Raw genomic sequence first — 115343 nt, 5'->3', positions numbered from 1 at the left:
GACTTATTGATTACCAACGGATTTCCACGTGATATTACCGATCTTGACTTTGGGGAATTCGAATTCAATGTGCGACGTTACCTAAAACCCATGCAAATCCTGGATTCTATCCCTAAAGTGAAAATACCCAACTACGCCTATAAAAACAATCGAAACGGACTGTTTGCCGATGTAGGAAAAGAATGGGGCTTGAACATTCCCTCTTTTTCCAATGGAGCGGTATTCGCTGATTTGGATGATGATGGGGATATGGATTATGTAGTGAATAACATAAACGACGAAGCCTTCCTTTTTGAAAACACCCTGGACAAAAATCCTGATACTACCCACAACTATTTAAAAGTGGATGTACAAGGTCCTAATAACAATACATCAGGTATCGGGGCGAAAATTGCCATTCGGTTCCAAGACAGTACCCTTCAATATTACGAGCACCATTTAAACAGGGGCTACATGTCCTCGGTACAGGATATTGCACACTATGGTCTGGGATCCGCCGATAGTGTAAAATCCCTTGAAATCATTTGGCCCGATGGTAAATTTCAAAAATTAACCGATGTTCAAGGCAATCAAACCATTACCCTGGACCATAAGAACGCAACGCTGGTAAACCCCAATGAAATTGCATTCCCTTTTGTTCCCAAAAAAATAAAACCCATCTATAATGACATTACCGATAGCATCGGAATTGATTATGTACATGAAGAAAAGGATATGGTCGATTACAATGTACAACGGATCCTACCGCATAAATTGACCCAAAACGGACCTTGCTTGGTGGCCGGTGATTTAAATGGGGATGGCACAGAGGATTTCATTGTGGGAAGCGCCTCAGGATACTCCCCGGAAATCTTTTTACAGCAAAAAAACGGTTCCTTTACAAAAACCCCACTTTTTACCGAAGTAAGGGATAAAAAATATGAGGAAGAAGGGATGGCCCTTTTCGACCTAGATAATGATGGTGACTTAGACCTTTATCTGGTTTCAGGAAGCAACGAATTTAAAAAAGGAAGTTACTTTTATAACGATCGATTAATGGTTAACGATGGAAAGGGAAACTTTTCATTGGCCATGGATAAAATGCCCGAAATCAAGGCTAGTGGCTCCGTGGTAAAAGCCCATGATTATGACAGTGATGGTTACGTGGACCTTTTTGTAGGTGGTAGAACGCCATTTGCCGAGTTTCCAACCGCAGAAAGGAGCTTTATTCTAAAGAATGTCAATGGCACGCTCAAGGATGTTACCGAGACCTTCTGCCCTACCTTAAGCCATTTGGGCATGATCACCGATGCGACCTGGGCCGATATGGATCAAGACGGACTTAGTGACTTGATCTTGACCGGTGAATTTATGCCCATCACTATTTTAAAAAATGAACGATCTTCCTTTCGCCAATTAAAAGAAACAGGTCTAGACAGCCTAAATGGTTGGTGGGAAAGTCTCTTACCCCACGATTTTGATGGGGATGGAGACCTTGATCTTGTCGTAGGCAATCTTGGCGCCAACAATTTCTATCATCCCTCCAAAGAAAGGCCCGTTACATTGCTCGCTAAGGATTTTGACAATAATGGCACTGTAGACCCCGTAATGTTCGCCTATTTCAAGAACAACTTCGAAGACGAAACCTACAAGTCGTTTCCAATCAATTTTTGGGGTGACTTATATGGCCAAAGTCCATTATTCAGGGCAAAATTCAATTCATACAAGGAATATGCCAGAACAACACAGGAAGAATTATTAACCCCGGAAGAGTTGAACGAGGCTATGAAGTTGACGGTCAACTATGACAAAAGCAGTTATTTCGAAAATATGGGTGATGGCACATTTAAATGCCATCCATTACCCTTGGAAGCTCAAATTGCCCCCATCAACCGTATGGTGGTCACAGATTACAATAACGATGACAAAAGCGACCTTTTACTTATCGGTAATAATTTCGGGAATGAGGTTTTTGTCGGCCGACTCGATGCCTTCAATGGAGGATTACTTAAAGGGGATGGAAAAGGTGGTTTTGAAATGATCAAAACCCAAGAATCCGGTTTTCTGGTTCCTGGAGATGCCAAGGATATGATTACAATACAACCTGCCAATGGAACGGATCCCTATATCATTGCTACCCAAAATCGGGGTAAGTTAAAAGTTTTTCAGAAAAATTGATCCTTTACAGGAATACCAAAAGAATCATCCATCGAGTTGTCATTAACTCTTGGATGATTCTTTGTTTTACAATGGCATCACTTATCAATGGGTTGGACACAAGCACCAAGGTCTTCCCTACACGTGCCATATCGCTATGCTAACATCAATATTCATTCATATGCTTATAATCCCCAAAACGATATTTAATCGTGCGTTTAAGGGGTATATGCATCCCATTGGTCCTTTCCAACCAATCATAAATTGCCGTTGACATTTCCTTGGCTATTTCTTGTTTGTCCGGGTCCGCTATTAAATTGTACATCTCATCGGGATCATTTTGTAAGTCATACAACTCATTACGATCCCAAATACCTTGGTACTTAATATACTTGTATCGATCTGTGCGCATACCAAAAACGGTAGGGGTCATCGGAAAATCATATTCCCAGTAATACTCATAAAACACTTCCTTTCGGGAAGGAGTACTTGAATCCCCTGTCAGGATAGGTATGAAGGAGACCCCTGGCATGTTATCGGGTTTATTTATTCCCGCTTCAGCTAAAACCGTAGGTCCTATGTCGATGTTCTGTACCATTTGTTTGGGCGTTTTCCCACCTTCAAAAAGTTCAGGACACCGAACCAATAAAGGTACTTTTACCGATTCCTCATAAAAATGCCTTTTGTCGATTAGGCCGTGTTCTCCCCAACTAAATCCATTATCCCCCATATAAATTACTAGGGTAGACTCATCCAAACCTTCTTTTTTCAAATAATCCATAATCGTTCCAATACTCTCATCAACCCCAAGCAAGGTTTCACAATAATCGACGACCATATCATAGATACCATCGTTTTCATGATACATATAATCGACCCCGTGCCAACTCACACGTTGGTTTGCGACCCATTGGGGCCATTTTAAATCACGGTATTTTCCGGTTTTGGTTTGATCATAGGTTGAAGGCAGTTCTATTCTTTTTCCCTTATATCTTCCCTTATGTCTTTTTGCGGGTTTAAAGGCTGCATGTACGGCTTTATGTGACAAATACATAAAGAATGGTTTCTTTTTATCGCGTTTATCCAACCAATCCACAGCATGTTCGGTTAGTAAGTCAGTGATATAGGTAGAGTCTTTGTACGAAACCCGGGTACCATTGATATTCAAGGTAGGATTGTAATACACCCCTTGCCCCCGAAAACTCTCCCAATGGGTAAAGCCCGGTTGCGGTTCATCACCATGGTCTCCCATATGCCATTTTCCAAAAAAGGAGGTCTGGTAACCTGCCTTTTCCAGATATTGTGGAAAATAGGTAAGATTGCCCGGATCGGGTGCCTGATTGTCCACAATGGTGTGGGAATGCGAAAATTGTCCGGTCAAAATGGAAGCCCTACTTGGGGAACATAATGAAGTAGTAACAAAGGTGTTGGGCAAGTAAGCCCCTTCGGAGGCCAATTTATCCATATTTGGGGTTTCCAACCATGGTACTTTACCCGTAAAGCCCATATAGTCGTACCGATGATCATCGGTTAGGATGAATATGACATTCCTGGGCTTCTTTTTTACCTTTTTTATCGGGGAAATTATAGTATCAGAATCATAATTGGCATAGGCTCTATTCCCAAATAAAACCAAACAGCTCAAAGTAAATACTAAAGTTCTAATTGTTTTCATATATCGATTATTTTGATTCCTGTTCCAAGAAGCCAAGGATGTAGGTTAAGGGAGCATTCCAATTTAAACAAATCTCATTGCTTGCATAACTAGGTTCTTGATCGGCCCAACTTTTCATTGGGGCGGCGTTCTCGGGATAAACAACACCATTAATTACATCTTGCTTTCCGAAATTAGGTCCTCCCGATAGTAACCCTGGCACCGGTTCTTCCACTCCATCGGCCGCACTTTGGCGATGATGTATATGCATTGGGTACTTATCCCCGAATCCAGTAACGAAACTATATCCTGTAGCGTTATTTCCGAAAATATAATCAACACATTGTTGTACCCCACTGAGATATTCCGATTTTGGATTTAAACGATAGGCCTGGGCCATAATTATGGCCACATTCAAAACATCGCTATTAGAACCCCATTGAAAATCATCGATGGGCTGAAAATAATCCAATTCCCCTGCCTTAGCGGTTAATTCATCTGCACTAGCGATAATACCATTTTTAAGGGTCTCAAATAAGGCTTCAGGAATCACATCCTTATTTTTCAACAAACTGAACATTCCTGTGAATCTCATGAACTTTCTCCAATTATCCCCTTTTGCAAACTTAAAATCCAAAGAACCTTCATTTAATGTATCCAAATATAGAGGCTCATTAGTCGATATATATAGTTCCGCATTGGCCCAAAACCATTCATCCTCAAAATCCTTGTCCCCATACTGTCCTGTAGATATATCCTCGGGGTTTAAAAATTCTATTTCTGGATTTTCAACAGCCCAACTATACGCCTTTTTTGCCGCAACCAGACATTGGTCCGCATAACTTGGGTCAACCTCTTTGAATATCCTATACGCTTGTGCCGCGCAGGCTGCAAAGTCCAACGTAGCAGCAGTGCCTTTCCCTACAATATATCGTTGGCTTGTGGCCTTATTGGGCATTACCATCCCTTCAAAACTCTTAGTGGTTAATTTATGAAACAATCCACCGTCATCATCCTGCATGGTCAAAAGCCAATCCATTTCGTATTTCAATTCATCCAATAAATCACTTTTTCCATTACCACTTTCGGGGATGTTCAAGGCTTTATCGGCAATAATCCCTGGGTATTGCTCTTGAAGCATATAAAATTGACCTAGAGGAAAACTTCCGTTGACTACATATTTATTATAATCCCCTGCATCGTACCAGCCTTTGGTGGAAGAAATATACCCCTTACTTTTACCGCTGGAAGGGTGATAAGGAACACTATCATCAGGATGGGCCATGGGTCTATGCCATTTTCCCGCATACTTTTTCTCCAAAGGCATACCGACCCTTTGATAATACATCCCTTTTATCGACCCAAGAAAAACATCCTGAAGCACATTTTCCTTAATTTTGAAAGGATAGGAATACCCTAGGTCTTCAACATACAAAACGTATTCGCCTTCAGCGGTAACATCACTGAATTCCGCAATTTGGACTTTCTCGCCAGCTAATTCCCAATTTTGGGTGTCCGTAAGATTTCCTGAATAAACAACTTTATCGGCCTTTGTATCTACCAAACTGAATTTGTCCAGATTACCCGCATCGACAATTACAGCCCTTTTTATGGCCTTTGGATAATACCCTATCTGGTTTAAACGAATTTGATCTGTATAATTCCCTGTATTGTTGGGCAATTTTTCTTTACAACCTAATAATGTAACTATTAGAAGTAATGGCATCCATACAAATCGATAATTATAATATCTCATTTCAAAACTATTTTAATATAGCCATGAAGTTACCACAAAACCTACAGATTGTTTTCCAAAATATTATCACTTTAATACTAAAAATTACACATTTTCCAAAATGGACCATATAACCATTTTATCATGGATTGTTTTTAAAATAAAATCTTCTTGCAATACATATGTTCCTACTGGAATCCAACCGGATATTGCCATAAGTCCTTTAACCCAGTTCTCAATACAAAACAAAAATGCCGATTAAAAAAATCGGCATTTTCAATTCAATAGTATGTTATTTGATTTTAACGGTATAGCGTAAAGTGACCAACATAACGAATCTTGCTCTTATCATTGGCGTTGACCACATACCAATAATCTCCGGTTGGCACAGGTTTACCGTCGTAATTACCATCCCAATTACTTACAGCATCGAGTTCGGCCACTACCCTACCATAACGGTCATAGATCTTAACCTCGATATTCGGGAAGAACTCGCGGTTCTTGGGTGCCCAAACGTCGTTTTTATTATCTCCATCCGGTGTAAAGAAATTAGGGATCTCCAACATACCGGTAAATTCAAATGGGACCGTTACCTCAGCAACACAACCATTTTGATCTACCACCCTGACCGTTACCGTCATACTCTCATTGGTTGTAAAGATATTATCGCTACCATAGGATTGCCCTTGGAAGAAATACTCATACCCTCCAAAGCCTCCCGTGGCCGTTGCCACCAACTCATTCGGACCTGTTTTTATGGCACTTAAGGTTAATGGTTCATAATTTTCAATGGTAAACTCCTCAAAACTGGTACAACCATTTTCATGATAGATATATACCGTATGGTCACCAGCAGGCAGGTCGCCCCAAGTGGTCTGGGTATCGGCCAAGTTTATGTCATCGACATCCAATGAGAACAATAGATTAGGCAACAGATTTCTTTCTTGCATTTCAACAGATACCGTACTATTTGGGAATATGCCTTCACAACCATATTGCACAATAGCTTCAGCGGTTAAATCAACCCCGATTTCTATTGGGATCAGTGCATCGGTACCACACATGTGTGCATCCTGGACAAATACGATGTATGTTTCGCCTCCTTCGAGACCATTGAAAGTTAAATCATCGTTGCGAACGAAGACTTCACTGCCATCCGAATCAGGACCTACCAACATGGTCTCATAATAGGACACCATGGTTATGGGGTCTACAAAAGGCGTACCTCCAGACACGGTTAGCTGTGCAGTACCATCAGCAAAACCGATACATGTTTCAGGGGTCGTAGCAACATCATCAATACTGACCACTGCAGGTTCTATTACGGTAAGGGTCTGCTTTTCGAAGCATCCATTTTCATCCTGAATCAAGATTTCATAATCCCCTGCAGCCAATTCATCAAACGTATAACTTCCTGGATTTGACGGGTCACTAAAGAATTCATTGAAATTAGGTTCTATGGCAAACTGTATAAGGCCAACACCCCCACTAGTAACCTCAATCGTTACGCCTCCATCCTCTTCTCCAAAACAACTAACCGGAATCGGGGTCGCATTGAACAATATGGGCTGTGGTCGTACAATTTCAAAAGGCCCTGCAATATCACTACATGTGGCCCCACTCGTAACGGTTATATAATAATCGGTTCCAGCATCCAAACCTTCGAAAGTCCCATGGTCTTGTGGACCTCTAACAAGGGTTGCGGTCGCTGACGGACTAAAGGCGTCAACTGGGTCCCCTGCGTATAGATAGAATTGGTTATCCCCCACACCACCGTTAATAAACGATTCTATCCTACCATCGAGTTCAGAAGCACATGAAATGTCATCCGGCAGGTTAGGTAATAAGGTTATTCCTGTTGCATCGGTCATGGTGATACCATTCGAGGTAACAGCCGGACACACATTCAACGCATTTTTCTTTCTTACATCAAATTGATACGTAATCCCGGCAACACCAGGGAACAATTCCGAAGTCCCCGTCATATCGACAAACGTGCCAATAGCGACGCCATTTTCAATGGCCATGTACTCATATGTAAATAATGGGTCGGGATTCTCGATGGTCAACCGTATTTCACCCATACCTCCACATCCTGGTACCCTGGTTTGAACCAATCTCGGTTGCACTGCTGGAGGTGGATCCACGTAATAAGGATCAGTGACGAACAAACAATCGAAACTTGAGGACACCTCTATCGCATACCATCCCTCACTGATAAAACCACCTGTGGCACCAATAAAGGTAGGGGTATTCTGCAACCCACTGGTCGCAGCGATATCGGTATTATCGTTACTGTTCAAATACAATAATCGATAGTTGTACCCCGCGCCTGGATATCCTCCTGTTGCCCCGGCAACTGCTGTTGTAGCATCTCCTGAGGTAGGATCATAAGCTTCCAAAACAGCATTATTACCACCGGGACATTGTAAAGAAAGGGGTTCCCGAATACCGGCATCAATCTGCGGTACGGGGGCCAAATTCAATTCGAAAGTATCCGTACAACCTTCTACATCCCTGATTTCTACTTGGTAATCACCATTTGGTAAGTTTTCAAATGTAGCGGTTGTTGAGAAAGGTACAACTTCCGTGGCATAGGTTGCCCCTCCATCTGAACTGACCAATAGTCGATATTCATAGGCAGAACCATCCCATCCTCCTTGACCATTCGCCTCAATCTTTCCTGTATTATCATTACATCCGGTATTCCCTACTTCAATGGCATTGACCTGTAATTCCCCATTTGGTGTTCTGATCGTGGCTGAATTACTATCGCTCGAACAGAACGGAATTCCATCCGAGATGACCTCCACAAAGAAATTACCCCCTGTTAAACCGGTTATGGTTTCAGGATTATTGGCCGTGTCAAAACTACCCGTAGCCAAAACAGTGGTTTTTCCAGGATCATTATTACTATAAACATTGTACGTATAGGCTCCGACATAATCGGTAACCGTTATAGATAATTCTCCATCATTTCCAGGATTAAAACAAGTTACCGCTTTAGCTTCACTGATTACGACTGTTGGACTAATAGGTTCAACAACCGTATGTACAGGCATGGGGTAGGTACATCCTCCAATATTGTCAGTGACTTCGAAAATATAGTCCCCAGCAGCAGGCAAGTACATATCCACATAATCATTACCGGATATATTTGTCTGTGGTGTTACTGGTGCTACTGATACGGCAGAAACCGTGAAATCAGTGGTACCCGATACTTGGATACGCACCCGCTCATCATCCTTACAGTTTAAGGCATCCACTTCGATAATGGTTGAAGTGATATCATCAGGTGTATCCAATTGGGGTAAGTCGAAATAAGTTTGACAACCATTACCATCGATAGCATAAACCGTGATACTTTGAGGTGAACCATTATCAACGATTTCAAAGGTATTTGATGATTGGTAATCCGAATAACCTGTAATACTAAATTGATATCCACTCCCTACCGTTCCCGGGTTAGAGGGATCTACGGTTACTGTAATCGTTGTTGAACTATATCGGTTGGCTCCATTTTCACAAGCGAAGGGTGGTGCACTTGCCGTAATGGCAAAATCATCTGGTTCATCAATTATCAATTCCCCTGAATAAGCAACACAATTTCTTGCGGAAGTTACCTCAACCTCATAATTACCTGGCCCTAAATTCGTAAAAGACCCAGAATTATTGTTGGGTGCTACTGGAACCCTAGTGGCAAAGTCTACCAACTGATAAGTTATAGGTCCATCGACGTCAGTTCCAGCTTGTAAAACAATATCGATACTACCGTCATTATCCCCATAACAAGTAACATCATGTGGTGTAGTAGGTAATATCACAGGAGTAACAGCTGCATCTAAATGAATATTGGATATGGTGAAATCACAGAATTTTGTACCATCGTACATAATGTTATCCACTACATGAACAGAATAATCCCCTGGGTACAATCCCGTAAACACATTAGAAGTTTGTGTTGTTGTAACTGCATTGGAGTTATAGTCGGTACCGGTAAGCTCAAAGGTAAAATCACCACTACCACCCGTGGTTTGTATGGTTATCTGCCCATCGGCATCGTTACAGGTAGTTGCGGTCGTAAAACTTCCTGAAGCCGACAAAAATTCGTAGACATGGGCCGTAGCAGTTCCAATACATCCATTGGCATCGACAACCTCTATTGCATAATCTCCAGGTGTAGAAACCACATAAGTATATTCGTATAAAGTCCCTGCACCGTTCAGAACCCCATATTGTTCGTCCCCTCCTAAGGTAAATAGAGGTGTATCTACCGTAAATGGGACACTTACTGTTATATCGAAAGCTGTGGATGTATAATCACATTGGTTTATTACCGTTGTACTAATAACAGGAGCATCATCAATAGGTATAATACTGGCAATCGCAAAAGAGCTACAGCCACTATCATCCAAGACATAAACATCATAGTCCCCATCTGGTCCAAAGAAAGTCGTTTCGGAGACATAATCCCCAGCACTTGGCGGATTTCCCTGTGGCATATATGCAAAAGTATACGGACCTCCATCACCTCCCCTACCTTGTACGGTAATCGACCCATCGGCATTACAATTCGCAGGGGTCGTATTTAGTATATCTATAGCGGGTAGGTTTTGCTCAATTGTTGCTACTGCTGCATCGGTACATTGATCTGTTAAGTTCGTAACTATAATCTGATAGTCACCTTCAGGGGCGTAAACATTTCCTGTATGTGGAATTGCAGTAGTCGTAGCAGTCTCCAATGGCGTTAGCGAACCATCCTGGTCGTTTAACAAATCAATTTGTAATACATCACCAATGGTAAATCCAGTAATAGAATATATAATTTCCCCATCTGTACTGGGATAACACCCCGCTGGAATAGAGCTAGTGCTGACATCCAAAGGAGAAGGCCCCTCGACCGGTGGTATTTCTTCAAAATAAACACACCAGTTTGCAGGATCCGGATCCCCTTGCGTATCGGTCACCTCAACGGTATAGGTCACACCATATTGTAACCCCGAAAATGTATGTCTTCTCGGCCCAGGGTTTGGAGAAACAGGAGGATTTGGATCATCAACCAATCGGATTAAGAAAGGACCTGTACCTCCAAAAATTTCAACAGTATTACTAAAACCAGTTATTGAACATACTGGTAGCGGAACAGGATCAGGAACAACAGTTATATTTGGCTGCGTAATAGTTATTTGATCCTCATCCATACAACCATTGGCATCCAAGGTAATTACCCTGTATTCCCCTGGCACTAAACCTGAATCGGTTATCGAGTAAGGTAAGGAAGATCGAGCTACATCATCCTTTCTTGTGATAAAATTACCAAAGCTATCCTCAATGATAAAACTGAAATTCTCTGTACCGTCAGTAACACTGTTTATGAGAATACCGCCACTGACCGCACTTAGCGAGCAGGTAGCGGGTATTTCAGAAATATTGGCATCCGGTGTTGGCGTAATACTGGTATTAATTGTAAAGGGTCCGGTATACAAACAACCTCTGTCATCCTCTATTTCAACGGTATATATACCTGCAGAAAGATTGGAAAACGAAGTTTGATAACCATAATCCGTTCCATTTATTCTAATTTTATAAGGTGGGACCCCACTGGTCGCATCCGGGGTAATGATCACCCTACCATTGTCGGTAGCACCACAACTTACATCAAAAACTTCAATTGTTGGTGGATCCAAAGAGGCCGGTGGCGCCAAATAAATTGCTGCGGACTCCGCAGAGCAAGCACTATTGGTCATGTTTTCATCAAAAATGCGGAAAATATAATTGCCGTCAACCGTCGTATCATATAAAAAATTATTCGATGTAAAGGTGGTCAACCCACTCCAAGTAGCCCCATTGTCAGAACTTACTTGATATTGTTTGGTTCCCGGTCCCGAGAAATAACCTCCATTTACACGCACACGAATTTGTCCTGGAGTTCCCCCACATGGAATTTCAGTTTCAATACTTGTAGAAACACGTAACTGTGGCTCAATGGTAATGGATAAATCATCACTACAATTATTACCGTCAACAACCTCAATTATATAATTTCCAGGGGTTAGATCCGTGAATGTCGGACTTGCCTGGAGTGTTCCATTATTGATACGATATTGATGACTCCCCAATGGTGCCGTACCGGCCGTGGATGTTACGGTTGCGGTTGCCCCCACCCCAGGCACATAACAAAAATCGGATGCAGCTGCATCTAGATTTATTGTTGGAGCATCCAAAGGTTCAAGATCAAAATAAAAGGTGTCTGTACAACCTTCGGAATCTTCCACGGTTAAGGTATATACATCTGAAGGATCCAATGGATCAGTTCCTTGACTGAGATTACTAAATGTTCTACCTGACTTAGGACCTACGGTAGTACTTCCATCAGGATAAAGCAAGGTATACCTATAGGTTCCCCAGCCCCCTGTAGCGTTGGCAACAACCCGACCTAAATTACCATTGGCACAGGTCATAGGGGTTACCACACTGGTACTTAAATCAATCGGTGTGGCTTCCTGTATATCGAATGAGTTTGTATCTGTACATCCCGTATCGGCATCCGTTACCGTAATTGTATAGGTGCCAGCACCAGAAGGAGGTAAAACTACTTCCAAATCGCTCTGTGGGCCACCGGAGTATAAACCACCATTGATTTCCCACGTATAGTTATTCGCAAAACCATCGATTAAAAAAGTTCCTGTACCATCTGTGGCTCCATTACAAACATTCAAATCCCCCCCAGATTTAACCCTTGCCCGTATAGAACTGATTTGGGCTGGCGTAAAGCCTTCTGTATAGGTACAACCATTAACATCGGTTATCTGAAATATATAGGAAGTATTGGTACTTAATCCTGTAATCACATCATTGGTGGCATCCCCATCAGTATCGAAACCAGGGGTAGGACTAAGAACAACATATTGAGCAATTGCAGCATTCGCAGTTGCTGTCAATGTTACATCAGAAGTTCCTGCAGTACAATTGATATTACTTTGTACAAAAACGAGATCGGAAGGAGGATCAACATCTAAAATAGTGATAGGGGTCAGCTCCAATCGACATCCGCCACCGTCCTTAATAATTGGCGTGTACGTTCCTGGTGCGAGATTCGTATATGAGGTGGTTCCTGTAAAATTCAATCCGTCGATACTAAAGACATATCCACTTCCAGAGCCTCCGGTGAAAGGTCCCACAAAGTCGATCTGACCTCCATTGGTTCCCCCGCTACCATCACAAGTACGGTCTGTTATCTTGGTCGCTGAACCTGAAATAACACCAACACTTGATACCGTAACATCGGCCAAAGGCAAGGTACATTCGAATCCACCTTGTTGATAACGCACTTCTATTTGGTCATATAAGGTGCCTGATGTTGTCGCAGGGACTGAAATCTCAGGGGTTGTCTCCCATGGATCTCCACTATTGACCCTATAACTAAGGTTATATCCACGTGCATCGGTAACATTAAAGATTATTTTTGCTCCTCCATTGGAGCATGTTCCATCTAGTCCCGTTGCCGTAACTACCGGTGGTAAAAGGTTTTCAACATTCGCCGAGGCGGAAATGGTACAACCATTACTATCCGTAATCAAGAAATCATAAGAACCTGGACTAGTAGCCGTATACGTTGTAGTAGCTGTATAAGAAGGTTGTGATGAACCCCCATTGACCGTAAAAGTATAAGGGGCAGAACCACCTGAAGTATTCACTGTAATATCTACATCGGTAATTGTTGAGCATCCAAAACTACTGTGTACCTCTGTTGAGGCATCTAATGGTGATAATCCGTTACCTATTACTATAGGGTTTCCACTAGTATCAAAACTTTCCCTTGGCGGATCAATACCATTCAATGGGTCTCCTGTACATTGTTGTGTTTCGACCTGTACGGTATACGTGCCAAATCCCACAGCTGAAAAAGTATAGGGGTTATCGGATATAAATGCCGTAAATTCCTGTGCAACACCACTGCTATCCAACAAAGTATATTTGTATGGACCGGGAACATTGTTCGCCGTTACTGTAATTGTACCTGTATCCCCACTACAAAGGGCATCGGTAAAAGTAACGTCTATGGCAATATCCAACTGCTCTATGGTTATGGGTTCATAAGGGTACTCACAGGTATTGGGTGTGTTCTGTAATCTTGCCTTTACAATATAAGTTCCTGGCGCCAAATCATTGAAAATCGGACCTTGCCATGGGCCAAAACCACTACCGTTATCGATACTGAACTCATAAGCACTTGAAAGATTCGTAATTTGGATTCTTCCAGGCACCCCACAGATATTATCTTGTTTTACATAGGTCTGCGTAATCGTACTTTTCTTTACCTTGAAATAATAGTATGGACCTGAACCATTGACCCGCACCCTAAACTCTCCTCCAGTTGTAGAGGAAATGGTACTTGCGTCAATAGTGAAATTCTGTGCGATACCGACTTGGGTATAACACGAATTACTCGTTTCCGGACAATTTTCATTGATATCCGCGCTACACGCGCCCCCCAACTTTTCCCAAGAAACTGAACTATAAGGGCCGCCGGACAAGGAAACTACCCTATCATCGGAATCCCCACAAAGATTGAATCGTGCAATGGTACTACCGTCATTCGTACAGTTCACCTCTAGATCGGCGCCTTGAATGATAGTCATGAACATAGGCAAGGGTGCCGAGGTACTTGCCTTATTTTGATGTTCCAATGGAGCTGGAGCATTATAATTTTCCGCGATTCTGGTCTTGGAACTGGAATCTTCAATAGAGACAGCTTCTTCAAAGGCTTCAGAAATCCCGGCCAACACCTTGTGGTCATAATTGGCGATAGCCGATGTACAAACTGCAGAAAACAGCAACAACAATAGCGCATATAAAATATGCCGTGGGCTTTTTGGGAACATAGGTTAAGTCAGTTTTGGCAAGAATATCCTTGAATTGGGGATTAAAGTATATTCTTTAGCGTATTTATTTAAACTTATATATTTCTATTTATCTTTAGGCCAAAGGTGGCTTTCATATAATATTTAATTTTAACGTCAAATTATGAAATATAGTATAGTATATCTCTATTTATTCGTTGTAACGCTAAATTACTCATGCGCCCAGGATGCTGAAAATAAAGCAAATACACCCAGCGATATTCCTTTTTCCGAAGAACTGCTGGTAGACGGACTACAAATTCCATGGGCAATGGCGTTTCTTCCTGATGGGAGTATGTTGATTACCGAAAAATCAGGAAGCCTAATCCATTTTAAAGATGGAAAAAAAGCAACTATAGCCAATACACCCAAAGTGTATGCAAGAGGCCAAGGAGGATTAATGGACGTTTTCTTACATCCGAACTATCAGGACAACGGTTGGATATATATCACCTATGCCTCTGAAGAAGGAAATGAAAAAGGAGGACATACTGCCTTGATGCGTGCCAGATTAAAAGACAACTCATTGTATGACAACGAATTACTATACAAAGCCAGTCCAAACACTACAAAAGGGCAACATTTTGGTTCCCGTATTGCATTTGATAATGATGGATACCTATATTTCTCCATTGGGGAACGTGGTGCCCGGGATGAAAATCCGCAGGACATCACCCGGGACGGAGGGAAAATCTACAGACTGAATGATGATGGCAGTATTCCTGAAGACAACCCATTCATGGGTGAGGAAAATGCAAAAACAGCAATTTATAGTTACGGACATCGAAACCCCCAAGGATTGGTAAAAAACCCGGAAACAGGAGCTATATGGGATCACGAACATGGCCCTCGCGGTGGTGATGAAATCAATATTATCAAGAAAGGCGCGAATTATGGTTGGCCTATTATAACCTATGGTATCAATTATAGTGGAACTCCCATTACCGACAAAACCGAAATGGAAGGCATGGAACAGCCCATTCACTATTGGGTTCCATCAATAGCACCAAGTGGAATGGCCTTTGTGACCTCCGACAAATACAAGGGCTGGAAAGGTAGTTTATTGGTAGGTTCGTTATCTTTTCAATATTTGGAACGCTTGACCTTGGACGGAACAAAAGTCACGAATCGCGAAAAGTTACTGGAAAACATGGGGAGGGTCCGTGATGTGCGTCAAGGACCGGATGGCTTGATATATGTCGCCATTGAGGGAAAAGGCATTTATAGGCTAATTCCTAAATCGTAACTGCAAAATGAAGAAAACAATCCTATTATTCTTGCCCCTGCTTTTGGGTGCAGCCAATGCAATGGGGCAGAATCCCGAATTACTATCCAGCATTCAAAGGGGAAGTGCCATATACGATGATTTCTGTATCACCTGTCATTTGCCTAGTGGTGAAGGGGTTCCCTTTGCTTTCCCCCCATTGGCTAAATCCGACTATTTAATAAAAAATAGAACAGCAAGTATCAAAGGGGTAAAATACGGTAATGAAGGCGAAATGATCGTAAACGGTATTACTTATAGCAGTGCAATGGCCCCAATGGGATTGGACGATGGGGAAATCGCCGATGTCATGAATTATATTTTGAATTCATGGGGCAATTCCTCGAACGATCCCGTAACCGTTGAAGAGGTAGCTGCTATTTCCGAATAATCCCGTTATGATCTTTCGGCATCAAGGGCCTTTTTGACAGAACCATGTTTTTTAAGTAACATTTCCGCTGCATCATAATCGATGCCCAGATCTTCTACCAAATATCTTGTACCCCGGTCTACCAGTTTGGTATTGGTCAATTGCATATTCACCATTTTATTACCCTTTACACGACCTATCTTAATCATAAGGGCGGTGGTTATCATATTCAAAACCAGTTTCTGGGAAGTACCACTTTTCATACGTGTACTACCGGTTACAAATTCAGCCCCTACATTAACCTCGATGGGAATATCCGCAACAACAGCCAATGGGGATCCCGGATTATTCGTAATCCCTGCGGTAAGCAAGCCATTCTTTTTAGCTGCGTTTAAACCACCGATGACATAAGGTGTGGTACCTGATGCGGCAATACCAACAATCACATCGTGCTCATTAACACCATATTTTTGTAAATCCAACCACGCTTGATCTATATCATCCTCCGCATTTTCAACGGCCTTTCTTATGGCTATATCCCCACCAGCAATCAATCCAATTACCCGTTCATGCGGCATACCAAAAGTTGGGGGTATTTCGGAGGCATCCAAGATTCCCAGTCTTCCACTGGTCCCAGCCCCTATGTAAAACAAGCGCCCCCCTTTATCAAATCGTTCCGCCAATGCGTCGACCAGTTTTGTGACCTGCGGAATAACAGCTTCCACTGCGTAGGCCACTTTTTTGTCCTCGTTATTGATCTTCTCAAGTATCGAGGAAGTGCTCATCTCCTCTAAACGATCATAATTAGAAGGTGTTTCGGTAATTTTCTTATATTCCATAAGTATCAAATAAGGTGTACTTGGTTATTTCTAAAAAGTTTTAATTTGTCATCATCCGGTGATAACTCAGTAATCATTGTATCGATTGCATTCATATCACAAGTTTTATAACGATGTCTCGAATTCAACTTTTGGGATATGCTCAAAAGTATCGTTTTTTTGGAGGCCTTTATCACAGCCTTTTTCAATTGTACCACATCCCAATCAAAATCGGTTAAACCCTCAATGGCATCAACATAACCCGTTCCTATAAAACCGTAATCAACCCTGATTTCCGATAAAGCATGGGTAGCGTTCGCCCCTATAGCAATCTGCGCATCCTTAGAAATCTTCCCCCCAATGAAAATAACATCCACATTGGGTTTGGTATTCAATTCCATGGCCACAGGTAAACTCAAGGTAAAACAGGTCAATTTCAATTCTGGCGGAATTATACGGGCCAATTCCATACAAGTGGTACCACCATCGATGAAGATAACCCCTTCATTCTTAATCAAGGAAGCTGCCTTTTCCGCTATGGTTATTTTTTGGGGAAGCGCGTAGATGTTATTGTTCCTGGTACTATTGGTTGTGAATCCAAGGGAAATGGCCCCGCCATGGACTTTCCGCAATTTATTCACTTGATCCAATTCTTTAACATCCCTTCGTGCCGTATCTATAGAAACATCCAACTTTTCAGCTATATCGGTAAGTAAGACCCGATTATGCAATTCAACTTGGGACAATATTGCCTGATGACGTTCTTCTTTCAACATATTTTTGTACTTAATTCCGCAAAGATAAGAAAACTATTCATTGCCGTTTTATACCGTTTTCACAAAGACTAATTCAATATGTAAAATTTTGCAGCACAAAGTCGCAAAAAAAACGGCAAAAAACGGCAATATAATAAACAGATCACCTATCTTTGCCCTACAATCAATTTAAGAACAGCCCATGAGCACACTAATTGCAAAAATGACAAAAGACATCAGTCACAAACCTGTAGGTCAATTTGAAGAAACCCGTTTTGAGAAAATACACAATGTAATTTTCGAGGATTCAAATGTGGCTTCCGTACAAGTAGCACAGGAAATAGCGGATTTGATTCGAAAAAAACAAGCTTTGGGGCAAAATTGTGTCCTAGGTCTTGCAACAGGGTCCTCCCCGATTAAGGTTTACGAAGAACTTGTTCGTATGCACAAGGAAGAAGGGTTGAGCTTCTCCAATGTCATCACCTTTAACCTTGATGAATATCTGCCAATGGACAAGGGCAATATGCAGAGTTATTATTACTTTATGCATGAGCATTTGTTCAATCATGTCGATATTCCCGAAGAAAACATTAACATCCCTGATGGTAGTATTCCCCAAGAAGATGTAGTGGAATACTGTTTATCATATGAAAAAAAGATAAAGGATCATGGCGGAATCGATTTCCAATTACTGGGAATAGGCCGAACCGGACATATCGGATTCAATGAGCCGGGATCCCATTATAATTCAGGAACCCGCATCATTACATTGGACCATATAACCAGGGTTGATGCCGCACCGTCCTTTTTGGGCATCGATAATGTTCCTCGAAAGGCGATAACAATGGGTATAGCCACTGTCAGGAGTGCAAAAAGAATCGTACTACTCGGATGGGGTAACAACAAGGCCAAAATCATTAAAAAAACTATTGAAGGTGAAATTTCATCGCATGTACCAGCGACCTATCTTCAAGAGCACAACAATGCAACCTTTGTCCTTGATAAAGGTGCCGGTAGCGAACTAACAAGAAACAAAACACCATGGCTTGTTGGGTCATGCGAGTGGACCGAAGAACTTACCTCCAAGGCCATCGTATGGTTATGCGCTAAAACTGGTAAATCCATTTTAAGCTTAACCGATAAGGATTATAATGACAATGGAATGTCAGATCTTTTGTCCTTGGAAGACTCCTATGACCTGAACATTAAAATGTTCAACAAGCTACAACATACCATTACGGGTTGGCCAGGCGGAAAACCCCATGCTGATGACTCAAGTAGGCCAGAAAGGGCCGAACCTGCGAAAAAGCGCGTTATTATATTCAGTCCGCACCCCGATGATGATGTTATTTCGATGGGCGGAACTTTCGATCGTTTGGTAGAACAGGGGCACGATGTACACGTTGCCTATCAAACCTCTGGTAATATCGCCGTTTCTGACAAGGAAGCATTGAAATTTGCGGAAATAGCAAATACAATAACCCCTTCCAAAGAATCAGAAAATATTATTGAAGCCATCTTAAACAAGGATGAAAATACTTTTGATGCCTTAGAGGTCCGAACCTTGAAAGGAGCGATAAGACGATCTGAATCCTATGGCGCCACGCGTTATTTAGGTCTTGATGATTCACATGTGCATTTCTTGAATTTGCCATTTTACGAAACAGGAACCATCAAGAAAAACAACCTGTCCAATGCGGATATTGATATTGTAGTGGACCTGATCAATGAGATTAAGCCCCATCAAATCTTTGCAGCAGGTGACTTGGCAGATCCCCATGGCACACACAAAGTTTGTTTGGATGCGATTTTCGAAGCCTTGAAAAGACTTAAAGAGGAATCTTTTATGAAAGATTGCTGGATGTGGTTATACCGGGGAGCTTGGCATGAGTGGGACATCAATGAAATTGAAATGGCAGTACCGATGAGTCCAGATCAGGTATTGAAAAAACGATATGCTATTTTCTGCCACCAATCCCAAAAGGATGGGGTTATGTTCCAAGGCGACGACTCTAGGGAGTTCTGGATGCGGGCAGAAGAAAGAAATAAGCACACAGCTGCCAAATACAAAGCCCTTGGTTTAGCCGATTATGCAGCCATTGAAGCTTTTGTTCGATATAAAATGGATTAAAATTATGTAAGTAATAGCTCATAAAGGCCTATTTTAGTATAAATAGGCCTTTTTTTTACCCAAATGACCAAAAAAATAAGCTTTCTCCTTGTCGTCTTACTTACTACTTCCTGTAGTATACTACAACCCATACCCCAACCAAAAACGGAATTCAGGGGTGCATGGGTAGCAACGGTGGTTAATATCGACTGGCCAAAAAATGGTGCGGATTCCATCGAAAAAAAGAAAAAAGACTTTCTGAAAATACTCGAATTCTATGATGCCTTGAATTTCAATGCCATTATTGTTCAAGTGCGTGCCGCCGGAGATGCATTTTACGCTTCCGAATATGCTCCATGGTCACGGTTTTTAACCGCTAAGGAAGGCATGCCACCTGCGAATGATTTCGATTATTTGGAATGGATGATCAATGAATCGCACAATAGGGGAATCGAATTCCATGCCTGGTTGAATCCCTATAGGGCCACTTTTGATTTGAAGACTGAAATCCTGAGTCCCACCCATGATTTTAACCTGCATCCTGAATGGATGGTCAAATACGGCAAAAAATACTATTACAACCCAGGGCTTCCTGAGGTTCAAAAGAGAATGGTGGAAGTTATGACCGAATTGGTTTCCAATTATGATATCGATGCCGTTCATTTTGATGATTATTTCTATCCCTACAAAATCAAGGGAGAAACATTGAAAGATTCAACCATCTATTCCGCATATGCACTACCCCATCAATCCTTGGACGATTGGCGTCGTAGCAATATCGATTCGCTGGTCATGAAAGTACATAAATCCATTAAACAGGTTAAACCTTGGGTGCAATTCGGTATTAGTCCGTTTGGGGTATGGAAAAATAATTCCACGGACCCACGTGGATCTGACACCAGGGCAGGACAAACGACTTATGAGGACCTTTATGCCGACCCACTTACCTGGATGGAACAAGGTTGGATCGATTATTTAGTTCCCCAAGTATATTGGAGTATGGACCTCCCTGTAGCGTCACACACCAAAATTGTCGATTGGTGGTCGAAAAATTCCAAAAACACCAATCTATATATTGGTAATGGGGCTTACAAAGTGCGAAACAATAGCGATAAGGCATGGGATAACATTAAAGAACTCCCTAACCAATTGAAACTGGCGCGAAAAAACCCCAAGGTTCAAGGCAATGTTTTCTTTAGTGCCAAAAGCCTAATGAACGATAATCATGATGTCGTAGACCTCCTCAAGAAAAAATTCTATCCCAGCCCGGCCCTATCCCCTATTTCGCCTTTGGCCCCAAAAATGGAGGATAACCCTATTCAATTCAAATCCATGGAGATTAATAATGAAAGTTATGAACTGAATTTTTTGAATTCAGAGGATTATCGATATGCTATCGTATACCGCACAGGAAAAAAGAAAAAGGACTTCTATCCCATAAAAAAATTACTGATGAAAACCACCATTGAACGCGGGGAAAGTGTCATCATTCCTAAAGAGGACCTCAAGGGCAAGAAAAGAATAGCTGTCACATTTATAGACAAATACGGACATGAAAGCATCCCTATGCTACTACGTTTAAATTAAATACAATATAGATGATACAAAAAGACAAGTGGGCATGGGCATGGGTACCCATTCTCTATTTTACCCAAGGACTCCCCTATGTACTGGTCGTAACAGTATCAGTAATCATGTACAAAAAATTAGGGGTCAGTAATGAGGATATCGGACTCTACACCAGTTTACTATATTTGCCATGGGTGCTAAAACCCCTATGGAGCCCATTTGTTGACTTAAAAAGCACCAAGCGAAAATGGTTTTTGGCAATGCAATTATTGATTTCCATAGCACTATTGGGAGTGGGATTAAGCTTACCTACCCAAATGTTCTTTATGACCACCCTGGCCTGTTTCTGGATGGCCGCCTTTGCCTCGGCCACCAATGATATTGCCTCCGATGGGTATTATATGATCGGGTTGACCGAAAAGAAACAATCATTCTTTGTAGGCATACGGAGTACCTTTTACCGTTTGGCGATGGTCACTGGGGAGGGACTCATTGTTATCTTGGCGGGCTTTTTAGAACAAAAGTATGGGGACAATACCAAAGCTTGGAGCATGACCATGATCGCCACGGCCTTTTTGATGTTGGCGTTGACCCTATCCAACTTTTTCGTGACACCAAAATTTGAATCCTCCTTGGCCTTTGCCAAGGACAAGCCCAAGGGTTTCTTGGAAGTATTCTCTTCTTTCTTCAACAAACCAAACATTGGTATTGCCCTGACGTTTATCTTAACATACCGACTAGGCGAATCACAACTGGTAAAAATGGTTGCCCCATTTTTATTGGATTCCCAAGATAAAGGAGGTTTAGGCTACTCGACAGAACAACTGGGAACCATTTTTGGAACCGTTGGGGTGATTTTTTTATCATTAGGTGGTATTTTGGGTGGAGTTTTGATATCCCGTGACGGATTAAAAAAATGGATGTTGCCCATGGTTCTCTCCCTCAATATCCCGAATATACTCTATGCCCTACTCGCATTTACAAAAACTACGAATGTCGTGGCAGTAACAACAACCGTAGTCTTTGAGAAATTTGGATATGGTTTTGGATTTGCAGCCTTTTTAATGTATTTGATCTATATCGCCGAAGGAAAATCAAAAACATCGCATTACGCCATTGCCACAGGGTTTATGGCGCTGGGAATGATGTTGCCCGGCATGATCAGTGGCTATATCCAACAATGGTTGGGATATGGCGGCTTTTTCATTTGGGTGGTCCTAGCCTCACTCCCTGCCCTATTTTTACTGAAATTCATTACCTATCCTGCCGATTTTGGCAAAAAAACAAAAGATACCGATGCCTAAAATACTGTCATACCAACAAGCATCCCATCAGTTGAGCCTTATTGAAAAAATAGGTCAATTATTTATGCCTGCCGCATTTATCAATGATTCGGAAGAAGAAATCCAAGCCTTGGAACAACTCATCTGTGAAAATCATGTAGGTGGACTTTGTTTTTTTCATAGTAGGTCGAGTGCAGCGACGAATTTTGAAGGCAAAAAAAAGGTCCTCTATAATAAGGAAAGTTTTAGGACGCTCCAAAATTTGGTTGAACGCTATCAAAAAAAGGCAAAACATAGGCTCCTTATTGCCATTGATGCCGAATGGGGACTTGCCATGCGTATCGAGAATACACCACAATACCCATACGCAGTAACAATGGGTGCCATTCAGGACAATACCGATTTGGTGTTCCAAGTAGGGAAAAACATAGCACACGATTGCAAACAAGCCGGTATCCACTATAATCTGGCCCCGGTTGTTGACATCAACAACAACCCCAAAAACCCTGTTATCGGTTATCGTTCCTTTGGTGAGGACAAGATTAATGTCACCAAGAATTCGTTGGCCTATCTTAAAGGAATACAAAGTGAAGGTGTCATTGGGAGCATCAAACATTTTCCGGGTCATGGGGATACGGCCATTGATTCACATTTAGGGTTACCCATCATTGAAAAATCCAAAGAAGAATTATTGAACAATGAACTTTACCCCTTTCGAAAACTCATAGAAGAAGGCGTTGATTCGGTAATGGTCGGACATCTTTGTGTCCCTGCCTTATCCCAGGGAAAACAGATACCTTCAAGTATTTCCAAAGACATGATCAAAGGCGTTTTAAGGCATGAACTTGGTTTTAAGGGCGTCGTTATTTCCGATGCACTGAATATGCATGCCGTATCCAAAAACCACCCTGTAAAAGGGGAATTGGAATGGCTGGCCTTTGATGCTGGAAACGACATCCTCTGCTTTGCCGAACATATTGCTGCCGGAATAAGAACGATTTCGGAAAAGACCACCCAAACGCAAATCGAGGAAGCATTTAAACGGGTATGGTCATTAAAGGAAAAAGCAATACGGGCCGAAGTTGGTTCCCGTTCTGAGCTCAGCGACCCTGATTACCTGAATACCGAAATAGCCAAAGCAAGCATCACCATGGTCCAAGGGAATAAGGATGACATTGCCAATTTTAGGAAGGACGGCTTTATAGGTATCACCAATAGTACAGAAGTGGATAAATCCTTTTTGGGAATGTTAAACGGACCTCATGATTTTCGTACGTATTCATTAAAGGTCACCATGGATTCTTCCCTTGAGGGTATCGAAAAGGAAGGAAACATTCTGCTATCGCTTGAACCTCCCCAAGTGAAACCCACCCATAATTTTGGATTTACAGACGATGAAATCAATAAGATCAATGAATTACTAAACACAGGGAATGTTGTATTGTACCTTTTTGGGAATCCCTATGCACTGCAACTTTTTGACTATCACAAAGCACATTCAACCGTTGTGGCCTATCAAAACTTCAAGGTATTCCAAGAAGTGGCAGCGTCCCATTTTAAGGGTAGTATCACCGCTAAAGGCAAACTACCAGTGGAATTACAATAATACTTTTTATGCCATTCTCGGCATATCACCAAATAAAAACCCCACACTATCCATTGAATAATGTGGGGCTTATTATTGTAATACGTCTTACTACAATTCCTTAATCTTGATATTTCGGAACCAAACATCATCACCGTGATCTTGCAATCCGATATAACCCTTGGCAGGAACTTCTGCCCAATCAGGATTTAGACCTGGGAATTTACTACCAGCGACCAATTCCTTCCATTCTGGGGTCCATAAATGATACTCAACTACATTTTCACCATTTTGGTTATGGATAACAGTACCTTTAAAGACTGTAAGCTCTATTTTGTTCCATTCACCGGCAGGTTTTGCATTCTGTGGTTTAGCTGGAATCAGATCATATAAAGATCCAGCCATACGATTGCCATCCTTGCCCAATTTGGCATCAGGGTGTCTCTCGTTGTCCAATACCTGCATTTCAGGAGCGGTTTTCCAGATATAATCCAATTTTTCCTCTCCTAGGTAAAAGATACCAGAGTTACCTCCTTCAGAAATTTTCCATTCCATACTAAGCGTGAAATTTTGGAATTTCTTATCAAAGATAATATCACCACCGTCTTTTGACCCAGCCTCACCCCTTCCGGAGCCGACCATATGTATGGTACCATCGATAATTTCCCAACCTTCAGGAAAATGGTCTTTTTTATATCCTCTCCAACCTTCAGATGTTTTTCCGTCGAAAAGCATAACCCATCCATCGGCTTTTTCAGCTTCGGAAAGTCCGTTCATAGGGGCTTCTTCCTTGGTTTCCTTTACTACTTCAGCTTCTGTAGCTGATTCTTCTTTTTGTTCTGATTTTTTTTCCTTACAACTATTAAGTACAGGAAGCATAATCAATCCGAAAATAAAAACTAAACTTATTTTTCTCATTGGTAACTATTTATTGGTTTTTAAAACAGAACCAGCCCCTTTGGGGGATGGTTCTGCTTATTTGATTACTGTTAATTATTATTCAACTCTTAAGCTGGCATATCTGGCAATGACCAACCTTCCCTATAGGTGTGTTTCACCAACTCTTCAGCATAAGCTACGGCATTCATTGGTTCGGTCCAATCCTTATTAAAGGTTGGGTGACCATCGTGAATCTTAAATCCATCCCTAATAACAGTTTTGATTTCCTCATTAGGGCCTATATTGGTGAATTTCATATTCTCACCGTCCCATTTAAGTGTTTTGTTCAATGCCTGTAAGCGAACTGCCAATACACCCATTACGACCATTTCATTGAAAGGACCAGCCTCCGCAAAATCAGAAGTACAAGGTTTTCTGTTATCAGCACTTTCCTTACATGCACGTACCCAATCCATTTCGTGGGCTCCCTTATTCCATGAAAGACCAATTTCGTCCTCAACCCTACGTTCAGTTTTTGCTGCCGTAATCTTCTTACCGGACAACAATTCTGGCTCCACACCATAACAACCTACGTGTAGGATATCTTTTGTTCCATAAAAGAAGGTTCCTCCACCACTTTTGTTAGGATTTTTACCTGAAGGCCAATTGTCTGGCAACATAGGCTTGATACCACCGTCATACCAACTTACATCGACTTCTCCCAATTTCATCTTTCCTTGCCTACCACCTCTAGATGGGAAGGTAAGTTTCACTGCTTGGGATACCGGGGCTGAATCATTCAATAATAATGAAGAGCTCGCCTGAACTTTGGAAGGATAACCTAATTTCAATCCTTCAAACACAGGATGAAGTATATGGCAAGCCATGTCACCTAAGGCACCTGTACCATAATCCCACCATCCTCTCCAGTTCCATGGATGGTAAACCTCATTGAACGGACGCATTTTCGCTGGGCCAGTAAACAAGTCCCAATTCAAAGTGTCGGGTACCCAATCCCCTTTTTCGGGAGTATTCAATCCTTGTGGCCAAATAGGTCTGTCTGTAAATGATTCAACCTTGGTCACATCACCTATGGCTCCACTCCATAGAATTTCACAAGTTTCCGCAACACCGGCGCCAGAGGCACCTTGGTTCCCCATTTGGGTCGCAACATTATATTTATCGGCTAATTTGGTCAATAACCTGGACTCATAAACAGAATGTGTCAATGGCTTTTGAAGGTACACATGTTTACCCATGGTAATTGCATTGGCTGCAATAACGGCATGTGCATGATCCGCAGTAGCGATAACCACACCATCAATCTCATCACCCATTTCATCGAACATCTTACGCCAATCCCAATACTTTTTGGCATTTGGATATCTGTCGAATGCCCCTTTGGCATACTTCCAATCCACATCACAAAGTCCAACAATATTCTGACTCTCCAAATTCTTTAAATTAGCCAGTCCCATACCACCAACACCTATGCCGGCAATGTTTAATTTATCACTTGGGGCCACATGGCCAAGCCCACTTACGGCATACGACGGTACAATCGTAAAAGCAGCGGAGGCAGCCAAGGTTTTGCCAACGAAATCACGGCGTGTTAAAGTGTTCTCTTTCTTAATCTTACTCATATTGCATAACTTTAAAATTGGTTAAAAAAATAGTGAATCGGTTATAATCATGGTTATTCCATACATCATAGAATCATAAAACCCTTTAAGAATCCGGATACTTCGATTTTCTGGAATAAACACGAATAGCCTTTGGAAACTAATTAATCCTAAAATTAATCATTTTTGTCAAAATTTAATAGCAAAAAATGCTAGAATATTCAAATAAACACCAACAAATTCCCTATCTCACAGAAACAGCGGAATCTATGATTAAAAAAATCCAGGTTTAATTCCTTTTAAATCTGAAACTGACTATCTTTCAATTCTCTTTTTTGAGCATAAAACAACGGAAAACAATGAAAACATTTAAAGTCATCGGACTCATGTCTGGCACCTCTTTGGATGGTTTAGACCTCACCTATTGCCATTTTACAAGAACTTTGGATCGCTGGGCATATCGAATTACAAAAACCCAAAGCATATCCTATTCAAAAAGCATGAAGGATAAATTGAAGAATTCAATATACCTTTCCGCCGATGAGCTTTTAACGTTCAACAACACCTACGGCCAATGGCTCGGTGAACAGGTAAAGTCGTTCATTAAAACCAATGCCTTAGAAGTGGATTTTATAGCAAGTCATGGACACACAACACACCACCAACCAGAAAATGGCCTCACCTACCAAATTGGATCAGGACAACATTTGGCCAATGCCTGTAAGCATAAGGTTGTTTGTGATTTCCGCACCAATGATGTTGCCTTGGGCGGTCAGGGGGCCCCTCTCGTTCCCATCGGGGATCGTTTGTTGTTCGGGGAATATGATTTTTGTTTGAATCTAGGGGGCATAAGTAATATCTCCTTCGAAAAAGACGGCCAACGTATAGCTTACGATATTGGATTGGCAAACATGATCTTGAATTATATTACCCAAAAAATCGATTTGAATTACGACAAAGGAGGTCAATTGGCCGAAAGCGGATCGGTTAATCAAAAAATGCTCGACGCTTTAAATGCCTTGGATTATTACAAATTACCTTTCCCAAAGTCAACAGGCTTTGAATGGTTTGAGGACAAGGTTGTACCCATAGTCGATGCCACCGATGAAAGCATTGAAAATCTTTTGCACACCTCGATCCACCACCTATGCGAACAAATTGCCCTTCAGGTAAAAAGTAATACCACAAAACAAAAATCGAATTTATTGGTTACCGGGGGTGGCGCCTTGAATGATTTTCTCATCGCTACGCTCAAAACCAAATTAGGGGAAGCTGTTGATGTTATCGTACCCTCCCAAGAATTGATTGAAAACAAGGAAGCCCTGGTTTTTGCCCTCATGGGTGTTTTGAGAATTGAAAGGGAAATCAATGTCCTATGTTCGGTGACCGGAGCCAAAAGGGATTCTTCAAGTGGTGTGGTTTATCTACCCAATTGACGCCGTATTGATTACCATAACCCCCTACGGTCCGAATTAAAAAGAAGATCACCCAAATTCGGTTTCCTTTTTTTTGATAGGTGGGAAACAACCTTTAAGAAAATCAAGGCTGTTATCAAGGCATCTCCTGAGGCCGTATGCCTGTCATGTTTCTTCAAGTTGAAAACCGCGCATAAACGGTCCAAGGAATAATGGTCTTGTTTCTTTTCACAGAGCGATGTTTTCTTAAAAAGAACACCGGTGTCCAACACCTTGTTTTTAAGTTTGGGCAACCCCATTCGGGCCAATCCCGCATTGACCATCGCAATATCAAAAGCGGCATGATGGGCAACCAAAACCGCATTTTCCACATAACCCAAAAAACCCTTTATGGCCGCTGCCTCAGACAATTTATGAATATTCCCCTCTTTTAGGATGCCGTGGATACCTACGGTCCCAACATTGAAAACATCTTGTTTAACATACGTTTCCAGGGAATCGCCAACGTCTATCCTTAAATCTACAATCGATATGGCCCCGATGGATAATATGCGATCCTCCACAATATCCAAACCTGTTGTCTCGGTATCGAATACGACAAAACGGACAGCATTCAGTTCCTGTGGCTGTTTATTTTTGAAATGACCCGTATAATCCTTCCAAAATTCCGGTTTATGCCGTTTAAAAATCTCCTTGAACATTTACATTATTTGGGCTAGTTTAAAACGCACTTTAATCAATTCCTGAATATCCTTTATAGCACCAAAACAACCTTTCAATTTTAAACGGTTAGCCTTGCTGAGTGACTTTAGGTCGAAAAACCTACCCGAATCGTTGTGTTTTAGTCCCTCCACCGTTCTAAAGCGCAGTAGGACCTTAAAGGCATCTATGCAAGCATTGTACAAATCCTTGTTCTGAGGTTCTAACCCTGCAAGCACCTCGAACCTTTTAATGGTATTGTTATGCTCCTTGATACTATTTGAAAGTACCAAGAGTCTAGCAGCATCCACCAAGGGCATCATGGCTCTGGACTTAATATCGAAAAGATCCTTATGCTCTCCACTCGATTCCACCAGGAACTGTCTGAAAAAACTTAGTGGTGGTGGGTTTTTTATCGCATTCAAAGCTAGGAAGTTCAAGAAAATCCCGTAATTATCAATAGATTGGAATATACTATCGGACATCCGATCAACCAAATTGGCATCGCCATACACCCTATCGTAGTCAAAGAAAATGGTTGAGAGCATTATCTTGTCCTCATCGGGTTTGGTAATCCAATCATTGAACTGGTTTTTCCACTCGGTCAGTGACAAACACCATTTGGAATTGCTTGCCATCATTTCGGCCGGACAGAATTCAAATCCCACCACATTCAATTTTTCCGTTACCAACTGCGCGAATGCGAGAAAGTATGTCTTTGTTTTTTCTTGATGTTCAGGAGGTACATCCCCAAAAACCAGTGCATTATCCTGATCGGTCAATAACAGTTGCTCACCCCTACCCTGGCTACCCAAAGAAAGCCATGAAAAAGCAGTGGGGGGCCGTTGGCCCATTTCATCAATACTCAATTCGATTACCTTTTGGCAAATAGCCTCATTAATGGCCGAAATGATCTTCGAAACCAAACTAACAGGAATATGTTGATCCAGGTAACGCTGCATCAATCCTTGGGATTTTTGACGAACCTCATGCAGTTTAATGGCGGTTTCCGCTCTTTTAACCTCCTTGATCAAGTATGAGGGATTATTGCTTTGTGCAACAACAATATCATGTTCGGAAAGGACTCCGACCAAGACAGAATCGTTTGTACCGTCCTTGGTTACGCAAAGGTGGGTGATTTTATTTCGAAGCATGGTAATTTGTGCCTCGGCGATCGAAATATTTTCAGGTACGGTAATAACAGGCGAACTCATGATCTGCGTGACCGAATTGGATATACTGTATTTTCCCGTTGCTATTTTTGTCCGTAAATCCTTGTCGGTGATTATCCCCCTAGGTTTGTCATTGTTCGTGATGATGATCGATCCGACTTTTTTTTCGGTCATTGTGATTGCCGCGGTCATTATATTGGTGTCCTCGGAACAGGTAACCGGATTTTTTTTAACCCCTACATTCTGTAAGTAGGCCAAGTGCCCTGTTTGCTGATTGAATTCACCTTCCAAGGAATATGGCCGTCCTATGTCCCTATCCAAGTAAGGGTTCAGGGTATTCGATGCAAAACTGGCCATTATGAATTTATTAGCATCAATATTACTCGTTATATAGGCTTCCAACAAATCCGAGGATATCGCATATACGATACTTTCCTCAATAGCCTTGGCACTTAATAGGTAAGCACTTTGTCGTATAAGTGCCCGAAGACCAAAAATATCCCCCTCATCACATTCATCAACAAGAACATCGCCTTCCCTAAAAATACCGACAGCACCATCTTTTACTACATAAAAAACATCGTGTAAATCATCTTCTTTCTGAAAAACATAGTCCCCCACGTCGTAATAACCAATTTTGACCTGTTCACAAATGGTCATTAATTGTCCTTCATCCAACGCATTGAAAGGCGGAAAATCCTTTAGGAAATCATAAATACGTTCTGCTATCGTATTTTTCATAAGTTAAAGATAATCAATGAAATCGACTCGTAACCCAAGACCTAAAATACAGGAAGGAACTTAGGAACAAACAATGATGTTCAGCTATAAAACAACCCATATATCATTCAATATTACATGAAATTATCAAACCATTTGGACCCATAATCCTTATTTATTGCTAATTTGATATATTTATGCTAATTTTATATATATGAAAATTGATTGCTGCCCGAACTGTGGATCCGAACAATTCGTCAAGAGTGGAATCATCAACCAAAGACAACGTTACAAGTGCAAATCGTGCAACTATTTCTTCTCGGTCAACAAGATAGGTAAGAGTATTGACCAATACTACGTGAATAAAGCGTTGCAATTATATCTAGAGGGATTGTCTTATCGTGAAATTGAACGCATCCTTGGCATTTCACATGTAAGTATCATGAACTGGGTAAAAAAATACAACATCAAAAGACCGTACAATCCCAACTACCATCCCACCTATAAAATCCTCAATGCAGGCGAATTGTCCAACTATTTCCAAAATACCGACAACCTATCGGGCGCAGGAGTGGTGGTTACCGAACTAGGGGATAAGTTCATGCTTATTAAATGGGAACGATTCCGTGATTAACTATACATAATTACCATTTATATATATCATTTTTTTATCGTGACTTTCTTTTAAGGAGTTTAGCAAAGCACACAAAACCAATTTGTTACTAACTAAACCCTAAAAATCATGAAGAAAATTGCTTTACTTCTGTTAGGTTTATTTGGTTCCTTTCAGATGTTGCATTCGCAAGGGTCACCTGATTATAATGGCGGCCTTAAAGTAAAATTTGATGAAGAAGGCAATAAATACCTTCGTATTATTTCCTGGGCCCAAGTCCAAGGAACGTACAACAGTGATGTACCCGACAACACCAGTAGCACGAGTTTCAACTTAAGAAGAGCCCGTGTTTTGATGTTTGCCCAAATCAACAAAAAGTTCTTGATCCTTACCCATTTCGGACTGAATAGTCTCAATAGTGGAACACTATCCCCCACAGGAAAGGGAGATGGGTCCCAATTGTTCTTTCATGACGTATGGGCACAATACAATGTGGGTGAGGACCATGTTGTTGGTGGTGGCCTACACTACTTTAACGGCATCTCAAGACTGAACAATCAAAGTACCCTTAATTTCATGACACTGGACAACAATCGGCAGTCATGGTCTACTTTAGGACTAACCGACCAATTTGCGAGGCACATAGGTATATTTGCCAAAGGTAAGTTCGGTAAGTTGCAATACAGGGTTGCCATCAATGACGCAATCACCAATGGCTTGGATACACGTACACCCGAACCCAATGGTGCAGCGGTATACGCAGGCAAACGACTACTTGGCTCCAAAGATTCCGGTAAAGCCTATGCAGGTTATTTCGATTTTAATTTCTTGGATCAGGAGTCTAATTTCCTACCTTTTAAAGTAGGTTCTTATCTGGGAACCAAGAAGGTATTCAATATTGGTGCAGGGTTCTTTTTACATCCTGGGGGATCGGTAATCGCTGATGCCACTGGAAATCTGGAGAAAGAAAATGTAAGTATCTTCGGTATTGACGCTTTTTATGACACCCCTTTAGGTGATGATGGAAGTGCCCTAACCGCATATGCCACGTATCAAAGCAACGATTACGGTACCGATTACCTGTATAGTGCCTATGGTACGGGAAGTATGATCTACTCCCATTTGGGCTATGTTTTTGCGGGAGACAAAACAAAGACAAGGTTTCAACCCTATGTTTCCTTTGCTTCCAACAGTTATGATGTAGTCGATGACAATAGGAATATCTTCGGTTTAGGCATAAATGCCTATCTCAACGGACATAACTCCAAATTAACAATGGAATACAAAAACCAAAAATTCGGGGATTCCGATTTGGGAACAGTAACCCTACAAGCAATGATTTATTTATAAAAACCAAACAATTATGAGTGAAAAACAAAAAAAGGCCACCGCGTATTGGAGGGAAAATCTAAAGTACCTGATTATTCTTCTATCTATTTGGTTTCTGGTATCGTATGGTGCAGGAATACTATTCAGGGAAACTTTAAATGAGTTTCGGTTAGGAGGATTCAAACTAGGTTTTTGGTTTGCCCAACAAGGTTCTATTTATGTATTCGTGATCTTGATCTTCGTTTATGTACGATTAATGAACAAACTAGATAAAAAATACGGTTACGACGAGTAATCTAATAACTAACCAAAAAAATTAAAAATTATGAGTGTTCAATTATGGACTTGGATTTTAGTTGGGATTACGTTCTCCATTTATTTTGGAATTGCCATCTGGGCAAGGGCTGGTTCCACTAAGGAATTTTATGTAGCCGGTGGCGGAGTTTCCCCATTGGCCAACGGTATGGCAACAGCCGCCGATTGGATGAGCGCCGCATCATTCATCTCTATGGCCGGAATCATTTCTTTTGCAGGCTACGATGGCTCTGTCTATCTCATGGGCTGGACCGGTGGGTATGTGCTTCTTGCACTACTGCTGGCCCCTTATCTTCGAAAATTCGGGAAATTTACAGTACCAGACTTTATCGGGGATAGGTATTACTCCAACACGGCGAGGACAGTTGCCGTTATATGTGCCTTGATCGTTTCTTTTACCTATGTGGCGGGACAAATGAGGGGGGTTGGAATCGTATTTTCACAATTCTTACAGGTCGATATCAATTTAGGTGTCATCATCGGAATGGCGGTTGTTCTTGTATTTGCCTTTTTAGGCGGAATGAAAGGGATTACCTATACCCAGGTGGCCCAATATTGTGTATTGATTTTTGCCTTTATGGTCCCCGCATTTTTTATCTCCATGCAAATGACCGGAAACCCTATCCCACAAATGGGAATGGGTGGAAAAGTTGAAGGTGGGACATTTCTTTTGGATAAATTGGATGCATTGCATACCCAACTAGGTTTCAATGAATATACCAGCGGAACAAAATCAACTTGGGACGTTTTTGCAATTACACTTGCCTTAATGGCGGGAACTGCAGGATTGCCGCATGTAATTGTCAGATTCTTTACCGTACCTAAAGTGAAGGATGCCCGTAAATCGGCAGGACTCGCCTTACTGTTCATTGCCATTTTATACACCACGGCACCCGCTATCGCCGTTTTTGCGCGGACAAACCTCATCGAGACGGTCGACAACAAGTCGTATACCGAAATACCACAATGGTTCAAGAACTGGGAAGACACTGGTTTAATTGCTTGGGCAGATAAGAATAATGATGGAAAAATCCAATATGTCGCCGGTAACGCCTTAGAAGGAAAAAAACCGCTATTCACCGATGCTCGTGGTGCCAATGGGGAACGATTGATCTCCAATGCAAATACATCGTCCAATGAACTTTATGTCGATAGGGACATCATGGTATTGGCCAACCCTGAAATCGCTAATTTACCAAACTGGGTAATCGCATTGGTTGCAGCGGGTGGACTGGCTGCAGCTTTATCAACGGCAGCAGGATTATTATTGGTGATTTCCACATCGATCTCCCATGACTTGATCAAAAAGCAAATCAAACCCGATATTTCGGAAAAGGGAGAGTTAATGGCGGCACGAATCGCTATTTTGGTTGCGATCATTATCGCCGGTGTTTTTGGAATATATCCGCCAGGCTTTGTGGCCGCGGTTGTCGCATTGGCCTTCGGTCTTGCTGCCGCATCATTCTTCCCTGCCATTATCTTAGGTATTTTTGATAAAAGAATGAATAGTAAGGGGGCCATTGCCGGTATGATCGTGGGTATCACCTTAATGCTATTCTATATGATTCGGTATAAAACAGGACTTGTCGGTGTCATGGATGCCCGACCCGCCAGTGAATGGTGGTTCGGTACGTCACCTGAAGGTTTCGGTACGGTTGCTATGATCGTTAATGTCATCGTATCGGTAGTGGTTTCAAGAATGACCGCCCCTCCACCAGAAAATGTACAGGAAATGGTTGAAAGCATTAGAATACCAAGCAATGCAGGAGAAGCCAGTTCCCATTAAGATAGTTAGTTGATTGTTGAAAAAAGCAGTGCTCCCTCTTGGAGTACTGCTTTTTTCATATATTTATAATTATAGCCCAAAACCATGAAAAAACGGCACGAACAGAAATTGATAATCCTATCGATAGGCATGCTACTGCTCTTCAATATTCCTCTTTTATGGGTTTTTAATATTGATGGTGCCCTATTCGGCATCCCCTATTTTTATTTCTACATATTTTCCGTCTGGCTCGTATCCATAGTAATTTCATATATCATACTTAATAGGTTCTATGAGTAATTATTTATTGGTCATAATCATTTTCTGTTATTTGGCAGTGCTTTTTTACATTGCGTTCATCGCCGAAAAGAACGCCAAGAGCAAATGGGTAAACAACCCCTATATCTACACCTTATCCTTGGCCGTATATTGCTCCGCCTGGACGTATTATGGCAGTATTGGTACGGCTGCCAATTCCGGGGTGGAATTCCTTCCCATTTACCTTGGTCCGGCCATAGCCGTTCCAATATGGATCATTCTGCTACGTAAGATCATACGGATATCAAAACAACATAAGATATCGTCGATTGCTGATTTCATTTCGCTTCGATATGGTAACAATCGTTTTTTAGGGGCCTTGATCACGGTTTTGTGCATTACGGCCACCGTACCCTATATTTCATTACAACTTAAAGCAGTTGCCGACACCTTTTCCATAATGACGAATGAACCCCATCCCATAGGTTTGGGTATGTTTGACGATTCTACCTTTTACATCGCACTGATTTTGGCTATTTTCGCGACATTCTTTGGCACCCAGGCTACCGATGCCTCTGAAAAACACAAGGGCATTGTTACCACGGTAGCTTTTGAATCCCTATTGAAATTGACTTTCTTTTTGATCATTGGTATTTATGTGACCTACTACCTCTTTGACGGCACGGAGGATATTTATAATAAAATATCATCAGAGCCCAACTTCGATTCCTTGATTAAATTACCCACCCTGGAAAGTGGGTTCAATTGGTTCTTTATGTTAATGCTCTCGTTCACTGCTATTTTTCTATTGCCCAGACAGTTCCAAATTTCAGTTCTGGAAAATAGCAGGGAAAAACATCTTAAGAAAGCCATCTGGATGTTCCCCCTTTACCTATTGCTTTTTAACGTCTTCGTTATATTCATTGCTTGGGCCGGCAAATTGACATTTGGGGAAAACGCTAATGCGGAATACTATACCCTATTACTCCCATTGAACAGTGGTCATACCTTTTTAGCCCTTTTGGTCTTCCTTGGAGGGTTTTCGGCTGTAATATCAATGGTAGTCGTTTCTACATTGGCCCTGTCGAAAATGATCAGTAACAATTTGATCATTCCATATGGTTTCCTAGACAAGTTCATAAAAGCGAAACCCGAGGAGAATGCCCTTTATATCAAGAATATTCGACGCATATCGATATTTACCATCATTATTCTCGCTTATTTCTTTTACACTAATTTCTCCATAGAACTCTCCCTGTATTCCATTGGGTTGATTTCCTTTGTGATCGTCGCCCAATTGGCCCCATCATTCTTTATTGGTCTTTATTGGAACCGTGGTTCCTCCTTAGGCTCCATCCTAGGTATTTTATTGGGGTTTGCGATTTCAACCTACACCTTGATCCTCCCGTTTACCATAGAGGCATTTACCGGGGGCAGTGAATTTACCGACTTAGGGCTTTTCGGGATTGCAGCGTTAAAGCCCTATGCGTTATTTGGTATTGACTTTCTAAGTCCACCCGCCCATGCATTTTTTTGGAGTTTATCTGCCAACATAGTATGTTATTTGACCATCTCCGTAGCTTTTAAGGGGCACTATAGGGAGCGGAATTATGCCGAGATGTTCGTCGACAGCAAAAACTATTCCTCGCTACAGGATAACGCCCTCGTATGGAAAGGGGAAGCTTATGTCGCGGATATCAAAAATGTCCTGACCAAATTTTTAGGGGAAGCAAGGACTCAGCGTGCACTGCAACTTTTCTTCAAAAAATACCACATACCAAGTGACACCCAAATGGCAGATGCCCGATTGATCAATTTTTCAGAAAAACTGCTGACAGGAAGTATCGGCGGTGCCTCGGCGAAGATCCTAATTGCAGGCGTTGTCAAGGAACAAGAGATCAGCTTGACCGAAGTATTGAAGATTTTGGAAGAATCAAAGGAAACCATAAGCAGTAACAAGGCATTACAGGAAAAATCGATCGAACTCACCGATTTAACGGGTAAACTAAAAGAGGCCAATGAGGAATTGATCGTAAAGGATAAACAAAAGGATGAATTCCTGGATACCGTCGCCCATGAATTAAAAACACCCATTACGGGTATCCGGGCCGCCTCCGAACTTTTGATGGATGAAAACGACGACATGCCCCCGGAAATTCGACAGACCTTCCTTAAGAATATCGTCAGTGATTCTGACCGCCTATCGCGACTGATCAACAATATCCTTGATTTTGAAAAGCTTTCTACCGGCAGACAACAGTTGAACTTAAAAAAACACAATATCCAAAAGACCTTAAAGAAAGCCATTGGTAACATTCAACATATCGCTGCCAAAAAAGAAATCAAAATAGTGAACCTCAATAGCTTTAATTTTGAATTACCCTATGATGAGGACAGGATACTCCAGGTATTGACGAACTTACTTTCAAATTCCCTAAAATTCTGTGAGTCCGAAAAGGGTGTTATAACCCTGGATTATAAATTAGGGAACAATTGTATCGAGGTTTACGTGAAGGATAACGGAAAAGGCATTCCCGATGAGGATATTAATTATATTTTTGATAAATTCTACCAATCAAAAAACCAAAATACGATTAAGCCCCAAGGCAGTGGACTAGGGCTGGCGATAAGCAAACAAATAATCGAAAAACACAACGGTAGGATTTGGTTGGAAAAAGGTGTCAAAGTTGGCTCAACGTTTGGATTTAAGCTGCCTTTTAATTAAATTGTACACGCTATTGAAAACGAAAAAAATATTAATCGTCGATGACGAGCCAAATATTGTAATGACATTGGAATACGCTTTCAAGAAAAAAGACTTTGAAGTGTATATAGCCAGGGATGGTGGTGAGGCCATGCATATTCTGGAAACAAGCATTCCCGATGTGGTTCTGTTGGACATAATGATGCCGAACGTGGATGGTTACCAAACGTTGGAGCATATCAAGAAAAACGAGGCCCTCAAGAACACCAAAGTGGTGTTCCTGACAGCAAAAAATAAAATTTCAGATATTGAAAAAGGACTAAAACTTGGAGCTGATAAATATTTAACCAAGCCGTTTTCAATTAAAAAAATAGTTTCAGAGATACTTGGACTACTTAATTAACCATTGGTTTTGTGTGCAAACAACACCTATGTCTAATTAATGTAAGTTAATATGAAATTACGTCTCAACCCTTTGGCATCGGATATCTTTATCTGTGTATATGCCATCGTATCCCTTTACCTGCGTTTTAAATATGAAAGTGAAACAACAATCAGTCCAATGAACTCCATTGTCATGGGCATTTGTTTTGTGGTAATACTGTGGGTGTTGATCAAATTAAAGGTACTTAACCCGAATTGGTTTGGACTGTTCAACCCCAAAAAAAACAAGTCATGAATTACCAGGAATTCTACAAACAGAGCATTGGGAATCCAGAAGGATTTTGGAAAGAACAAGCTGAGAACCTTCACTGGCATCAGGCTCCCGAACACATACTTTCAAAAGATGACGATGGGTATCCGCAATGGTTCGCCGATGGTAGGTTGAATTTGAGTTATCTCTGCATAGACAAACATATCGAAGATGGATTTGGACGTCAGAATGCCCTAATATATGATTCACCGGTCACAAATACCAAAGAGATAATTACCTATAATCGTCTTCACAAAGAAGTTTCAAGACTCGCTGGGGCCTTAAAGGATTTAGGACTCGAAAAGGGTGATACGGCCATCATCTATATGCCCATGATACCCCAAGCCCTCTATTCCATGTTGGCTTGCGCAAGAATCGGTGTTATACATTCCGTTGTATTTGGCGGATTTGCCCCCCATGAATTGGCCATTAGAATAGATGATTGCACACCAAAGGTCATCATTACCGCCTCCAGTGGTATAGAAATCGACCGGATCATACCCTACAAACCTTATGTTGACAAAGCCATTGAAATGGCCGCGCACAAACCTAATAAGGTCATTCTTTTCCAAAGACATTTAGGGGCCGACACCCCTGGGAAACCCTATGATATCGACTATCTGGAAGCTGTCAAGAATGCCTCACCAGCAGAACCCTTGGCGGTTGAAGCCACCCATCCCTCATATATCCTATATACCTCGGGTACCACGGGTAAACCCAAAGGAATCATTAGGGACACTGGAGGGTATGCGACTGCACTCAAATTCTCAATGAAATACGTGTATGGGGTAGAGCCCGGGGATGTGTTTTGGGCGGCCAGTGACGTAGGCTGGGTTGTAGGACATAGTTATATCGTTTATGGACCATTGATCAATAGGAACACCACCATTCTTTTTGAAGGCAAACCCATCAGGACTCCCGATGCCTCGACATTTTGGAGGGTTATCAGTGAACATAGGGTAAAAGTAATGTTTACGGCACCCACGGCAATCAGGGCCATCAAGAAGGAAGATCCCAATGGGGAAATGATGAAAGGCTATGACCTTTCAAGCCTTAAGTTCCAATTTTTAGCTGGGGAACGCTGTGATGCATCCACCTTAAAATGGACCGAGGAAAAATTAAAGGTACCCGTCATTGACCATTGGTGGCAAACAGAATCCGGATGGCCGATGTTGGCCAATATGGCCGGAGTGGAATTGGCCAAGGTAAAACCAGGCTCTGCCACCTTTCCTGTCTGTGGGTATAATATTCAAATACTGGGTAATGACGGTGAAATATTAGGGGCGGGCTCAGAAGGCTTTGTAACCGTAAAATTACCTTTACCTCCAGGGAACCTGAAGAATATTTGGAAAAATCCGGAAAGATTCAAAGCAGGTTATTTAGCACGTTTTCCCGGTTATTATTTTTCAGGTGATGGCGGTTATAGGGATTCGGATGGTTATGTCTATATCACCGGAAGGGTGGATGATGTCATCAATGTGGCAGGACATCGGTTATCCACCGCTGAAATGGAAGAAATCGTCGCTTCCCATCCGGCTGTGGCCGAATGTGCCGTAATCGGGATCAATGATGACCTTAAGGGCCAGATCCCCTTAGCCTTGGCCGTGACCAAATCCGGAAATGAAATCGCGGAATCGGTCATCCAAAGTGAGGTCATCAAGGAAGTTAGAAATCAAATTGGACCGGTTGCCTCATTAAAACAAGTGATTTTGGTAGATCGATTGCCCAAAACACGTTCTGGAAAAATTCTACGTAAATTGTTACGCAGTATAGCGGATAATGACGACTATAAAATACCATCAACAATTGATGACCCAAAAATAATCGATGAAATAGAGAACGTTTACAAAACGCATAAAATAGGATCAAACTAAAAACAAAGACCAATGAGTAATTATCACATTAAACACCTAGAGGAATATTATCAAGTTTATAGAAAATCCGTTCGTAACCCCGAGAGTTTTTGGGAAGAAATCGCAGAGGAACATTTCATCTGGCGAAAGAAATGGGACACCGTATTGGAATGGGATTTTTCCAAACCGGAGGTCAAATGGTTTCAGGGTGCCCAATTGAACATTACCGATAACTGTATCGACAGGCATTTGGCTACCCGCAGGAACAAAACCGCCATCCTTTTTGAACCCAATGACCCTGAGGAAGAGGCACAGCATATCACCTACGGACAGTTACATGAAAGGGTTTGCAAATTGGCCAATGTACTTAAAGACAATGGTATAAAAAAAGGCGATCGTGTTTGTATTTACTTGCCCATGATCCCTGAACTCACCTATGCCCTTCTTGCCTGTGCGCGTATTGGGGCAATCCATTCCGTTGTCTTTGCAGGTTTCTCCTCAAATGCAATTGCTTCCAGGATCAATGATTCCGATTGTAAAATGGTGATAACATCAGACGGTTCTTATCGTGGAAACAAATCAATCGATCTTAAGGGAATCGTGGATAAAGCCTTGGAAGAATGCCCTGGTGTACAATCCGTATTAGTGGCCAAAAGGATCCAAAGTGACATTGAGATGGTTGAAGGTAGGGATAAATGGCTGGCCCCTTTGATGGATGACGCCGATAGCGTTTGCGAGGCAGAGACCATGAATGCCGAGGATCCGTTGTTCATTCTTTATACTTCAGGATCCACAGGAAAACCAAAGGGAATGGTTCATACCTGTGGGGGTTATATGGTTTATACCGCCTACACGTTTAAAAATATATTTCAATATCGCGAAGAAGATGTTTTCTGGTGTACGGCCGATATTGGTTGGATTACGGGACACTCTTATATCGTATACGGACCCTTGGCCAATGGCGCTACATCGATAATGTTCGAAGGCGTTCCCTCCTACCCTGATTTTAGTCGTTTTTGGGAAGTGATCGAAAAACACAAGGTGAATCAGTTTTATACGGCACCTACCGCTATCCGGGCTTTGGCAAAGGAAAATTTGGATTATCTAGAAAAACATGACCTATCATCCTTAAAAGTCCTCGGTTCAGTGGGTGAACCCATTAATGAGGAAGCTTGGCACTGGTATAACAATAATGTAGGTAAGAAAAAGAGTCCGATTGTTGATACTTGGTGGCAAACTGAGACGGGAGGTATCATGATTTCCCCTATCCCCTATGTTACGCCAACCACACCAACTTTTGCCACCTTACCCTTTATAGGCGTACAACCAGCATTAATGGATGAGGAAGGCAAAGAAATCAAAGGCAACCAGGTAGAGGGACGACTGTGTATTAAATTCCCATGGCCATCGATTGCGAGGACCATATGGGGCAATCATGAGCGTTATCGGGACACCTACTTTTCGGCATACAAAAACATGTACTTTACAGGTGATGGTGCCAATAGGGATGCCGTAGGGTATTATAGGATTACAGGCCGCGTCGATGATGTGATTATCGTATCTGGACATAACTTGGGAACTGCCCCTATTGAAGATGCCATTAACGAACACCAGGCTGTGGCAGAATCCGCAATCGTAGGATTCCCACATGACGTTAAAGGAAATGCCCTATATGGCTATGTTATCCTGAAGGAAACCGGTGAAAGTCGTGATAGGGATAACGTTCGTAAGGAAATCAATCAACAGATTACCGAACTTATTGGCCCTATAGCCAAATTGGATAAAATTCAATTTGTGTCCGGACTACCAAAAACACGAAGCGGTAAGATTATGAGAAGGATTTTGCGTAAAATCGCCAGTAATGACACTTCCAACCTGGGAGATACCAGTACCTTATTGAATCCTGAAGTCGTTAAGGAAATTATGGATAACGTTCTATAGTACCCTTAACCGAAGATCGTAAAAACATGAAACCGTTCTTAAGGCATTCCTTAGGAACGGTTTCTTTTATGTAAGCCAACGCTAAACCAAAAGTTTCGCGCGCTTGGAGATTTTTCTTCGCATTAGCAGAAAAATAACGAGGGATACCAATCCGCAAATAGCCAATCCCACAAACATAGGCAATACGCTTTTCTGTATAAAACTACCTACATAGGCCGCAATTGGAATCGAAAACAATGTGGAAACAAAACCAGTGATGGCTGCCCCGATGCCAGCAATATGCCCTATGGGTTCCATGGCAATGGATCTAAAATTACCCCACATAAAGCCTAAGCAAAAAAACTGGGCAGAAAGAAAGCTGACCAGTACGACTATATCCGGATTGTCCGCATTCCAAAACAATAGTACGTACAATAGTGCAATACTACTGAAGATCGAAAGGGCAGTCAATGATAATTTTCGCATACCGAATTTCAACACCAAAGTACCATTCAAAAAGGTAGACAACCCTATGGAGACTGACAAACCTGCAAAAATAAAGGGAAAAGTATCCTTAAGTCCATAAATATCCTCGAATATATGTTGAGAGGCACTGAGATAAACCAGGAAAGAGCCCGTAATCAATCCAGAAATCATAGTGAATGCCATGGTCTCCTTATACTTGAGCAATTCCTTTAGGCCATCAACAAAAATATGGCTCGAAAATGGAATTTTATATTCAGGATGAAGGGTTTCCGGTTGTCGTTTCCAAAACCATATACATACAACCAAAGCGAGGACCAATTGTAAATAGAAAATGGCTTTCCATCCAAAAGCAATCATTACACCTTTTCCGATAGCAGGTGCCACAACAGGCACCATTATAAAAAAGGCTGTGACAAATGACATTACCTTTGCCATATAATCCCCCTTATAGGTATCCCTGATAATCGCTACACATATGGTTCTTGCCGCCGATAATCCTATGCCCTGGAATATCCTTCCCACAATCATCCATTCCAAGGAAGGGGCAAATAGGCATACAACACTGGCCAAGGCGAAGACCGTAAATCCGGAATAGACCATTGGCTTTCTTCCAAACGTATCCGATAAAGGTCCAAAAAACAATTGACCAATTCCCAACCCCAAAAAAATCATGGTGATCAATAGTTGATGATCGGTAGCATCAAAACTATTTATAGACACACCAATCTCGGAAAGTGCAGGCAACAAAGCATCAATGGCCAATGCCGCAATGGACATCAATGCTGCCATAAGGGCTACAAATTCAAAATTGGGTTTTACTTTCTCATTTTGCATCTGGCAAAGGTAGCCATATCCCCTTTAATTAATTATTAATAAAAAATCAAATTCGTAAACGAAAAAAAACCTCGATGGGGATATGAACCCGCATTGCATATGGCCAAACCGATTACAAAGGTATGTTGCCGTGTTTTCTATCGGGGCGGATTACCTCTTTACCCTCTAACATACTATAGGTTTTGATCAATTTTCGCCTCGTATTTTCAGGTCGTATCACCTCATCGATAAAACCCCTTCTTGCCGCCCTGTAGGGGTGGGCAAACTTCTCGGCATATTCCGCTTCTTTTTCCGCCAACTTGGCCGTAGGGTCTTCCGCTTCCGAAATTTCCCTTTTAAAAATTATCTCACTAGCCCCTTTGGCCCCCATCACCGCGATTTCCGCCGTAGGCCATGCATAGTTGAAATCAGCGCCAATATGTTTTGAATTCATTACGTCATAGGCCCCACCATAGGCTTTCCTGGTAATGACCGTAACCCTGGGTACGGTGGCTTCACTAAGGGCATATAATAATTTGGCCCCATGTACGATGATCCCGTTCCATTCCTGATCGGTTCCCGGCAAGAACCCAGGCACATCGACCAAAACCAAAAGCGGAATATTGAAAGCATCACAAAAGCGAGTGAAACGGGCCGCCTTAATGGAACTTTTCACCCCTAAAACCCCTGCGAGAAACATGGGTTGATTGGCAATTATTCCAATACTCCTACCCCCTAACCTGGCAAAGCCCACAATCATGTTCTCTGCAAAATCCTTATGGATCTCAAAGAAGGAAGCCTCATCTATAATCCCCTTAATAACTTCATGCATGTCATAAGGTTTATTGGGATTTTCCGGAATAATATCCTTTAGGACATCCCGCACCTCGTCCTTAAACTCAAAGGGCAATTTCAGGGTGGTTTCCTTATTGTTCTGGGGAAGATAGCCCAACAATTTCTTAAGGTCCTCCATACATTCAATATCGTTGGCCGAAGTACAATGGGCCACACCTGATTTTGACGCATGGGTATTGGCACCACCCAGTTCTTCCGATGTCACCTCTTCATTGGTCACCGTTTTTACCACATTGGGTCCTGTTACGAACATATAACTTGTTTCTTCGACCATGAGGGTGAAATCGGTCATCGCAGGTGAATAAACCGCTCCACCGGCACATGGCCCCATGATTGCGGATAATTGCGGAATTACCCCAGATGCCTGCACATTCCTGAAAAATATATCGGCGTAGCCCCCCAGAGAGCGAACCCCTTCTTGAATACGCGCGCCACCGGAATCGTTCAAACCGATAATGGGCGCCCCAACTTTCATGGCCAAATCCATTACTTTGCATATTTTCTCCGCATGGGTCTCTGACAAGGCTCCACCAAAAATCGTGAAATCCTGGGCATACACATAAACCAATCGTCCATTGATGGTACCATACCCCGTGACAACCCCATCTCCAAAATACATTTTATTTTCCATATCGAAATCGGTGGAACGGTGCGTGACCAAAACCCCCATTTCTTCAAACGAACCTTCATCCAATAGATAATCGATTCGCTCCCTTGCTGTCAATTTCTTTTTGGCATGCTGTTTATCGATACGTCTTTTACCTCCGCCCTTATGGGCCAGAGCCACCCTTTCTTCTAATTTCTTCAATCTTGGATCCATAATTTATTGTCTTGGGGTTCTTAGGATTTTTTGGTCTTCCCTGTATTTTTTCAAAGCGATGATCGCTGCTATTTTTGCCTCCTCATGGGTTTTTGCCTTGAGTACTTCAGGAGAATAATGGTCTTTTACAAAATGTGTGTCAAATTTTCCTGAACGGAAAGCTTCGTGTTCAAAAACGAATTTTCCAAAAGGCAAGGTCGTCTGTACTCCCCTAATGACATAATCACTAATGGCTTTCAACATGATTTGAATCGCTTCATCCCGAGTTTCCCCATAGGTTACCAACTTTGAGAGCATGGGGTCGTAATAGATGGGCACATCCATCCCCTGCTCAAAACCATTATCAACACGAACCCCTTTACCTGTTGGCAGCTGATAGGTTTCCAATGTGCCGATACTCGGTAAGAAATCATTCAATGGGTCTTCGGCATATACTCGAAGTTCCAAGGCGTGTCCGTTTATTTTCAGTTCTTCCTGTTTCATTGCCAAGGCCTCTCCACGGGCAACCCGTATCTGTAATTCTACCAAATCAACTCCCGCAATAAGCTCACTTACCGGGTGCTCTACCTGTAATCGAGTGTTCATTTCCAAGAAATAGTAATTCAGGTCTGCATCCATCAGGAATTCAACGGTACCCGCTCCCAAATAATCACAAGCCTTGGCCACCTTGGTTGCCGCAATGCCCATTTCTGCGCGAAGTTCAGGGGTTAAAATCGTTGAGGGAGCTTCCTCGATTACCTTTTGGTGTCTTCGTTGTACGCTGCATTCGCGTTCAAAAAAGTGGAGTATATTACCGTGACTGTCGGCCATTACCTGTATCTCGATATGCCTTGGGGAGGTCACATATTTTTCAATAAAAACAGAACCATCACCAAATGCGGAAGTGGCCTCACTGATTGCCCGTTTCATTTGTGCCTCCAGGTCTTTTTCCTTTTCCACCACCCGCATGCCCTTACCTCCACCACCCGCAGAGGCCTTTATCAGTACAGGGAATCCGATTTCCTTAGCGATCTCCTTGGCTTTCTTAATATCGGTTATGGCTTCATCAACACCGGGAACCATCGGAATATCATACTTTTTAACAGCGTCTTTCGCTGCCAATTTGCTTCCCATGATTCGGATAGCATGGGTTTTAGGGCCAATGAATATCATTTTGTTCTTCTCGACTTCCTCTGCGAATTCAGCATTTTCACTCAAAAAACCGTAACCGGGATGTATGGCATCTACATGCAGCTTCTTAGCCACTTCGATGATCTTTGAAATTACAAGATAGGATTGGTTGGAAGGTGCTTCCCCGATACATGCCGCCTCATCGGCAAACTTTACATGGGGTGCGTTTCTATCCACCTCTGAATAAACCGCGACGGTCTTAATGCCCATTCGCTGGGCGGTTTTCATTACCCGTATGGCAATTTCCCCCCTATTGGCTATTAATATTTTTTTCATCTGTTCCTTTTTCTATTTATTACCAGAAATAATTTGCCATAGTACTTAATGACAAAATTGTAGCATCATTGTACAACCTGTTTATTCGAACTCTATCAATAATTGTTTTTTAACAACGGCTTCCCCCTTATTTACCGAGATCGACTTTATGGTTCCCGTCCTAGGGGATGCGATAACATTTTCCATCTTCATGGCTTCCAATATCAATAAAGGGTCTTCCTCCTTCACCGTTTGCCCGATGGATACATTAATCTCAAGAATAAGTCCGGGCATAGGGGCGTATATTACGTCTATGTTCTTTGTAGACCCTAGGGAAAATCCCATTTCCTTGATCAAAAGATCCAAGTCGTCGGAAATGACAGTCTCATACGTACTGGTATTGACCTTTACGGTATATTTCTTTTTGTTAAAATCAGAAGCAAGTATCTCTGCCAAAAACGGTTTGTTTTCCTGTAAGATATGATAGGCTGTTTTTGAGGTTGGCAATGCATCCAAACCTGCAATATCCTGATCGGTAATATTGAAGGACAGGTCATGGTTAACATTTACCTTGAATTTTTTGTTCATGTATGGCATTATTTAGAATTATCAGTATTGTTTTATCACTAAAGCTATCGATCCTAAAAACGTAATCGAGGGTTTCCGCTACCTATCCATATAGACTGTATTCCTTTTCTGTTACTTATCATTTACCCTAGGATTGAACAAATCTATTTGGACTTCCAATAATCATACATATTCCACAATAACGAACCTAACAAGTATAAATATAAAAAAAGAAACAAAATATAAATTCTATCATTTTTTGATACTTTATACCTATAATTTTTTACAAAATATCAAAATGATCCATGATTTTCTGAATTATCAAAAATACAACACCATGGAAACTTATAAACATGAATCATAATTATGGTGCTTTTGGCTTTATGACTACCTTTGCCCTTTCGATTTCACTAAGTTAAATCCTGTTAAAAAATCCATCTTTTTTTCATTAAAAAGAGAGGATTATTTATTTAAAATAAGTAGCTAATTTGATTTTATTCCGCACTCCATGACAAACTACAAACCAAAGGGAAGATTAACGGCAAAAGCATATATTGATGGTATCTTAAAAGGGGACAGGGTTATTTTGTCCCGGGGAATTACCATCGTGGAAAGCAATCTTGAAAGTGATAAAATATTAGCCAAAGAGATCATCCAAGGCATTTTACCCCACTCGGGGAATTCGATTCGAATCGGCATAACCGGTGTTCCCGGCGTAGGCAAAAGTACATTTATAGAGGCTTTTGGAATGTATCTAGTCAGTAAAGGCCATAGAGTAGGGATTTTATCCATCGACCCCAGTAGCCAACGTTCAAAAGGCAGTATTTTGGGTGACAAAACCCGGATGGAGGAATTGGCGAATATGGAAGAGGCTTTCATACGCCCCTCCGCAACAGGGGATACCCTAGGGGGAGTAGCCAATAAAACAGGAGAATCCATGTTGCTCTGTGAGGCCGCCGGATACGATGTGATCTTAATTGAAACCGTAGGGGTCGGACAATCTGAGACTGCCGTGCATGGCATGACCGATTTCTTTTTGCTACTAATGTTGTCCGGGGCAGGTGATGAACTTCAAGGCATTAAAAAAGGGATTATGGAAATGGCCGATATGGTCGTGATCAATAAAGCCGACGGTGACAACATCAAAAAAAGTGAAATTGCGAAGCGACAATACCAAAATGCCTTACATATATTCCCTATGGCGGATTCAGGTTGGAGTCCAGTCGTATCCACAGCATCTGCCGTAAAACATATTGGTATTGATAACGTATGGGAAGAAATAACCAAGTTCAAAAAACTGATCGATGAAAATGGTTATTTCATTAAAAACCGGAACCACCAGCAAATTAAATGGATGTACAACAATATCAATGAGGAATTAAAACAATTATTCTATGGATCCAAAAATATAGCGGATCATTTATCGATTTTGGAAAAGGACATCATTGCTGCAAAAATATCACCGGTAAAGGCTGCACAAAGCATTATTGAAGAGTTCAAAAAATCGATATAATTACATTTCCAGGCTCTTGGGCATTTGGAATTAAATAGTTTTACTTTGAAGAAATCACTTCTTTTCCTTTTTTTAATCGTGGGTATACACATTCAATCCTATGGGCAGTACACCCCAAAAGACAAAGCGAAGGAATTAATCCATTATCTAGACCATTGGTACAATGAGGATACCGGGCAATGGGAAACCACCTCATGGTGGAACGCTGCCAATATCCTAACCGCCCAAATAAACAATGCCAGACTAACCCAGAACCCCGATTTTAAAAATAATATCGCGGATATTTTTGACAAGACCAAAGAATTCGAAGTTCCCGCCACGGAGAAACAACCAGCCTGGATCTGTAAGAACTACATCAATGATTACTATGACGATGAGGGCTGGTGGGCCCTTGCATGGTTGGATGCTTGGGAATATACGGGGGAGCAAAGGTATTTGGACATGGCCAATATCATTTTCGAAGACATAACAACCGGATGGAATGAAGACGGTGGTCTCTACTGGAAAAAAGGATTGGAGTTTAAAGGCGCTATTAGTAATGGACTTGCGATGACACTGGCCACACGCTTGCATTTGGCCGGCACTAAAACCGTTAATGGAAAGTCCGCCCTGCTTTGGGCCACATCCATCTGGGAATGGATGATGGATTCGCAATTGTTGGATTCCAATGGGAACATACAGGATGGCATACGTTTTAAGGACGGTAAGGAATCCATAACAAGCAATGTATGGACCTATAATCAGGGCGTGGTTTTGACAGGGCTGGTCAATCTACATAAGATAACCGGGGAAGACCATTATTTAAAAAGCGCCCATGATCTTGTAAAGGCGACCTTGAAGCACATGACAAATCCTGATGGGATCTTGGTTGAAAAAAGATGTGAACCCGATTCTTGTAGGCCGGATGCCAAACAATTCAAAGGTATTTTCATGCGCCACCTCATGTACCTAAACGAATACAGTCCAAAAAAATCCTATAAAAAATTCATAGCAAAGAACACCTCGGCAATCTGGAAAAAAGGTATGATCGGGGGTGCCAAGGCACCTGGTGTGGTATGGGACCAACCATCCGAAGCGAATGCCGCAACGGTTTCCTCTGCCCTTGATGCATTTAACGCCAGCCTATCACTAAAACAGTTGCCATAAAAGGGGCCAACAGGGCACTGGGCCACCCATATAAGGCCCTAATGAAATTTTTAAATCGTTGTACTGATTTCGTTTCGCAAGAAAAATAACAAATATCAGTTATGACAACTTATTAATAATATACTTTTGTCACTTATTTTGAAATAATTCTCCATGTATTTTTTAGACACTACCTACCTCGTATTATTTTTAATCATTTGTATTGGATTTATTATTGGCAACATCAAGATAAAGGGAATCTCCCTTGATATTTCCGCTATTATTTTTGTTGCCCTGCTTTTTGGCCATCTTGGGGTCTCCCTACCCAATATCCTACAGAAAATAGGATTGATCCTTTTTATTTACACCATAGGATTACAGGCGGGTCCAGGATTTTTCGATTCCTTTAGGAAAGATGGTAAAAACCTAATGATCATGGCCACAATCGTAATCATAACAGCTGCCTTATTGGCGCTACTTGCCATTATGTTTTTGGACATTGACAAATCAATTGCGATTGGTTTAATGGCCGGGGCCTTGACAAGTACACCAGGTTTGGCAACGGTCATCGATATTACACATTCGCCACTGGCATCAATAGGCTATGGTATTGCATATCCATTTGGGGTCATCGGGGTTATTCTATTCGTGAAATTATTCCCTAAAATTTTGAGAATCAACCTTTCTAAGGAAGAAAAGGACTATGAAGCCAAAGCCCTAAGCCATTACGAACCCATTACAAGAGCCAACTTTTTGGTAGAGCACGACGGGGCCATAAACAAGACCATTGGTGAACTCAGGGTCCGTTCAATGACCAAGGGTGTCATCTCAAGGGTTATGCACAAAGGAAAGGCTTTTACCCCTAAGAAAGACACCGTATTACACAAAGGTGATTATGTACGGGTTGTGGGTACTGAAGAATCGTTAAGGCGCGTTGAATTACTGATAGGCCCTAAATCCGATGTTGAAATCGCTTTTGGGGAACAATATGTGTCCCAATCGTATTTGATGACCCGTACTGAATTGGTCAATAAATCATTGGGTGAATTAAACCTAAGGGAAAATTTCAACGCGACCATAACTCGAATTCGTAGGAGTGGCATAGACTTATCCCCAAATTCCACCCTAAAACTCCAGATTGGGGACAAATTGGTAATCTCCAGCGAAAAGGACAATGTTTCCCAAATATCAAGGTTGATCGGCAATAACAAAAGTGAACTTTCCGACACCAACTTTTTCCCTTTGGCATTGGGTATTGTTATCGGAATTTTGGTCGGAGGCGTATCCATCAATTTTGGTGACACCTTCAGTTTTAATCTGGGTCTTACCGGAGGGGTCTTGATCGTTGCCATGGTTTTGGGCCGTATTGGTAAAACCGGTAACATATTATGGATGATGAGTGGAAATGCCAATCAGCTTTTAAGGCAATTCGGTTTAATGCTTTTCTTGGCCGTGGTAGGTACGGATGCGGGTGCCACCTTGGTGGAAACCTATTCCCAGTATGGAATAAAACTATTCTTGGTTGGTGGGGTTATGACTTTTCTTCCCATGTTGATCGCTGCGATCGTTGCTCGGATATTTTTTAAAATCAATGCCTTGACCTTATTGGGAACCATAACGGGATCAATGACCAGTACCCCAGGCTTGGCAGCAGTGGATACCATGACCAAAACCGATGCCCCATCAATTGCCTACGCAACCGTTTACCCCATAGCCATGGTGCTTTTGATTATTTGCACTCAGCTTTTGGGCTTGTTGTTTTAAGTAAGGAAATTGATTCCATACACTAAGGAAGGAAGGTCAATATCAACCAACCCAAAAAGATTTTGGGCATAAGTCGTAACGACTCATTTTAATGGTTGGACCCCGGTTTCGATGTGAAAAAGTCCACAGGATCAATACCCCAAGAACCAAGCATTAATGTAAAACTATGGATTTTCGGCAGATAATTACCCCACAAGTCATTATCGTCGTTTTAAACCGCCAACATCACCAGGAAAGATTATAAGCCCTTTGACTTGCCTGCTAATTTGTCGATTTTATCCTTTAATAAGTTGTTGTGATATTCCGCCTTGACGGCCTTCATGCATGGTGCACAAAGACAATCGGAAAACTGTTCCCTCATATAAGTACGTTCTTCCTCATTGAGGGTTACCGTAGTACATTGGCATAATAATATAGAGCCTACCTTGCATTCGAAGACCGTATTACATCGTGGGCAATTCTTTTCCTCGTGTTTATTCATTTTTGTTTATCGGTAATAAATCACAGAACCAAAATCCGTTAGTTGTTCCCCCATTTTTATATTCCTTATACACCTTTTCCCCTATCGTAAATCGAACAGGACATTCAAAATAGGGAGCATCAAAACAAAAGGTATGGAATTCCCCATTTTCACCACAGGGATCTACTCCTTCGGGCAAATCGTTTATAAAATCCTCATCAATAATCCTTCCTGCAAAGGAAGCATCGAGTAAATCGGCATTGACACAGACCACAATAGTCTTAAAACCCTTATCCAAGAATTCGTGGATCAATTGACCGGTATCCTTTTTCCATAGTGGGAAAACGGTTTTTACACCCACCTTTTCCAACTGCTGTTCCCGATACGTCCTTAGGTCATCCAAAAAAATATCACCAAAGGCAGCATATTCAAAGCCATCAGTCTTCAATTGCCTTACTGTTCTCCCCATCAGCTCCTCATAATCATTGTTTGAAGGGGTTTCAGGCAATGCTACGACACCATTGGCAATACCAATGGACTGTAGTTGTTGTTCCAATAAATCCCTTCTTAGACCGTGCATGCTTACACGATTGTAATGTGCGTTGACGGTCGTAAGTATGTATTCCACTTCATAATTGGGATCCTTCAGTAAGTAGTACAATGCCAAGGCAGCATCCTTACCACTACTCCAATTTAAATACGTTTTTTGTTTCAACATTGGTAATTGGGCTATCTTAATGATTAAGCTACCATTATAGGGTACAAGCATTACTGTAAATTACAAAGCCACTACCCAATATAAAATTGAATAGTGGCGTGCAAAATATACATGTCAGCTTCAATGTTCGCTATTGGCACAATGAGTGCCTAAACAAACCCTTGTTTTTTAGAACAAAATTTCTATTGTTCTAGATATTTCTCCATGATGGTAATGGCTGATTCGGAAATAACGGTACCAGGGCCAAAAATGGCAGCTACCTTTCTTTCCAATAAATAGTTATAATCCTGTTCGGGAATCACTCCACCAGCAAACACCATGATATCTGGTCGGCCCAGTTTTTCCAACTCACCGATCAACTGTGGAATCAATGTTTTATGACCTGCTGCCAAACTGGAAGCCCCTACAAAGTGAACATCGTTCTCTACAGCCTGTTTCGCAACCTCCTCCGGAGTTTGGAACAAAGAGCCCATATCTACATCAAAACCTAAATCGGCAAAACTAGAGGCAACCACCTTGGCTCCCCTATCATGACCATCCTGACCCATCTTAGCGATCATCACCCTAGGGCGACGACCTTCTATTTCGGCAAACTTATCGGCCAATTTTTGCGCTTTTGCAAAAGTACTATCGTTATCCACTTCTTTACTATATACACCACTGATTAATCTAGTATTCGCTTTATGACGACCAAAATGAGCCTCTAAAGCATCTGAAATCTCACCTAAAGTAGCAAAATTCTCGGCAGCTTCCACGGCCAATTCCAGTAAATTTCCTTTACCTGTCTCAGCACATTTCGATAATGCAGCAAGATTTTTATCCACAACGGATTGATCTCTATTGGCACGAAGCTTTTTAAGACGTTCTATCTGTGAATCGCGAACAACGGAATTATCAACCTCAAGAATCTCGATATTCGATTTCTCTTTGGTCCTGAATCTATTGACACCAACCAAGATATCCTGACCGGAATCCAATCGGGCCTGCTTACGGGCCGAGGCTTCCTCGATACGCATTTTTGGCACCCCGGTTTCTATGGCTTTGGCCATTCCACCAAGTTCTTCAACCTCTTCGATCAATTTCCAAGCTTTTTTGGCAATCTCCTGGGTTAGATACTCAACATAGTAAGAACCGGCCCAAGGATCGACTGCTTTGGTCATCTGCGTTTCATCCTGAATATAAATCTGGGTATTACGTGCAATACGTGCAGAGAAATCGGTGGGCAAAGCAATTGCTTCATCCAACGCGTTGGTATGCAAGGATTGTGTTCCACCTAATGCAGCAGCCATAGCTTCGATACAAGTTCGGGCTACGTTGTTGAAAGGATCTTGCTCACTTAAACTCCATCCCGAAGTCTGACTATGCGTACGCAATGCCATTGACTTTGGATTAGTCGGGTTGAATGATTTTATGATTTTTGCCCATAGCATACGTGCGGCACGCATTTTGGCAATTTCCATAAAATGGTTCATCCCTACAGCCCAGAAAAAGGATAAACGAGGAGCGAACTCATCGATTTTCAAACCGGATTTCAATCCAGTCCTAATGTACTCCATACCATCTGCCAAAGTATAAGCCAATTCAATATCGGCGGTTGCACCAGCTTCCTGCATGTGGTAACCACTAATTGAAATGGAATTGAATTTGGGCATATTCTTAGTGGTGTAATCAAAGATATCACCAATGATCTTCATTGAAGGCAAGGGTGGGTAAATATATGTATTACGCACCATGAACTCTTTTAAGATATCATTTTGGATCGTCCCGGAAAGTTTGTCCAAAGAAACCCCTTGTTTTCTCGCCGCGGCAATATAAAAAGCCATGATAGGCAATACCGCACCGTTCATTGTCATGGATACCGACATCTTATCCAAAGGAATCTGATCGAACAGGATTTCCATATCCAAAATGGAATCTATGGCAACCCCGGCCTTACCAACATCACCAGTTACACGAGGGTGATCGGAATCGTACCCACGGTGTGTGGCCAAATCAAATGCCACGGAAAGTCCCTTTTGACCTGCGGCCAAGTTTCTTCGGTAGAATGCGTTGGATTCCTCAGCTGTAGAGAAACCTGCATACTGACGGATTGTCCAAGGACGCATGGCGTACATGGCACTATAGGGTCCCCTTAAAAATGGTGGCACACCCGCTGCATATCTTAAATGTTCCGCATCCTTAATATCTTCGGCTGTAAATTGTTTTTTTACCGGTATTCCTTCAGGAGTATTCCACACTTCATGATTCTCTGAAGTTGCTGCCGTTTGTTTAACAGCAGAATTTAATTTTATATCTGAAAAATCTGGTTTCATACTTCTTAAGATTTTAATGTTTTTTGAACTTTTTCCTGAATACTAGAAAGTGTCTTCAGAACATCAGTCCTCATATTTACAATTCCGTCTAAACCTGCTTCAGTCAATTCGTCCAAATTTTTAGGGGCACCGGCCAATAATAATACCTTGCTGGCAGTAATAGCCCTAAATGCTTTTATAAAGTCAAGTGCCGTTTCATCATAATCCTGGTCAGAACTACAAATAACAACTACGTGGGAATCGGATTTAGCACTTTCTGCAGCAGCAACCGCAGCGCTTTCAAAACTTTCCTCTTGATGAACGTCGTAACCACTAACACCGATAAAATCGTAAGCAAAAGCCGCTCTAGCCTTACGCATGGTCAAATTCCCATAACTTGCCAACTGCACTACAGGTCTAACATTGGTTTCTGCAACCAATTCCTCGGTTTTCCTACGCATAGCTTCTATTTCCAATGAAGCCCTTCTTGGAGTCAATACTTTTGGATTGTCTGCCGAACCTTTGGAAAGCAAATCGGCAGAAACAGTCTCCATTAGGTTAGGATATTTATTCACCCCGACCATTGGAAGTCTACGCTGACTGATCAATTTTAATTTTTGCAATCGGATTTCAGCGATTTGTTGTTGAATCGTTTCATTTTCAAAGGCCTTATAAAAACCTCCTGCAGCTTCAATGGACTTAAATAATTCCAAAGCTTTTTCTGCAATTTTTGAAGTAACTTCTTCAACGTAGTAAGAGCCATCAACCGGATTCGTTACTTTACCAAAATAAGATTCCTCCCTTAAAATTGTTGTAATGTTACCCGCTATTCTACTTGAAAAATCGGAAGGCTCTTTAAATTCCTTATCATAAGGATCAATTAAAATCCCATCTACATTTCCTAATATTGCGGACATGGCTTCGGTAGTAGCACGTAACATATTCGTATTGGCATCGGTAATGGACTTACTCCAGATGGAAGTTTTTGCCATAACCGTTATAGAAACTTCAGCAACACCATATTTGGCAGCCACTTCAGCCAATAAACTGTTAAAGGCCCTAAACTTACCTATTTCAACAAAATACTCTAAACCAATCGCCAGTTTAAAGTTTAGGTTGTTGAAGATGGCTTTTGTATCAATACCTTTTTCGGTCAACCTTTCAATAAGGAAAACCAAGGAATTCAAGGTATAAGCAATCTCTTGCACTTGGTTCGCACCAGAATCCAAATATTCAGTCCCTGAAATCGTAATGGCCTTGAAATTAGGATAATCAGCAGTCATTTTCACCAATTCAGCGGCAACCTCAACTTGGTTCCCATCAAAAGAACCTGTGGTAACATACTTGGAGATTATTCCTGTGTCGATATATCCTTTTAGGTCTTTCCCTTTGGCCACCTTTACTACGTCAGCAGTAAAGGCAACAGCATTGGCAGCCAATTCAAAAGAAACCGAAATTTCATTTAAATCGATTCCGTTTAACAAGGTAGCCGCTGAAACATTTTCCTTTAATTGGAAAATGATTCCGTCCATTCCTTCTTCAACCGCTTTTAGGGCTAGCTTATTACCGCTCTCGGCAGTTGCAACCACAATGCTACGGTAATTGACCAATGACTGCGAATTCTCCCCTGTATTTTTAAGCTGTGTAATCTTGCTTTCAAAGTTATAACAAGGTTGAATGTTGATTCCTGAAAGATTCTTCCAAACAAGTTTTTTGTCAAAATCAGCTCCTTTTAAATCTGCAGTCACTCTTTCCATCCATTGCTCCGTAGTAATCGGAGGGAATTCGGAAAAAAGTGATTTATTCTTATCGTTCATAATATGTGCTATTATAGTAGTAAAATACTTATTTGCTAATTCTACATTTAATTAAACCGAAAGGCTACTGCCGAATCTTTCAAAAATAGCTTTGTCCAACCCTTCCCTATCATCAGGGTGGGCAATATCCCTTAATGCCTTTGCCCTTTGATTTAAATTTTTTCCAAATAATTCGGCAATACCGAATTCGGTAGCCACGTATCTGGCATGTGCCCTAGTGGTTACCACACCTGCACCCTGCTTTAACATGGGTACGATTTTGGAAACACCTTTTCCTGTTCTTGAGGTTATGGCAATGATCGGTTTACCTCCTTCGGACAATGCCGATCCCCGCATAAAGTCCATCTGTCCCCCAACTCCTGAGAACATTCTTGTACCTATGGAATCTGCACATACTTGACCCGTAATATCTATCTCAATGGCCGAATTAATGGCGGTTGATTTTGGATTTTGTCGAATAACCGCTGTATCGTTGACATAGGCAATATCCTTCATTTCTATTTCTGGATTGTCATCCATAAAGTCATACAAACGACGAGTCCCCATAGCAAAGCCGGAAACGATTTTATAAGGGTTCGTTTTTTTCTGTGACCCGTTAACAATTCCCTTCTCGACCAAATCGACGATACCTTCAGAGAACATTTCAGTATGTACACCCAAGTTCTTGTGGTTGTGTAAGAACGTCAAAACGGCATTTGGAATTCCACCAATACCCATTTGCAAGGTAGCACCATCTTCAATAATTCCCGCTATGTTTTTACCAATTGCTTTTTCAGTTTCAGTTGGATCTACAAAATTCATTTCGTAGATTTCCTCTACGACATCGACACAAGCCGCAAAATTATTTACATGGATCAAGGCATCCCCAAAGGTTCTTGGCATCCGGGGATTGATCTGTGCTATTACTTTCTTGCCTTTTTCTATTGCCGAAATCACAATATCAACGGAAACCCCTAAGGAACAAAAACCGTGCTTGTCCGGTGGTGAAACATTAACCAAAACAACATCAAGATCCATATATCCCTGGCGAAACAAACTTGGAATATCGCTAAGGAAGATAGGAATATAATCCGCTGTGTCCCCTATTCTTTTACGAATATTGCCACCTATGAAAAAAGCATTGGTGTGGAAACTTTCCCTTAATGCAGGATCGGTATACCCACATTCCCCTTCGGTATGCAAGTGGACAACCTCAACATTTCTTAATTCGGGAGCTCTGGCGACCATCGCTTTTATCAAGGCCTGCGGTGTGGCAGATCCACCTTGTATCAATACCCTATTTCCAGACTCTATTAATTTAACAGCCTTATCAGCTGACATCAAATTTGGAATTTTCATTTCTTTAAATTTTTTAAATCTCTAGTTATTTGATTCTTCGATCTGAGTCCTTTCAATTACGCTAAGAAACTCAGCAAAATACCCGCTGCGATTGCCGACCCTATAACCCCGGAAACATTGGGCGCCATAGCGTGCATCAATAGATAATTATGTGGATCTGATTTAAGCGCCTCGGCATGTACAACCCTAGCACTGTCCGGAACCGCGGAAACCCCTGAGGCTCCGATTAACGGATTGATCTTATTATCCCCTTTAAGGAATAGGTTCATGAATTTGGCAAAAAGCAATCCTCCCATTGTGGCAATTACGAAAGAAATAGCCCCAAGTGCGAAAATCATCATTGAATCCTTTGTGATAAAAATATCGGCCTGTGTGGAAGCCCCTACCGTAACACCCAACAATATCGTAACAATATCGATAAGTTTGGTTCTGGCAGTATCTGCAAGTCGTTCTGTTCTTCCTGACTCCTTCAATAAATTGCCAAAGAACAACATACCCAATAGTGGCAATGCACTAGGAGAAATAAAGGTAGTCAACAATAAGGCCACAACAGGGAAAATCATTTTTTCCTTTTGGGTAACCGCCCTTGGTGGTTTCATTCGGATTTTCCTATCCTCTTTGTTTACCAACAACCTCATAATAGGCGGTTGAATAACAGGAACCAATGCCATATACGAATAAGCGGCAATGGCTATAGGGCCGATAAGGTTTTTAACGGTCGTTCCATCAGGTAGAATATTGATACCATTGGCCAATTTTGAGGATAGGAATATCGCTGTAGGACCATCTGCCCCACCGATAATACCAATAGCTCCCGCCTCTGGCAAACTGAATCCTAAATATAATGCTCCCAAAAAGGTTCCAAAAACCCCTATTTGGGCGGCAGCACCCAATAACATCAGTTTTGGGTTGGCGATCAATGAGGAGAAATCGGTCATTGCCCCTATACCCAGGAATATCAATGGGGGATATACCCCTTTGACCACCCCAAAATATAGGTAGTTCAATACAGACCCTGTTTCATAAATCCCTGTTTGGTTACCGGCAACAAAGGGAATATTCCCAATAATCACACCAATACCTATGGGTATCAACAAAAGAGGTTCGTAATCAAATTTTATACCTAAATAGATAAATACAATACCAATTAGGATCATAATGATATGTCCCCAAGTGGCATTTGCAAAACCAGTATAGTTATAAAACTGTTCTATACCGTGGACGGCATTCGTAAAAACGCCCTCTCCCTGGTCTACGTTTGGTTGTGCCTCTACGGAAGTAATCCCATCCTTTGGATTCGCATCACTGCTAAAACCTAATGCTGGTCGGATAAAGATCAAAAGTGATAGCACTCCGAATATTAAAAGTATTTTCTTCATTTTATGTTTTTTTGCTAGTATTAACGAGGTATCGATTGGTTTTAAGTCCATATCAACACCTACTTTTACGAAATTTCTACTCTAGTTCAATCATTACTTCGTTTTGCAATACTTGCTGTCCCACGGTAACCTTTACCGCTGTAACTGTACCTGCTTTTTCAGAGGCGATATTGTTTTCCATTTTCATGGCCTCCAACACCAACAACCGGTCTCCCAGTTTTATGGTATCCCCTACCTTCACATCAATTGAAAGTACAACCCCTGGTATGGGGGCCACGATCTTAGTTGAGGAAGAACTTGGATTAACCTTAAGGGGCTCTGCCGGTCTTTTTGAAGCGGCACGGACCAATTTAGGCGTTTTGGCCTTCTTGGTCTCTTCCTTCATTTTAACGGAATAGGAGGTTCCGTTGACTTCCATTTCAATGACGTTTCCTTCGTGCGAAAGAATTCTAACATTGTAATTATTATTCTGAATATTAAAATTAAAATTTTTCATTATTTTGGTTGTTTCTTGTTACCGGATCTGCTAAAAATTATACGGCAAACCAATATTTTTATTTTAGTTTTTGATGTGTGCCATAAATTTTGGAACTCCAAGGAGAATATAATTTTCTGGCTTGTTTTATGGTCAATACGGCATTTTCGTCATCATGCTGTTCATTTAGGTATAAATGAATGGCCGTTGATATAGCCGCCGCGACTTCACCTGTAAAATTCTCATCGGCACTCATAGGGATATCCTTTATCTTTTTATCCCTTCCTTTGGTTATGATTCGATAGACATACAACATCAAAGGCAATCCAAATTGGAAGAACAATGATAGGATCAACAATGCACTGAAAACAATTAGAAGCCCTGTTAATAAAATAACATAACCTTCACTTATTTGATCTGCTTGCAAACTCATATTCAATAACATCATAATGGTATGTTTGAGTGTTTCTTAGGAGGATTGACCTCTTTTTTATTAGCCAGTAACTCCAAGGCCCTAACAATTCTAAAACGAGTGTTTCGAGGCTCAATAACATCATCTATAAAACCGTACTTGGCTGCCACATACGGATTGGCGAATTTCTCGGTATACTCATCTTCTTTCTTCGTAATGTACTTGCTTTTTTCTTCGGCATCCTCGATTTTACGAATGTTGCTTCCCTCGAGAACCTCAACGGCCCCCTTGGCCCCCATTACCGCAATTTCAGCAGTTGGCCATGCATAGTTCAAATCGCCACGCAATTGCTTACAACTCATCACATCATGTGCCCCACCATAAGATTTACGAAGCGTAATAGTCACTTTAGGAACAGTGGCCTCTCCATATGCGAACAACAATTTTGCCCCATGGAGTATAATTCCGCCATATTCCTGTCCTGTTCCAGGAAGGAAACCAGGCACATCGACCAAAGTAACGATAGGAATGTTAAAGGCATCACAGAAACGCACAAAACGAGCCGCTTTTCTTGAAGCTTCTATATCAAGAACCCCTGCGTAATATTTTGGTTGGTTGGCAACAATACCTACGGAGTGACCATTGAATCGAGCAAATCCAACACAGATATTACGAGCATAGTTTCTATGTACTTCGGTAAATTCACCGTTATCTACAAGAATTGATATAACATCAACAATATCATAGGGTTGGTTTGGATTCTCAGGAATGATCTCATTCAAGGCATCTTCCAAACGATCAATTGGATCATCACAAACAATAGATGGTGGATCCTCAAGGTTATTTGAAGGCAAGTAGCTGATCAATTTTCGAATCAACATCAAGTTCTCCTCATCGGACTCAGCCAAGAAATGTGAAACACCTGATTTTGTGGAATGTATATTGGCACCACCCAATTGTTCAGCGGTAACCTCTTCTCCGGTAACTGTTTTCACAACCTTTGGTCCGGTTACGAACATGTAACTGGTTTGATCGGTCATGATCGTAAAATCCGTTAACGCTGGCGAGTATACTGCTCCACCTGCACAAGGACCTAATATGGATGAAATCTGAGGTATTACCCCTGAAGCCATAATGTTTCTTTGGAATATTTCCGCATACCCTGCCAAGGATCTAACCCCTTCTTGAATACGAGCCCCACCACTATCATTGAGTCCGATTACAGGAACTCCGATTTTCATGGCCATATCCATGATTTTACAAATTTTCAAAGCGTAGGTTTCGGAGAGTGAACCCCCAAAAACGGTGAAATCCTGTGAAAACACATAAACGATTCTACCGTCGATAGTACCATGACCGGTTACAACCCCATCCGAAAGATAGCGCTGCTTATCCAAACCAAATGATTTGGTCCTGTGTGTCACGAACATATCAAACTCTTCAAAACTATCATCGTCCAACAATAGATCAATTCGTTCCCTAGCGGTTAATTTACCTTTAGCATGTTGGGAATCAATCCGTTTTTCACCACCACCTAATCTGGCTTCGGCCCTTTTCTCAATGAGTTCATTGATTTTTTCTTGATTTGCCATTCTTATTTATTTGGTTATTTGATTGCCAATATTATTTATTTGTTTGCTTATTGTTTCTTAGAACATAGTTCTGTTAATACACCATGGGTAGATTTTGGATGCAAGAAACCGATATTCAATCCTTCCGCACCTTTTCGAGAGACCTTGTCAATAAGTCTAACACCGCGTTCCTCAGCAGTCTTAAGTGCCTCATCGGTATCTTTCACTGCAAATGCCATGTGATGTATCCCTGGTCCTTTCTTTTCTAAGAATTTGCCTATAGGCCCATCTGGTGACGTACTTTCCAACAATTCAATTTTGGTAGAACCGACCATAAAAAAGGCCGTCTTCACTTTTTGATCGGCCACCTCTTCTATCGCATAGCATTTAAGTCCTAATACCCCCTCATAATACTTGATCGACTCTTCTAAGTTTTCAACTGCTATTCCTAAATGTTCAATATGGGAAATGTTCATGGTTGTAGAATTTTTCTTTTGTTTGTTATTGATTATTTTAAAATACTTCTTAAAATCCCTTTATTTTGTAAATAAGCGACAAATTTACCGCCAAGTTCCGCCCGATTTTATGACAGATGTCATAAAATGATTATTTTAAAAAGTTAAATTCATGGTCCATGCCCATTTAAGCCCATGATTTTAAATACAAAAGATTCAATTTTTTGCCCATATAATCCTTTGCATTTTTATAAAGCTATTAAAAGTTCGGTACAAATGCCAATTTCAACTATAATGGAATCATTAAATATTTACTTTGACCCTCCTTTTACCTTCTTTATTTTTGATTTTAACCCATTCAACAGGGGGCTTGGTTCAAATAAAGACCACCGATCAAATTCTGTTGCCGATGACCAAAAAAAAACAAGTTATGGGAAGAAGTACATTTCGGAATGGCGATTTCAACCCAAATCGCTATTTTTGACAAAAAAATCAGAACATGTTGATCATCGGGATTGCTGGAGGAACGGGCTGTGGAAAAACCACAGTAGTGAACCAAATAATCAATGAGCTACCAACCGATGAGGTTGGTGTTATTTCTCAAGATTCCTATTATAACGACCTATCACACCTACCACTCGTCGAAAGGAAAAAAACAAATTTCGACCACCCTAAATCCATTGATTTCGACCTATTGGTACAACATTTGACTGAACTGAGATCCGGGCTATCCGTACAACAACCCGTATATTCGTTCATTGATTGCAACAGAACTTCGAAAACAGTCGAAACAAACGCGAGAAAGGTGATGATCGTTGAGGGCATTTTGATCTTGACAAATCCCAAAATCCGTGAAATGCTCGATATAAAAATTTATGTACATGCAGATTCCGACGAACGATTGATCAGAAGGTTGAAAAGGGATGTCAATGAACGCGGTTGGAATATGAATGAAACCTTGGACAAGTACCAATCGACCCTTAAACCCATGCACTTACAGTTTATTGAACCGACCAAGGAATATGCCGACATCATAATTCCAAACAACAAATACAACACCGTAGCCGTTGATATTGTGCGTACCATCATCACAGAAAAATTGGTTTAATAGGATATGGGTCTCAAAAATCTTAAAAAGAAAAAATGGTTCGCCATACTCACCAACATTTATGTTTTGGTATTGACCGTATTTGTCATTTGGATGCTGTTTTTCGACACCAACTCCTTGCTGATCCACAGGGAATTGAAAAAAGAGATCAAAAATCTTGAAAAAACCCAGCATTTTTTACGCAACGAAATTGAAAAGGACAAAAAGATCATCGAGAAATTATCGGACACTGATGAACTGGAAAAGTTCGCTAGGGAACACTATTACCTAAAGAAGAAGGACGAGGAAATCTATTTGATCGAATACGAGGATAGCCTAAAACTTAAGGAGGCCCATGATCAGGACTGAATCGCACAACAACATACTTTAAAGAAACCCGTCATAATCGACATAAACGAGCATCTTTCCATTTAGCGGTTTATCCAATCATATGCTTAAAAATCACGAATAGACCACCATTAACATTCCCCCCTCTTGTTTAGGTATCATTCGTATTCCAACGATTTTATGAACACGCCCCGAGGCGATACAAAATAAGTGTTGGTAATATGGCAAACCCCAAGCCTTATAAATCAAGACAACACTTCAGCGAACATACAATACAATCAACTTTAACGCAATTTAACGACCTCAATCCGCGTTATTCACGCCGTGTTAACAAAATTGATTTTTTAACGCCATAAATAATCGTATTTTTAACCCCTAACTTACTACGAATATGGGCAAGATTATTGCTATAGCAAATCAGAAGGGTGGAGTAGGCAAAACTACCACTACTGTAAACCTAGCCGCCTCGCTGGGTGTTCTGGAAAAAAAAGTGTTACTTATTGATGCTGACCCACAAGCCAATGCTACCTCAGGATTGGGTATTAATGTTGAGGAAATAGAAATAGGAACCTACCAATTGTTGGAGCATACAAAAAATGCCAAGGAAACGATTATTGCTACGGATTCCCCTAATTTGGATTTGATTCCCTCCCATATCGATCTCGTCGCCATTGAAATAGAATTGGTGGACAAGAATGAGCGTGAGTACATGATGAAGAAGGCTATCCTGGATCTTAAGGACGATTACGATTACATCCTCATTGATTGCGCCCCGTCTTTGGGTCTTTTGACCCTGAATGCCCTCACGGCTGCAGACTCGGTTATCATCCCTATCCAATGTGAATATTTTGCCTTGGAGGGTTTGGGCAAATTACTGAACACGATCAAAAGCGTTCAAAAAATCCATAATCCCGATTTGGATATTGAAGGACTCTTATTGACAATGTTCGATTCTAGGTTAAGACTTTCGAACCAAGTGGTCGAAGAGGTACGCAAACATTTTTCCGATATGGTTTTCGATACCATTATCCAACGTAACGTACGGTTGAGCGAAGCACCCAGTTATGGCGAGAGTATCATAAAATATGATGCCAGTAGCAAGGGAGCCACCAACTACTTAAATTTGGCAAACGAATTATTGAAAAAAAACAAGGAAACCGTTTAAATGGCGAAGGCAACAAAAAAACAGGCATTGGGCCGAGGACTTTCCGCCCTGCTCAAGGACCCTGAGAACGATATAAAAACCGCTTCGGATAAAAATGCGGACAAAGTGGTGGGCAATATTGTGGAATTGGATATTGAGGCCATTGAGGTCAATCCTTTCCAACCCCGTTCCAGCTTTAACACGGAGGCTTTGGAAGAACTTGCTTCCTCAATTCGGGAACTCGGCGTCATCCAACCTATTACCGTGCGAAAGCTCGATTTCAACAAGTATCAATTGGTATCGGGTGAAAGACGTTTTCGAGCCTCTAAATTGATAGGCTTGGAGACCGTTCCCGCATACATTCGAATCGCCAATGACCAAGAATCCTTGGAAATGGCCTTGGTCGAAAATATTCAAAGGCAAGATCTTGATCCCATTGAAATTGCATTATCCTACCAACGATTGATTGATGAAATTCAATTGACCCAGGAAAAATTGAGTGATCGCGTTGGCAAAAAAAGGTCTACAATCACCAATTACATGCGTCTTTTACGATTAGACCCGATCATTCAAACGGGGATTCGAGATGGATTCGTAAGTATGGGCCATGGTAGGGCATTGGTCAATATTGAGAAGAAAACGGACCAAATAGCGCTTTACGAGCGTATTATCGGTGAAAATCTATCTGTTCGCGATACCGAACGTGCCGTAAAGGCCTATCGCGAGGGGGACGACACAAAAAAAACCGTAAAAAAAAGCAGTACAGCCCCAGCATTTGTCAAAAAAGCTTCCCAAGACATCGGGAATCATTTAGCGACCAAGGTTTCCGTAAATGCCACGGAAAAAGGGAAAGGCAAGATTACGATTCCTTTCAACTCCGAAGAAGAATTCCAACGTATTAAAAAATTAATCGTCGGTGAATAAATTTATTCTCACTTCCTTATTCTTGGTATTGACTATTCTGACATTATCCGCACAGGAAAATGATTCCATTCCCAAAGCAGCGGATTCCTTGGATATCGATTTAAAGGAAAAGGGCATCGTCGTTCAAGATGTCGTGGTCAATAAAAGAAAGGTCATGAATCCCCTGGCCCCCAGTAAGGCCGCTTTTTATTCGGCGGTATTGCCAGGATTGGGACAAATCTATAACAAACGCTATTGGAAGGTTCCTATAGTCTATACGGTCTTAGGGGTAGGTATTTACTCCTACAAATTCAATGATGACTTCTACGATCGGTTCCGAACGGCATTCAAAAGAAGACAAGCCGGTTTTACCGACGATGAGTTTTACGACATCAATGGGGATAATGCCGAAGGTGCCGATCCTGACTTGGATGTAGACGATTTGGAACGACAACAGGAAAATTATCAGCGAGACCGTGATTTGGCCCTGGTCATTACCATAGCCATGTACGCCTTGAACATCATTGATGCCAATGTTGATGCACACCTAAAACAATTCAATGTTGATGAGGATTTAAGTTTCGACATAAAACCTTATCTCGATTTGAACCCGATTACCAAAGACCCCAATTATGGGGTTGCATTTACCATAAAATTCTAAGCTTATGAATATAGCCTTGTTCGGATACGGAAAAATGGGCAGGATGATAGAACAAATCGCTTTGAACAGAGGACACCAGATCGTTGCCAAAATAGATGTGGACACCACTGAAATCGATTTTTCTAAAATGGATGTGGCCATAGATTTCAGTATGCCCAATGCCGCATATGGGAATATCAAACAATGCATAGCACATAAGGTCCCCATTATCTCAGGTACTACAGGATGGCTCAAGGATTATGACAATGCTGTTGCCTATTGCAATGAAAAAAAGGGAGCTTTTATCTATGCCTCGAATTACAGTTTGGGGGTGAATATATTTTTTGAATTGAATGCTTATCTTGCAAAAATGATGCAGCATTTGGACCAATATAAGGTCCGAATGGAAGAAACCCACCATACCCAAAAACTGGATGCCCCAAGTGGTACGGCAATTACACTGGCAGAAGGAATCCTAGCGAATTCAAATTATAAAAACTGGAGTCTCGACCAAGGCAATGACAATGAGCTTGTCATAACGGCAAAAAGGGAGAACGATGTACCCGGCACACACGTTGTGGAATATAATAGCAATGTAGATAATATTGAAATCAAACATACCGCACATAATCGTGAGGGCTTTGCTCTTGGTGCCGTAATCGCCTCAGAGTGGATTATTGGCAAAACAGGCGTTTTTTCGATGCGGGATGTGTTAAACCTTGGTTAACACAAACAATACACAAGACATAAAATCCGTAATTGCATAGCGGTTTGAACAAATTTAACAAGAACGGTATAATAGCCCATAATTTAAAGATTACATGAACGGTACCCATTGGATTATTTTCATATTGATCATTCAGGTCATTCATTTCCTAGGAACTTGGAAGTTATATGTAAAGGCTGGTAGAAAGGCTTGGGAAGCTGCCATCCCCATTTATAACGGCATTGTGTTGATGCAGATTATCAATAGACCCAAATGGTGGGTGATCTTACTTTTCATACCCATCATCAACCTTTTGATGTTCCCGGTGATTTGGGTAGAGACCATTCGAAGTTTTGGCCGAAAAAGCCTTATGGAATCCTGGTTGGTGGTCCTAACACTTGGCTTTTATATTTATTATGTGAATTATACCTTGGATGTAACATACATCAAGGACCGTAGTTTACACCCGACCACAGCATTAGGCGAATGGGTAAGCTCCATTGTTTTTGCCGTGGTAGCCGCTACCTTGGTGCACACCTATTTTATACAACCTTATGTAATTCCCACCGGATCATTGGAAAAAACACTTCGCATCGGTGATTTCCTCTTCGTAAGCAAATTCCATTATGGAGCGCGCGTACCGATAACAACGATTGCCGCACCCATGGTCCATGATACCATTCCCGGATTGGGCATACGTTCTTATGTTGCCGATGTGGACCCAAAGACCTACAAAAACTCCATTTTGAACAAAACACACCTTCCCTACATGCGGTTACCCGGTGTTACCAAGATAGACCGAAATGATATTGTGGTCTTTAGCTGGCCTGCCGATACCGTATACCGTTTTTTCAGGAAAGAAAGGGGTGTAAAAAAACCGATTGATAAAAAATCGAATTATGTAAAACGCTGTGTGGGCATCCCTGGTGATTCCTTGGCCGTAATCGATGGTTATGTATACATTAACGGAAAACAGACCGTATTACCCGACAGGGCCAAACCCCAATACGATTATATGGCCTATGCCCAAAAAGGGGTCTCCTCGAAATTACTAAAAGAACTCGGGGTCACGGATTTCAATCGTATTTACGTAACATCCCAAATAAATCAAAATCAATTAAACCAGATTACACCCTATTTATTAGGAAGTAGACGCAATGAATCTGGAAATATAGATCTTATCACCAATCACCTCGGTATACCAACCAGTGCTATTCGAAAAGCGGGATTATCCTTAAAGGAACAAACCGATCGACAACGTTTATTGACGATGACCGAGGACCTGGCTGAAAAATTAAAACATAATGCGGCAATAGATTCCGTTGTGAAAATGATTACCCCTAAGGGGGAAAAAGGGTATAATATCTTTCCCCAGGATAATTCCTATGCCTGGAACAACGACAATTTCGGCCCCATCTATCTTCCTGAAAAGGGAAAAACGGTTGACTTGGACCTTAAGGTTTTGCCGCTCTATAAAAAAATCATCAAAGATTATGAAGGTAATACCCTTTCAGTCAACGGAAATCAAATAAGCATTAATGGTAAGGCAACCGACTCCTATACCTTTAAACAAGATTATTATTGGATGATGGGCGATAACCGCGATCATTCCGAAGATAGTCGAACTTGGGGGTATGTACCTGAGGACCATATTGTGGGAACACCCATCTTTATTTGGATGAGCATCGATAATTTCAGGGATGGTTGGCGCAATTGGAGTATACGGTGGGATCGTGTATTTACCACGGTCAATGGCTCGGGAGAACCTATTTCTTACTTTAAGTATTTTATATTGGCATTGGTCGGTTGGTTTGTTTTCGACTTTTTCAGAAAACGAAGAAAGAAAACCCAAGATTGATTTAAACATTATGTTTGAAATGAATTCATCGTATACCAAATAAACCCTATTAGCTGAAATCTTAATCGGAATATTTACACATCAACAAATAATCCCTTGAAAACAATTCTACACCCTACCTACTTCCCTAGTATAGTCACTGCTTCGATTATGGTACAAAGCGAAGTGGTTTGGGAAGCTGAAGACAATTACCAAAAACAGACCTATAGAAACCGTTGTCAGATTTGTACCGATAGGGGACTTCATTCCTTGAGTATCCCCATAAAGCATGTTGGCGGCCTTCAAGGAAGACAAAAATACAAGGATGTAAGATTGGATAACGATTACCATTGGCAACGGCAACATTGGCGCACTTTGCAAACCGCGTATCGCACCTCCCCTTTCTTTGAATATTATGAGGATGAATTCGCTGTATTATATGACAAACCCCATGAATTTCTACTGGATTTCAATTTTAAAACCATTGCTGTTATAAGTGAATGTTTACAGATTGATAACCAAACAGAAAAAACCAACTCCTATACAACTGATTTATCGGATGGTATTTTAGACGGGCGTTTTTTAGTGCAATGTAAAAACGAAAAGCAATTTGAACAAGAAGCCTATGTGCAAGTATTTGGTGATAGGCATGGTTTTATAAAAAACGTAAGCGTTTTGGATCTCCTCTTCAACGAAGGAACCAATGCCAAGTCCTATTTGAACAGTTTCAACCTCGACTTTCTGAATGCTTAGATTTTTACTGCATTACGGCATTCATTTTGTGGTTCCCATTTTTGTGGCTCTTTATTTTTTTAAAGGCCAAAGTTTGAAAGTAGCGATTATACTTTTATTAGGAATAATCATTGATGTTGACCACCTCTTTGCCAATCCCATCTTTGACCCCAACCGTTGCAGTATAGGGTTTCATCCTTTGCACAGTTATTTGGCGATATTGGTGTATATAACTTTTCTTTTTTTTAGGAAAACCCGGATTATCGGTATTGCCTTAATGATCCATATTTTAGCCGATACGGTAGATTGCATCATGTTATTCCTTCAATCGGAATGAAGCCATCACGGGAGTGTGGTCCGACAATCGAACATCGAAATTTTGATGGGATTTAATTTCCAATTCTGGATCTGCAAGTATAAAGTCAATTCGAAAGGGTAAAAACTTAAAAAGATAGGTATTCCCAAAACCATAACCCTTTTCTTCAAAACTATCGTTCATTTCTCCTTTAATGGTATTGTACATACTGGAAAATTGGGTATTGTTGAAATCCCCACAGATGATTTTTCCATAGCTCACCCTACTGGCATGCGCTTTCACTATATTGGCCTGTTCCTGTTGTTTTTGGAACGACTTATTAAGGCGATTCAACAACCGATCAGGAGCCTCCCTCTTAAAGGACCTAGGCCGAACCTGAAAGGACTGTAGGTGTACATTGTATACCCTTAAGGTGTCTTGACCTACTAAAACATCAGCATAGATCGCATCGTTCGCCGAGTCGGGAAAATCCAATGATCCTTTATCGATAATGGGAAATTTTGAAAAAATCGTTTGTGGACTTTTATCTGACTGATTTAGGATGATAAATCTAAACGGATAATTTTCGAATTTTCCTTTCATCCTACTATCGAATTCTTGAAGGCATATGATATCTGCATTTTGTTGACTTATAAAGTCGATGATTTTGTCTTTTGATATAGGATTCTTCATCCCTTCAATCCCATTGAAACCATGCACATTAAAAGTCAACACTTTAATATCCTCTTTACCGGGTACATGATTAGCATCAAAAATCCTTAAGAATGAATCTTGGGTCAGGTAACCGAAAAGAAGAATTACTATGGATAATAGAATCTGCTTTTTTCCCTTTAAAGCCCAATACACTAAAAAAATAGAATTAGCAAATACTAAGTGAGGTAGCAAAAGACTGGGGAAGGACAGGAATGAAAAAACTCCCCAAAATAAAAATCGGTTTATACATGCCAATAGCAACAAAAAAGCTGCCAGCCCATTGAATAGAAATACCAATTTATTGAATCTGCCAAGACCTTTCCCCAAAATCAATCCTCTTTACCTGCTTTGAACAAAAAATCCTTTTCTGCTTTCGAAAGACTTTCATATCCTGACTTGCTGATCTTATCTAAAATAGCATCTATTTTGCGCTGGTGGCTTTCTTTATTGTAACTTACCTTAGTCCCCGAAGCTCCCTTTTTATTTCGATAGACCGTTTTCATCGGTGCCTTTTTCTCGGTCTTCTTAAAGAGATTGGCCACAGCATCGATCATTTTCGAAAAACCCTCTCCAATATCCTTACCCTTCAACAATTGCCGAGCATAGAAATAACCCAATAAAGCTCCGCCCAAATGCGCGAAATTCCCCCCTGGATTCAATCCCATGGATAATTGAACCAAGTCCATCACCACAATAAACGCACCCAAATACCAAAGTTTGAGATTAAAGAAGATCAAACGGACTTCCTGGTTTGGCATATAGGCACAGATAAAGATCAGAACGGCCCTCACCCCAGCAGATGCTCCAATCAACGCCGCATTCACCTTAAAAAAGGCAGGAAAAACATTGTATCCCACCATAAAGAACAAGCCTCCCAAAATAACACCCAGAAAATAAACATTTAAGAAGCGTCTTCCATTAAACAAATTCAGAAATATCCTTCCCACGTAGTAGAGCACCAACATATTCCAAAAAATATGTCCAAATCCGGCATGGAAAAAGGAATAGGTGACCAGTGACCATGGTTGCATCAAGAAATCAAAAAAATCCTTGGGTAACTCAAACCACTGCACCAGAATATCAGGATTTGTACGGAACAATAATGTAATCAATCCGTTTAGGATGAACACCAGAACATTGACTACGATGAGTTTCTCCGCAACGGACAGCCTAGCATATTGATATTTTAAATTTCCTGTGACCATATTTAATTCCAACGTTTATTGTTGAATTGATTTTTCTTCCAATACCACATCATAATGAATCCGGCAATGGCACCCCCTACGTGTGCAAAATGGGCAATACCTCCTCCAAACAACGAATACCCTGTTACTCCTGAAAATAAATCGAGTCCTATCAATACAGGGATAAAATACTTGGCTTTAATGGGAATGGGCAAGAAAATAAGGAAGAGTTCACTATTGGGATACGACATGCCAAAAGCCACCAGCACACCATAAATGGCACCAGAAGCCCCAACTGCCGGGGTATTATAAGCACTTAAAAAATTATCAATAGTACTTTTTGAGGCGATATCATACCAAGCGGGACTGTATTGCCCACCACTAATAATCTCCATGATCTGACTCTTGTCAATCCCGGAATCCACCAAAGCCTGTATACCTTCATTAAAGTAGTAATAGTTCACCCCTGTATGGATAAGCGCTGCTCCAATTCCCGCAGAAAAATAAAAAAACAGGAATTTGTTCCTGCCCCACATACGTTCCAAAGGTGTACCAAAAGCCCATAGGGCGTACATATTGAACCCAATATGGGCAAAACCACCATGCATGAACATATGGGTGACTATTTGCCAAAGTTCGAAATTTTCGTTTTTTGGAAACCAAAGTGAAAACCATTCATACATTTGGTCACCATAAAGTGAGGTGGCCACGAAAAAAAGAACATTTACAATCAATAAATGCTTAATAGCATCTGTTATCCTACCCATCTAAATAAATTTTTTGTCAATATCATTTTCGGTTATGGTCACATATACAGGTTTATTAAACGGACTCCATCTCGATTCCTTACAGGCGAAAAGATCGTTTACCAAGGCCAACTGTGATGCATTGTTCAATACTTCCCCGGTCTTGACCGATAAGGTTTTTGCCAAGGTCTTTGCCAATACATCCGTTTGGGAAAAACTATCCTCGGTGATCTGCATTTGAAAATCGGAAATCAATTGATCCAAAACCATACCCACCTCACTTTCCGAAATCAAAGGAGGCACTCCTGTTATCCGTACTTCTTCCTTATCAATATTCGAAAATACAAAACCAATGCTTGTTAGACTTTCTTTGATCTCCTTTAAGATTGCAATATCAGCATTTGAGAAGGATAACTGCAAAGGAAACAACAATTGTTGGCTAATCGCCTGGTTCACCGTTATATTTTTCAAAAACTGCTCATATAGCACCCTTTGATGGGCCCTACTTTGATCGATGACCACCATTCCCGATTTGATGGTCGTAACAATATATTTTCTTCTCAGTTGGAAAGTAGTGGCCAAAGATTCCAGATCTTCCTGATGCCCCTCAAAAAAAGACCCCGTGTTTGATTCGGATTCAAACCGAACACTACTGAAATCATCGTCTTGCCCCACCTTGGAATCTATTCCCACATATAGGTTCTCCCACCCATCGGTGTTCTGCTTTTTATAGTTGCGACCAATAGATGATTTTTGACCTACTTCTTGAAAAGGGTTGAAGGCGCGATCAACAGTTACATTAGGTTGCACCGCATTCTTATCTTTATAATCATAGGGCGTCTCGAGGTTTTGATCTTGTTCAAAATCCAATGCGGGCACCACATTAAACTGCCCCAAACTATGCTTAATGGTTGATCTTAATATGGCATAGAGTGTATGCTCATCATCAAATTTAACCTCTGTTTTTGTGGGATGTATATTTATGTCTATGGATGCGGGATCCACATCCAAATACAAAAAATATCCTGGGTAGGCGTCTGATTTTATGAGTCCTTCAAAAGCCGCCAATACAGCATGATGCAAATACGGACTTTTAATAAACCGGTTGTTCACAAAGAAAAATTGCTCTCCCCTACTCTTTTTGGCAAACTCCGGCTTAATGATGAATCCGGATATCTTGACCACCTGTGTCTCCTCATTGACGGGTACCAATTTTTCATTGGTCTTACTTCCAAAAATATGAACGATCCTTTGCCTTTGGTTTGCTTTCGGCAAATTGAACAATTCACTCCCGTTATTGTAAAAATTAAAGGCTATACCGGGGTGCGCCAAAGCGACCCTATGGAATTCATCGGTAATATGCCGAAGTTCCACTTGGTTCGATTTAAGAAAATTACGTCTTGCGGGGATATTGAAAAAAAGGTTCTTTACAGACATCGATGTGCCTTTGGGCGCCACGCAAACTTCTTGGAACTTGATTTCGCTACCTTCAATACGTAAATGGGTAGCCATTTCATCCTGTTCTGGCCTTGTCTGCAATTCAACATGGGCAATGGCCGCTATTGAGGCCAGTGCCTCACCCCGAAATCCTTTGGTGTTCAAACTGAAGAGGTCCTCAGCCTTTTGTATTTTGGAAGTGGCATGTCGTTCAAAACCCATACGGGCATCTGTTGGCGTCATACCTATACCATCATCAATAACCTGAATAAGGATTTTACCGCCTTCCTTAATAATAAGTTTTATGGAAGCGGCCCCTGCATCAATAGCATTCTCCAGTAGTTCCTTGACTACGGATGCAGGTCGTTGCACTACCTCACCTGCAGCTATTTGATTGGCAACATGGTCTGGCAAAAGTTTTATAATGTCCGCCATTATTACTTAAAGAATATTGAGATGTCAAAATCGATTATGTAAAGAAAAATAAGAATCAAAACCGCCAGAATCACAGCCATTCGAATCTTCAAGTTTCTATCACCTTGGGTCTTTACATCGTCAATGGCTGAATTGAACTTACCCTTGATTCCTCTTGGGGCATTTAAAGTGGAACGAAATTTATCGAATCTAGGTTCTATCTTATAAGGGTTACCTTTCCCCTTATCGTCATAAAAACGAGGCTTATAATCGAACTTTCTGTTCTTCCCTATACGCGTAAATTTCTTCAGTATACTCACAACTCCCAAAGTTACTTAAAATCAAAAAATATGGCGTATACGTATTCCCAAAATTTGTTAACAGTACAATATTGGAAAAATATAGTCGAAAATAAACAAGGACACTACTTGGCCAAGTCTGCCATTTTTATGGCCGCTATTGCGGCTTCTGCCCCTTTATTACCATGCTTACCCCCACTTCGGTCTATGGCCTGTTGCAAGTTGTTATCAGTGAGCACACAAAAAATGACCGGCGTATTGTAAAGCACGTTCAAATCCTTGATTCCCTGGGCTGTGGCACTACATACAAAATCGAAATGCTTGGTCTCTCCCTGAATTACACTACCTATTGCGATAACCGCGTCAACCTTCTCAGCGGTAATCATTTTTTTTGAACCAAAGGTCAGTTCAAAACTTCCAGGCACATTACACCGTATGATATTACCATCGATGGCACCACAGTCGATCAAGGCTTTGTAGGCCCCATCAAAAAGTCCTTCTGTAATTTCCGAATTCCATTCAGACACAACAATCCCAAACCGAAAATCCTTCGCGTTTGGGATTGTTGATTTATCGTACTCCGATAAATTCTTATTTGCTGTTGCCATTATTCCGCACTTTTGGCCATTCCAATAAATGCATCAATGGTATTCGCTTCATTGGAAGAAGGAAACTCATCCTTGATTCTTTGGAAATATTTTAAGGCCTTGTCATTTTCTTTCAATTCAAGAGCGGTAACCCCTGATTTATATAGGAATTTAGGGGTAGTAAAGTCATTATTACTATGCTTAACAGCACTTTCATAATACCCTAATGCATCTTTCGGTTGATTCAACTGCATAAAAGCATCCCCAAGTCCACCTTTGGCAAGGGCACCCAGAATATCATCATCCGACGAGAATTTTTCCAAATAATCGATGGCTCCCTGATAATTCTTCATGTCCAAATATGCCATTCCTGCAGAATAGTTGGCCAAATTAGCCGCCTTGGTACCGGAATATTCCTCAATAATATCCAAGAAACCATATTTACCCTCAGCCCCGTTCAATGCCAAATTATACAGTGAATCCTTAGCCGTGGTTGTATTCAAGGCCTGCTCAAAATACTGTTGTGGATATAAAAGCTCATTGGTCGCTTCGGCGTCCTTTGGTTTTTGTACAAACTGATTGTACGCCAAAGAACCTAAAACCGCTACAGCTATAACTCCAATGACCCCAAGGATATAGTTTTGGTTTTTGGATACCCATTCCTCAGTTTTCGAAGCACTTTCATCCAAGGTACTGAATACCTCAGCCGTTGTACTTTCCTGCTCATCGAACTTTTGCTCTTCAAGTTTGTTTTTTGGTTTAAAACCCCGCTTTTTATATGTTGCCATTGGTAATTTTATTAATCGCGCAAAAATAAAGTTTTTATTGAAATCCGAAGCGGTATTTATTCGTTATTTTTGATAATTCACAAGATATCCTTATTTCAATATTCAAAAAATAGAGGTTCCCACAATGTTTCTCAAGAGATTATCACTGATAAATTATAAAAATTTCGATTCACAGACCTTTGATTTCGACGGCAAGATCAATTGCTTTGTCGGTCCTAATGGAATTGGAAAGACCAATGCATTGGATGCCATTTACCATTTGTCTTTCGGGAAGGGATATTTTAATCCTGTCGCTTCACAGAACATCAAACATGGGGAGGAGTTTTTTGTAATCGATGGGGAATTTGAAAATTTGGACCGTGAGGAAAAAATCGTTTGCAGTGTCAAAAAGGGCATGAAAAAAATTATCAAACGCAATGGCAAGGCCTATGACCGTTTATCGGACCATATCGGTCTTTTGCCCTTGGTCATTATTTCACCTGCAGACCGGGATCTGATCATTGAAGGCAGTGATACGCGTAGAAAGTTCATCGATGGGGTAATCTCCCAGTCGGACAAGGAGTACCTTCAAACATTGATCAACTACAATAGGGTATTGCTTCAGCGCAATTCACTGCTAAAGTATTTTGTTGCCAACCAAACTTTCGATGCATCGACACTTTCAGTATACGATGGGCAATTACACACCTACGGCTCCACCATATTTAAAAAACGATTACAATTCATCGAAACCTTCATTCCCATTTTCAAAGAACAATACAAGGCTATATCAGGAGGTAATGAAGAGGTAATGTTGGGGTATGACAGTAAATTGCTACAGAATGATTTACTTGAATTACTATCCAAGAACATAGAGAAAGACAGAATTTTACAATACACGAGTGTAGGCGTCCATAAAGACGACCTCAGTTTCGAGATTGCCGGATACCCCATTAAAAAATTCGGAAGTCAGGGACAACAAAAATCTTTCTTGATCGCCTTGAAATTTGCCCAATTCCATTTTATAAAAGAACAGGCCAAAACAAACCCGATCCTATTGCTTGATGATATTTTCGACAAGTTGGATGAACATCGGGTGGCCCATATCGTCGGATTGGTCAATAATGAGAATTTTGGACAGATTTTCATTAGTGACACCCATGCCGAACGTACAGAGAATATCGTCAAGAATATACATCAATCCTATAAAATCATTAAACTGTAAAATGAAACGATTACTTTTTTTCGGATTTCTATCTCTAATGACAGCTTGCCAGAAAAACGTCTCACAGGAAGACTTGCCTTTCTTGAATGGCTATTGGGAAATAGCAAAAGTGAACATGCCCGATGGGCAAACCAAGGAATATACCATCAATACCACAGTCGATTATATCGAGATGAAGGATTTATCAGGGTTTCGAAAAAAGGTTTACCCCAAATTGGATGGCACCTTCGACACCTCAAATGATACTGAGGAATTTACCGTGGTGAACCAAAATAATATAATTGAACTTCATTATAAAACAAACCTAAGTGAATGGGTCGAAACCTTAAACACCTTAGATCAAGATTCCTTTTCGGTGACCAATACGGATAAGATCACCTATACGTATAAACGATTTCAACCTATAAAAGTGCAAAAATAATGGCCAAGCGAAACAATGACAATATACCGCTAAGTGAAGCCCTAAAAGATTTCATTCAGGAGAACAAACTTCAACAAGGCATTGATAAGGTTAATGCACGTGAGGCATGGATACGATTAATGGGGAACGGGGTAAACAATTATACCACGGCTATTGAACTACGTAAGGATACCCTGTATGTTTCCCTATCCTCATCGGTTCTTCGTGAGGAACTAAGCTTGGGCAAGTCCAAAATTGTGGAAATGTTGAACGAAGAACTTGGAAAGGACCTCGTAAAGAAAATCGTTTTACGATAAAAAAAGACCTACTGGATTGCAGCAACCAAGTAGGTCTTAAAACTTTATATACTTCGTACGCTCTTAACTTAGTACATTTCCCTTCCTGAAAAATGAAAAGCTCCTTCGATGGCAGCGTTTTCATCACTATCAGAGCCGTGAACGGCATTCTCAGAGATATCGGTAGCGAACATTTTTCGAATGGTACCTTCCGCTGCCTCTGCAGGGTTGGTCGCTCCGATCAAGGCCCTAAAATCCTCAACGGCATTTTCTTTTTCCAAAACTGCAGCAACTATGGGTCCCCTTGTCATGAATTGAACCAAATCTGCAAAAAATGGACGTTCAGCGTGTATTTCATAAAACTTTTCAGCATCCCTTTTGCTCAACTGGGTAAATTTCATGGCTACGATTTTAAATCCGGCAGAATTGATTTTCTCCAAGATAGCCCCAATGTGTCCTTTTTCAACCGCATCAGGCTTGATCATCGTAAAAGTTCTGTTTGTCGTCATTTGTAAAAATTTTGGCAAAAATACGTTTAATTCCTAAAACCACAACTATTAATTCGTTTGTTGCCTCAGCCCCAACGACCAACTTTGACCTGCCATAAATCAAAGAAACCCAATGTTCTCAAATCCAAACCAATCCACATAAACCCAAAACCTGAGGGACAACTTTAGTCCATCATGCGAAAGGCATATTCTTCGAACCAACCCTCCAATAGAAATCAAAAGCCACACCAAAACAATTGAATTTATAAGCAGTTGCTCTTTCCCATGCCGATTTACAAGCTTTAAAAAAGAGCTAAAAATGGCCTATAATAGTGAAATTCCATGCTATATTACTATATTAGCCCCCATGAATTTAGAGGATATAAAAGCGGTTGGAAATCTACTGGCCCAACCCCAGAAAATAGTCATTGTACCCCACAAAAATCCTGATGGCGATGCTATTGGCTCCACATTGGCCCTATGGCATTATTTAAAAAACAGGGGACAAGAAGCGCATATTATCGCTCCTAATGATTTCCCGAAATTCCTAAAATGGATGCCCGGCCACGAGCAGATAATGAATTTTGAAAGGGAGAACTCACAATCCAAGACATTGATCGAACAAGCGACGATTATTTTCACATTGGATTTCAATCATTTGGGTCGTATTGGACAAATGGAGCCCGTACTTAAGGAGAGTGACGCTACCTTTATTATGATAGACCACCACCAGGCCCCTTCCGATTATGCCCAATATATGTATTCGGATGTGCTCATGAGTTCAACCTGTGAAATGGTCTACAATTTTATAGAATTCTTAGGGGATGATGATAAGATTACCCCAGAGATGGCCAATTGTATTTACACAGGGATAATGACCGATACGGGATCGTTCAAATATTCTTCAACCACAAGTAGAACCCATACGATTGTTGCTGCCTTGATTGACAAAGGGGCAGAAAACACCAAGGCCCATAACCTGGTTTATGACACCAACACACCCAACCGACTGCATCTTTTGGGCTGTGCCCTTAAAAATATGGTTATCCTAAAGGATTTCAATACGGCATACATTACCCTTAGCCAGGACGAATTGGACACCTATGGGTATCAAAAAGGGGATACAGAGGGATTTGTCAACTACGGTCTTACGCTTCATGGAATATGTTTTGCCGTGATATTCATTGAAAACAAAGAAGAAGGCATTATAAAAATCTCGTTCCGTTCCGAAGGGCAATTCTCGGTAAATGAATTTGCAAGAAAACACTTTAATGGGGGCGGACATACCAATGCGGCAGGCGGACGTAGCGACGTATCCTTGCAGGAAACCACCGAATATTTCACTTCACTCTTAAAGGATTATAAGACGCAATTGAACGCATGAAAAAATTACCATTGATTTTGTTGATTATCACCTTGGCCAGCTGTGGTGGCCCAGAACCTAGGCGCCCAGTACAAATGAAAACCTCAACCATAAACACCTCCATTGAGCGCAGTAAAAAACTTTTGGTACTTGAGGAAAGTATGATTGAGGCAATTATCAAAAAGGATTCAATAAACGAATATACCCATAGTAACACCGGTGCCTGGTATTACTACGTTCAGAAGAATGATGAGGCTACCTACACCCCCCAACCCAATGATATGGTCACAATGACCTATACTGTTATGGGGTTCAACAATGATACCATATACACCCAGGATGAAATTGGGATTTTCAATTACATAGTAGACAAACAGGAACTTTTTCCGGGATTACGGAATAGCGTAAAACTTCTTAAAGAGAAAGAGACTGCAACTTTCCTGTTTCCCTCTTCCCTGGCCTACGGCTATCATGGGGACGACAATAAAATTGGGGTCAACGTTCCGATAAAGGCAACCGTAACCCTTTTAGCCATTAACAAACAACAAGATAGTACTCAAAATTAAAATAATGATAATGAAAAAAACTTTTCTTTTTTTACTGACCCTCTCAATGGCTTTGTCCAGTTGCAAATCGAGTAAATACGCTGATTTGGGCGATGGTCTTTTCGCTGACATACAAACCACTAAAGGGGATATCGTCGTTAAATTGGAAGACGATAAAACCCCTATCACCGTAGCGAACTTTATTTCCCTTGCCGAAGGGAACAACCCCTTTGTCAATGAGGAGTTTAAAGGTATAAAATATTACGACGGTGTTATCTTCCACAGGGTTATCAAGGATTTTATGATCCAGGGTGGTGATCCTACCGGAACAGGCAGTGGCGGACCTGGTTACAAATTCAAGGATGAGTTCAATGATTCATTGACCCATTACAAGGCCGGTATCCTATCCATGGCCAATTCGGGTCCAGCTACCAATGGTAGCCAATTTTTCATCACACACAAGGAAACCCCTTTCTTAAATGGAAGACATACTGTTTTTGGGGAAGTTGTCATAGGTATGGATGTTGTTGATTCCATTGCCAATGTCGCGACTTTACAAGCGCCACAAAAAGACAGACCTGAAGTTGATGTAGTCATGAATACCGTAGAAATCATCCGAAATGGAAAAGCTGCCAGAAAATTCGATGCCGTACAGATCATGACCGATTATTTTAATGCAGAAAAAAAGAGGTTGGCTGACGAAGAAAAGGAAAACAAGGCCAGAAAAGCCGCTTATGACAAGATGATGCCTGAATTTGTAGCCGCTTTGGCCGCTGACAAAGGGAAAGCCAAGACCTTACCATCAGGATTGCAATTATTAAGGCTTGTTGAAGGGTCTGGCGAAAGCCCCGTAATCGGTCAAAAGGTAAAGGTCATGTATGCCGGTTATCTGGAAGACGGGTCTCTTTTTGACAGCAACGACGAAGAGGTTGCCAAAAAATTCATGAAATACGACGAGAGAAGAAAAGCAGGTGGTGGCTATGAAGCAGTACCCATGCCCTACAGTCCTGATGCGGGATTGATCCCTGGATTCAAGGAAGGACTTTTAACGATGAAAGTTGGCGATAAGGTACGTTTGTTCATTCCTCCCCACTTGGGATATGGTGAGCAAGGTGGAGGTCCTATTCCTCCAAATGCCAATTTGATTTTTGATTTGGAAATAACGGGTATCGCCGAATAATCCTAGAATCAGACTAAAAGTAAAAAAACCGAAGCTTGGAAAGCTTCGGTTTTTTTATGCTAATTTCCTCAAGGACCTAACACGACCAGTATACCATCTTATCTTTATAGCCAAGATTAAAAAAACACATCCCATAAAAAAAAGATTATTTTTTCCAATTGTGGGACTTCAATTGCATCGTAGCCTTTAGAATATCCTTTTGGGAAATCTGTCCAACCAATTTCCCTCCTTCAACAATGGGAAACCGTCTGCGCTTATCATTTAGAAATTTATTCGCCGCATCAAAGATGTTCATGTTCCCATCAATGGTCTCTACATTTTTAGCCATCTTTTTTTCAATGGTATCATCCCCACCTGTAGGCAGGTTATAATAACGACTATCACTGATATGTTTGATACAATCCCCCTCGGAAATAATACCTACTAATTCATTTTTATCATTAACCACAGGACCTCCGGAAATTTTATACCGAATCAATGCATCAATAACATCCTCCACAGATTGTTCTGGTCTGAAAGTTATAAGCTTTGTGGTCATATAGTCACTGACCTTTAGTGGCACTTCTTCTGTAAGATTTTGATTCTTTCTTGCGCCCTGAAAACTTTTTATACCCATAACTATCGTTTTTTTTTGCGTTTAACGAAAGTTACAGAAAAATTAATAAGCAATGTTTATTGTTTATGTTAATTCATTGCTTAATTGTAAGTGTAATTGTTAATTCTTGGGAATGTCCTTAAGTATCTCCAACACAAACTTCCAAAATTTTTGTACAGAGGAAATACAAACCCGTTCGTCAGGGGAATGGGCCCCTTTGATGGTTGGACCAAAACTGATCATATCCATTTCAGGATAATTCTGTCCCAAAATGCCACATTCCAGTCCGGCATGACAAGCTACGACTTGCGGTTTTGCCGCAAATAGTGATTCATATTTACCTTCCAGGACACGAAGAATCACCGAATCCGGATTAGGGTTCCAACCTGGGTATTCCCCTGCGAATTCCACGGTACAACCCGCCAATTCAAAGGCTGATTTTAAGGCATTTGCCAAATCCATCTTGGCCGAGTTTACCGATGACCGGGTCAAACATCCAATTTTTATCGCTCCACCCTTCACTACAACACGGGCAATATTATTCGAGGTTTCAACCAAATCAGCAATAGCGGCACTCATAGCATATACTCCGTTATGGGCTGTATAAATCGAACGTACCAACTTTTCCTGTGTCGTTTTCGGCATTACTTTGGCTGGCGTCTCCGATAAGACCATGGTAATGGTTAAATCCGGTTCATTCACCAACATTTCACTTTTTATGGCCTTTACCCATTTCCCAAATGATCTTTCAAAATCATGGGCTTCGGTTCTTTTTAAAGCAATTTTCGCGAAACTTTCCCTAGGAATGGCATTTCTTAAACTACCGCCATCAATTTCGGAAATCTGTATGCTGTATGCTTCCATGGCATTGAAAAGTAGGCGGTTCATAATCTTATTGGCATTTCCCAATCCCTTATGAATATCCATACCACTATGGCCACCTTGAAGATTTTTTACTGCAATTTGGCACCCTACCGAATCAGCATCCACCGATTCCTCGGTATAACTTCTTGTTGCCGTTACATCGATACCTCCAGCGCATCCTATATCTATCTCGTCATCCTCCTCGGTATCCAAATTCAATAAAATATCCCCTTGCAACACGCCACCTTCAAGTCCCATCGCACCGGTCATTCCCGTTTCTTCATCAATGGTAAAAAGGGCCTCCAAAAAAGGATGTGGAATATCGACACTTTCCAATAGCGCCATAATCGTGGCCACTCCCAATCCGTTATCCGCACCTAAGGTTGTGCCATCAGCTTTTACCCAATCCCCATCAACATACATTTTAATACCTTCAACATCAAAATCGAATTTTGTATCCGCATTTTTTTGATGTACCATATCGAGGTGGGATTGCAAGGTTATTTTCTTGCGATCTTCCATACCAACTGTGGCCGGTTTTCGTATGATTACATTCCCTACACTATCCGAAAAGGTTTCCAGACCTAGGGATGTACCAAAATCCAACATAAACTGTATTACCCGCCCTTCTTTCTTTGAAGGCCTTGGCACTTCATTTAAATCGGCGAATTTATTCCAAACACACTGTGGTTCGAGCTGTCTTACTTCTTGACTCATAATATTCTTTTTGCACTTCAAAAGTACATCATGCGAATGAAATTTAGGGTATTAATCCCTATTTTTGAAACCATGGTTGATAAAATCAAAAATTGGGTCGCAGTATCGATAATTCCGCAAATAATCCTCGTTAAATGGCTTGGAAACCATCCTGACATTATCGAAAGCTATTACAGCAGGGGTATTTATATATGGATATCAGGTTTCTTTAGGATTTTATATGGATGGATTCCTTTCTCAGTGGGCGATATCCTCTATTTTACACTATCACTTTTAGCGATAAGATATGTTTACAGGTACTGGTTGGAAATCAAAACCTACCCCCTACTCTTTCTGCGCAATATTATCTTTATTCTTTCGATTGCCTACTTCACCTTTCATTTGCTCTGGGGATTCAATTATTACCGGGAACCTATTGCTAAAAGATTTGGGCTTGAAGATAGACATACAGAGAAGGAACTGCTGACACTGACGGAAGCCCTCATCCATAAAACCAATGCATTGCAATATTCCATTACCAAGGATACAGCATTGGCCGTTGAAGTCCCTTACACCCAAAAAGAGATTTTTGACAAAACCTTGATTGGATATGAAAATCTTCAAAAGACCTATCCGTTTCTTGCCTATAAACACCCGAGCATAAAAACCTCACTCTTTAGTACCGGACTAAGCTATATGGGTTATGGTGGTTACCTGAATCCGTTTACCCATGAAGGGCAAGTAAACGGACGTCTTCCCAATTTCAGGTTTCCGGTAGTCGCTGGGCATGAGATAGGACATCAAGTAGGGTATTCCGCGGAGAATGAGACCAATTTCATAGGGTATTTGGTCACACTCAATAATCCCGACCGCTATTTTCAGTATACCGCGTATGCCTATGCCTTAACCTATTGCCTCAGTGATCTTCGAAGAAATGATGAAGCTAAATTCAAGGAACTGTACAGTCTAATAAACCCAGGGACGCGAAGGAATTTTGAAGAAATGGCCCATTTCTGGCAATCGTTTGAAAACCCGATGGAACCCATATTTAAATCCATTTTCAATTCTTTCCTAAAGGCAAACAACCAGACCCAAGGCATTAAAAGCTATAATGCAGTGGTTTCACTTATGGTTACCTATCATAAAGACCATCCGGTACAGTAGGCTGTTGGCAGTTGGCGATTAGCCATTAGCAATTAGCTGTTAGCTGTTAGCTGTTAGCTGTTAGCACTGTACAATATACCTTTGGCTATTTACAATAAGCCCTCTGCGCTCTGCGGAAAGCGAAAAGCGATAGGCGATAGGCGGAAAGCGATATGCGATAAGCGAAAGGCGATATGCGAAAAGCAATTAACCTTACCCCTTGATTCTTAAACGTTAAAAAAAGTTAATGCCCTTTATATTCCCACCGCTTCTTATATCTTTAATTACTTTAAATAGCTAAACCAATTTTATGAAAATGAAACTACTGGCACTCACCCTGCTATGGTGTGGTGCAACTTTATTTGCCCAAGATTACTTTCCGGACAATGAGGGAGTAAAATCAAAAAACAATAATTACACGGCTTTTACAAACGCCAAAATCTATATAACACCTACACAGGTCGTTGACCATGGAACCCTTTTAATTCAAAATGGAAAGGTTGTCCAGGTCGGAAAATCAGTGGCAATCCCAAAAAACACAGTAACTATCGACTTATCGGGGAAATCTGTATATCCTTCCTTTATCGATGTCTTTTCCGATTTTGGGGTCAGTAAACCTAAACGGGCCGAAGGTTCTGGACGTTCCCCCCAATACAAACCTTCTAGGGAAGGCTTTTATTGGAACGATCATATTATGCCTGAAAACAATGCCATAAGCACATTTAAGTTTGACGATAAGAAAGCGAAAGAATTGCGCGATGCGGGATTTGGTGTAGTCAACTCCCATATACAGGATGGAATTGCCCGGGGCACTGGTGTTCTTTTAACCTTAAACGCTGAAGGAGGGGACTCCCAAAGAATCATTGATGATCGATCAGCACAGTATTTTTCATTTTCAAAGAGTGTGGCTTCAAAACAAAGCTATCCAACCTCCTTGATGGGGGCCATGGCCCTACTGCGACAAATGTATACCGATGCCGATTGGTATGCCAAAGGGAATGTGGATACGAAAGACCGTTCCTTAGAAGCGTTGAACGCCAATATGGGATTACCCCAGATTTTTGCCGCCGGCAACAACGGAAATGTCCTAAGGGCTGATGGTATTGGTGATGCCAACGGTTTACAATATTCCATTTTAGGGGGCGGAGACGAATATGAAATCATTGATGCTATAAAAAACACCCAAGCAAAGCTGATCATTCCTTTGGATTTTCCAGAGGCTTACGATGTGAGTGACCCCAACCAGGCCTCTTATGTTGCCCTTAAGGATATGCGTTATTGGAACCAAGCCCCGGCCAATCCCAAGATCCTTGCCGAAAACGGGGTTACTTTTTCCTTTACCCTGAACGGATTGAAATCGCCCACCCAAATGATGGAAAAATTACAAAAGGCCATTACGTACGGACTATCAAAAACGAAGGCCTTGGAAGCACTTACCACCGTTCCCGCCCAAATCGTAGGCAAAACCGATAAAGTCGGCTCATTACAACCAGGTCGTTATGCCAACTTTTTAATTACCTCTGGGGATATTTTCGACAAAGGAACAACACTCTATGAGAACTGGGTACAAGGCAGTAAGAACGTTGTCAACACCATGGACCTTATCGATATTCGTGGTGATTACACTATGAAAATAGGGGACAAAACCTTTACAATATCCATTACCGGAAAGCCAGGAAAACCTAAGGCGAAAGTTACCCAAGACAGTAGTACATACACTTCCAAAATAGTTTACAAAGACCAATGGATGAATCTTTCTTTCTCAAAGGATGATGAATTGTACCGTTTAACGGGATTGGTAAAGGACAAAAGCAATCCCCTTACAGGAAAACTAGTACTTCCCAATGGAAATGAATCCTCTTTCGTAGCAACCCTGTCCAAACCATTTGATCAAAACAAAAAAGAAAACACAACATCCAAAAAGCCGGAAATGGTGCCGATTACCTATCCGAATATTGGGTATGGATATCAAAGTATTCCCCAATCGGAGAGTACCTTGTTCAAAAACGCTACCGTATGGACCAGTGAGGAAGCGGGAATTCTCGAGCAAACCGATGTTTTGGTCAAAGACGGTAAAATTGCCAAAATCGGTAAAAACCTGAATGCCGGCCGGGCGAAAGTCATCGATGCTTCCGGAAAACATTTAACAGCGGGTATTATTGACGAGCATAGCCATTTAGCCGCCTTGGCTATTAACGAGGCCGGCCAGAACTCCTCTGCTGAAGTAAAAATGGAGGATGTCATAGACCCCAAGGATATCGATATTTACAGGAATTTGGCAGGAGGGGTCACCTCCTTACAATTATTGCACGGTTCAGCGAATCCAATTGGAGGACGGTCAGCCCTACTGAAATTAAAATGGGGGGAAACTGCCCAGAACATGATTTACGACAACTCCCCCAAATTCATTAAATTTGCTTTGGGCGAAAATGTCAAACAAAGTAATTGGCAAAGCTTCAGTCGTTTTCCACAGACACGTATGGGTGTTGAACAAGTATACATGAATTACTTTCAACGGGCCAAGGAATATGAGGCCAAAAAGAAAAGTGGGAAACCTTATCGTCATGATGAGGAAATGGAGACCTTGGTCGAAATCCTCAATGGGGAACGATTTATCAGTTGCCATTCCTATGTACAAAGCGAGATCAACATGTTGATGAAAGTTGCCGATAAATTCAACTTTAAGATAAATACCTTCACACACATTTTGGAAGGTTACAAGCTAGCCGACAAAATGGTGGAACATGGTGTCGGCGCTTCAACCTTTAGCGATTGGTGGGCTTACAAATATGAGGTAAAGGATGCCATACCTTACAATGCGGCCATAATGCATAGTCAAGGGATTACCGTTGCCATAAACAGTGATGATGCCGAGATGTCGAGAAGGCTAAACCAAGAAGCTGCCAAAACCATGAAATACGGTGGTGTTTCCGAGTTGGAAGCATGGAAAATGGTCACCATCAATCCAGCTAAACTTTTGCATATCGACAATCGTGTGGGTAGTATAAAGGAAGGAAAGGATGCCGATTTGGTTTTATGGAGCGATAACCCTTTATCCATTTATGCCAAGGCAGAAAAAACATTGATCGAAGGAGCTACCTATTTCGATTTGGAAAAAGACCGACAACAACGAAAAGCCATCACCCAAGAACGCAACAAACTTATTCGCATGATGCTAAAGGAAAAAGAGGGTGGTAACAAAACCCAAGCCCCAAAAAACAACAAAAAAGAAAAGTTTCACTGCGATAGCCTGTAACAAAAAAATCATGAAGAAATTAATATATACCATAGTATTTATCGGGTCCTTTTTCTTGGGAACGGCCCAGCAAACCCCTGCCGGACCACAAGTGGAAGCGATATCCATAGATGGTGCCACCGCACATTTGGGCAATGGAATGGTCATTGAAAATGCCTTGATCATGTTCGAGGGAGGCAAGCTCACCTTTGTTGGGAGTGCAATGACAAAAATAGCCCGAAGGGGAACCGTCATTAAAGGTAATGGCAAACATGTGTACCCTGGATTTATCGCCCCCAACAAATCGTTGGGACTGGTTGAAGTCGATGCGGTTCGCGCCACCAATGATCAGGATGAGATTGGGGAAATGATTCCACATGTGCGCAGTTTGATTGCTTATAATGCCGAATCACAGGTCGTGGAGAGTATGCGTCCCAATGGTGTTCTTATAGGACAGATAACCCCAAAAGGCGGACGGATTTCAGGTACTTCATCCATTGTCCAATTTGATGCATGGAACTGGGAAGATGCCGCCATTAAAGTTGATGATGGGATCCATATGAACTGGCCCACCAACTTTCGAAAAGGTCGCTGGTGGATGGGGGAACCCAGAGGGTTTCTGCCCAATAAAGAGTATGTCAAACAACTGGAAGAAATAAAACATTTTTTAAAAAATGCCGCTGCTTACGACATTGTGGGCAATTCGGAATTGAACCCTGCCTTTGCGGCTATGCAAGGTCTTTTCGACGGTTCCAAAAAATTGTTTATCAATGCCAATGATGAAAAAGAGATTATCGACGCCATAACAACGGCAAAGGAGAACGGCATCATGGATGTTGTATTGGTTGGAGGATACCATGCGTATAAGGTTATGGATTTCTTAAAGAAAAACAATATCCCAGTATTGTTGCAACACACCCAAAGCCTACCTGTCTTCGATGACGAAGATTACGACTTACCCTATAAATTACCAAAGTTATTAACCGATGCCGGAATTTTGGTAGCCATACAGAATGGGGATGCCGCTAATTTTCAAACCCGGAACTTGCCCTTTTATGCCGGACAGGTTGTCGCACAAGGTTTGGAAAAAGAGAAGGCACTGCAACTCATTACAGGTAACAGTGCGAAAATATTGGGTATCGATGACGCTTATGGCACACTGGAAATTGGCAAAAGCGCCACCCTGTTTATATCAAAAGGAGACGCCCTAGATATGAAAGGCAACAAACTCACCCATGCCTTCATCGATGGACGAAATATTTCATTGGAAACCCATCAAACCGAATTATGGAAACGGTATATGGGTAAATACGAGGGAAAATAAAATAAGTACAAGCGAAGCTAAAAACCAATGGCCACAAACTACCAAAACCATAACCCAACCCTAACCGGACTGATGGGGAAGTTATTAAAACTTACCCCCCAACTCCCCGAAATTATAAAGAATGTCAGAAAAGCGAAGGGTATAAATCCCAACAGTTATGCCTCCATTGGTAAAATCATAGAAGCCAATGCCACCAAACATGGTAATACAGTTGCCCTAAGGTTCGAGGAACAAAGTTATACCTATACCGAATTCAATAAAACCATAAACCTATATGCGAACTACCTGCTTAAGAAAGGGGTCCAAAATGGCGAAACGGTAATCGTCTTCTTGGAAAACAGGCCCGAACTGCTCTTTTTAATAGCCGCATGTGCAAAAATTGGCGCTATTATATCACTTATCAATCCCAATCAAAGGGAACAAATACTAATACACGCCATAGCGCTGACAAAATCCAAACACCTAATTATCGGTGAAGAACTGGTTCCTTTTTTCGAAGACGTCAAAAACACCATTACAACCTTGACCAACCCAAGTTATTATTGGGTCAGTGACCAAAACATTTCGGGTTGCCCCAAAGACTACATTGAACTGAAAAAGGAATTACTGAAAGTTGATACGACCAACCCTAAGACAACATCAAACATAAAGGCCAGTCAAGTTTACGCCAATGTTTTTACCTCGGGAACCACGGGATTACCCAAAGCATCAAGACAAACGAACAGAAAATGGATGGCAACATACTATTGGTTCGGAAAAGTGAACATGAACCTCAACTCCGATGATGTCATGTATGTTCCCCTACCCTTTTACCATACCAACTCGCTTATTGTAGGTTGGCCTACAGCACTTGCTGCTTCCTGTACCATGGTAATGAGAAGAAAGTTCTCTGTTTCCCATTTTTGGGAAGATGTTTCCAAATATAATGTCTCCGCTTTTATTTACATTGGGGAGTTGTGCCGCTATTTACTGAATGCCCCTCCTTCGGACCTAGAGACAAAACACAGGATCAAAAAAATAATGGGTAATGGACTAAGACCCGATATTTGGCACCAATTCAAGGAACGTTTTCATATTAAGAACATCTATGAGTTTTATGGTGCTGCCGATGGCAATACCAGTTTCACCAACACCTTGAATTTCGATTGCACTATCGGATGGTGTCCACAAAAGTTCAAAATCATAAAATACGATGTCGAGAACGATACCACCATGAAGGATCAAAATGGATTTTGCATTCCTGTCCGCAAAGGGGAAACCGGATTGTTGATTTCCGAAATAAGTGAAAAATCGGCTTTCGATGGTTATGTGAACAAAAAACGTAATGAAGACAAAATTCTTCGCAACGTATTAAGAACCGGTGATATGTGGTTCAACAGTGGGGATCTTCTTCAGGATATCGGTTTTCGACATGCGCGTTTCGTGGATAGGATCGGTGACACTTTTCGATGGAAGGGCGAAAATGTGGCAACGGCTGAAGTTGAAGGCATTGTTGGGCAAGTCAATGGTGTTGAAATGTGCGCGGTCTATGGCGTACAGATTCCCAACAATGATGGCAGGGCCGGCATGGTTACCATTGTAAAACATGAAACTAAAAATTTCAATCTAACATCCCTTACCGAACATTTACAAAAAGAACTCCCAAGCTATGCCGTACCGATCTTCATTCGAATTAAGGATGATATTGATTTTACCCACACCCATAAAATGAAAAAATTCGATTTAAAAAAAGAAGGTTTCAATTGTATTGACCCCATTTATGTGCTATTACCAAAAAGTGATGCTTATATCCCGATGAACAAAAACCTTTTAGCGGAGATCAATGTAGGGACATACATTTTTTAATATGGCCTTAATGGATCTTCTTCAGTTACCCAAGGCAAACAACCTCCATCATTTAAGATAGTTTCAGCCACATTCGTCTGAAAGTTCTGCCAAATTGCCAAAATTCATGATGACCCAATGTAAAACCCATGACTTAGGCTTACTTTTAGCCAAACACCAAGTTTTTATCCAAAAAACCAATGAAAACCAAGTTACGTATATTCAAGATTGTTGCCACCCATTTGAGCTTTACCAAAGCTGCCGAGCAGTTATTCATATCCCAACCCGCCGTATCAAAGTCAATTAGAAATTTGGAGGATGAGTATAAAACAACCTTGTTTCTACGGAAAAGGAACTCAATAGCCTTAACTAATGAAGGCAAAGCATTTTTAGTTTACACCAATAAGATTTTGGAGATCCATGATGAAATGGAGCAACGCTTCCTACACCAGAAAGAACAATTCCCAGACATCATTGATTTCGGCGTTAGTACAACCCTTGCCAATTACATCATCCCCAAAGTAATCGCCAAATTCAGGATCCAGTTCCCTAAAACAAATTTTAATATTACCAGTGGAAATTCAGACGATATTGCCACCCTCATTTTAAACCAGGAATTGAATTTTGGAATAACGGAAGGAAAGAACACCAACCGTAAATTGCATTTTACCCAATTCATAAAGGATGAAATCGTACTCGTTACACATGCCACCAACAATGCGTTCAAAAAGGGTAGTATGAACCTGGAAACATTACAGGACATTCCAATGGTCATGCGCGAAATGGGTTCAGGTACAAGGGAAATCGTATTTGAATACTTGAGTAGGAATAATATAAAAAAATTGAATACCGTTGTAACCCTGAACAGTACGGAAGCCATTAAGAATTACCTTTTCCATTCTGATAATTATGCTTTTATTTCTATCAACGCCATTACGGATGAGTTAATGAACAACAAACTTAAAATTATCGATGTCAAGGATTTAACGATAGAAAGATGGTTCTATTTTGTCTCCCGAACAGGTTTTCAATCCGATTTAATGCGTTTTTTCGAAAATTATATCCTGAACACCTATAACTTTTAGTTATCCCATATAGCATATTAAATTGCTTAATAGTTATTAAGTAGACATACTTTTGTATCGATTAATTCTTGCGATATGAAAAAAATGCCTGCAATACTCACTTATTCCCTGATTGTATTTGCCGCCTTATTTGGGGTCATCAATAGTCCGACCGCCTTGGTTTTTGGATTTGCATTCTCCATATGCTTTAAGAATCCGTTCAAATTGTATAGCCATAAGGCCATCAATTACCTCTTGAAAGTATCGGTAATAGGTTTGGGTTTTGGAATGTTCATTAAGGAAACCTTGGAAACGGGAAAAGCAGGGTTCAGTTTAACCTTCTTCTCCATAATCCTAACGATAAGTTTAGGACTCCTTCTTTCAAAAACAATGAAAATGGATCTTAAATTGGGACATTTGATCACCTCAGGGACATCTATTTGTGGAGGAAGTGCCATTGCAGCGATTTCACCGGTAATCAAAGCAAACGGCAAAACAATAAGTATTGCTTTGGGCATCGTTTTTTTATTGAATTCCATTGCCTTACTCATCTTCCCTAGTATCGGCCATTTGCTTCACCTGTCCCAAGAACAATTTGGTTTGTGGTGTGCTATTGCCATACATGATACCAGCTCGGTAGTTGGTGCTGCGATGGGTTATGGGGAAGAAGCATTGAAAATAGCCACAACCGTAAAGCTCTCGAGAACATTATGGATAATTCCTGTTTCTATTTTCTCCATGTTCCTTTTCAAGACCAAAGGAGAGAAAATTAAAATCCCTTATTTTATCATGTTGTTCATCATAGCCATTATCATAAACAGCTACCACGTATTGCCTACTTCGATAACAAGTGTACTCGTGTCGGGTTCTAAACGATTGTTGGTATTAACCCTATTCCTTGTAGGCTCTACCATTTCTATAACCGACTTAAAAGCAACGGGCGTAAAACCCATTGTTCTCGCTTTGATTCTATGGGTATTCATTTCTGTCTTCTCATTGCTATACATAATACACTAACCATATTGCGAACACGAATTCCTATAACTATTAAAATCTACCGTGGTTTTTGATCTTTGGAACTTGGAACTTGGAACTTGAATGAAATAAAAACAAAACATTCTTACGACAAAATCTAATTTTCAGTACATGTTACATCATTCACCCCATAAGAATCCAGACTTGGAAATCTTAATATTTTAATTTCCAAGACCATACACGCTTTTCCCTTCCCACCTTCACAATCCGGTTTCCAAAGGGACCTAAAAACATTGTATAATGTTTGAAAATCATTCAATTAAGACCTGTCCCATAAAAGAGGTAAGCCTACAATACCTTAACTTTGCAACACAACATATAGAGGAAAAAAGAAAGAATGAATTTAACCATTGAAAACATATTATTGGTAGGCTCTTTATTACTGCTTATCAGTATTCTTGCAGGTAAGACCTCTTATAAGTTCGGGGTCCCTACTTTATTGCTCTTTTTGACCATTGGTATGTTAGCCGGTTCCGATGGTATTGGCGGAATACATTTTAACAACCCTAAAATCACCCAATTCATTGGTGTGGTATCCCTAAATTTCATTTTGTTTTCAGGTGGACTTGACACCAGCTGGAAGGCCATAAAGCCTATTCTTTGGGAAGGTATTGCCCTTTCGACTCTAGGGGTATTGCTTACCGCCGTTTCGTTGGGTGTCTTTGTATGGTCGTTCACCGGATTAACGATTTATGAGAGTTTATTATTGGGATCTATTGTTTCTTCGACTGATGCGGCAGCGGTTTTCTCTATCCTACGTTCCAAAAACCTTGCCCTTAGAACCAACCTAAGACCTACTCTGGAATTGGAAAGCGGAAGTAACGACCCCATGGCCTATGTATTGACCCTTGCTTTTCTATCCTTGGTGATCAACCAAGACCTTGGCATTGTATCCATCATTCCTTTATTCTTAAAACAAATGATCATAGGCGGTATTTCCGGTTTGGCATTTGGCAGGGTCAGCAAGGTGATCATAAATCGAATTAAACTCGATTTTGAAGGACTGTATCCTGTACTGGTCATTGCCCTTATGTTCATTACTTTTTCTGCCACAGATTTTATGGGCGGAAATGGTTTCCTTGCCATTTATATATGTGCGGTTTATCTCGGAAATCAAGAGTTGATCCACAAAAAAACCATTTTAAAAATGTACGATGGTTTAGCTTGGCTTATGCAAATTGTTTTGTTCCTTACTTTGGGCTTACTCGTTTACCCAACACAAATTGTCCCCATTATCGGTATTGGGTTGCTTATTTCCCTATTCCTCATTTTTGTTGCCAGACCTGTGGGGGTGTTCATTAGTCTGTTATTCTTTAAGATGAAACTTCGAAGACGTTTTTACATTTCCTGGGTTGGTTTGCGGGGAGCGGCGCCTATCGTTTTTGCCACCTACCCCCTTCTAGCGGGAATTGACAAAGCCAATTTGATCTTCAATATCGTATTTTTTATCTCCGTTACATCTGTTTTGATTCAAGGCACCACCCTTTCCATTGTTGCTAAATGGCTTGGAGTGGCCCTACCCGGAGAGGCCAAGAAACCTTCACCAACCGATTTATTGCTTGCGGAAATCCCAAAAACAGAAATGAAGGAAATACTTATCACTCCCGATTCTTTCGCTGTAGATAAAAAAATAGTGGAGTTGGGCTTTCCTAAAAATGCCATAATCGCAATGATCAAAAGGGATGATAGTTATATAACCCCGAATGGATCAACAAAGATTGAATCCCAAGACACCCTGATCGTTCTTGCAGAAAGACCAGAGATCATTAATGATGTCTACAATGTACTTAAGATTCCATTGCATCAATAATATTGTTTTGTTGTTCTTCTTATACTTTCAAAAAAGAATTGTTTTACCTTTGCCCAATGAAAACTAAGGTCCGGATATTTGGAGCAACCATCGTAATGGCCATATACTGCTTAGCAGTAAGTGCTGTTATGCATATCTCCGTTGATCTAGATCACATCAGTGATGATTCTACAAACCTAGTACAAAATCATCCCGTTGTCTCGAACAGCTACTTTAACCATTTATCTTTCTTTGAAAGTACGGTAGATAGTCTAAACAATATTCCTGCCCCAAATTTTGAAAGTCCATTTGGTAAATTATGGGCAACAACGAAGGCCACCGAACATCTGTTTAAAGCCGTATTCAAACAATACGACAACTTTATTAGAAGTTGCCCAATACAGCTAGGGGCTACTGATATCATTTTTCCCTTTCATTATTTCTGGTAATTCATTTTTAAGTCGTCATACCTTATCCAAGGATATGACCTTTTAACGCTAGGCCTTGTTTTCACATGGCCAAATCACTACTGTAAATAATTCAAAATACTTAAAAATGAACATAGATTTAGGAAGTGTCATAGTTGGCGCTATTATATTAATCATCTGTATCCTACCTTTTATTCTAATAGGCAGGAGCAGAAGAAAAAGAGAAAAACATTTTTTACAATCACTTTCAAACATTGCGAACCAGTACAATTGCCAAATAAACCAACACGAGATATTCGGCACCTTCGCCATTGGAATGGACAAAGAGCACAATGCCGTATTCTTTTGCCGGCAGTTCAAAGATGAAATGATTGAGCAATATGTCGATCTTACTAAAATCAAGAACTGTAAGGTTATCAATACGGACAGAACCTTAAAAAGTAAAGATGGGCACAAAAAGGTAACCGATAAGCTTGAATTGGGTTTTAGCCCCTCCGTTAAAGACAAACCCGAGGTCAAATGGGAATTTTTCAATGCCGACGTTAGTTTTCAACCTAATGGGGAGCTCCTATCCATGGAGAATTGGTCAAAAACCATTAACAACCGGATTAAACTCATTCACTAACAAACAAAAGCCCAATGGTCGCGACCATTGGGCTTTTTATACCCACCCATAACGAGCCACTCGCTATCATTAAGCCCCCATATCAATTGATCTTAAAGCAGAAACCTTAAATTCGCATATTGAACAGGTTCCCTGTAAAACCACATTATCGCATTGGCCGTGAAATCCGGATAAAACCTGAATTAAAAGGTCCTAAGCGTTAAGGGGCCAAAAAGGAAACTATAATTGTCAAATAAATAGGTTATGACGAAAATTGAACAGGAAGACCATGAAAAAAAAGGGCGTTTCGTTGTTTATGAAAATGATGTCTTTGCTGGTGAAATGACATATACGTGGGCTGGAAAAACAAAATTCATTATCGACCACACCATGGTAGACGAGAAATTTGGAGGTAAGGGCTTTGGCAAACTACTTGTCATGAAATCGGTAGAATTCGCGCAAAAAAATGATTTGAAAATTTTACCTCTCTGTTCATATGCACAAAAAATCTTTGATAAGAATGAGGAATTAAAGGAACTCATGTATGACTAGAAACAACACCTACTTTAAAATATTTTCTAGTTCTTTCTACACTTGAGGACCTTTCTTCCAAACATACATTCTCACCATACAGAGATATTAAAATGTGGCTTTAATTTACAGATTACTTATTAGTTTTCAAGTATTAAAATTGGTATATTCGGATACCCCCTTTATATCCATAATAACACCAAAAAAAATAGCATATGAGACTACTGATTGTAAGTTTATTTTGCTTAATTGGCGCTCAAACCATCTTACAGGGTCAATACACCCCAAATGATTCGCTCACGACAACCGAAGTACTTCCTGGGAACAAGGCTATATTTAGAATTTTCGCTCCACAAGCCAAGAGCGTTAAACTCAGTTCAGATGACAGATGGGAGAACATTGAATTTAAAAAGAATACTCTCGGCATTTGGGAAGGCACATGGAAAAATGTAACGCCAGGACTTTACAGGTACCGTTTCATTGTTGATAGCGTAAACGTTTATGACCCACAGGCTCCGGCTGCCAAAAATAATCCAGCCCTATTGGTGATTTCCTCAGGGGATGATTTTTTTGACATGAAAGACAACATCCCACACGGTGCAATTGCGCAACGTTTTTATTATTCAAATGCCTTAAAGCAAACCCGGAGGTTACATGTTTGGACGCCTGCTGGTAATGAAAAATCAAAAGAACAACTACCTGTATTTTATTTAGTCCACGGTGGTGGTGATACCGATATTTCTTGGTCTAAAATTGGCGCTGCAGGTAATATCTTAGACAACCTCCTGGCTGAAGGTGAAATTGAACCCATGATCGTTGTAATGCCCAATGGAAATTTTAAAACCGAAAAAATATTAGATCGAGTTCCTCTTTTTAAAGATGATATGATGACTGGGGTTATTCCTTTTATAGAATCTAATTATAACGTTTATACCGATAGCGCCCATAGAGCAATAATGGGTCTTTCCTTAGGTGGCTTACAAACGTTGGAAATCGTAATGACAAATTATGATGATTTTGATTACATCAACATATTGAGTTCGGGTTGGTGGATCAGTGATACTTGGGCGAGGGAAAGAGGGGTTATTGACGATAAAGTAAAAAGAGCTGCCCATCTAAAGCAAATTGCAGCTGATTTCAATACAACTGTAAAGTTGCTATATTTCACCCAAGGAGGACCTGAAGACCTTGCTTATGAAAATGGAATGGAAACCCTTAAATTATTTGATGCTGCCGGAATTAAATATAAATACAGCGAAGCACCGGGAGGGCATACCTGGATGGTTTGGCGTCAAAATTTAAGGAATCTAGCTCCTTTACTATTTAAATAAATAAAGATGAAAGAACATACACTAAGATTTATCCTGGTTTTGATGATGATCTCTTCAGAGTCCTTTGCCCAATCCTCGCAGGTATTGAGCTACCTACATTCTATATCTGGAAAAACTATCCTTGCCGGTCAGCATAATAAAGAGCCTAATGCGAAACCTGCCATGTGGACGGATTATATTAAAGAGACTACAGGAAAATATCCCGCTCTGTGGAGTGGCGATTTCCTTTTTCAACAAGAAAATATAGATAATCGTTGGAAGATGATCCATGAAGCAAAAAAGCAATGGGACAATGGTGCCGTAATCAATATAATGTGGCATGCTTGCCCTCCTGACCAGGGAGAACCTTGTGGGTGGGACCCGGGGATACTCAATGCCCAGTTGACAGACAAGCAATGGCATGAGCTTCTAACCAACGGTACACCGCTCAACGAACAATGGAAAAGTAGGATGGATGAGATAGCCGTTTATCTTCAATTTCTCGAAGATAACGGGGTTGAAGTCTTGTTTAGACCATTGCATGAGATGAACCAAGGTTTATTCTGGTGGGGTGGCAGACCGGGCCCTAATGGCACTGCCCAACTCTACCGTTTAATTCATCATTATTTCACCGATGTAAAGAAGCTATCAAACCTAGTTTGGGTTTGGGATATGCAAGACATGAGTTGGGATTTTGAGGCGTATAATCCCGGTGATGAATATTGGGATATTTTTGGTTTTGATATTTATGATAATGGATACGATTCTTCATGGTACGAATACATTCTTACCATAGTTGAGGATAAACCGATTGCAATTGCGGAATGTTCAAAGCTACCAAGTCCAGATATTCTTATCTCCCAGCCAAAGTGGGTATTTTTTATGCCTTGGGCCGAGTTGGTAAAGGAAACAAATTCCGTTGAAGAAATACAAAATATTTACAATCAACCACGTGTAATTACACGTGATGAAATGCCTGGTTGGAAATAGGAATGGGTAGGTCGATAAAACCAAACAAGAAATATCGAATACGGCTTCAATCCAGAATATGATGGGTTATATTTATAAATCAAAAACCTATTATTGGGAAAAATATAAAATTGCAATGGTTCATTGGGAGTAGTCAAAATACACTAGGTCTTTATAAATTGTACTGCCTCTCCTATCCCATAAGCTTTATCTCGAGGAGGTAAACATATAAATCCATCAGAATGGGACAAACTGGTCAAGTCGCCCGATCCATTTTCACGCACCTGGCTAGCCCATACGCACCCTCCTTTATTTTCGGTTTTCACCTGAACGAATCGGGTCAATGGTGATTGCACGGATATGGATGTACCCAATAAAACTTCTTTTTTGCTGATTTCAATTTCTAAAGTGCGATACAACCAAGGTAAAAAATACACATGATAATTTGCAAACGTGGAAACCGGATTGCCTGGAAATGAAAAAACAACGGTATTAAGAACAGGCTGCACCCCAAACCAAAAAGGTTTTCCTGGTTTTTGGGCAACTCTATGAAACACTTTTTCAACTTCAAGATCTTCCATAACCTCGGGAATAAAATCGAACTTTCCCATAGACACTCCCCCACTCAACAAAACCGCATCGTACGTTTCTAAAATATGGCTAAGTTCTTTTTTTATAGCAGACTTATCATCTTTAAGATGCATTGAGGTCGCTACTATTCCTTCCTTCTGTAAAGCTGCACATAAAGAAAGTACATTCGATTTACGTATTTGATGGGACAAAGGTTTTTCCATAACCTCAACCAGCTCATTCCCTGTGGAAACCACACAGACCTTTGGTAGTTTTTTAACCCTAAATACAGATTTGCCAACAGTGGCCAAAACACCAATTTCAGCAGGTCCGATACACGTATTTGCCCGTAATAAAACTGTACCTGATATAACATCACTGCCTTTAGGATGTACATCTTGTCCTTTTTTAGCTTCCTTCAACAAGGTAACATGGCCATTTTCGATATCCAAATGCTCATACATTATTACAGTATCCGTGTTTTCGGGCACCACGGCACCCGTCATTACTTCTATACAATTATGGATGTTCTTCAATTTTTGCTGTGGCATTCCTGCACTGGCAAGGGCTTCAATCTTAAAAGAACTTATTCCTTCTTCGAGAGCTTTGGAATTAATGGCGATACCATCCTTGGTAGCACGATCAAAAGGAGGAAAATCCCTATCCGCATAAATGGTCTCGGCAAGAATCCTTCCCAAACTCCTGTCCAATGGAATCGTTTCCGTACCTAGACCCAAAGTATGTTCCAATACTTTGCCGTAAGCATCATTAAAGTGTATCATGCTTTAAAAATTTAAACAAGTGGTAAAAACCAAAGATAGTAATTAGAGTTCCATCAATTGAAAAAACGGTATCTACAAGTGTACCCCATCAAAAAAGGTAGGGTATTTACTATCGATTTCACTGTCATTTTATGTATTTTTAACTAACCAATGTAAAAAATGATTGATTACTTTCAAGATAGTAAATTATGACTGAAAATTATTTTAAGACGTATCCGAATAAAGAAGGATTTTTCAATGAATATGGGGGTGCATTTATACCCCCCATGTTGGAAGAGGAGATGAAGAAAATCACTGATGCCTACTATGCCATCAGTAAATCCCATAGTTTTATCTCGGAACTCCGAAGCATACGCAAGCATTACCAAGGCCGTCCTACCCCGGTATATTATTGCAATCGCCTTTCTGAAAAATATGGCGGAAGAATCTATTTAAAAAGGGAAGACCTTAACCACACCGGAGCCCATAAATTGAACCATTGTATGGGAGAAGCTCTTTTGGCAAAACATTTGGGCAAAAAGAAATTGATTGCGGAAACCGGTGCCGGCCAGCATGGCGTGGCATTGGCGACGGCTGCCGCGTATTTTGGATTGGAATGTGAAATTCATATGGGCGAGGTTGATATGGAGAAAGAACGTCCAAATGTCGTACGTATGCATATCCTTGGAGCCAAGGTAGTACCTGTTACCCACGGATTGAAAACCTTGAAAGAAGCTGTTGATTCGGCTTTTGAAGCCTATATGAAAGACCCGATCAATACCATATATTGCATTGGTTCCGTTGTGGGACCACACCCTTTCCCTATGATGGTACGCGATTTTCAGCGTGTCGTTGGTATCGAGGCCAAAGCACAATTTTTCGATATGACCGGGGAATTACCAGACAATGTCGTGGCCTGTGTCGGTGGTGGAAGTAATGCCATGGGTATCTTTTCTGCCTTTTTGGAGGATAGCGAATGCAGCCTTTACGGTGTAGAACCCGGTGGACGTTCGTTGGAACATGGGGAACATGCCGCTACAATGACCTTAGGGAGACCTGGTGTTATCCACGGATTTAAATGCTATACCCTACAGGATGAAAACGGAGAACCTAGCCCTGTTTATTCCGTAGCCAGTGGATTGGACTATCCTGGTGTTGGCCCTGAACATAGCATGCTCAAGGATTTAAAGAAGGTAAACTACGACGTCATTTCCGATACGGAAGCCATTGATGCTTTCTTTGAACTTAGTCGTCTAGAGGGTATAATACCGGCATTGGAAAGTGCCCATGCCGTTGCATATGCCTTTAAATTGGCCCAGAAGGATCCTCAAAAATCCATTTTAGTGAATTTAAGCGGCAGGGGTGATAAGGATCTTGATTTTATAGTTGAAAATTATGAGATGCCCGAATAATCCTGGCGACATACATCAACTAGAGCAACTGTAACCCATTTACGAGTAATACCCGCAAACCAACGATCAACACCAAGATCGCGGTTATTCTTTTGATACTATTGGCGGACAATTTTTTAAGGCTTAGCCTTACTCCCAATTGTCCGCCAATCAGTACCGTGACCCCCAATGCCAAAGTTTCTACCCATGGGAGTTCAATCGTACCTGCGATCAGTAGTCCCACCAAACCGGATATGGAATTCACCAAGATAAAGAAACTGGCCAAAGCAGCAATCTTCACGGATTTGTTCCAGTTGATATGATTTAGGATAGGGGCTAAAAAAATTCCCCCGCCAATACCCACTAATCCGGACAACAACCCTATGACTGCTCCGATTACATAACTCAGCGAGCTGGGATACGTCTTCGTAGGCTCGTTCCATTTTATCCCTGAGGTCTGCCAAAGCAATGATACCGAAGAAATAATCAAAGCAATCCCAAGGATAATAAAGAACACCTCCTCCTTCAAGCGAAAGGATGCCCCTAAAAATGCCATGGGAATACTGGTTATTACGAATGGAAGAAAGTCCTTAAAACGTGTATGACCATGCTTTAAATATAGGAACGTACTTCCGGAAACCACCACCAAATTACAGACCAGTGCGATGGAACGAATGGCAAAAAAATTGACTAATACCAGGGTCAACAAAGCCAAATAGCTGGAACCTCCACCAAAACCAACAGAGGAATACAAGGTAGAAACCACAAAAAAACCGAGACATAAAAGGACCAATCCCTCAATACTTAACAGCATACTTTTTCAATTGCTCAATCCCACCGTTCACATTAATGATATCGGATTCATTTTTATAGGCTACAAGTATCGCTTGGGCCTCAAGACTTCGTGAACCACTATGACACAAAACATAAACCGGTTGATCATATTCAAGTGTATGTTTCCAATCCTCGATACCTTCCAATGGTAGATTAATAGAATTTTTGAGATGGAATTCCCTAAATTCCCCAACCGTACGTACATCTATGATTTGAATCGCATCGTTGGACAATAGCTTTTCAAAATCTTTCGATTCTATCGTATCGGAATTGGCACTACATTCAAAACCATAATTTTCTTGAAGTCCTGTTAATGTCAAATTGGATGGAATTGCACTGAACTTTATCTTCTGAAACGTTTGATCAAGTCCATTGAACAATAGTAGTTTTCCGGACAGCACCTCCCCTATTCCCGTAAGCACCTTAACGGCCTCTAAGGCCTGAAGGTTGCCCACGATGCCAGGAATTACCCCAAGTACACCATGTGCATTACAACTAGGGACTTCGTGGGCAGAAGGCATTTTTGGAAAAAGACATCGATATGTAGGTCCGTTTTTATAATTGAATACACTTACCTGTCCCTCAAAACTATGTAAGGCCCCATATACAAATGGTATTTTCAGTATCACACAGGCATCATTGATCAGATAGCGCGTCGGGAAATTATCCGTGGCATCAATTACCAGATCATACCCCTCGATAATCGAAAGGGCATTGTCCAAAGTCAGGAATTCACAATAAGGAATTAATTGGGTATCCGGATTTTGCGCCTTTAATTTTTTGATGGCAACGTCCAATTTGGCGTGCCCTACCTCATCCGCTGAATATAACACCTGCCGATGTAAATTGGAGAGTGAAACCTCATCTTCCTCAACAATGCCCAAAGTACCTACGCCCATGGCGTTCAAATAGGTAAGTACGGGAACACCCAGACCACCAGCCCCCACGACCAATACTTTGGCACTTGCCAATTTGGCTTGGGCTTCTGGACCAAAATCCTTCAGTTGTGTTTGTCTGGAATATCGTTCACCATTCATACTTATGCCAATTTAGCCAAGGCTTCCTGATATTCCAATTCTGAATTGGCATTCATCAGTACATTTTCGTTTTCCGGATAAACCAAATGTGTATCATTATTGATCAGGAATTTGCGAGGACAAGATCCATTACTACCAGCCTCCATATAACTTGTCGCCATTTTTAACCCGTAAGGTTCCCATATGGCACATAAAGGCTCTGGCAATGGATTCTCCTTCAGGGCATAGCAAGTCGCATAGGCATTGCTTTTACGGGAAGCTATTAAGTTGCGCAATGCTTTTTCATCGATCAAGGGTAAATCACAAGCCAATACCAACCAAGCCACTTCCGGATATGCTTTGTGTGCGGACAATATCCCGTTAAACGGCCCTTTGAAAACATCCTCATCCACAATAGTTTGAAATGTGGCACCTATTTCCTTGGTTTGTTCTTTTCGAATGCTCATAAAGGTATTATCGCACACTTCCTCTAACAATCGGTATAAGTATTCGCGTTGGGGAACACCGTGATAGGCAATCATTCCCTTATCCTTACCCATACGTACGCTCTTACCCCCTGAGAGGACCAATCCATATATTTTAGCGATTGAAGTCATGCTTTCCTCCAGATTTATGTTCTAATTGAATATTTGAAATGGTAATGTCCTGGGACAAGGCCTTACACATATCATAAATGGTCAGGGCACTTACCGAAACCCCTGTCAAGGCCTCCATTTCTACCCCAGTACGCTCTGTGCATTTCACCTTACAGGTTATATTCAAAGTGTTTTCCCCTGGTTTTATATCGATATGTACTTTGGATAGATTGAGTTGATGGCACAAGGGTATGAGTTCCGATGTTTTCTTAACCCCCTGGATACCTGCGATAATGGCTGTCTGTAAAATACTGCCCTTTTTGCCCAAAAAATCTTGTGCCTTCAAGGTTTCAAACACCGTACTCGGAAAACACACCTTACCTGAGGCCATGGCCATTCGGGATGAAACTTTTTTCTCGGATACATCGACCATGGAAGCATTACCTGCTTCATCTATATGTGAAAGTTTCTTGTTCATTTATCCTCCAATTGTGGTCATCGAATTCATGTAGGTCCCTTTTTGCTGTTTTTGGGCGTCAAAGCCAGTTTTGGCCCTGCTGCCAATAGCCTTCATTATTTGTTGCTTTACTTTTTCCTCGGATGATGACCCTCGTAATATATCCCTGATATTCATACAGGGCTGGGCATACAGGCAGGTAATCACATCACCGGTTGCCGTAATCCTTAATCTATTGCAACTACCGCAAAACGTTCGGCTAAACGAGGGTATGACCCCGAAAGAGCCTTTAAACCCCGGAATCTTATAATTCATTGAGGTCGATGTTGCTTCCGACTGAATTTCCTTATAATCAGGATAGGCTTCCTTGATATGCGCCAAAATCCGTTTATAATCCCAAGCGTTGCCTTCAAAATGTCGGGAACCCCCATTAAAAGGCATTTCTTCCAAATATCGAACACAAACATCATATTGTTCGGTAAGTGCCAGCATTGGAATGATATCTTGCGTATTCTGACCCGTCAATGCGATGAAATTAATACGCACATTAAAGCCTTCATTGATCAGTCGTATGATATTCTCATAGACTATGTCATACTCATCCCTCCTAGTGATTTTTTTAAAGGTTTCCCGATTTATGGCATCCATACTGACATTGATATTTTTAATCCCTAGAGCTTTAAGCTCGGCAATAAAAGGGCCTATCAATGTGGCATTCGTAGTAATGGAAATATCATTGAGACCTTTCATGTTCGCAAGGTTCCGAAGCAAGACCATCAAGTCTTTTCGCACAAAGGGTTCCCCACCGGTAATCCTTATTTTATCGATTCCTTGGGATACTAATATACTGCTCAATCGCGATAGCTCCTCAAGGGTAAAAAGGGTATCCTTCTTCGAAAAATCTATCCCACTTTCCGGCATACAGTAATTGCAGCGTAGATTACAACGATCTGTGACCGCCAAACGCAAATAATTAATTTTCCTGTTATGGTTATCTATCAACATATATTATGGGTGGGCAGAAACCCAAACTGATTTATCCTCGAACATTTCCTTTTTCCAAATGGGCACCGTTTCCTTTAGTGTATCGATCATATACCTACATGCTGCAAAACATGCATCCCTATGTGCTGTTGAAACGCCAATGACCACAACGGGTTCTTGTACTTTCTTAAGACCAACGGCGTGGCGAATGACCACCTTGTTCATAGACCATTTTTCGGCCGCCTGATCAACGATCTTTTCCATTTCCTTTAATGCCATGGACTTATAAGCTTCAAACTCCAGGGATATAACCGATTCATTATTTGTGAAATCCCGCACAGTACCTACGAACACACAAATACCCCCACTTTTAGCATCAGATAGTTCATCATACACCCTAGCGGTGTCAATGGTTTCAACGATCTCAATTATTGGTTTCTCCATTAGCCTCCGCTTACAGGTGGAATTATTGCTATCTCATCATTCTTTGTCAAAAACACCGCATCCGTGGCATACTCACTATTCACGGCCACCGCCAGCGAAGAAAGCTTACCGAATTCTGGATACGACGCAATCAAACGGCGTTTTAGGTCGCCCACCGAACCGGGCAAGGTATCTGCTTCCGAAAACCGGATTTCAGATTTCCCGACAATGTCTTTGGCTATCCCAAACAATAATACTTCCATATTGCAAAGATGATCTTAAATTTAAATAAAAAAAGCGGCTTGCATCTTAGATTAGGTCATTTTAACCTTTACCCTTTACTATCCCCGCTTTTTCAGGTTTCTTATAAAACCCATCGGGTTTGGCTTTTTCACTGACGGTCACATTTTCAAATGATACGGTGCGTTTGGGCGCTTTTATCATCCTGCCCTCATAGGCATACCACGTAATCGATTTCGGGAGTACCATGTCTGAAACGCGCATCCAATCTTCGTATCGAATCCAGCGAACATCGTCAGATGGTTCATCCGAGCCATAGGTAAACGTATACCCCAACCAGGCCATTTGATAGGTCTCCGGGTCATAATGAAGGTAATATTCATCTTTTGAAGAGGCCCCAACCCCATCATTATAGCTCATATGCACACCCGGGTATGATTTCCCCTCGAACACCAAATCTTCCGCTTTTTTATAATTGATGTTTTTATCGGCAAAGACATAAGGCATCGTGTAAAAATAAAACATCAAATTGTGGTACAAGGCCGCATTGCCCTTATAGGTTTTGGCTTCATCCAACAACCATACATTTTCCCCGTCGTAGCCCAAAGTTGCATCGGGTAAAGCAATTTTATCTTTTCTTGAATACAAATCGACGGTGTGCCATTCCCTAGCATCGGGTTTTGGTATTTCAAACTCCAATGTTCTTTTACCTCTCCAATTTTGAAGTCCCCCATGGGCATCGAACACTTTGTCCAGAGCTTCGGGATATTCATTTTCTTCTGTAGAAACATGTTTTTCAGGAATTTTCGTAACATCGGACTGTACTTCCTTGGGCTTTTCCTTGCAAGAAAAAAATAGGACTAAAAGAATAAGGGTTACCTGATATTTCATGTTTTGTTTTTAGATTTCGCAATTGGTCGCTTGCTTTTCCTATAATTTACATAGGGAACCAATATAAACTTTTAGGGTTGAAGTGACAATTCGCAATTTTATGCCGGATCGTGGTCTATCTCTAGTACCACAGCAATGCTAAGGCAGGAAAAAAATAACAAAAACCGAATACCTCAGCTCAATTTTTTAACCAATTGAAAAAGTTTAAACGAGTTCATTGCGCTATTTTTGTACCAATGAACATATCGAAACATATAAGCAGTCCACAAAATGCAATGATCAAACAACTTGTTCTGCTTCAGGAAAAATCCCGCGAAAGGAGAAAACAAGACGCATTCATTATAGAAGGAAAAAGGGAGATATCCTTGGCAATCAAAGCTGACTATGAGATAAAATCATTGCTGTATTCACCAGACATTATTTCAAGTGGGATGGTTTTGGATCTGGTCAAAAATGCGGGAAAACAACCAGAATTGATAGAAGTTTCGGATGCGGTATACCAAAAATTGGCCTATAGGACTTCTACAGAAGGTGTAATCGCCGTTGTAAAGACCAAAAAACATGCATTGCATGACCTTCAACTTAAAAATAAGAATGCCCTGATTCTTGTTGCCGAAGCCCCGGAAAAACCAGGAAATATCGGTGCCCTGCTACGTACGGCGGATGCCGCAAACTTGGATGCGGTATTGATTGCCAATCCTAAGGGTGACCTGTACAATCCCAATATCATCCGCTCCAGTGTTGGTTGTCTATTCACCAATAATATAGGTATAGGGAGCACCAGTGAAATATTGGCTTTTTTAAAGGAAAAGCAAATACATATATATTGTGCAGCCTTATCGGCTTCCGAAACCTATACCAAAACCAATTTCATGGGAGCTTCCGCAATTGTTGTGGGCACTGAATCAACCGGACTTTCGGAAGCTTGGCTGAAAGCGTCGACAAAAAACATCATTATTCCCATGGAAGGTCAAATAGATTCGATGAATGTATCAGTATCGGCGGCAATACTTATATTTGAGGCCAAACGGCAAAGATCACTTTAGCATCGACCCTATTTCCGTTAAACACCAAAAACCTTTTAATGACACAAACAAGCTTGTTTTATATAATTATAGCCATCTTGGTGATAGAGTTCATTATTGAAACCACACTGGATCATTTAAATTCAAAACGGTACAATGACCCTATACCCAATGATCTGCAGGATGTTTTTGATGCAGAGGAATACCAAAAATCGCAAGAATATAAAAAGACCAATTACAAATTCGGTCTTCTTACCTCAACCTTTTCATTGCTTCTAACCCTAGGATTCCTTTCTTTGGGTGGGTTCGAATGGATTGACACCTGGGCACGGAGTGTATCGGACAACCCCATTATAATCGCATTGGTGTTCTTTGCCATCATCATGATCGGCAGTGATTTGATCACCACCCCGTTCGGGTACTATAAGACTTTTGTTATTGAGGAAAGATTCGGTTTTAATAAAACCTCAAAAACCACCTTTTTTACGGATAAGCTAAAGGGGTATTTGATGATGGCTATTATCGGAGGAGGGCTTACAGCCCTTATTATATGGTTTTTTGAATGGGCTGGAACCAACTTTTGGGTTTATGCCTGGGCAGTCGTGGCTATCTTCACCTTGTTCATGAACCTATTCTATAGCAGGTTGATCGTGCCCCTGTTCAATAAGCAGAAATCCTTGGAGGAAGGAAGTCTTAAAACCAAAATTGAAGGGTACGCCCAAAAGGTAGGCTTCGAAATCCGTAATATATTCGTTATTGACGGTTCTAAAAGATCAACAAAGGCCAATGCCTATTTTTCAGGTTTTGGCAAAGAAAAAAGGGTAACTCTTTACGATACGCTTATCAATGATCTTGATGAAGATGAAATTGTGGCAGTTTTGGCCCATGAGGTAGGTCATTACAAACGCCATCATATAGTTTTCAATTTAATTTCCTCCATTTTGTTGACGGGATTCACGCTTTTTCTTTTATCCCTATTCATCAACAGTCCTGAGGTTTCTATGGCCATAGGGGTTTCACAACCAAGTTTTCATGCCGCACTGATCGGATTTGGAATTCTATACAGCCCAATTTCCGAGGTAACCGGTTTGATCATGAATTACCTGTCGCGGAAATTTGAATATCAAGCCGATGATTTTGCCAAGAATACATTCGCGGCCAAACCACTGATCACCTCGCTGAAGAAGTTATCCAAAAACAGCCTAAGCAACCTTACACCCCATCCTGCCTATGTTTTTATGCATTTTTCACATCCCCCACTAATAGCACGAGTCAAGAATTTAAAGGCATAATTTTTGTTGTGTATTAAAGGGGATTGTGTAATTTTATTAGAGTATGACTCAGGAAGCTATAGAACAGGAAAATAAAAAAATTGCAAAGCAATATAAGGAATTGCTGAAGATAACCTACCAGACCCTGTCTGACGATGATAAGGCTTTGGTTCGGCACGCCTTTGAAATCGCTGTTGATGCCCATAAGGAACAACGAAGGAAATCCGGTGAGGCTTATATTTTCCACCCAATAGCAGTGGCCAAGATCGTCGCTTCGGAAATAGGCCTGGATGCCGTATCGATTGCTTCCGCCTTATTACATGATGTCGTAGAGGATACCGATTACACCCTCGACGATATTGAGCGTATGTTCGGGGAAACGGTGGCCCGCATTGTTGACGGGCTCACCAAGATATCCCACCTTAAAAAGGACATGAACATATCGCAGCAAGCGGAGAATTTCCGTAAAATGTTGTTGACCCTGCATGACGATGTCCGTGTTATCATCATTAAGATTGCGGATCGATACCACAATATGTTGACCTTGGATGCGATGCCTGAACACAAACAAGTGAAAATGGCATCGGAAACCTTATATATTTATGCCCCTTTGGCCCACCGAATCGGCCTATACAATATTAAGACCGAGTTAGAGGACCTCAGTTTAAAATACACGGAGCCCGAGGTGTATAAGGATATCTTGGGTAAAATAGAGGAATCCAAAGAGGATCAACAAAAATATATTGACGATTTTACGGGTGTTATCCGTGATTCATTGGACAAGGAATCTCTCAATTACCACATTAAAGGCCGCATGAAATCGATCTTCTCCATTCGTAAGAAGATGAAGGTCCAGAATGTTTCCTTTGACCAGATTTACGATAAATTCGCAATCCGAATCATATACAAATCGGACCGGGCCAACGAAAAATTCCTGGCATGGAAAATATATTCAATAGTTACCGATCACTTTACACCGAACCCGGTACGTTTACGTGATTGGATATCCTCCCCGAAATCCACGGGATACGAAGCCTTGCACATTACCGTAATGGGTCCCATGGGTAAATGGGTCGAGGTGCAAATCCGAAGTGAGCGTATGCATGAAATTGCCGAAAAAGGTTATGCTGCACATTTCAAATACAAACACGGCGACCAAAAAGAACAAGGTATAGAAGTCTGGTTGAACAAATTACAGGAGGCTTTGGAAAATTCAAATGCCAATGCTGTTGACTTTGTAGAGGAATTCAAACTCAATCTATACTCAAAGGAAATTTTTGTGTTTACCCCTTTGGGCGAATTAAAATCGATGCCAAAGGGTGCCACACCCCTTGATTTCGCTTTTAACATACATACCGAAGTGGGCATGCATACCCGGGGAGCCAAGGTGAATGGAAAACTTGTACCATTGAACACCACCCTAAAAAGTGGCGATCAGGTTGAAATAATCACTTCTGACCAGGCTCAACCGAACCAAAACTGGCTCGATTATGCCACGACGGCAAGGGCAAGGGCAAAAATAAAATCTTCCCTACGGGAAGAAAAGAAAGCCGTCGCCAACGAGGGCAAGGAAATTTTACGAAGAAAGCTTAAATCACAAAAGATAAACCTTAACGAGGATACCATTAACAAAATGGTCACTTTCTTTAAGCTTAAGACCAGCCTGGATTTATTCTATCGCGTAGGTATAGGTGCTATAGACAATCAAAAAATAAAAGACTTTGCGTCATCGTACAGCAATGCATTCATCAGTTTCTTCAAGAGCAAGATAAGAAGATCCCCTATTCCTGAAAACATTGACAAGGATGAGATTACGGCAAAATATGATATGCTGGTCTTTGGTAACGAAGAGGAAAAACTCGATTATAAACTTTCGCAATGCTGTAATCCCATTCCGGGCGATACCGTTTTTGGGTTCATAAGCGTTAACGAAGGCATAAAAGTCCATAAGAAAAACTGCCCTAACGCTATTTCGCTGCAATCGAATTACGCTTATAGGATTATTGGTGCGAAATGGATAGATTCGTCCCAACAGGAGTTCCGATCGGAAATCCAATTAACGGGAATAGACAATTTGGGATTGATCAGTGAAATTACCTCGGTAATCTCGACCCATATGAATGTCAACATGCAAAACTTGAATTTCAGTACTGAGGGTGGTACTTTCACAGGTAGGATCACCGTCGTTGTAAAGAACAATAATATTCTTAAGAAATTGATCCAAAACCTAAAGCTTATCAATGGCATTGATAAAGTCACCCGAGTTTAGAAACTTAATTAAAATTTAGCCGTACATTTGTGCATTAATGCAGTGATTATTGTTATGCCTCCTAATAAAAACCAGGAAATTGTAAAAAACGTATTCACCACCTTTTTAGAAGAAAAAGGGCATAGAAAAACACCCGAACGTTACGCTATTCTTCAAGAAATCTACGAAAGTGACGAACATTTTGATATAGAATCACTTTATATCAACATGAAAAACAAAAACTACAGGGTAAGCCGGGCTACACTATACAATACCATTGAGCTTTTGTTGGAATCCAAATTGGTACGAAAACATCAATTTGGTAAAAATCAGGCCCAGTACGAGAAATCCTATTTTGATCGTCAACATGACCATGTTATCCTAACGGATACGGGTGAGGTGATGGAATTCTGCGATCCACGTATACAATCCATCAAAAAGACCATCGAAGAGGTTTTCGATATTAAGATAACGAATCATTCATTATACTTTTACGGAACAAAGAACAAAGAAGGTAACACAAACAACTAACCAAATTAAATAATGGCAGTAGATTTATTGTTGGGATTACAGTGGGGAGACGAAGGAAAAGGAAAAATCGTCGATGTACTCACAAAAAACTATGATATTATAGCGCGTTTTCAAGGGGGACCAAATGCCGGACATACTTTGGAATTTGATGGTATTAAACACGTTTTACATACCATACCCTCAGGGATATTCCATAAGAAAGCCATAAATGTTGTCGGTAACGGTGTCGTCATTGACCCTGTTATTTTCAAAAAAGAACTTGATGCCTTGGACGTCTTTGATATAGATGTAAAATCAAAACTATTCATTAGTAGAAAGGCACATTTGATCCTACCGACCCATCGTTTGTTGGATGCTGCCTCCGAAACCTCGAAAGGGAAAGCGAAAATAGGCTCGACCTTAAAAGGTATTGGTCCAACCTACATGGATAAAACCGGTAGAAACGGTATGCGAATCGGTGATTTGGAGTTGTCTGATTGGAAGGAAAAATACCGTGCATTGGCAGACAAACATGAGGCCATGATCGGTTTCTACAATGTGGATATCCAATATAACCTGGAAGAACTTGAAGACGAATTCTTCAGCGCTATAAAAACACTTAAGGAACTAACCTTTATCGATAGTGAGGAATATTTATACCAAGCCCAAAAAGCCGGGAAAAAGATTTTGGCGGAAGGTGCACAAGGATCGTTATTGGATATTGATTTCGGTACATATCCCTTCGTAACTTCCAGCAACACTACGGCCGCAGGTGCCTGTACCGGACTGGGTGTGGCACCAAACCAAATCGGCGAGGTAAAAGGTATCTTCAAAGCATATACCACCCGTGTTGGTAGTGGCCCATTCCCTACAGAGCTATTTGACGAGGATGGCAAGACCATGGCCAGTGTCGGTAATGAATTTGGTGCTACCACAGGTAGGGCCAGAAGATGTGGATGGCTCGATCTTGTTGCCTTGAAATATGCCGTCAGGGTAAATGGGGTAACCGAACTTATGATGATGAAAGGTGACGTCCTTAGTGGATTCAAAAAGCTTAAGGTCTGTACGGCCTATAATTACAAAGGGGAAGTCATTACGCACTTTCCCTATAACATCGAAGCTGAAAATGTTACACCCATTTACACCGAGATGAAAGGGTGGTCCCAAGACCTTACCAAAATGAGTAAGGCAGAGGAACTTCCTAAAACCTTGAATGATTATATAGACTTTTTGGAAAAGGAACTTGAGGTTCCCATTAAGATCGTTTCCGTGGGACCAGACAGGACCCAGACAATTCATAGGTAGGGACCGACTCGAAAACAAAAATCATTGGAGTGCCTTTAAAGTTTATTCTTTAAAGGCACTTTTCTTTTTACAATACCTCAAAAAATACGACTCTCACCTTTTGTGTATTTCAGGTGTGATTTCAATTTTTTAATTGATCCGTTTTACGTAAATTGTAGAAATATCCACCAACTTCAAAATGAAATCCAATCAAGACTTAATCGGTTCCTTCCATCTGCATAATGTATTTCGTTCCATTTCCTCGTTTATAACACCTAGAAACCCTAATATAATAACATTTTATATGAATAACACAACCAAACCTGGACCTACCTTAAAATTACTTTTTATGGTGACCCTATTGCTATTCGGTAATTGGAGCATGGCCCAAAAGAACGTTAAATTAAGCTCTCCTGACAAGCAACTCGAAGTGGTCATTGACCTCGCCGACAACATTTCGTGGAATGTAACCCTTAAAGGTTCCAATATTATTGACAATGCAGTCATTTCCATGGACATGGGTGAAGGCAGGATCTTGGGTAACGCCCCCAAATTGCGAAACCAAAGTATGGTTAGCAAAAATGAAGTCTTTATCCCTGTGGTCCCCAATAAGGATGCTAAAATCAACAGCGAGTACAATCAATTGACCCTCGATTTCAAGGGTAATTACCAATTGATCTTCCGAGCATACAATGATGGTATCGCATACCGGTTTATTGATGGAAACAGAAAAACCAAACATGTTCTTAGTGAAGAAATGACATTGTTTTTTCCTGATGGAACCTCATCGTTCTTCCCAGAGGAGGAATCTTTTTATTCACACAATGAGCGTGATTATTTAGTAAAAAGTGTAGCAGATATGCAAAAAGGGGCCTTTTGCAGCCTACCGGTAATGTTCAATACAAAAACGGCCAAAGTACTTTTTACAGAAGCCTCGTTGATCAATTATCCTGGAATGTTCTTGGCCAAAACCACAGGCCGTGCGATGACATCCACTTTTCCCAAATATGTTTTAAAAGCTATCCCTAATGAAGCGTTTAGCCCCGATCGGAACCAAATCATCGAGGAAGAGGCCGATTACATTGCAAAAATCAATGGTAAACGAGCATATCCTTGGAGGGTATTTATCATTAGTGATGATGACAGAACCTTCGTAGAAAGCAATCTTGTGGCCTTATTATCAGACAAATCAAAAATCACTGATACCAGCTGGATAAAACCCGGACAAGTCGCTTGGGACTGGTATAATGCAAATAACGTTTATGGTGTCGATTTTGAGGCAGGCATCAATATGGATACGTATAAATATTTCATCGACTTCGCCTCTAAAAATGGCATTGAATATGTGATATTGGATGAAGGCTGGACAAAATCCACCACAGAAATCATGGATGACAATGAAAACATGGATGTCCCTGAATTGATTCAATATGCCAAATCCAAAAATGTTGAGATTATTTTATGGGTCTTATGGAAACCACTTTATGAGAACCCGGAAGAAATCCTGAAATTATACAGTAGTTGGGGTGCCGTGGGCATTAAAGTGGATTTTATGCAGCGCAGTGACCAATACGTCGTTGAATCTTATGAAAAAATTGCGGAAATTGCCGCCAAATATAAAATGTTGGTCGACTATCATGGTGCTTTCAAACCTGCCGGGGTTGAGCGTA

97 protein-coding genes (2 of these 97 cut by a window edge) are annotated in these 115343 nt (G+C 41.0%); 55 read left to right on the top strand and 42 right to left on the bottom strand.

Translation table 11 applies throughout. The annotated features are described in order from the left end of the window. Positions 1-2157, top strand: the 3' portion of a protein-coding gene (locus HPE56_RS13415) for a VCBS repeat-containing protein (RefSeq protein ID WP_188244264.1). The gene continues 1173 nt to the left of window position 1, outside the view; only the last 2157 of its 3330 coding nucleotides appear in the window; its start codon lies off the left edge, out of view; it ends in the stop codon at positions 2155-2157. Between the two features lie 145 nt (positions 2158-2302). Here HPE56_RS13415 and HPE56_RS13410 read toward each other — a convergent pair whose 3' ends face one another. From HPE56_RS13410 to HPE56_RS13400, 3 genes are all read right to left on the bottom strand, one after another. Continuing rightward, positions 2303-3811 carry a sulfatase family protein gene (locus HPE56_RS13410; protein WP_188244263.1) on the bottom strand — a complete coding sequence of 503 codons (1509 nt, stop codon included), beginning with the start codon at positions 3809-3811 and terminating at the stop codon, positions 2303-2305. 7 nt (positions 3812-3818) lie between these two features. Next, positions 3819-5546, bottom strand: a complete 1728-nt coding sequence (locus HPE56_RS13405; RefSeq protein ID WP_188244262.1) for a glycoside hydrolase family 9 protein — start codon at positions 5544-5546, stop codon at positions 3819-3821. A 281-nt stretch (positions 5547-5827) separates the two neighbouring features. Continuing rightward, positions 5828-14410, bottom strand: a complete 8583-nt coding sequence (locus tag HPE56_RS13400) for a T9SS type B sorting domain-containing protein (RefSeq protein ID WP_188244261.1) — start codon at positions 14408-14410, stop codon at positions 5828-5830. Between the two features lie 142 nt (positions 14411-14552). Between HPE56_RS13400 and HPE56_RS13395 the strand changes: the two genes are divergently transcribed. After that, the gene (locus HPE56_RS13395) at positions 14553-15674 is read left to right on the top strand and encodes a PQQ-dependent sugar dehydrogenase (RefSeq protein ID WP_188244260.1); all 1122 of its coding nucleotides are present in this window, start codon (positions 14553-14555) and stop codon (positions 15672-15674) included. Between the two features lie 7 nt (positions 15675-15681). Then, a complete protein-coding gene (locus tag HPE56_RS13390; RefSeq protein WP_223170309.1) occupies positions 15682-16083 on the top strand; it encodes a c-type cytochrome in 402 nt (133 codons plus the stop codon). Positions 16084-16088: 5 nt separating this feature from the next. Here HPE56_RS13390 and HPE56_RS13385 read toward each other — a convergent pair whose 3' ends face one another. Then, the gene (locus tag HPE56_RS13385) at positions 16089-16901 is read right to left on the bottom strand and encodes an N-acetylmuramic acid 6-phosphate etherase (RefSeq protein WP_188244259.1); all 813 of its coding nucleotides are present in this window, start codon (positions 16899-16901) and stop codon (positions 16089-16091) included. 5 nt (positions 16902-16906) lie between these two features. Continuing rightward, the gene (locus HPE56_RS13380) at positions 16907-17656 is read right to left on the bottom strand and encodes a DeoR/GlpR family DNA-binding transcription regulator (protein ID WP_188244258.1); all 750 of its coding nucleotides are present in this window, start codon (positions 17654-17656) and stop codon (positions 16907-16909) included. Between the two features lie 181 nt (positions 17657-17837). On the opposite strand from HPE56_RS13380, the gene nagB reads away from it, so the two are divergent. The 4 genes from nagB to HPE56_RS13360 all read left to right on the top strand — a co-directional run bounded on the left by nagB (position 17838) and on the right by HPE56_RS13360 (position 24203). Next, positions 17838-19766 carry a glucosamine-6-phosphate deaminase gene (nagB, locus tag HPE56_RS13375; RefSeq protein ID WP_188244257.1) on the top strand — a complete coding sequence of 643 codons (1929 nt, stop codon included), beginning with the start codon at positions 17838-17840 and terminating at the stop codon, positions 19764-19766. A 63-nt stretch (positions 19767-19829) separates the two neighbouring features. After that, positions 19830-21332: a glycoside hydrolase family 10 protein gene (locus HPE56_RS13370; protein WP_188244256.1), complete on the top strand. Its 1503-nt coding sequence runs from the start codon at positions 19830-19832 to the stop codon at positions 21330-21332. Positions 21333-21343: 11 nt separating this feature from the next. Continuing rightward, positions 21344-22618: an MFS transporter gene (locus HPE56_RS13365; protein ID WP_188244255.1), complete on the top strand. Its 1275-nt coding sequence runs from the start codon at positions 21344-21346 to the stop codon at positions 22616-22618. Next, positions 22611-24203 carry a glycoside hydrolase family 3 protein gene (locus HPE56_RS13360; RefSeq protein ID WP_188244254.1) on the top strand — a complete coding sequence of 531 codons (1593 nt, stop codon included), beginning with the start codon at positions 22611-22613 and terminating at the stop codon, positions 24201-24203. Before HPE56_RS13365 ends, HPE56_RS13360 begins: the two co-directional genes overlap by 8 nt. A 90-nt stretch (positions 24204-24293) precedes the next feature. Here the strand turns inward: HPE56_RS13360 and HPE56_RS13355 are convergent, their stop codons facing one another. Together HPE56_RS13355 and HPE56_RS13350 are read right to left on the bottom strand one after the other, a co-directional pair. Then, complete coding sequence (locus HPE56_RS13355; RefSeq protein WP_188244253.1) at positions 24294-25100, bottom strand: 3-keto-disaccharide hydrolase; 807 nt, start codon at positions 25098-25100, stop codon at positions 24294-24296. 89 nt (positions 25101-25189) lie between these two features. Further along, positions 25190-26704: a Gfo/Idh/MocA family protein gene (locus tag HPE56_RS13350; RefSeq protein WP_188244252.1), complete on the bottom strand. Its 1515-nt coding sequence runs from the start codon at positions 26702-26704 to the stop codon at positions 25190-25192. 338 nt (positions 26705-27042) lie between these two features. Here HPE56_RS13350 and HPE56_RS13345 point away from each other — a divergent pair, with 338 nt between their 5' ends. After that, positions 27043-28119, top strand: coding sequence for an anhydro-N-acetylmuramic acid kinase (locus tag HPE56_RS13345; protein WP_188244251.1), 1077 nt, complete (start codon positions 27043-27045; stop codon positions 28117-28119). 11 nt (positions 28120-28130) lie between these two features. Here the strand turns inward: HPE56_RS13345 and HPE56_RS13340 are convergent, their stop codons facing one another. After that, complete coding sequence (locus HPE56_RS13340) at positions 28131-28799, bottom strand: 3'-5' exonuclease (protein ID WP_188244250.1); 669 nt, start codon at positions 28797-28799, stop codon at positions 28131-28133. Next, complete coding sequence (locus tag HPE56_RS13335; RefSeq protein ID WP_188244249.1) at positions 28800-30710, bottom strand: DUF294 nucleotidyltransferase-like domain-containing protein; 1911 nt, start codon at positions 30708-30710, stop codon at positions 28800-28802. A gap of 193 nt (positions 30711-30903) precedes the next feature. Here HPE56_RS13335 and HPE56_RS13330 point away from each other — a divergent pair, with 193 nt between their 5' ends. The 10 genes from HPE56_RS13330 (at position 30904) to acs (ending at position 42161) form a co-directional block, all read left to right on the top strand. After that, positions 30904-31323, top strand: coding sequence for an IS1/IS1595 family N-terminal zinc-binding domain-containing protein (locus tag HPE56_RS13330; RefSeq protein WP_109652989.1), 420 nt, complete (start codon positions 30904-30906; stop codon positions 31321-31323). A gap of 108 nt (positions 31324-31431) precedes the next feature. After that, positions 31432-32652 (top strand): hypothetical protein, encoded by a 1221-nt coding sequence (locus HPE56_RS13325; RefSeq protein WP_188244248.1) that lies wholly within the window; start codon positions 31432-31434, stop codon positions 32650-32652. A 13-nt stretch (positions 32653-32665) separates the two neighbouring features. Beyond that, positions 32666-32926: a DUF4212 domain-containing protein gene (locus HPE56_RS13320; protein WP_188244247.1), complete on the top strand. Its 261-nt coding sequence runs from the start codon at positions 32666-32668 to the stop codon at positions 32924-32926. 30 nt (positions 32927-32956) lie between these two features. Further along, complete coding sequence (locus HPE56_RS13315) at positions 32957-34732, top strand: sodium:solute symporter family protein (protein ID WP_188244246.1); 1776 nt, start codon at positions 32957-32959, stop codon at positions 34730-34732. Positions 34733-34816: 84 nt separating this feature from the next. After that, positions 34817-35011 (top strand): hypothetical protein, encoded by a 195-nt coding sequence (locus tag HPE56_RS13310; protein ID WP_188244245.1) that lies wholly within the window; start codon positions 34817-34819, stop codon positions 35009-35011. Beyond that, a complete protein-coding gene (locus tag HPE56_RS13305) occupies positions 35004-37694 on the top strand; it encodes a sensor histidine kinase (RefSeq protein WP_188244244.1) in 2691 nt (896 codons plus the stop codon). The genes HPE56_RS13310 and HPE56_RS13305 overlap by 8 nt, the downstream gene beginning before the upstream one ends. 13 nt (positions 37695-37707) lie before the next feature. Next, positions 37708-38076 carry a response regulator transcription factor gene (locus HPE56_RS13300; RefSeq protein ID WP_223170308.1) on the top strand — a complete coding sequence of 123 codons (369 nt, stop codon included), beginning with the start codon at positions 37708-37710 and terminating at the stop codon, positions 38074-38076. Between the two features lie 51 nt (positions 38077-38127). Beyond that, complete coding sequence (locus HPE56_RS13295; RefSeq protein WP_188244243.1) at positions 38128-38352, top strand: hypothetical protein; 225 nt, start codon at positions 38128-38130, stop codon at positions 38350-38352. Then, positions 38349-40241 carry an acetate--CoA ligase gene (locus HPE56_RS13290; protein ID WP_188244242.1) on the top strand — a complete coding sequence of 631 codons (1893 nt, stop codon included), beginning with the start codon at positions 38349-38351 and terminating at the stop codon, positions 40239-40241. The genes HPE56_RS13295 and HPE56_RS13290 overlap by 4 nt, the downstream gene beginning before the upstream one ends. Positions 40242-40253: 12 nt before the next feature. Further along, complete coding sequence (gene acs / locus HPE56_RS13285) at positions 40254-42161, top strand: acetate--CoA ligase (protein WP_188244241.1); 1908 nt, start codon at positions 40254-40256, stop codon at positions 42159-42161. 81 nt (positions 42162-42242) lie between these two features. Here acs and HPE56_RS13280 read toward each other — a convergent pair whose 3' ends face one another. From HPE56_RS13280 to HPE56_RS13265, 4 genes are all read right to left on the bottom strand, one after another. Next, positions 42243-43460, bottom strand: a complete 1218-nt coding sequence (locus HPE56_RS13280; protein WP_188244240.1) for a multidrug effflux MFS transporter — start codon at positions 43458-43460, stop codon at positions 42243-42245. A gap of 112 nt (positions 43461-43572) precedes the next feature. Further along, positions 43573-45114 (bottom strand): acyl-CoA carboxylase subunit beta, encoded by a 1542-nt coding sequence (locus tag HPE56_RS13275; protein ID WP_188244239.1) that lies wholly within the window; start codon positions 45112-45114, stop codon positions 43573-43575. Between the two features lie 3 nt (positions 45115-45117). After that, complete coding sequence (gene accC / locus HPE56_RS13270) at positions 45118-46560, bottom strand: acetyl-CoA carboxylase biotin carboxylase subunit (RefSeq protein WP_188244238.1); 1443 nt, start codon at positions 46558-46560, stop codon at positions 45118-45120. 81 nt (positions 46561-46641) lie between these two features. Continuing rightward, positions 46642-47127, bottom strand: a complete 486-nt coding sequence (locus HPE56_RS13265; protein ID WP_188244237.1) for an acetyl-CoA carboxylase biotin carboxyl carrier protein subunit — start codon at positions 47125-47127, stop codon at positions 46642-46644. Positions 47128-47614: 487 nt separating this feature from the next. Here HPE56_RS13265 and meaB point away from each other — a divergent pair, with 487 nt between their 5' ends. The 3 genes from meaB (at position 47615) to HPE56_RS13250 (ending at position 51508) form a co-directional block, all read left to right on the top strand. Beyond that, on the top strand, positions 47615-48619 hold the full coding sequence (gene meaB, locus HPE56_RS13260; RefSeq protein WP_188244236.1) for a methylmalonyl Co-A mutase-associated GTPase MeaB: 1005 nt from the start codon (positions 47615-47617) through the stop codon (positions 48617-48619). Between the two features lie 45 nt (positions 48620-48664). Further along, a complete protein-coding gene (locus tag HPE56_RS13255) occupies positions 48665-49765 on the top strand; it encodes a glycoside hydrolase family 76 protein (protein WP_188244235.1) in 1101 nt (366 codons plus the stop codon). 153 nt (positions 49766-49918) lie between these two features. Further along, positions 49919-51508, top strand: a complete 1590-nt coding sequence (locus HPE56_RS13250; RefSeq protein WP_188244234.1) for an aspartate:alanine exchanger family transporter — start codon at positions 49919-49921, stop codon at positions 51506-51508. 238 nt (positions 51509-51746) lie between these two features. On the opposite strand, the gene HPE56_RS13245 is transcribed toward HPE56_RS13250, so the two are convergent. The 10 genes from HPE56_RS13245 to mce form a co-directional block, all read right to left on the bottom strand. Continuing rightward, positions 51747-51989 (bottom strand): cysteine-rich CWC family protein, encoded by a 243-nt coding sequence (locus tag HPE56_RS13245; protein ID WP_188244233.1) that lies wholly within the window; start codon positions 51987-51989, stop codon positions 51747-51749. Then, positions 51982-52737, bottom strand: a complete 756-nt coding sequence (locus HPE56_RS13240; protein WP_223170307.1) for a Dph6-related ATP pyrophosphatase — start codon at positions 52735-52737, stop codon at positions 51982-51984. Before HPE56_RS13240 ends, HPE56_RS13245 begins: the two co-directional genes overlap by 8 nt. 131 nt (positions 52738-52868) lie before the next feature. Further along, on the bottom strand, positions 52869-54998 hold the full coding sequence (gene scpA, locus HPE56_RS13235) for a methylmalonyl-CoA mutase (RefSeq protein ID WP_188244232.1): 2130 nt from the start codon (positions 54996-54998) through the stop codon (positions 52869-52871). Positions 54999-55003: 5 nt separating this feature from the next. Further along, positions 55004-56794: a methylmalonyl-CoA mutase family protein gene (locus HPE56_RS13230; RefSeq protein ID WP_188244231.1), complete on the bottom strand. Its 1791-nt coding sequence runs from the start codon at positions 56792-56794 to the stop codon at positions 55004-55006. A gap of 51 nt (positions 56795-56845) precedes the next feature. Next, a complete protein-coding gene (locus HPE56_RS13225; protein WP_188244230.1) occupies positions 56846-58132 on the bottom strand; it encodes an acetyl-CoA hydrolase/transferase family protein in 1287 nt (428 codons plus the stop codon). A gap of 56 nt (positions 58133-58188) precedes the next feature. Further along, a complete protein-coding gene (locus HPE56_RS13220; protein ID WP_223170306.1) occupies positions 58189-59511 on the bottom strand; it encodes a sodium ion-translocating decarboxylase subunit beta in 1323 nt (440 codons plus the stop codon). Positions 59512-59587: 76 nt separating this feature from the next. Beyond that, positions 59588-60007: a biotin/lipoyl-containing protein gene (locus tag HPE56_RS13215; protein ID WP_188244229.1), complete on the bottom strand. Its 420-nt coding sequence runs from the start codon at positions 60005-60007 to the stop codon at positions 59588-59590. 58 nt (positions 60008-60065) lie between these two features. Beyond that, positions 60066-60434 (bottom strand): OadG family protein, encoded by a 369-nt coding sequence (locus HPE56_RS13210; protein ID WP_223170305.1) that lies wholly within the window; start codon positions 60432-60434, stop codon positions 60066-60068. Further along, the gene (locus HPE56_RS13205; protein ID WP_188244228.1) at positions 60431-61990 is read right to left on the bottom strand and encodes an acyl-CoA carboxylase subunit beta; all 1560 of its coding nucleotides are present in this window, start codon (positions 61988-61990) and stop codon (positions 60431-60433) included. Before HPE56_RS13205 ends, HPE56_RS13210 begins: the two co-directional genes overlap by 4 nt. Before the next feature lie 47 nt (positions 61991-62037). Then, positions 62038-62445, bottom strand: coding sequence for a methylmalonyl-CoA epimerase (mce, locus tag HPE56_RS13200; RefSeq protein WP_188244227.1), 408 nt, complete (start codon positions 62443-62445; stop codon positions 62038-62040). 478 nt (positions 62446-62923) lie between these two features. Between mce and udk the strand changes: the two genes are divergently transcribed. The 9 genes from udk to HPE56_RS13155 all read left to right on the top strand — a co-directional run bounded on the left by udk (position 62924) and on the right by HPE56_RS13155 (position 70158). Continuing rightward, positions 62924-63532, top strand: a complete 609-nt coding sequence (gene udk / locus HPE56_RS13195; protein ID WP_188244226.1) for a uridine kinase — start codon at positions 62924-62926, stop codon at positions 63530-63532. Positions 63533-63538: 6 nt separating this feature from the next. Next, a complete protein-coding gene (locus HPE56_RS13190; RefSeq protein WP_188244225.1) occupies positions 63539-63880 on the top strand; it encodes an FtsB family cell division protein in 342 nt (113 codons plus the stop codon). 370 nt (positions 63881-64250) lie between these two features. Next, complete coding sequence (locus HPE56_RS13185) at positions 64251-65024, top strand: ParA family protein (RefSeq protein ID WP_188244224.1); 774 nt, start codon at positions 64251-64253, stop codon at positions 65022-65024. Then, entirely contained in the window at positions 65025-65927 is a 903-nt protein-coding gene (locus HPE56_RS13180) for a ParB/RepB/Spo0J family partition protein (protein ID WP_188244223.1), read from the top strand. Then, positions 65920-66567, top strand: coding sequence for a DUF5683 domain-containing protein (locus tag HPE56_RS13175; RefSeq protein WP_317173205.1), 648 nt, complete (start codon positions 65920-65922; stop codon positions 66565-66567). Before HPE56_RS13180 ends, HPE56_RS13175 begins: the two co-directional genes overlap by 8 nt. Before the next feature lie 4 nt (positions 66568-66571). After that, positions 66572-67273: a 4-hydroxy-tetrahydrodipicolinate reductase gene (dapB, locus tag HPE56_RS13170; RefSeq protein ID WP_188244222.1), complete on the top strand. Its 702-nt coding sequence runs from the start codon at positions 66572-66574 to the stop codon at positions 67271-67273. Positions 67274-67367: 94 nt separating this feature from the next. Further along, on the top strand, positions 67368-69110 hold the full coding sequence (lepB, locus tag HPE56_RS13165) for a signal peptidase I (RefSeq protein WP_188244221.1): 1743 nt from the start codon (positions 67368-67370) through the stop codon (positions 69108-69110). A gap of 96 nt (positions 69111-69206) precedes the next feature. Beyond that, on the top strand, positions 69207-69842 hold the full coding sequence (locus tag HPE56_RS13160; RefSeq protein WP_188244220.1) for a WbqC family protein: 636 nt from the start codon (positions 69207-69209) through the stop codon (positions 69840-69842). Further along, on the top strand, positions 69835-70158 hold the full coding sequence (locus HPE56_RS13155; protein ID WP_188244219.1) for a DUF6122 family protein: 324 nt from the start codon (positions 69835-69837) through the stop codon (positions 70156-70158). Before HPE56_RS13160 ends, HPE56_RS13155 begins: the two co-directional genes overlap by 8 nt. On the opposite strand, the gene HPE56_RS13150 is transcribed toward HPE56_RS13155, so the two are convergent. The 7 genes from HPE56_RS13150 to HPE56_RS13120 form a co-directional block, all read right to left on the bottom strand. Then, positions 70138-70983, bottom strand: coding sequence for an endonuclease/exonuclease/phosphatase family protein (locus HPE56_RS13150; protein WP_188244218.1), 846 nt, complete (start codon positions 70981-70983; stop codon positions 70138-70140). The two genes, HPE56_RS13155 and HPE56_RS13150, sit on opposite strands and share 21 nt — an antisense overlap. A gap of 176 nt (positions 70984-71159) precedes the next feature. Continuing rightward, positions 71160-72035, bottom strand: coding sequence for a rhomboid family protein (locus HPE56_RS13145; RefSeq protein ID WP_188244217.1), 876 nt, complete (start codon positions 72033-72035; stop codon positions 71160-71162). A 2-nt stretch (positions 72036-72037) separates the two neighbouring features. Beyond that, positions 72038-72781 (bottom strand): rhomboid family intramembrane serine protease, encoded by a 744-nt coding sequence (locus tag HPE56_RS13140; RefSeq protein WP_188244216.1) that lies wholly within the window; start codon positions 72779-72781, stop codon positions 72038-72040. After that, on the bottom strand, positions 72782-74632 hold the full coding sequence (gene mutL / locus HPE56_RS13135) for a DNA mismatch repair endonuclease MutL (protein WP_188244215.1): 1851 nt from the start codon (positions 74630-74632) through the stop codon (positions 72782-72784). It lies immediately after the preceding gene. A gap of 2 nt (positions 74633-74634) precedes the next feature. Further along, positions 74635-74931, bottom strand: coding sequence for a riboflavin synthase subunit beta (locus HPE56_RS13130; protein ID WP_188244214.1), 297 nt, complete (start codon positions 74929-74931; stop codon positions 74635-74637). A 104-nt stretch (positions 74932-75035) separates the two neighbouring features. Continuing rightward, a complete protein-coding gene (ribH, locus tag HPE56_RS13125) occupies positions 75036-75518 on the bottom strand; it encodes a 6,7-dimethyl-8-ribityllumazine synthase (protein WP_188244213.1) in 483 nt (160 codons plus the stop codon). Further along, a complete protein-coding gene (locus tag HPE56_RS13120) occupies positions 75518-76285 on the bottom strand; it encodes a tetratricopeptide repeat protein (protein ID WP_188244212.1) in 768 nt (255 codons plus the stop codon). The genes ribH and HPE56_RS13120 overlap by 1 nt, the downstream gene beginning before the upstream one ends. Before the next feature lie 124 nt (positions 76286-76409). Here HPE56_RS13120 and recF point away from each other — a divergent pair, with 124 nt between their 5' ends. The 3 genes from recF to HPE56_RS13105 are packed head-to-tail and all read left to right on the top strand — an operon-like array spanning position 76410 to position 78206. Next, positions 76410-77489 (top strand): DNA replication/repair protein RecF, encoded by a 1080-nt coding sequence (gene recF / locus HPE56_RS13115; protein WP_188244211.1) that lies wholly within the window; start codon positions 76410-76412, stop codon positions 77487-77489. Between the two features lies 1 nt (position 77490). Continuing rightward, on the top strand, positions 77491-77910 hold the full coding sequence (locus HPE56_RS13110; protein ID WP_188244210.1) for a hypothetical protein: 420 nt from the start codon (positions 77491-77493) through the stop codon (positions 77908-77910). Further along, the gene (locus tag HPE56_RS13105) at positions 77910-78206 is read left to right on the top strand and encodes a DUF721 domain-containing protein (protein ID WP_188244209.1); all 297 of its coding nucleotides are present in this window, start codon (positions 77910-77912) and stop codon (positions 78204-78206) included. Before HPE56_RS13110 ends, HPE56_RS13105 begins: the two co-directional genes overlap by 1 nt. A gap of 68 nt (positions 78207-78274) precedes the next feature. On the opposite strand, the gene HPE56_RS13100 is transcribed toward HPE56_RS13105, so the two are convergent. Then, positions 78275-78694, bottom strand: a complete 420-nt coding sequence (locus HPE56_RS13100) for a nucleoside-diphosphate kinase (protein ID WP_109653070.1) — start codon at positions 78692-78694, stop codon at positions 78275-78277. A gap of 346 nt (positions 78695-79040) precedes the next feature. Here HPE56_RS13100 and HPE56_RS13095 point away from each other — a divergent pair, with 346 nt between their 5' ends. The 3 genes from HPE56_RS13095 to HPE56_RS13085 are packed head-to-tail and all read left to right on the top strand — an operon-like array spanning position 79041 to position 81761. Next, entirely contained in the window at positions 79041-80057 is a 1017-nt protein-coding gene (locus HPE56_RS13095; RefSeq protein ID WP_188244306.1) for a DHH family phosphoesterase, read from the top strand. Then, positions 80054-80602, top strand: coding sequence for a gliding motility-associated peptidyl-prolyl isomerase GldI (gene gldI, locus HPE56_RS13090; RefSeq protein ID WP_188244208.1), 549 nt, complete (start codon positions 80054-80056; stop codon positions 80600-80602). The genes HPE56_RS13095 and gldI overlap by 4 nt, the downstream gene beginning before the upstream one ends. Positions 80603-80612: 10 nt before the next feature. Continuing rightward, positions 80613-81761: a peptidylprolyl isomerase gene (locus HPE56_RS13085; RefSeq protein WP_188244207.1), complete on the top strand. Its 1149-nt coding sequence runs from the start codon at positions 80613-80615 to the stop codon at positions 81759-81761. A 145-nt stretch (positions 81762-81906) separates the two neighbouring features. Here the strand turns inward: HPE56_RS13085 and HPE56_RS13080 are convergent, their stop codons facing one another. Both HPE56_RS13080 and HPE56_RS13075 read right to left on the bottom strand, forming a co-directional pair. Further along, positions 81907-82377, bottom strand: coding sequence for a CBS domain-containing protein (locus tag HPE56_RS13080; protein ID WP_188244206.1), 471 nt, complete (start codon positions 82375-82377; stop codon positions 81907-81909). A 99-nt stretch (positions 82378-82476) separates the two neighbouring features. After that, complete coding sequence (locus HPE56_RS13075; protein WP_188244205.1) at positions 82477-83937, bottom strand: aminoacyl-histidine dipeptidase; 1461 nt, start codon at positions 83935-83937, stop codon at positions 82477-82479. A 30-nt stretch (positions 83938-83967) separates the two neighbouring features. On the opposite strand from HPE56_RS13075, the gene HPE56_RS13070 reads away from it, so the two are divergent. The 12 genes from HPE56_RS13070 (at position 83968) to HPE56_RS13015 (ending at position 99193) form a co-directional block, all read left to right on the top strand. Then, positions 83968-85080, top strand: a complete 1113-nt coding sequence (locus HPE56_RS13070) for a DUF3810 domain-containing protein (RefSeq protein WP_223170304.1) — start codon at positions 83968-83970, stop codon at positions 85078-85080. A 289-nt stretch (positions 85081-85369) separates the two neighbouring features. After that, positions 85370-88315: an amidohydrolase family protein gene (locus HPE56_RS13065; protein WP_188244204.1), complete on the top strand. Its 2946-nt coding sequence runs from the start codon at positions 85370-85372 to the stop codon at positions 88313-88315. Between the two features lie 10 nt (positions 88316-88325). Continuing rightward, complete coding sequence (locus HPE56_RS13060; RefSeq protein ID WP_188244203.1) at positions 88326-89618, top strand: amidohydrolase family protein; 1293 nt, start codon at positions 88326-88328, stop codon at positions 89616-89618. 27 nt (positions 89619-89645) lie between these two features. Continuing rightward, the gene (locus HPE56_RS13055) at positions 89646-91463 is read left to right on the top strand and encodes a long-chain-acyl-CoA synthetase (protein ID WP_188244202.1); all 1818 of its coding nucleotides are present in this window, start codon (positions 89646-89648) and stop codon (positions 91461-91463) included. 179 nt (positions 91464-91642) lie between these two features. Next, positions 91643-92527, top strand: coding sequence for a LysR family transcriptional regulator (locus tag HPE56_RS13050; protein ID WP_188244201.1), 885 nt, complete (start codon positions 91643-91645; stop codon positions 92525-92527). A 75-nt stretch (positions 92528-92602) separates the two neighbouring features. Continuing rightward, positions 92603-93523, top strand: a complete 921-nt coding sequence (locus HPE56_RS13045) for a YeiH family protein (RefSeq protein ID WP_188244200.1) — start codon at positions 92603-92605, stop codon at positions 93521-93523. Between the two features lie 355 nt (positions 93524-93878). Beyond that, complete coding sequence (locus tag HPE56_RS13040) at positions 93879-95351, top strand: potassium/proton antiporter (protein ID WP_188244199.1); 1473 nt, start codon at positions 93879-93881, stop codon at positions 95349-95351. Positions 95352-95407: 56 nt separating this feature from the next. Continuing rightward, the gene (locus HPE56_RS13035; protein ID WP_188244198.1) at positions 95408-95779 is read left to right on the top strand and encodes a hypothetical protein; all 372 of its coding nucleotides are present in this window, start codon (positions 95408-95410) and stop codon (positions 95777-95779) included. Between the two features lie 106 nt (positions 95780-95885). Further along, a complete protein-coding gene (locus tag HPE56_RS13030) occupies positions 95886-96383 on the top strand; it encodes a hypothetical protein (RefSeq protein ID WP_188244197.1) in 498 nt (165 codons plus the stop codon). A 243-nt stretch (positions 96384-96626) separates the two neighbouring features. After that, on the top strand, positions 96627-96914 hold the full coding sequence (locus tag HPE56_RS13025; RefSeq protein ID WP_188244196.1) for a GNAT family N-acetyltransferase: 288 nt from the start codon (positions 96627-96629) through the stop codon (positions 96912-96914). Positions 96915-97108: 194 nt separating this feature from the next. Further along, the gene (locus HPE56_RS13020) at positions 97109-98224 is read left to right on the top strand and encodes an alpha/beta hydrolase-fold protein (RefSeq protein WP_188244195.1); all 1116 of its coding nucleotides are present in this window, start codon (positions 97109-97111) and stop codon (positions 98222-98224) included. A gap of 6 nt (positions 98225-98230) precedes the next feature. Next, on the top strand, positions 98231-99193 hold the full coding sequence (locus HPE56_RS13015; RefSeq protein ID WP_223170303.1) for a glycosyl hydrolase: 963 nt from the start codon (positions 98231-98233) through the stop codon (positions 99191-99193). Between the two features lie 143 nt (positions 99194-99336). Here HPE56_RS13015 and HPE56_RS13010 read toward each other — a convergent pair whose 3' ends face one another. Beyond that, positions 99337-100524, bottom strand: a complete 1188-nt coding sequence (locus HPE56_RS13010) for a molybdopterin molybdotransferase MoeA (RefSeq protein ID WP_188244194.1) — start codon at positions 100522-100524, stop codon at positions 99337-99339. 188 nt (positions 100525-100712) lie between these two features. On the opposite strand from HPE56_RS13010, the gene trpB reads away from it, so the two are divergent. Next, a complete protein-coding gene (trpB, locus tag HPE56_RS13005; protein WP_188244193.1) occupies positions 100713-101915 on the top strand; it encodes a tryptophan synthase subunit beta in 1203 nt (400 codons plus the stop codon). Between the two features lie 19 nt (positions 101916-101934). Here trpB and HPE56_RS13000 read toward each other — a convergent pair whose 3' ends face one another. From HPE56_RS13000 to HPE56_RS12965, 8 genes are all read right to left on the bottom strand, one after another. Further along, positions 101935-102708, bottom strand: a complete 774-nt coding sequence (locus HPE56_RS13000) for a sulfite exporter TauE/SafE family protein (protein WP_188244192.1) — start codon at positions 102706-102708, stop codon at positions 101935-101937. Further along, complete coding sequence (locus tag HPE56_RS12995; protein ID WP_188244191.1) at positions 102692-103765, bottom strand: HesA/MoeB/ThiF family protein; 1074 nt, start codon at positions 103763-103765, stop codon at positions 102692-102694. The genes HPE56_RS13000 and HPE56_RS12995 overlap by 17 nt, the downstream gene beginning before the upstream one ends. Positions 103766-103767: 2 nt before the next feature. Next, positions 103768-104361 carry an NTP transferase domain-containing protein gene (locus HPE56_RS12990; protein WP_188244190.1) on the bottom strand — a complete coding sequence of 198 codons (594 nt, stop codon included), beginning with the start codon at positions 104359-104361 and terminating at the stop codon, positions 103768-103770. Next, on the bottom strand, positions 104345-104818 hold the full coding sequence (gene moaC / locus HPE56_RS12985; protein ID WP_188244189.1) for a cyclic pyranopterin monophosphate synthase MoaC: 474 nt from the start codon (positions 104816-104818) through the stop codon (positions 104345-104347). Before moaC ends, HPE56_RS12990 begins: the two co-directional genes overlap by 17 nt. Further along, a complete protein-coding gene (gene moaA, locus HPE56_RS12980) occupies positions 104819-105802 on the bottom strand; it encodes a GTP 3',8-cyclase MoaA (protein WP_188244188.1) in 984 nt (327 codons plus the stop codon). A gap of 3 nt (positions 105803-105805) precedes the next feature. Next, positions 105806-106225, bottom strand: a complete 420-nt coding sequence (locus HPE56_RS12975; protein WP_188244187.1) for a molybdenum cofactor biosynthesis protein MoaE — start codon at positions 106223-106225, stop codon at positions 105806-105808. Then, a complete protein-coding gene (locus HPE56_RS12970; protein WP_188244186.1) occupies positions 106225-106467 on the bottom strand; it encodes a MoaD/ThiS family protein in 243 nt (80 codons plus the stop codon). The genes HPE56_RS12975 and HPE56_RS12970 overlap by 1 nt, the downstream gene beginning before the upstream one ends. A 61-nt stretch (positions 106468-106528) precedes the next feature. After that, positions 106529-107335 carry a DUF6503 family protein gene (locus HPE56_RS12965; protein ID WP_188244185.1) on the bottom strand — a complete coding sequence of 269 codons (807 nt, stop codon included), beginning with the start codon at positions 107333-107335 and terminating at the stop codon, positions 106529-106531. A 236-nt stretch (positions 107336-107571) separates the two neighbouring features. Here HPE56_RS12965 and HPE56_RS12960 point away from each other — a divergent pair, with 236 nt between their 5' ends. The 6 genes from HPE56_RS12960 to HPE56_RS12935 form a co-directional block, all read left to right on the top strand. Further along, entirely contained in the window at positions 107572-108381 is an 810-nt protein-coding gene (locus tag HPE56_RS12960; RefSeq protein ID WP_188244184.1) for a TrmH family RNA methyltransferase, read from the top strand. 38 nt (positions 108382-108419) lie between these two features. Continuing rightward, the gene (locus HPE56_RS12955) at positions 108420-109652 is read left to right on the top strand and encodes a M48 family metallopeptidase (protein WP_188244183.1); all 1233 of its coding nucleotides are present in this window, start codon (positions 108420-108422) and stop codon (positions 109650-109652) included. 43 nt (positions 109653-109695) lie between these two features. After that, positions 109696-111900: a RelA/SpoT family protein gene (locus tag HPE56_RS12950; RefSeq protein WP_188244182.1), complete on the top strand. Its 2205-nt coding sequence runs from the start codon at positions 109696-109698 to the stop codon at positions 111898-111900. Between the two features lie 54 nt (positions 111901-111954). Next, positions 111955-112410 (top strand): Fur family transcriptional regulator, encoded by a 456-nt coding sequence (locus HPE56_RS12945; protein ID WP_109653123.1) that lies wholly within the window; start codon positions 111955-111957, stop codon positions 112408-112410. A 12-nt stretch (positions 112411-112422) separates the two neighbouring features. After that, positions 112423-113694 carry an adenylosuccinate synthase gene (locus tag HPE56_RS12940; RefSeq protein ID WP_188244181.1) on the top strand — a complete coding sequence of 424 codons (1272 nt, stop codon included), beginning with the start codon at positions 112423-112425 and terminating at the stop codon, positions 113692-113694. A 283-nt stretch (positions 113695-113977) separates the two neighbouring features. Further along, positions 113978-115343, top strand: partial view of a glycoside hydrolase family 97 protein gene (locus HPE56_RS12935; RefSeq protein ID WP_188244180.1) — the 5' portion only. 644 nt of this gene lie beyond the right edge of the window; the window shows 1366 of its 2010 coding nt (coding positions 1-1366); its start codon is at positions 113978-113980; its stop codon lies beyond the right edge, outside the window.

Origin of the sequence: Maribacter aquimaris (assembly GCF_014596745.1) — a bacterium.
Lineage (GTDB): Bacteria > Bacteroidota > Bacteroidia > Flavobacteriales > Flavobacteriaceae > Maribacter_A > Maribacter_A aquimaris.
This window is presented reverse-complemented; position numbering and strand designations above follow the sequence as displayed.

Coding starts and splice junctions, on each gene's coding strand:
- udk (WP_188244226.1), top strand. CDS start 62,924: ATGTTGATCATCGGGATTGCTGGAGGAACGGGCTGTGGAAAAACCACA.
- HPE56_RS13015 (WP_223170303.1), top strand. CDS start 98,231: ATGAAAGAACATACACTAAGATTTATCCTGGTTTTGATGATGATCTCT.
- HPE56_RS12940 (WP_188244181.1), top strand. CDS start 112,423: ATGGCAGTAGATTTATTGTTGGGATTACAGTGGGGAGACGAAGGAAAA.
- HPE56_RS13295 (WP_188244243.1), top strand. CDS start 38,128: ATGAAATTACGTCTCAACCCTTTGGCATCGGATATCTTTATCTGTGTA.
- HPE56_RS13250 (WP_188244234.1), top strand. CDS start 49,919: ATGTATTTTTTAGACACTACCTACCTCGTATTATTTTTAATCATTTGT.
- HPE56_RS13045 (WP_188244200.1), top strand. CDS start 92,603: ATGAAAAAAATGCCTGCAATACTCACTTATTCCCTGATTGTATTTGCC.
- HPE56_RS13020 (WP_188244195.1), top strand. CDS start 97,109: ATGAGACTACTGATTGTAAGTTTATTTTGCTTAATTGGCGCTCAAACC.
- HPE56_RS13110 (WP_188244210.1), top strand. CDS start 77,491: ATGAAACGATTACTTTTTTTCGGATTTCTATCTCTAATGACAGCTTGC.
- HPE56_RS12995 (WP_188244191.1), bottom strand. CDS start 103,765: ATGAATGGTGAACGATATTCCAGACAAACACAACTGAAGGATTTTGGT.
- gldI (WP_188244208.1), top strand. CDS start 80,054: ATGAAAAAATTACCATTGATTTTGTTGATTATCACCTTGGCCAGCTGT.
- HPE56_RS12965 (WP_188244185.1), bottom strand. CDS start 107,335: ATGAAATATCAGGTAACCCTTATTCTTTTAGTCCTATTTTTTTCTTGC.
- HPE56_RS13400 (WP_188244261.1), bottom strand. CDS start 14,410: ATGTTCCCAAAAAGCCCACGGCATATTTTATATGCGCTATTGTTGTTG.
- HPE56_RS12955 (WP_188244183.1), top strand. CDS start 108,420: ATGACACAAACAAGCTTGTTTTATATAATTATAGCCATCTTGGTGATA.
- mce (WP_188244227.1), bottom strand. CDS start 62,445: ATGAACATTTCCCATATTGAACATTTAGGAATAGCAGTTGAAAACTTA.
- HPE56_RS13310 (WP_188244245.1), top strand. CDS start 34,817: ATGAAAAAACGGCACGAACAGAAATTGATAATCCTATCGATAGGCATG.
- HPE56_RS13245 (WP_188244233.1), bottom strand. CDS start 51,989: ATGAATAAACACGAGGAAAAGAATTGCCCACGATGTAATACGGTCTTC.
- HPE56_RS13220 (WP_223170306.1), bottom strand. CDS start 59,511: ATGAAGAAAATACTTTTAATATTCGGAGTGCTATCACTTTTGATCTTT.
- HPE56_RS12975 (WP_188244187.1), bottom strand. CDS start 106,225: ATGGAGAAACCAATAATTGAGATCGTTGAAACCATTGACACCGCTAGG.
- ribH (WP_188244213.1), bottom strand. CDS start 75,518: ATGGCAACAGCAAATAAGAATTTATCGGAGTACGATAAATCAACAATC.
- HPE56_RS12970 (WP_188244186.1), bottom strand. CDS start 106,467: ATGGAAGTATTATTGTTTGGGATAGCCAAAGACATTGTCGGGAAATCT.
- HPE56_RS13025 (WP_188244196.1), top strand. CDS start 96,627: ATGACGAAAATTGAACAGGAAGACCATGAAAAAAAAGGGCGTTTCGTT.
- HPE56_RS13230 (WP_188244231.1), bottom strand. CDS start 56,794: ATGAACGATAAGAATAAATCACTTTTTTCCGAATTCCCTCCGATTACT.
- HPE56_RS12950 (WP_188244182.1), top strand. CDS start 109,696: ATGACTCAGGAAGCTATAGAACAGGAAAATAAAAAAATTGCAAAGCAA.
- moaA (WP_188244188.1), bottom strand. CDS start 105,802: ATGTTGATAGATAACCATAACAGGAAAATTAATTATTTGCGTTTGGCG.
- HPE56_RS13030 (WP_188244197.1), top strand. CDS start 95,886: ATGAACATAGATTTAGGAAGTGTCATAGTTGGCGCTATTATATTAATC.
- HPE56_RS13145 (WP_188244217.1), bottom strand. CDS start 72,035: ATGGTCACAGGAAATTTAAAATATCAATATGCTAGGCTGTCCGTTGCG.
- HPE56_RS13395 (WP_188244260.1), top strand. CDS start 14,553: ATGAAATATAGTATAGTATATCTCTATTTATTCGTTGTAACGCTAAAT.
- HPE56_RS13320 (WP_188244247.1), top strand. CDS start 32,666: ATGAGTGAAAAACAAAAAAAGGCCACCGCGTATTGGAGGGAAAATCTA.
- accC (WP_188244238.1), bottom strand. CDS start 46,560: ATGAAAAAAATATTAATAGCCAATAGGGGGGAAATTGCCATACGGGTA.
- HPE56_RS13410 (WP_188244263.1), bottom strand. CDS start 3,811: ATGAAAACAATTAGAACTTTAGTATTTACTTTGAGCTGTTTGGTTTTA.
- HPE56_RS13100 (WP_109653070.1), bottom strand. CDS start 78,694: ATGACGACAAACAGAACTTTTACGATGATCAAGCCTGATGCGGTTGAA.
- HPE56_RS13140 (WP_188244216.1), bottom strand. CDS start 72,781: ATGGGTAGGATAACAGATGCTATTAAGCATTTATTGATTGTAAATGTT.
- HPE56_RS13065 (WP_188244204.1), top strand. CDS start 85,370: ATGAAAATGAAACTACTGGCACTCACCCTGCTATGGTGTGGTGCAACT.
- HPE56_RS13055 (WP_188244202.1), top strand. CDS start 89,646: ATGGCCACAAACTACCAAAACCATAACCCAACCCTAACCGGACTGATG.
- HPE56_RS13085 (WP_188244207.1), top strand. CDS start 80,613: ATGAAAAAAACTTTTCTTTTTTTACTGACCCTCTCAATGGCTTTGTCC.
- HPE56_RS13360 (WP_188244254.1), top strand. CDS start 22,611: ATGCCTAAAATACTGTCATACCAACAAGCATCCCATCAGTTGAGCCTT.
- nagB (WP_188244257.1), top strand. CDS start 17,838: ATGAGCACACTAATTGCAAAAATGACAAAAGACATCAGTCACAAACCT.
- HPE56_RS13340 (WP_188244250.1), bottom strand. CDS start 28,799: ATGTTCAAGGAGATTTTTAAACGGCATAAACCGGAATTTTGGAAGGAT.
- trpB (WP_188244193.1), top strand. CDS start 100,713: ATGACTGAAAATTATTTTAAGACGTATCCGAATAAAGAAGGATTTTTC.
- HPE56_RS12960 (WP_188244184.1), top strand. CDS start 107,572: ATGAACATATCGAAACATATAAGCAGTCCACAAAATGCAATGATCAAA.
- acs (WP_188244241.1), top strand. CDS start 40,254: ATGAGTAATTATCACATTAAACACCTAGAGGAATATTATCAAGTTTAT.
- mutL (WP_188244215.1), bottom strand. CDS start 74,632: ATGGCGGACATTATAAAACTTTTGCCAGACCATGTTGCCAATCAAATA.
- HPE56_RS13390 (WP_223170309.1), top strand. CDS start 15,682: ATGAAGAAAACAATCCTATTATTCTTGCCCCTGCTTTTGGGTGCAGCC.
- HPE56_RS13380 (WP_188244258.1), bottom strand. CDS start 17,656: ATGTTGAAAGAAGAACGTCATCAGGCAATATTGTCCCAAGTTGAATTG.
- HPE56_RS13035 (WP_188244198.1), top strand. CDS start 95,408: ATGAAAACTAAGGTCCGGATATTTGGAGCAACCATCGTAATGGCCATA.
- HPE56_RS13080 (WP_188244206.1), bottom strand. CDS start 82,377: ATGGGTATAAAAAGTTTTCAGGGCGCAAGAAAGAATCAAAATCTTACA.
- HPE56_RS12945 (WP_109653123.1), top strand. CDS start 111,955: ATGCCTCCTAATAAAAACCAGGAAATTGTAAAAAACGTATTCACCACC.
- HPE56_RS13215 (WP_188244229.1), bottom strand. CDS start 60,007: ATGAAAAATTTTAATTTTAATATTCAGAATAATAATTACAATGTTAGA.
- HPE56_RS13385 (WP_188244259.1), bottom strand. CDS start 16,901: ATGGAATATAAGAAAATTACCGAAACACCTTCTAATTATGATCGTTTA.
- HPE56_RS13120 (WP_188244212.1), bottom strand. CDS start 76,285: ATGGCAACATATAAAAAGCGGGGTTTTAAACCAAAAAACAAACTTGAA.
- HPE56_RS13105 (WP_188244209.1), top strand. CDS start 77,910: ATGGCCAAGCGAAACAATGACAATATACCGCTAAGTGAAGCCCTAAAA.
- HPE56_RS13315 (WP_188244246.1), top strand. CDS start 32,957: ATGAGTGTTCAATTATGGACTTGGATTTTAGTTGGGATTACGTTCTCC.
- HPE56_RS13180 (WP_188244223.1), top strand. CDS start 65,025: ATGGCGAAGGCAACAAAAAAACAGGCATTGGGCCGAGGACTTTCCGCC.
- HPE56_RS13335 (WP_188244249.1), bottom strand. CDS start 30,710: ATGAAAAATACGATAGCAGAACGTATTTATGATTTCCTAAAGGATTTT.
- HPE56_RS13325 (WP_188244248.1), top strand. CDS start 31,432: ATGAAGAAAATTGCTTTACTTCTGTTAGGTTTATTTGGTTCCTTTCAG.
- HPE56_RS13365 (WP_188244255.1), top strand. CDS start 21,344: ATGATACAAAAAGACAAGTGGGCATGGGCATGGGTACCCATTCTCTAT.
- HPE56_RS12990 (WP_188244190.1), bottom strand. CDS start 104,361: ATGACTTCAATCGCTAAAATATATGGATTGGTCCTCTCAGGGGGTAAG.
- HPE56_RS13060 (WP_188244203.1), top strand. CDS start 88,326: ATGAAGAAATTAATATATACCATAGTATTTATCGGGTCCTTTTTCTTG.
- HPE56_RS13000 (WP_188244192.1), bottom strand. CDS start 102,708: ATGCTGTTAAGTATTGAGGGATTGGTCCTTTTATGTCTCGGTTTTTTT.
- HPE56_RS13240 (WP_223170307.1), bottom strand. CDS start 52,737: ATGCTTGTACCCTATAATGGTAGCTTAATCATTAAGATAGCCCAATTA.
- HPE56_RS13265 (WP_188244237.1), bottom strand. CDS start 47,127: ATGAACAAAAAATTCAAGGTAAATGTTAACCATGACCTGTCCTTCAAT.
- HPE56_RS13075 (WP_188244205.1), bottom strand. CDS start 83,937: ATGAGTCAAGAAGTAAGACAGCTCGAACCACAGTGTGTTTGGAATAAA.
- HPE56_RS13155 (WP_188244219.1), top strand. CDS start 69,835: ATGCTTAGATTTTTACTGCATTACGGCATTCATTTTGTGGTTCCCATT.
- HPE56_RS13040 (WP_188244199.1), top strand. CDS start 93,879: ATGAATTTAACCATTGAAAACATATTATTGGTAGGCTCTTTATTACTG.
- HPE56_RS13305 (WP_188244244.1), top strand. CDS start 35,004: ATGAGTAATTATTTATTGGTCATAATCATTTTCTGTTATTTGGCAGTG.
- HPE56_RS13330 (WP_109652989.1), top strand. CDS start 30,904: ATGAAAATTGATTGCTGCCCGAACTGTGGATCCGAACAATTCGTCAAG.
- HPE56_RS13290 (WP_188244242.1), top strand. CDS start 38,349: ATGAATTACCAGGAATTCTACAAACAGAGCATTGGGAATCCAGAAGGA.
- HPE56_RS13275 (WP_188244239.1), bottom strand. CDS start 45,114: ATGGATCCAAGATTGAAGAAATTAGAAGAAAGGGTGGCTCTGGCCCAT.
- HPE56_RS13010 (WP_188244194.1), bottom strand. CDS start 100,524: ATGATACACTTTAATGATGCTTACGGCAAAGTATTGGAACATACTTTG.
- moaC (WP_188244189.1), bottom strand. CDS start 104,818: ATGAACAAGAAACTTTCACATATAGATGAAGCAGGTAATGCTTCCATG.
- dapB (WP_188244222.1), top strand. CDS start 66,572: ATGAATATAGCCTTGTTCGGATACGGAAAAATGGGCAGGATGATAGAA.
- scpA (WP_188244232.1), bottom strand. CDS start 54,998: ATGAAACCAGATTTTTCAGATATAAAATTAAATTCTGCTGTTAAACAA.
- HPE56_RS13095 (WP_188244306.1), top strand. CDS start 79,041: ATGAATTTAGAGGATATAAAAGCGGTTGGAAATCTACTGGCCCAACCC.
- HPE56_RS13345 (WP_188244251.1), top strand. CDS start 27,043: ATGAAAACATTTAAAGTCATCGGACTCATGTCTGGCACCTCTTTGGAT.
- HPE56_RS13370 (WP_188244256.1), top strand. CDS start 19,830: ATGACCAAAAAAATAAGCTTTCTCCTTGTCGTCTTACTTACTACTTCC.
- HPE56_RS13350 (WP_188244252.1), bottom strand. CDS start 26,704: ATGAGTAAGATTAAGAAAGAGAACACTTTAACACGCCGTGATTTCGTT.
- HPE56_RS13210 (WP_223170305.1), bottom strand. CDS start 60,434: ATGATGTTATTGAATATGAGTTTGCAAGCAGATCAAATAAGTGAAGGT.
- HPE56_RS13190 (WP_188244225.1), top strand. CDS start 63,539: ATGGGTCTCAAAAATCTTAAAAAGAAAAAATGGTTCGCCATACTCACC.
- recF (WP_188244211.1), top strand. CDS start 76,410: ATGTTTCTCAAGAGATTATCACTGATAAATTATAAAAATTTCGATTCA.
- HPE56_RS13280 (WP_188244240.1), bottom strand. CDS start 43,460: ATGCAAAATGAGAAAGTAAAACCCAATTTTGAATTTGTAGCCCTTATG.
- HPE56_RS13355 (WP_188244253.1), bottom strand. CDS start 25,100: ATGAGAAAAATAAGTTTAGTTTTTATTTTCGGATTGATTATGCTTCCT.
- HPE56_RS13050 (WP_188244201.1), top strand. CDS start 91,643: ATGAAAACCAAGTTACGTATATTCAAGATTGTTGCCACCCATTTGAGC.
- HPE56_RS13185 (WP_188244224.1), top strand. CDS start 64,251: ATGGGCAAGATTATTGCTATAGCAAATCAGAAGGGTGGAGTAGGCAAA.
- lepB (WP_188244221.1), top strand. CDS start 67,368: ATGAACGGTACCCATTGGATTATTTTCATATTGATCATTCAGGTCATT.
- HPE56_RS13070 (WP_223170304.1), top strand. CDS start 83,968: ATGCGAATGAAATTTAGGGTATTAATCCCTATTTTTGAAACCATGGTT.
- HPE56_RS13205 (WP_188244228.1), bottom strand. CDS start 61,990: ATGGCAAATCAAGAAAAAATCAATGAACTCATTGAGAAAAGGGCCGAA.
- meaB (WP_188244236.1), top strand. CDS start 47,615: ATGACAAACTACAAACCAAAGGGAAGATTAACGGCAAAAGCATATATT.
- HPE56_RS13225 (WP_188244230.1), bottom strand. CDS start 58,132: ATGAAAATTCCAAATTTGATGTCAGCTGATAAGGCTGTTAAATTAATA.
- HPE56_RS13405 (WP_188244262.1), bottom strand. CDS start 5,546: ATGAGATATTATAATTATCGATTTGTATGGATGCCATTACTTCTAATA.